Source organism: Aliicoccus persicus, assembly GCF_900110815.1.
In the GTDB taxonomy this organism is placed as follows: domain Bacteria; phylum Bacillota; class Bacilli; order Staphylococcales; family Salinicoccaceae; genus Aliicoccus; species Aliicoccus persicus.
The window spans coordinates 50,256-144,081 of record NZ_FOIT01000005.1 but is presented as its reverse complement, the minus strand read 5'-3'; the positions used below and the strand labels follow the sequence as shown (position 1 = coordinate 144,081).

General features: G+C 39.3%; 98 protein-coding genes and 1 pseudogene. 27 read left to right on the top strand and 72 right to left on the bottom strand.

The features are described 5' to 3' along the window. Positions 1 to 418 precede the first annotated feature (418 nt). Genes map through BMW30_RS08560 form a run of 3 tightly spaced genes read right to left on the bottom strand, consistent with a single transcriptional unit; the run spans position 419 to position 2,931 of the window. Positions 419 to 1,174, bottom strand: coding sequence for a type I methionyl aminopeptidase (gene map, locus BMW30_RS08570; protein ID WP_091475891.1), 756 nt, complete (start codon positions 1,172 to 1,174; stop codon positions 419 to 421). A gap of 47 nt (positions 1,175 to 1,221) precedes the next feature. Then, a complete protein-coding gene (gene dinB, locus BMW30_RS08565) occupies positions 1,222 to 2,289 on the bottom strand; it encodes a DNA polymerase IV (RefSeq protein WP_091475889.1) in 1,068 nt (355 codons plus the stop codon). A 57-nt stretch (positions 2,290 to 2,346) separates the two neighbouring features. Further along, complete coding sequence (locus BMW30_RS08560) at positions 2,347 to 2,931, bottom strand: DUF3267 domain-containing protein (RefSeq protein WP_091475886.1); 585 nt, start codon at positions 2,929 to 2,931, stop codon at positions 2,347 to 2,349. Between the two features lie 68 nt (positions 2,932 to 2,999). Between BMW30_RS08560 and BMW30_RS08555 the strand changes: the two genes are divergently transcribed. Next, positions 3,000 to 4,043 (top strand): NAD(P)/FAD-dependent oxidoreductase, encoded by a 1,044-nt coding sequence (locus tag BMW30_RS08555; protein WP_091475883.1) that lies wholly within the window; start codon positions 3,000 to 3,002, stop codon positions 4,041 to 4,043. Positions 4,044 to 4,059: 16 nt separating this feature from the next. Further along, entirely contained in the window at positions 4,060 to 5,421 is a 1,362-nt protein-coding gene (locus BMW30_RS08550; protein WP_091475880.1) for a hypothetical protein, read from the top strand. Positions 5,422 to 5,425: 4 nt separating this feature from the next. On the opposite strand, the gene BMW30_RS08545 is transcribed toward BMW30_RS08550, so the two are convergent. After that, positions 5,426 to 5,779 (bottom strand): hypothetical protein, encoded by a 354-nt coding sequence (locus tag BMW30_RS08545; protein WP_091475878.1) that lies wholly within the window; start codon positions 5,777 to 5,779, stop codon positions 5,426 to 5,428. Between the two features lie 34 nt (positions 5,780 to 5,813). Continuing rightward, positions 5,814 to 6,359, bottom strand: coding sequence for a hypothetical protein (locus BMW30_RS08540; protein WP_091475875.1), 546 nt, complete (start codon positions 6,357 to 6,359; stop codon positions 5,814 to 5,816). 144 nt (positions 6,360 to 6,503) lie between these two features. Here BMW30_RS08540 and BMW30_RS08535 point away from each other — a divergent pair, with 144 nt between their 5' ends. Beyond that, positions 6,504 to 7,913 (top strand): aldehyde dehydrogenase family protein, encoded by a 1,410-nt coding sequence (locus BMW30_RS08535; RefSeq protein ID WP_091475873.1) that lies wholly within the window; start codon positions 6,504 to 6,506, stop codon positions 7,911 to 7,913. A gap of 45 nt (positions 7,914 to 7,958) precedes the next feature. Here the strand turns inward: BMW30_RS08535 and BMW30_RS08530 are convergent, their stop codons facing one another. From BMW30_RS08530 to BMW30_RS08510, 5 genes are all read right to left on the bottom strand, one after another. Continuing rightward, on the bottom strand, positions 7,959 to 8,666 hold the full coding sequence (locus BMW30_RS08530) for a hypothetical protein (protein ID WP_091475870.1): 708 nt from the start codon (positions 8,664 to 8,666) through the stop codon (positions 7,959 to 7,961). A 27-nt stretch (positions 8,667 to 8,693) separates the two neighbouring features. Beyond that, positions 8,694 to 9,365 carry a Crp/Fnr family transcriptional regulator gene (locus tag BMW30_RS08525; RefSeq protein ID WP_091475867.1) on the bottom strand — a complete coding sequence of 224 codons (672 nt, stop codon included), beginning with the start codon at positions 9,363 to 9,365 and terminating at the stop codon, positions 8,694 to 8,696. Between the two features lie 82 nt (positions 9,366 to 9,447). Next, positions 9,448 to 9,681, bottom strand: a complete 234-nt coding sequence (locus tag BMW30_RS08520; protein ID WP_091475864.1) for a heavy-metal-associated domain-containing protein — start codon at positions 9,679 to 9,681, stop codon at positions 9,448 to 9,450. Positions 9,682 to 9,704: 23 nt separating this feature from the next. Continuing rightward, entirely contained in the window at positions 9,705 to 11,558 is a 1,854-nt protein-coding gene (locus BMW30_RS08515; protein ID WP_091475861.1) for a heavy metal translocating P-type ATPase, read from the bottom strand. Positions 11,559 to 11,708: 150 nt separating this feature from the next. Beyond that, entirely contained in the window at positions 11,709 to 12,239 is a 531-nt protein-coding gene (locus BMW30_RS08510; RefSeq protein WP_180366275.1) for a GNAT family N-acetyltransferase, read from the bottom strand. Positions 12,240 to 12,673: 434 nt separating this feature from the next. Here BMW30_RS08510 and BMW30_RS08505 point away from each other — a divergent pair, with 434 nt between their 5' ends. Beyond that, complete coding sequence (locus tag BMW30_RS08505) at positions 12,674 to 13,102, top strand: TetR/AcrR family transcriptional regulator (protein ID WP_091475858.1); 429 nt, start codon at positions 12,674 to 12,676, stop codon at positions 13,100 to 13,102. Positions 13,103 to 13,135: 33 nt separating this feature from the next. Beyond that, positions 13,136 to 13,270 carry a hypothetical protein gene (locus tag BMW30_RS10810; RefSeq protein ID WP_281242151.1) on the top strand — a complete coding sequence of 45 codons (135 nt, stop codon included), beginning with the start codon at positions 13,136 to 13,138 and terminating at the stop codon, positions 13,268 to 13,270. A gap of 52 nt (positions 13,271 to 13,322) precedes the next feature. Here the strand turns inward: BMW30_RS10810 and BMW30_RS08500 are convergent, their stop codons facing one another. The 6 genes from BMW30_RS08500 to BMW30_RS08475 all read right to left on the bottom strand — a co-directional run bounded on the left by BMW30_RS08500 (position 13,323) and on the right by BMW30_RS08475 (position 18,287). Next, on the bottom strand, positions 13,323 to 14,048 hold the full coding sequence (locus BMW30_RS08500; protein WP_091475856.1) for a hypothetical protein: 726 nt from the start codon (positions 14,046 to 14,048) through the stop codon (positions 13,323 to 13,325). Between the two features lie 116 nt (positions 14,049 to 14,164). Further along, positions 14,165 to 15,568 carry a 23S rRNA (uracil(1939)-C(5))-methyltransferase RlmD gene (gene rlmD / locus BMW30_RS08495; protein ID WP_091475854.1) on the bottom strand — a complete coding sequence of 468 codons (1,404 nt, stop codon included), beginning with the start codon at positions 15,566 to 15,568 and terminating at the stop codon, positions 14,165 to 14,167. A 96-nt stretch (positions 15,569 to 15,664) separates the two neighbouring features. Further along, on the bottom strand, positions 15,665 to 16,672 hold the full coding sequence (locus BMW30_RS08490; protein ID WP_091475852.1) for a DUF4767 domain-containing protein: 1,008 nt from the start codon (positions 16,670 to 16,672) through the stop codon (positions 15,665 to 15,667). A 2-nt stretch (positions 16,673 to 16,674) separates the two neighbouring features. Next, positions 16,675 to 17,388, bottom strand: a complete 714-nt coding sequence (locus BMW30_RS08485) for a DUF429 domain-containing protein (RefSeq protein ID WP_091475849.1) — start codon at positions 17,386 to 17,388, stop codon at positions 16,675 to 16,677. Then, the gene (locus tag BMW30_RS08480) at positions 17,389 to 17,703 is read right to left on the bottom strand and encodes a hypothetical protein (protein ID WP_091475846.1); all 315 of its coding nucleotides are present in this window, start codon (positions 17,701 to 17,703) and stop codon (positions 17,389 to 17,391) included. It abuts the gene before it with no gap. Positions 17,704 to 17,714: 11 nt separating this feature from the next. Beyond that, on the bottom strand, positions 17,715 to 18,287 hold the full coding sequence (locus tag BMW30_RS08475) for a sugar O-acetyltransferase (RefSeq protein WP_091475845.1): 573 nt from the start codon (positions 18,285 to 18,287) through the stop codon (positions 17,715 to 17,717). A gap of 97 nt (positions 18,288 to 18,384) precedes the next feature. Here BMW30_RS08475 and BMW30_RS08470 point away from each other — a divergent pair, with 97 nt between their 5' ends. Next, on the top strand, positions 18,385 to 18,882 hold the full coding sequence (locus BMW30_RS08470) for a GNAT family N-acetyltransferase (RefSeq protein ID WP_091475843.1): 498 nt from the start codon (positions 18,385 to 18,387) through the stop codon (positions 18,880 to 18,882). A 229-nt stretch (positions 18,883 to 19,111) separates the two neighbouring features. Here the strand turns inward: BMW30_RS08470 and BMW30_RS08465 are convergent, their stop codons facing one another. Then, positions 19,112 to 19,894, bottom strand: coding sequence for a class I SAM-dependent methyltransferase (locus tag BMW30_RS08465; RefSeq protein ID WP_091475840.1), 783 nt, complete (start codon positions 19,892 to 19,894; stop codon positions 19,112 to 19,114). Positions 19,895 to 20,040: 146 nt separating this feature from the next. Between BMW30_RS08465 and BMW30_RS08460 the strand changes: the two genes are divergently transcribed. The 3 genes from BMW30_RS08460 to BMW30_RS08450 all read left to right on the top strand — a co-directional run bounded on the left by BMW30_RS08460 (position 20,041) and on the right by BMW30_RS08450 (position 23,353). After that, the gene (locus BMW30_RS08460) at positions 20,041 to 21,264 is read left to right on the top strand and encodes a hypothetical protein (RefSeq protein WP_091475837.1); all 1,224 of its coding nucleotides are present in this window, start codon (positions 20,041 to 20,043) and stop codon (positions 21,262 to 21,264) included. Positions 21,265 to 21,377: 113 nt separating this feature from the next. Beyond that, the gene (locus BMW30_RS08455; protein WP_091475835.1) at positions 21,378 to 21,917 is read left to right on the top strand and encodes a TetR/AcrR family transcriptional regulator; all 540 of its coding nucleotides are present in this window, start codon (positions 21,378 to 21,380) and stop codon (positions 21,915 to 21,917) included. A gap of 44 nt (positions 21,918 to 21,961) precedes the next feature. Beyond that, positions 21,962 to 23,353 carry a serine hydrolase domain-containing protein gene (locus BMW30_RS08450; protein WP_245705672.1) on the top strand — a complete coding sequence of 464 codons (1,392 nt, stop codon included), beginning with the start codon at positions 21,962 to 21,964 and terminating at the stop codon, positions 23,351 to 23,353. Between the two features lie 263 nt (positions 23,354 to 23,616). Here BMW30_RS08450 and BMW30_RS08440 read toward each other — a convergent pair whose 3' ends face one another. The 5 genes from BMW30_RS08440 to BMW30_RS08420 form a co-directional block, all read right to left on the bottom strand. Next, a complete protein-coding gene (locus tag BMW30_RS08440) occupies positions 23,617 to 24,579 on the bottom strand; it encodes an ABC transporter permease (protein WP_377910974.1) in 963 nt (320 codons plus the stop codon). Next, entirely contained in the window at positions 24,566 to 25,483 is a 918-nt protein-coding gene (locus BMW30_RS08435; RefSeq protein ID WP_091475825.1) for an ABC transporter ATP-binding protein, read from the bottom strand. Before BMW30_RS08435 ends, BMW30_RS08440 begins: the two co-directional genes overlap by 14 nt. A gap of 109 nt (positions 25,484 to 25,592) precedes the next feature. Continuing rightward, positions 25,593 to 25,820, bottom strand: a complete 228-nt coding sequence (locus BMW30_RS08430) for a hexameric tyrosine-coordinated heme protein (protein ID WP_091475822.1) — start codon at positions 25,818 to 25,820, stop codon at positions 25,593 to 25,595. 105 nt (positions 25,821 to 25,925) lie between these two features. After that, complete coding sequence (locus BMW30_RS08425; RefSeq protein ID WP_091475819.1) at positions 25,926 to 26,576, bottom strand: vWA domain-containing protein; 651 nt, start codon at positions 26,574 to 26,576, stop codon at positions 25,926 to 25,928. Between the two features lie 91 nt (positions 26,577 to 26,667). Further along, on the bottom strand, positions 26,668 to 27,651 hold the full coding sequence (locus tag BMW30_RS08420; RefSeq protein ID WP_091475816.1) for a macro domain-containing protein: 984 nt from the start codon (positions 27,649 to 27,651) through the stop codon (positions 26,668 to 26,670). A 127-nt stretch (positions 27,652 to 27,778) separates the two neighbouring features. Here BMW30_RS08420 and BMW30_RS08415 point away from each other — a divergent pair, with 127 nt between their 5' ends. Continuing rightward, complete coding sequence (locus BMW30_RS08415; RefSeq protein WP_091475813.1) at positions 27,779 to 28,135, top strand: winged helix-turn-helix transcriptional regulator; 357 nt, start codon at positions 27,779 to 27,781, stop codon at positions 28,133 to 28,135. Positions 28,136 to 28,173: 38 nt separating this feature from the next. Here BMW30_RS08415 and BMW30_RS08410 read toward each other — a convergent pair whose 3' ends face one another. After that, positions 28,174 to 28,572, bottom strand: a complete 399-nt coding sequence (locus tag BMW30_RS08410) for a hypothetical protein (RefSeq protein ID WP_091475810.1) — start codon at positions 28,570 to 28,572, stop codon at positions 28,174 to 28,176. Between the two features lie 295 nt (positions 28,573 to 28,867). On the opposite strand from BMW30_RS08410, the gene BMW30_RS08405 reads away from it, so the two are divergent. Next, entirely contained in the window at positions 28,868 to 29,599 is a 732-nt protein-coding gene (locus tag BMW30_RS08405) for a CPBP family intramembrane glutamic endopeptidase (protein WP_091475807.1), read from the top strand. A 90-nt stretch (positions 29,600 to 29,689) separates the two neighbouring features. Here the strand turns inward: BMW30_RS08405 and BMW30_RS08400 are convergent. The 12 genes and pseudogenes from BMW30_RS08400 to BMW30_RS08350 form a co-directional block, all read right to left on the bottom strand. Beyond that, positions 29,690 to 29,914: pseudogene (locus BMW30_RS08400) on the bottom strand (NAD(P)-dependent oxidoreductase); the annotation flags it as partial. Beyond that, the gene (locus BMW30_RS08395) at positions 29,913 to 30,386 is read right to left on the bottom strand and encodes a nucleoside deaminase (protein WP_091475804.1); all 474 of its coding nucleotides are present in this window, start codon (positions 30,384 to 30,386) and stop codon (positions 29,913 to 29,915) included. The gene BMW30_RS08395 and the pseudogene BMW30_RS08400, both read right to left, overlap by 2 nt. 31 nt (positions 30,387 to 30,417) lie before the next feature. Next, positions 30,418 to 30,780: a VOC family protein gene (locus tag BMW30_RS08390; RefSeq protein WP_091475801.1), complete on the bottom strand. Its 363-nt coding sequence runs from the start codon at positions 30,778 to 30,780 to the stop codon at positions 30,418 to 30,420. A gap of 245 nt (positions 30,781 to 31,025) precedes the next feature. Next, positions 31,026 to 31,940, bottom strand: coding sequence for a patatin-like phospholipase family protein (locus BMW30_RS08385; protein WP_245705669.1), 915 nt, complete (start codon positions 31,938 to 31,940; stop codon positions 31,026 to 31,028). A gap of 191 nt (positions 31,941 to 32,131) precedes the next feature. Beyond that, on the bottom strand, positions 32,132 to 32,791 hold the full coding sequence (locus tag BMW30_RS08380; protein WP_091475798.1) for an SDR family oxidoreductase: 660 nt from the start codon (positions 32,789 to 32,791) through the stop codon (positions 32,132 to 32,134). A 148-nt stretch (positions 32,792 to 32,939) separates the two neighbouring features. Then, complete coding sequence (locus BMW30_RS08375; RefSeq protein WP_091475796.1) at positions 32,940 to 33,686, bottom strand: MerR family transcriptional regulator; 747 nt, start codon at positions 33,684 to 33,686, stop codon at positions 32,940 to 32,942. A gap of 35 nt (positions 33,687 to 33,721) precedes the next feature. Continuing rightward, positions 33,722 to 33,949 carry a transposase family protein gene (locus tag BMW30_RS10440; RefSeq protein ID WP_143249013.1) on the bottom strand — a complete coding sequence of 76 codons (228 nt, stop codon included), beginning with the start codon at positions 33,947 to 33,949 and terminating at the stop codon, positions 33,722 to 33,724. 445 nt (positions 33,950 to 34,394) lie between these two features. Then, positions 34,395 to 34,883 (bottom strand): NUDIX hydrolase, encoded by a 489-nt coding sequence (locus BMW30_RS08370; protein WP_091475794.1) that lies wholly within the window; start codon positions 34,881 to 34,883, stop codon positions 34,395 to 34,397. A gap of 150 nt (positions 34,884 to 35,033) precedes the next feature. After that, on the bottom strand, positions 35,034 to 36,389 hold the full coding sequence (gene rlmD, locus BMW30_RS08365) for a 23S rRNA (uracil(1939)-C(5))-methyltransferase RlmD (protein ID WP_342707587.1): 1,356 nt from the start codon (positions 36,387 to 36,389) through the stop codon (positions 35,034 to 35,036). Further along, positions 36,370 to 38,160: a 5'-nucleotidase C-terminal domain-containing protein gene (locus tag BMW30_RS08360; protein ID WP_180366274.1), complete on the bottom strand. Its 1,791-nt coding sequence runs from the start codon at positions 38,158 to 38,160 to the stop codon at positions 36,370 to 36,372. The genes rlmD (BMW30_RS08365) and BMW30_RS08360 overlap by 20 nt, the downstream gene beginning before the upstream one ends. 45 nt (positions 38,161 to 38,205) lie before the next feature. Beyond that, positions 38,206 to 39,132, bottom strand: a complete 927-nt coding sequence (locus tag BMW30_RS08355) for a diacylglycerol kinase (RefSeq protein WP_091475788.1) — start codon at positions 39,130 to 39,132, stop codon at positions 38,206 to 38,208. A 12-nt stretch (positions 39,133 to 39,144) separates the two neighbouring features. After that, the gene (locus tag BMW30_RS08350) at positions 39,145 to 39,504 is read right to left on the bottom strand and encodes a hypothetical protein (RefSeq protein WP_091475786.1); all 360 of its coding nucleotides are present in this window, start codon (positions 39,502 to 39,504) and stop codon (positions 39,145 to 39,147) included. A gap of 105 nt (positions 39,505 to 39,609) precedes the next feature. On the opposite strand from BMW30_RS08350, the gene BMW30_RS10645 reads away from it, so the two are divergent. Next, complete coding sequence (locus BMW30_RS10645) at positions 39,610 to 40,446, top strand: hypothetical protein (protein ID WP_180366273.1); 837 nt, start codon at positions 39,610 to 39,612, stop codon at positions 40,444 to 40,446. A 496-nt stretch (positions 40,447 to 40,942) separates the two neighbouring features. Here the strand turns inward: BMW30_RS10645 and gatB are convergent, their stop codons facing one another. From gatB to gatC, 3 genes are read right to left on the bottom strand one after another with little or no spacing between them, the layout of a single operon-like run. Further along, positions 40,943 to 42,373 carry an Asp-tRNA(Asn)/Glu-tRNA(Gln) amidotransferase subunit GatB gene (gatB, locus tag BMW30_RS08340; protein ID WP_091475783.1) on the bottom strand — a complete coding sequence of 477 codons (1,431 nt, stop codon included), beginning with the start codon at positions 42,371 to 42,373 and terminating at the stop codon, positions 40,943 to 40,945. Then, a complete protein-coding gene (gene gatA / locus BMW30_RS08335; RefSeq protein ID WP_091475781.1) occupies positions 42,374 to 43,846 on the bottom strand; it encodes an Asp-tRNA(Asn)/Glu-tRNA(Gln) amidotransferase subunit GatA in 1,473 nt (490 codons plus the stop codon). It abuts the gene before it with no gap. Between the two features lie 11 nt (positions 43,847 to 43,857). After that, positions 43,858 to 44,145 (bottom strand): Asp-tRNA(Asn)/Glu-tRNA(Gln) amidotransferase subunit GatC, encoded by a 288-nt coding sequence (gatC, locus tag BMW30_RS08330; protein WP_091475777.1) that lies wholly within the window; start codon positions 44,143 to 44,145, stop codon positions 43,858 to 43,860. A gap of 160 nt (positions 44,146 to 44,305) precedes the next feature. Here gatC and putP point away from each other — a divergent pair, with 160 nt between their 5' ends. Next, complete coding sequence (gene putP / locus BMW30_RS08325) at positions 44,306 to 45,865, top strand: sodium/proline symporter PutP (protein ID WP_377910976.1); 1,560 nt, start codon at positions 44,306 to 44,308, stop codon at positions 45,863 to 45,865. Between the two features lie 61 nt (positions 45,866 to 45,926). Further along, on the top strand, positions 45,927 to 46,715 hold the full coding sequence (locus BMW30_RS08320) for a glutaminyl-peptide cyclotransferase (protein WP_180366272.1): 789 nt from the start codon (positions 45,927 to 45,929) through the stop codon (positions 46,713 to 46,715). A 575-nt stretch (positions 46,716 to 47,290) separates the two neighbouring features. On the opposite strand, the gene BMW30_RS08315 is transcribed toward BMW30_RS08320, so the two are convergent. The 10 genes from BMW30_RS08315 to BMW30_RS08270 all read right to left on the bottom strand — a co-directional run bounded on the left by BMW30_RS08315 (position 47,291) and on the right by BMW30_RS08270 (position 58,633). Continuing rightward, positions 47,291 to 48,475, bottom strand: a complete 1,185-nt coding sequence (locus tag BMW30_RS08315; RefSeq protein WP_180366271.1) for a CamS family sex pheromone protein — start codon at positions 48,473 to 48,475, stop codon at positions 47,291 to 47,293. 1 nt (position 48,476) lies between these two features. Then, positions 48,477 to 50,447: an NAD-dependent DNA ligase LigA gene (gene ligA, locus BMW30_RS08310; RefSeq protein WP_091475767.1), complete on the bottom strand. Its 1,971-nt coding sequence runs from the start codon at positions 50,445 to 50,447 to the stop codon at positions 48,477 to 48,479. Between the two features lie 12 nt (positions 50,448 to 50,459). Then, positions 50,460 to 52,640, bottom strand: coding sequence for a DNA helicase PcrA (pcrA, locus tag BMW30_RS08305; RefSeq protein ID WP_091475764.1), 2,181 nt, complete (start codon positions 52,638 to 52,640; stop codon positions 50,460 to 50,462). Positions 52,641 to 52,643: 3 nt separating this feature from the next. Continuing rightward, positions 52,644 to 53,315 carry a heptaprenylglyceryl phosphate synthase gene (gene pcrB / locus BMW30_RS08300; RefSeq protein ID WP_091475761.1) on the bottom strand — a complete coding sequence of 224 codons (672 nt, stop codon included), beginning with the start codon at positions 53,313 to 53,315 and terminating at the stop codon, positions 52,644 to 52,646. 129 nt (positions 53,316 to 53,444) lie between these two features. After that, a complete protein-coding gene (locus BMW30_RS08295; protein ID WP_091475760.1) occupies positions 53,445 to 54,206 on the bottom strand; it encodes a M15 family metallopeptidase in 762 nt (253 codons plus the stop codon). A 19-nt stretch (positions 54,207 to 54,225) separates the two neighbouring features. Further along, the gene (purB, locus tag BMW30_RS08290; RefSeq protein WP_091475757.1) at positions 54,226 to 55,524 is read right to left on the bottom strand and encodes an adenylosuccinate lyase; all 1,299 of its coding nucleotides are present in this window, start codon (positions 55,522 to 55,524) and stop codon (positions 54,226 to 54,228) included. 15 nt (positions 55,525 to 55,539) lie between these two features. After that, the gene (locus BMW30_RS08285; protein WP_091475755.1) at positions 55,540 to 55,716 is read right to left on the bottom strand and encodes an NETI motif-containing protein; all 177 of its coding nucleotides are present in this window, start codon (positions 55,714 to 55,716) and stop codon (positions 55,540 to 55,542) included. Next, positions 55,697 to 56,344: a DUF2179 domain-containing protein gene (locus BMW30_RS08280; protein ID WP_091475753.1), complete on the bottom strand. Its 648-nt coding sequence runs from the start codon at positions 56,342 to 56,344 to the stop codon at positions 55,697 to 55,699. The genes BMW30_RS08285 and BMW30_RS08280 overlap by 20 nt, the downstream gene beginning before the upstream one ends. Positions 56,345 to 56,358: 14 nt before the next feature. After that, positions 56,359 to 57,180, bottom strand: a complete 822-nt coding sequence (nadE, locus tag BMW30_RS08275; RefSeq protein ID WP_091475749.1) for an ammonia-dependent NAD(+) synthetase — start codon at positions 57,178 to 57,180, stop codon at positions 56,359 to 56,361. After that, entirely contained in the window at positions 57,170 to 58,633 is a 1,464-nt protein-coding gene (locus BMW30_RS08270) for a nicotinate phosphoribosyltransferase (RefSeq protein WP_091475747.1), read from the bottom strand. The genes nadE and BMW30_RS08270 overlap by 11 nt, the downstream gene beginning before the upstream one ends. A 92-nt stretch (positions 58,634 to 58,725) precedes the next feature. Between BMW30_RS08270 and BMW30_RS08265 the strand changes: the two genes are divergently transcribed. From BMW30_RS08265 to BMW30_RS08250, 4 genes are all read left to right on the top strand, one after another. Then, positions 58,726 to 59,955 carry an MFS transporter gene (locus tag BMW30_RS08265; RefSeq protein WP_245705668.1) on the top strand — a complete coding sequence of 410 codons (1,230 nt, stop codon included), beginning with the start codon at positions 58,726 to 58,728 and terminating at the stop codon, positions 59,953 to 59,955. Then, positions 59,930 to 60,478 carry a cysteine hydrolase family protein gene (locus tag BMW30_RS08260; protein ID WP_091475742.1) on the top strand — a complete coding sequence of 183 codons (549 nt, stop codon included), beginning with the start codon at positions 59,930 to 59,932 and terminating at the stop codon, positions 60,476 to 60,478. Before BMW30_RS08265 ends, BMW30_RS08260 begins: the two co-directional genes overlap by 26 nt. Before the next feature lie 22 nt (positions 60,479 to 60,500). Then, the gene (locus BMW30_RS08255) at positions 60,501 to 61,424 is read left to right on the top strand and encodes a manganese-dependent inorganic pyrophosphatase (protein ID WP_091475740.1); all 924 of its coding nucleotides are present in this window, start codon (positions 60,501 to 60,503) and stop codon (positions 61,422 to 61,424) included. A gap of 63 nt (positions 61,425 to 61,487) precedes the next feature. Beyond that, positions 61,488 to 61,748 (top strand): GNAT family N-acetyltransferase, encoded by a 261-nt coding sequence (locus BMW30_RS08250; protein WP_091475737.1) that lies wholly within the window; start codon positions 61,488 to 61,490, stop codon positions 61,746 to 61,748. 513 nt (positions 61,749 to 62,261) lie between these two features. Here BMW30_RS08250 and BMW30_RS08245 read toward each other — a convergent pair. Next, positions 62,262 to 62,552 carry a hypothetical protein gene (locus tag BMW30_RS08245; RefSeq protein ID WP_091475734.1) on the bottom strand — a complete coding sequence of 97 codons (291 nt, stop codon included), beginning with the start codon at positions 62,550 to 62,552 and terminating at the stop codon, positions 62,262 to 62,264. Beyond that, a complete protein-coding gene (locus BMW30_RS08240) occupies positions 62,549 to 63,550 on the bottom strand; it encodes a lactonase family protein (RefSeq protein WP_091475731.1) in 1,002 nt (333 codons plus the stop codon). The genes BMW30_RS08245 and BMW30_RS08240 overlap by 4 nt, the downstream gene beginning before the upstream one ends. A gap of 194 nt (positions 63,551 to 63,744) precedes the next feature. On the opposite strand from BMW30_RS08240, the gene BMW30_RS08235 reads away from it, so the two are divergent. Next, positions 63,745 to 64,074 carry a YolD-like family protein gene (locus BMW30_RS08235; RefSeq protein ID WP_245705667.1) on the top strand — a complete coding sequence of 110 codons (330 nt, stop codon included), beginning with the start codon at positions 63,745 to 63,747 and terminating at the stop codon, positions 64,072 to 64,074. Positions 64,075 to 64,120: 46 nt separating this feature from the next. Here BMW30_RS08235 and BMW30_RS08230 read toward each other — a convergent pair whose 3' ends face one another. The 7 genes from BMW30_RS08230 to BMW30_RS08205 form a co-directional block, all read right to left on the bottom strand. After that, positions 64,121 to 64,993 carry a bifunctional 5,10-methylenetetrahydrofolate dehydrogenase/5,10-methenyltetrahydrofolate cyclohydrolase gene (locus BMW30_RS08230; protein WP_091475726.1) on the bottom strand — a complete coding sequence of 291 codons (873 nt, stop codon included), beginning with the start codon at positions 64,991 to 64,993 and terminating at the stop codon, positions 64,121 to 64,123. 136 nt (positions 64,994 to 65,129) lie between these two features. Then, a complete protein-coding gene (gene rpmG, locus BMW30_RS08225; protein ID WP_091475723.1) occupies positions 65,130 to 65,279 on the bottom strand; it encodes a 50S ribosomal protein L33 in 150 nt (49 codons plus the stop codon). 183 nt (positions 65,280 to 65,462) lie between these two features. Further along, a complete protein-coding gene (locus BMW30_RS08220; RefSeq protein ID WP_091475720.1) occupies positions 65,463 to 66,320 on the bottom strand; it encodes a hypothetical protein in 858 nt (285 codons plus the stop codon). 116 nt (positions 66,321 to 66,436) lie between these two features. Beyond that, positions 66,437 to 66,601 carry a hypothetical protein gene (locus BMW30_RS10640; protein WP_180366270.1) on the bottom strand — a complete coding sequence of 55 codons (165 nt, stop codon included), beginning with the start codon at positions 66,599 to 66,601 and terminating at the stop codon, positions 66,437 to 66,439. A gap of 209 nt (positions 66,602 to 66,810) precedes the next feature. Next, entirely contained in the window at positions 66,811 to 67,203 is a 393-nt protein-coding gene (locus tag BMW30_RS08215; RefSeq protein WP_091475718.1) for a (deoxy)nucleoside triphosphate pyrophosphohydrolase, read from the bottom strand. Further along, positions 67,203 to 67,541, bottom strand: a complete 339-nt coding sequence (locus tag BMW30_RS08210) for a TIGR04104 family putative zinc finger protein (protein WP_091475715.1) — start codon at positions 67,539 to 67,541, stop codon at positions 67,203 to 67,205. Before BMW30_RS08210 ends, BMW30_RS08215 begins: the two co-directional genes overlap by 1 nt. A gap of 48 nt (positions 67,542 to 67,589) precedes the next feature. Beyond that, positions 67,590 to 67,895, bottom strand: coding sequence for a thiamine-binding protein (locus BMW30_RS08205; protein ID WP_091475712.1), 306 nt, complete (start codon positions 67,893 to 67,895; stop codon positions 67,590 to 67,592). A gap of 76 nt (positions 67,896 to 67,971) precedes the next feature. On the opposite strand from BMW30_RS08205, the gene BMW30_RS08200 reads away from it, so the two are divergent. Next, positions 67,972 to 68,181 carry a hypothetical protein gene (locus BMW30_RS08200; RefSeq protein ID WP_091475710.1) on the top strand — a complete coding sequence of 70 codons (210 nt, stop codon included), beginning with the start codon at positions 67,972 to 67,974 and terminating at the stop codon, positions 68,179 to 68,181. A gap of 479 nt (positions 68,182 to 68,660) precedes the next feature. On the opposite strand, the gene BMW30_RS08190 is transcribed toward BMW30_RS08200, so the two are convergent. The 5 genes from BMW30_RS08190 to BMW30_RS08170 all read right to left on the bottom strand — a co-directional run bounded on the left by BMW30_RS08190 (position 68,661) and on the right by BMW30_RS08170 (position 74,051). Continuing rightward, positions 68,661 to 69,647, bottom strand: a complete 987-nt coding sequence (locus BMW30_RS08190) for a zinc-ribbon domain-containing protein (RefSeq protein WP_091475705.1) — start codon at positions 69,645 to 69,647, stop codon at positions 68,661 to 68,663. A 95-nt stretch (positions 69,648 to 69,742) separates the two neighbouring features. Then, the gene (locus tag BMW30_RS08185; protein WP_091475703.1) at positions 69,743 to 70,672 is read right to left on the bottom strand and encodes an alpha/beta hydrolase fold domain-containing protein; all 930 of its coding nucleotides are present in this window, start codon (positions 70,670 to 70,672) and stop codon (positions 69,743 to 69,745) included. A 111-nt stretch (positions 70,673 to 70,783) separates the two neighbouring features. Next, positions 70,784 to 71,725 carry a TroA family protein gene (locus BMW30_RS08180; protein WP_091475700.1) on the bottom strand — a complete coding sequence of 314 codons (942 nt, stop codon included), beginning with the start codon at positions 71,723 to 71,725 and terminating at the stop codon, positions 70,784 to 70,786. Between the two features lie 22 nt (positions 71,726 to 71,747). Further along, positions 71,748 to 72,284, bottom strand: coding sequence for a VanZ family protein (locus tag BMW30_RS08175; RefSeq protein WP_091475697.1), 537 nt, complete (start codon positions 72,282 to 72,284; stop codon positions 71,748 to 71,750). 15 nt (positions 72,285 to 72,299) lie between these two features. After that, entirely contained in the window at positions 72,300 to 74,051 is a 1,752-nt protein-coding gene (locus BMW30_RS08170) for an ABC transporter ATP-binding protein (RefSeq protein ID WP_091475694.1), read from the bottom strand. An 87-nt stretch (positions 74,052 to 74,138) separates the two neighbouring features. Between BMW30_RS08170 and BMW30_RS08165 the strand changes: the two genes are divergently transcribed. Beyond that, on the top strand, positions 74,139 to 75,038 hold the full coding sequence (locus tag BMW30_RS08165; RefSeq protein WP_091475691.1) for an ABC transporter ATP-binding protein: 900 nt from the start codon (positions 74,139 to 74,141) through the stop codon (positions 75,036 to 75,038). Next, entirely contained in the window at positions 75,031 to 76,263 is a 1,233-nt protein-coding gene (locus BMW30_RS08160; protein WP_091475688.1) for an ABC transporter permease, read from the top strand. The genes BMW30_RS08165 and BMW30_RS08160 overlap by 8 nt, the downstream gene beginning before the upstream one ends. A 500-nt stretch (positions 76,264 to 76,763) precedes the next feature. Here the strand turns inward: BMW30_RS08160 and BMW30_RS08155 are convergent, their stop codons facing one another. The 4 genes from BMW30_RS08155 to BMW30_RS10635 all read right to left on the bottom strand — a co-directional run bounded on the left by BMW30_RS08155 (position 76,764) and on the right by BMW30_RS10635 (position 79,373). Beyond that, the gene (locus BMW30_RS08155; RefSeq protein WP_091475686.1) at positions 76,764 to 77,657 is read right to left on the bottom strand and encodes a YitT family protein; all 894 of its coding nucleotides are present in this window, start codon (positions 77,655 to 77,657) and stop codon (positions 76,764 to 76,766) included. Between the two features lie 141 nt (positions 77,658 to 77,798). After that, complete coding sequence (locus BMW30_RS08150; RefSeq protein WP_091475684.1) at positions 77,799 to 78,662, bottom strand: diacylglycerol/lipid kinase family protein; 864 nt, start codon at positions 78,660 to 78,662, stop codon at positions 77,799 to 77,801. Next, entirely contained in the window at positions 78,659 to 79,105 is a 447-nt protein-coding gene (locus BMW30_RS08145; protein WP_091475681.1) for a hypothetical protein, read from the bottom strand. The genes BMW30_RS08150 and BMW30_RS08145 overlap by 4 nt, the downstream gene beginning before the upstream one ends. A 121-nt stretch (positions 79,106 to 79,226) precedes the next feature. Further along, positions 79,227 to 79,373 carry a hypothetical protein gene (locus tag BMW30_RS10635; protein WP_180366269.1) on the bottom strand — a complete coding sequence of 49 codons (147 nt, stop codon included), beginning with the start codon at positions 79,371 to 79,373 and terminating at the stop codon, positions 79,227 to 79,229. 405 nt (positions 79,374 to 79,778) lie between these two features. Between BMW30_RS10635 and BMW30_RS08140 the strand changes: the two genes are divergently transcribed. Together BMW30_RS08140 and BMW30_RS08135 are read left to right on the top strand one after the other, a co-directional pair. Then, positions 79,779 to 79,958, top strand: coding sequence for a hypothetical protein (locus BMW30_RS08140; RefSeq protein ID WP_091475678.1), 180 nt, complete (start codon positions 79,779 to 79,781; stop codon positions 79,956 to 79,958). A gap of 123 nt (positions 79,959 to 80,081) precedes the next feature. Next, on the top strand, positions 80,082 to 81,545 hold the full coding sequence (locus tag BMW30_RS08135) for an MDR family MFS transporter (RefSeq protein ID WP_091475676.1): 1,464 nt from the start codon (positions 80,082 to 80,084) through the stop codon (positions 81,543 to 81,545). A gap of 53 nt (positions 81,546 to 81,598) precedes the next feature. Here BMW30_RS08135 and pepT read toward each other — a convergent pair whose 3' ends face one another. Next, entirely contained in the window at positions 81,599 to 82,816 is a 1,218-nt protein-coding gene (pepT, locus tag BMW30_RS08130) for a peptidase T (protein WP_091475673.1), read from the bottom strand. 80 nt (positions 82,817 to 82,896) lie between these two features. Here pepT and BMW30_RS08125 point away from each other — a divergent pair, with 80 nt between their 5' ends. Together BMW30_RS08125 and BMW30_RS08120 are read left to right on the top strand one after the other, a co-directional pair. Beyond that, positions 82,897 to 83,943 (top strand): LLM class flavin-dependent oxidoreductase, encoded by a 1,047-nt coding sequence (locus BMW30_RS08125; protein ID WP_091475955.1) that lies wholly within the window; start codon positions 82,897 to 82,899, stop codon positions 83,941 to 83,943. Between the two features lie 330 nt (positions 83,944 to 84,273). Continuing rightward, positions 84,274 to 86,043 carry an ABC transporter substrate-binding protein gene (locus tag BMW30_RS08120; RefSeq protein WP_091475671.1) on the top strand — a complete coding sequence of 590 codons (1,770 nt, stop codon included), beginning with the start codon at positions 84,274 to 84,276 and terminating at the stop codon, positions 86,041 to 86,043. A 58-nt stretch (positions 86,044 to 86,101) separates the two neighbouring features. On the opposite strand, the gene BMW30_RS10630 is transcribed toward BMW30_RS08120, so the two are convergent. The 5 genes from BMW30_RS10630 to BMW30_RS08095 form a co-directional block, all read right to left on the bottom strand. Next, a complete protein-coding gene (locus tag BMW30_RS10630; RefSeq protein ID WP_180366268.1) occupies positions 86,102 to 86,734 on the bottom strand; it encodes a GGDEF domain-containing protein in 633 nt (210 codons plus the stop codon). Positions 86,735 to 87,381: 647 nt separating this feature from the next. Beyond that, positions 87,382 to 88,434, bottom strand: a complete 1,053-nt coding sequence (locus tag BMW30_RS08110; RefSeq protein ID WP_091475665.1) for a D-alanine--D-alanine ligase family protein — start codon at positions 88,432 to 88,434, stop codon at positions 87,382 to 87,384. After that, entirely contained in the window at positions 88,421 to 88,876 is a 456-nt protein-coding gene (locus BMW30_RS08105; protein WP_091475662.1) for a DUF84 family protein, read from the bottom strand. Before BMW30_RS08105 ends, BMW30_RS08110 begins: the two co-directional genes overlap by 14 nt. Before the next feature lie 40 nt (positions 88,877 to 88,916). Beyond that, the gene (locus tag BMW30_RS08100; RefSeq protein WP_091475661.1) at positions 88,917 to 89,489 is read right to left on the bottom strand and encodes a nitroreductase family protein; all 573 of its coding nucleotides are present in this window, start codon (positions 89,487 to 89,489) and stop codon (positions 88,917 to 88,919) included. A 13-nt stretch (positions 89,490 to 89,502) separates the two neighbouring features. After that, positions 89,503 to 92,454, bottom strand: coding sequence for an efflux RND transporter permease subunit (locus BMW30_RS08095; protein ID WP_091475658.1), 2,952 nt, complete (start codon positions 92,452 to 92,454; stop codon positions 89,503 to 89,505). Positions 92,455 to 92,766: 312 nt separating this feature from the next. On the opposite strand from BMW30_RS08095, the gene BMW30_RS08090 reads away from it, so the two are divergent. After that, positions 92,767 to 93,648 (top strand): fructose bisphosphate aldolase, encoded by an 882-nt coding sequence (locus BMW30_RS08090; RefSeq protein ID WP_091475657.1) that lies wholly within the window; start codon positions 92,767 to 92,769, stop codon positions 93,646 to 93,648. Positions 93,649 to 93,826: the final 178 nt, after the last annotated feature.

The window sequence follows — 93,826 nt, the reverse complement described above, 5'->3', positions numbered from 1 at the left end:
CTGTGAGCGACTCTCATTGGAACGCAAATCAATCTGCGTGTCTGTGTGGAATTCTCATTGGAACGCAAATCAATCTGCGGGTCTGTGAGCGAGTCTCATTGGAACGCAAATCAATCTGTGTGTCTGTGAGCGAGTCTCATTGGAACGCAAATCAATCTGCGTATCAGTGAGCAACTCTCATAGTCCGTCAAATCTATTTAAACTAGATAAGACACCATTTACTGTTCCTCAAGGACCACTTTTCATGTCCTAAACAATCATTAGCGTGACTCAGCACACCGTTTTCATTTCGGGAGTACCACTAAGCTATCAATAGTGGGACTCAGCACATCGCTTTCACCTCAGAAGTACCACTTCAATGAAAAAAGTGTGCGGTAGCCCACAAAATCTGGACCTTCCGCACACCCAATAACATAAGTCAGTCATCCACTTTCGTAATCAACAATGGGCCATCTTTAGTAACGATAATCGTGTGTTCTTTTTGTGCCACGATGCTGCCATCATTCGTTTCGTATGCCCATTCATTTTTTCCTTCACGCACAATCGTCGCTTTTGTCGAAATAAACGGCTCGACCGCAATTACCATGCCTTCTTTCAACAGCTCGCTATTTCCTGGCTCGTAATAATTCATGATGTGCTGTGGTACATCATGCAACGTTTTCCCAATACCATGACCGGTCAAGTTCTTAATCACGGTCATGCCATTTTTACGTGCAACATTATTAACTGCGCGCCCAATTTGGCTCACTTTCGTGCCCGGCTTAATTTTCTTCATCGCTTCTTCGAATGCCATTTCACATACATCGATTACTTTTTGTTTTCTCTCGTCTTCTACTTCACCGACAATAAAAGACAATCCCGTATCAGCGAACAGTCCATTTTTCTTTGCACTGACATCGATGTTAACAACATCTCCACTATTCAGAACGCGACTTCCTGGAATGCCATGTGCCACTTCTTCATTGACACTAATACATGTAAATCCTGGAAAGTCATACTCTGAAATCGGCGCACTCTCTGCATCATATTTTTTAAGTAATTCTCCACCAAATTCATCGATTTCTTTCGTCGTCATGCCTGGTTTCGTATATGCGACCATCTCTTTTAATACACGACCACAAATCTCACCGATCTCTTTAATTTGCTGAAGCTCTTCTTCTGTTTTAATAATCATAAGTTATTTAGCTCCCTTGTCATAATCCATGATTTATTATAACAAAGTTATAGGAAATCAAAAATTGTTAAATTGCGATACTGCCTTTTCTCTAAGCTAGAAGTCGTCACGCCAATCAATCGAATATATTGATCGGCATCTTTTAATTCATGATATAAGTGATATGCATACTGATAAAGTTCCTCTTTTGTCATGACTGGATTGTCTGTTACCATCTGCTTCGTATGCGTGACATAATTATCGGTTTTCAATTTGACGGTCACTGTTTTTGCAGCAACGTCTTTTAAATCGAGTCGCCTTACGACTTCTCCACATAAACGTTCAAGCACATCCAATATTTCTTCATCATTATTAATGTCATAATCAAAGGTTTTCTCTTTGCCAATCGATTTTCTCTCTCGTGAAACAGTCAGTTCGTTCGTGCCAATTCCTCGTGCTTTGTTATAAAAGCTACGTCCACGTTTGCCATAAATCTCAACGAGTTCATCTACTGAAAGATCATATAAGTCTCGTCCAGTTTTAATGCCACGACGTATCATTTTTTCTCGTGTCACCTTCCCCACACCGGGGAATTCTCCGATATCTAGGTTCCACAAAATTTCTTGAAAATTGTCATAGTGAATCACAGTTGTCCCAGATGGTTTGTTCATCCCAGAGGCCATCTTCGCTAAGTATTTGTTATATGAAACGCCTGCAGAAGACGTTAATCCAACTTTGTCATATATTTCACGTTGGATTTCTATTGCTATTTTTCGTGCTGGTCTATCTCGATTCACGAGCTGAGTTATATCTAAATAGGCTTCATCAAGTGAAAGTGGTTCAATCAAAGACGTATACGTTCCAAGTATCTCATGTATTTCTTCGGAGATAGATTTGTAGACGTCAGAACGTGGTCTGACGTAAATACCATCAGGACATAGTTGGTGGGCAATTCGCGTCGGCATTGCGGAGTGTACGCCGAATTTCCTCGCTTCATAACTCGCCGTTGCGACGACGCCTCTTGAGGCAGTGCGTCCGCCGACAATAACTGGTTTGCCCCGATATTCTGGGTGATCTCGCTGTTCAACTTGCGCAAAAAATGCATCCATATCAATATGAATAATTCTTCTTTCCATATGCATCACCATTGAACTTAATACATATATTTTAACATATCGAACACACGTTCTCCACTATGTGCGTGGGTCAAATTTATACATATTCATCCCCGTGTCTGTATCCATACAATATTTTAAATGCGGATGTTTTAATACAAGATACACATAATAGAAATCTCCGATACATGCACCGGTATGTCCGATGAGTAAATACTTATAGCTCCCATGTGGCAAGACGAACATACCGATAATTAAGAGTGTCGTGATTATGACAAATGGTGCAAGTATGATGATAATAAACTGCCCGCGTGAAAACACTGAACCCGGACTTGTCGCATATGCCATACCTGCTTTAAAACCAAATTTCACTTTTTCTCTTGGTGCAAACACTTTAAACAATATGCCGTGAATGGCTTCATGCACGACAACAAGGACAAGAAATATAGCAACTACGGCAATAACATTTAAAAATATGCTGAAACCACCTAAAGAGGCGCTCAACGACTCTGGAAGCAACAGAGCTGAAGTCCCACTAGATGGTGAAAAAATATTTAGTGCGAAAAATGGTATAATTGACAGTAGTATTAGTATAATTGACCATTTAGATATTTTCTTTTGAGCGGACAAATCATTTAATAGATCAAGTTCGAATTTCTGCATTTATATTCCTCATTCTTTTTTCTTAATGGTATCAAACCATAATTACATTTGACAATTGGAGTAATACGATGAAAAAATACACAATCGTCGGCGGTGGCATTATCGGTGCTTCCGTCGCTTATCATTTACAAAAATACGGCGCAGATATCACAGTATACGATCGTGACGATGCAGGTAAAGCGAGCCGTGCATCGGCAGGGATCATCGCACCTTGGATTTCTCAACGCAGAAACAAAAAATGGTATCGACTCGCAAAAACTGGCGCCGCTTATTATCCATCATTTATTGAAGCGTTAGAGCGCGATACACAATTGGACACTGGCTATCAACAAAAAGGTGTACTCAGCCTGTTTCGAGACAATAATGTACTTCAAAAAGGTTATAAGCGCATATCTAGCAAAATGGAAGATGCACCAGAAATGCAACATGTGGAAATTATTGAGCGCGACAAGATCAGAACATATCATCCGACTTTTGTTGAACACTTCCCTGCTGTGTACACACACGGTGGCGCGCAAGTGAATGGTGCCAAACTCAACTCCGCAATTAAAGAAAGTATTATTAAAAACGGTGGGACATGGAAAAATGAAGACTTCCAAGATGATCGGGTCGAAGGAGAGATTATTTACACAACAGGTGCTTGGGGGATCGAACAAGGATTCAAACCGACTGTCAGTCATCAACGTGCTGAAGTTTATCATTTTGAAGTAGAAAGTGATTTTACTACACTGCATAATCCTGTCGTCATGGCACTCGGACCAATTTATATTGTTGAGATGAGCCCGAACCAATTTGCGATCGGTACGACACATGAAGATACGACAAGTTTCTCGACAATGCCATCTCACGAAAATTATAAATATTTAAAAAGCTTAGCTGAAGAATACTTCAGCGGGTTTAAAATTAGAGATATCGGTATGAACGTTGGTTTGAGACCACATACGAGAGATTTTCTACCGTTCATCGGTCGCGTTGCAGAAAACAAGTTTGTCATCAACGGCATGGGTTCAACAGGTCTTACAGCCGGACCAATTGTTGGTGCTGAAGTGGCACGACTCTTAAACAATGTGGAGACAGAGCTCGATTTATCTGACTATAGCTACATCAATTAAAATGGAGGATGCATGAATGAAACAATCAAATAATCAATTCTATATTTTCTATTCTGTAATGTTAATTTCTTTTGTATCATTCTATTTTACTGATATTGAAATATTCGGACATATCGCTTCAATTTTCGTTCTCATATCGATTTTTATATCATGGTTCCACGCTTCAAAAACATTTAAAATAATCAGTATTATATTCTTCGCTGTGGCATTTATATTTGTACTCACGAGTGAACAATCATTTTTTGATCTGTACACATACACGCTGTCTAATGTGCCACTCATTTTATTTTTTAGCATGATGCCGTGGATCAGCATGATTTTCCAAATCGGTGGTATGAAGGATAGTTTGACTCAAACGATACAAGACAAAAATAACTACTTGCCGAATATTTACATGAAGTCATTTATGAACGCTGGGTTTTTATCGATTTTCTTAAATATTTCTGGTGTTTTCATTGTGCAGCAAATATTGATTAACCTGTTTTCAAACAAAAACATTAATACAAGAAATGACATGATCATGGCTGCAACTGCACGAGCATTTGCAATCGTAATGATGGCGACACCACTCGAATTAATCGTCGTCGTTTCCATCGATTACTCTGGTATCGGGTATCTCACGTTGTTACCTTGGCTGTTCATCATATCATTCATCATGTTTCTTATAGAGATTATATCGAGTAGAAAAACATTTGGCGATGTGAAAGTGGACTTGCCGTATACGGAAATTGATAATAAAAAGTTATTCAAATCACTTGCTCAAATGCTTGTGATACTAATAATTTTCATCACAACAGTTGTGCTACTTAATAACTATACAGAGCTCAGTTTTATCTTATCAATTGGACTTACGCTATTACCATTTAGTTTTATCGTGTCGCTCGTCCTGAGATTTCCACGAAGATTTTTACGTGAAGGATTTACATCTTGGCAGCATCATAATAACAACTTACAAAACTTCGTTGTGTTATTTTTACCGCTTGGTATTTTTTCAAGTAGTTTCTCAAATAGTACAGTTCCTGCTTGGATATCATCGAAGTTTGGCGAGGTAGAAATCTATACGATTTTTATATTTTTAATCGCTGCAGCATTCATAACGGTCACAGCCCTAATCGGAATTCATGCGGTTGCTGGCGTTGCTATTTTGCTTGATATATTGATGCCCGTCGTTGATGAAGCAGCCCTGCTGAGTTTAATGGTTGTCATCATTGCGTCGGGTCTCGCGACAACGGCTTACTCACCATACAGCACTATCACGAACGTAACGATTCAAAACATAAAAGTATCTCCGTCGACAATACTACGGAGAAATAAATGGTTTGCGCTTCGGATGATGACGATTGCCATCATCGTCGCTTCGCTTATGATGTTGATCTAGTCGTTTAACCGAGTTGTATATAAACTAGGTCAAACAGCATTCTTAGTATAAAAAATAATATCGCACCATTGACAATGCTGGCAAAAAGTAAAATTATTTTTTGCCAGTTTTCTAATTTTCCGAACATTAAAAATATCCGGTAGATGATGACAAGAATTAATCCGAGTATAATTAATCCACTGAATAGTCGCGTTAACTCTACATTATCCGTATTTACAAAAAACCAAGTCAATGCAAATATATTGATAATGAAATAAGCAAAAATTCCAATTCTAATATTTTTATGTATAGGTTTTGTCACAATAATGACAGCGACAAAAACAAATAACAGCAATAGCATTTGTGCAACGATTAACATAATGTACTCCTAAACTTATTTTTCTATGTCAAAGTTAATTGAAATCAACACGGTAATCTAATATATAATCTAATTCAGAGGATTGTCTCAAATATTGTTTGAACATAAAATACATCAGCACACAGACTGCAAAAAGTTTCGATCCTTCTTCTATATCATCATGTATATCAATGAACGCACCAGACTTTCCGTGGCGCTCTTCTATAAAACAGATTGTCTGTTTTTCGAGTAACAATTTTAGCTGACCATCGTTCGTCTCCTTTGCTACGAATCGCTCACCATCGAGTTTACCCTCAGCTCTAAAGAGAATTAAATTTTGACCCGGTGTCTCTTTAATCACTTCAGTCGATCCATCTGTAATAACATAATATTTCCCAACATTTAAATCCCAAAATCTAAGTGTCTTTAGGGCGAGGATTGTTTCGTCTTCATCATTATTTTTAAAAGAATACGTATTTCTCTTATCACATTTGTCAACTTCTGCATTTTTAATTATACCGACGAGCTTGCCATTCTCATCTTCGAGAACTACTTGTCGATCATTATATGCAATGCGAATTTTTAGACGGTAGTGTGCCATGTTATCCTCCCCAATATATTTTTTCTTAAATATATTATATACGTTTTATCAGGCCTTTTAAAGAAACATAATATGTTTCAATTGTTATGGTCACGAGTTCAATCGTGTTAAAGTTAGTTAAAGAATGTTAAAAGGAGTTCAATCATGTCTGATAAAAATCAATTAGAACAAGAAGTAGAACGTCTACTTACACGCCAGGATAACTTCTATAAATCACAGGCGACGCGCAGTTACGCATTTAGAATGAAGCAGTTAGAACGGTTAAAAATGTCGATTATGCATCATGAGCAAGCGGTGATTGATGCGCTGAAAATAGACTTAGGTAAACATGAAACTGAATCCATGTTAATGGAGATCGGCATCATCTATCAGACGATTAGAAATATGGTCAAAAATCTGAAAAAATGGTCACAGCCGAAACGTGTTGGAACACCGATATTTATGTGGCCAGGTAAAAGTCGCATTCTTAATGATCCGTACGGTAAAGTACTGATTATCAGTCCATTCAACTACCCGTTCCAACTGATCATGGACCCACTTGTCGGTGCGATTAGTGCGGGAAATACAGCCGTCGTTAAACCATCAGAACTTACACCAAATGTAGCTGATGTCATCGAGACGATTATTACTGAAGCGTTCGATGAAGAATACGTTGCAGTGAAGACCGGTGATGTTGAAATGAATCAAGCACTAATCGCAGGTGACTTTGATTATATCTTCTTTACAGGTAGTACAAATGTCGGAAAAATCATTGCAAAATCTGCCTCAGAACGATTGATTCCACATACACTTGAGCTTGGTGGTAAAAGTCCAGCGATTATTGATACGACCGTGAACGTAAGAAATACTGCTAGAAAAATTGTCTGGGGTAAACTCATCAATGCAGGGCAAACATGTATTGCACCGGATTACCTACTTGTGCATGAAGACATTAAAGATGAGTTAGTCATGGAGATGAAGCATGCGATTAATACCTACTATGGCATTAACATTTCAGAGAATGACCAATACGGTAGAATTGTAAACAGTCGTCATCATAAGAGATTATCTCAACTGATTGATGAACATCAAAATCAGATCATCGCAGGTGGTGCGTATGATGAAGGTGCTCGTTTCATTGAGCCGACACTTGTCTATTTAAAAGGCAATGAATATAAAACTTCGTCACTTATGAAAGATGAAATCTTCGGTCCAATTTTACCGATTATCACGTATGAAACACTAGATGAAGCAATTGATATTACTCGTGAGAATCCAAACCCTCTTGCACTCTATATCTTCTCAAATGACGATATTAACAAAGACATCTTGATAACACACATTCCATCTGGAGATGTATCTATCAATAATGTCCTGCTGCATGTTGCTAACTCTAATTTACCATTTGGTGGACTGAGAAACTCTGGCGTTGGTAACTATAAAGGAAAATTCAGCATCGAGTCGTTTACGCATCAACGTGGCTTATATGAATCACCAAATTGGTTTGATATGAGCATCCATCGCGCACCATACAAAGATTCATTCACAAATATTATCAGAAAGTTTTTAAAGTAAACAATAAGACCGTACTACACTTTAATCCTGTAGTACGGTCTTCAATTATTTCAAGCGACTGTTTTCAATTTCCATGCGTTTTCTATAAGCCAAGAACTTCGCAATCAAACCAAGTGCAACAACTGAACCATATATTTTTATAAACGTCTCATGCATTGCTAGTCCTGTTTCAATATTTAAAGTGATGCTTAAAATAAGAGTAATTAATCCCAGACCCACAACAATTATCGCAAACAATATTGACGTCCATCGAAATAAATACTTACCTCCAGATTCAACAAATCTAGAAAATAACTGATCTTTATCGAAGTTTATATACCACGATTTTAAATGACTACTGAGCAACATCCCGACTAAAATTGCAATTAAAATAATCAATAAAATCATCTGTATGAATGCTTCAGGCCCCTCGATCGGTGTATCAAAACCTAATATAATCATCGCTGAGTTTAACACGGTCACACTCGTAAACACCATTGCAATAATTGGCAGCGGAGACATGATACTATCCTTCCCTCTCGCTCTAGAATTACGAATGGACATGTGCACTTTTCTTACTAAATACCGGTAAAGAAAGTCACAGACCATTATTATTAAGAAGATGATCATCATATATGGAACAATCGTTAAATAGTGTTCCTCGTCAATATAGCCAGCATCTCTCGCAATTAATAAAGACACCATACCAATGCCTGTTGAGATCACAAATAACTTCAAGTATCTCCAAAGCTCCTTTAAAATTATTTGTTTCATTATTAAGAAGCCTCCTCAATCAACAGATTAATTCTCTATAATTTTTTCAAGTCGATCCATATCTAGTATTTGAATATGTCGTCTCGTTCGTGTGATGATCTGAGCTCTCTCTAACCGTTTCAATTCACGCGATAATGTTTCGGGTGAAGTTCCTAAATAACTCGCAATATCCTTCATCTGCATTGGCAGCTCAAATACCTCCAAATCGAGTTCATATGACAAATTAGACAGATAAAAAGCTAAACGCTGCTCGATTTTTTCCATCCACAATAACTGGGTTTGAATTTCAGTTTGTGCTGATTTTTGAGCATTCATCGTCAGCAACTTTAAACTTAAATCCGGATATTCTTTTAGCAAATCTTGAAAGTCAGACTGTCTTAAGAAACACACTTCAGTCTTTTCTAACGCTTCTGCAAACATATTATCATTCGTCACACCAAACAGACTGGATTCACCATCATAATCACCTGGTTTTGCAATACGCAAAAATCTCTCTTTACCATTTTCACTCAGTCGATATATCTTAAGGCTACCACGAGAAACAATCGTCAATTGATCATCACTGTCCGGCGAAAAAATCACTTCTCCCTTATCGTATTTTTTTGATATGACTCGGTCTTTTATCCGCTTCTGATCAGGAGAATTTAAGTGATTAAATAGCGGTACGATTGAAACGCAAATGTGCTCATGCGTGGTCATAAAAATCACTCCTTGTTCTATAAATTATACTATAAATTTAAGTAAAAAAGCCGCTTTCGCGGCTCTTATAAATCTTAATTTCTTATGCTGATTTGACTCTAGAACGGATGACACCGTACCCTAGCTTTTCGATTGAATCTTCAATCGCCTCGATGTTTACATCTGCATCATTAAAATCAACTTTAACTCTCGATGCATTAAACATCACTTTGACGCTTTCTTTATCGACTCCATCTAAACCTTTTACTGCATTCTCAATCTTCTGCATACAACTTGGGCAACCTAATGTTTCTAATTGAATAACTGCTTGACTCATAATATATCTTCTCCTTAAATTAATTATAATTTATTATTTTTAAATCTTAGTAACCGCATACCATTTAGAATGACAACTAAAATACTGAGTTCGTGAACGAGCATCCCGATCGTCATGTTCATCCAATCGCTTAAGAATACCGACATCAGTAATACTACGACGACACCAATTGCGATAACGATGTTTTGTATCATGTTTCTTACTGTCGCTTGTGTCAACCCAAGCGCATGTGGCAGGCGACTCATTTCTGAGTTCATCAATACGACATCTGATGTTTCAATCGCTACATTTGTCCCACTACCCATTGCAATTCCGATATCTGCATGTGCCAGTGATGGGCTATCATTTACACCATCTCCGACAAATGCGACAATGTGACCTTCACGCTGTAGTTGTTGAACAAATTCTGACTTATCTTCAGGCAGTAAATTACCGTGTGCTTCAGTCAGTCCGAGCTCTCGAGCAACTAAATCTACTGTACCCTGGTTATCACCAGATAACACAATCAGGTTTTCTACACCAAGTGACTTCAAGTGTTTCAAATCCTCTTTAACACCTTCTCGTATCGCATCACGGATTCCCATCATCATCTCAAGGACACCATCGACAGCGATCATAACAATCGAGTTTCCATTTGCTTCAAAACGCTCTAAATCATCTAACATGTCATGACTAAATGACACCTGCTCTTTATCCATCAATACTTTGTTACCAACTGCGACACGGTGACCATCGAGCTGTGCAACGATACCCCCTCCTTTGACAACATCTGTGTCATCTACAACACGTCTTTCTGCACCGTCTAAATATTCAACAATTGCTTTGGCAAGTGGATGATCTGACTCATATTCCACACTATACAAGTAGTTTGGAACTTCCGGGTTATCGCTGTAAGTCACTTGATCAACGACTTCAGGTTTACCACTCGTTAATGTACCCGTCTTATCAAAGAAAATCGTATCGACTTTACTGAAGTTTTGCATTACTTCAGAACCTTTGAATAGCACACCCTGTCTCGCACCATTCCCAATACCAGAAACGTTGGATACAGGAACACCGATAACAAGAGCACCAGGACAACCGAGTACAAGAATCGTAATTGCGAGCTCAATGTTACTAGAGAACAGATAAACGACAACAGCTAACAATAGTACTGCTGGTGTATACCATTTTGAGAAACGGTCAATAAAACGCTCCGCACTCGATTTAGAATCCTGTGCCTCTTCAACCATTTCGATAATCTTACCAAAAGTAGTATCCTCTCCCACTTTGTCTGCTTCAATCTGAATCGTACCATTATCTAAAAGAGTTCCTGCAAAAACTTCACTGCCAGTCTTCTTTCCGACAAGATACGCTTCACCAGTAATACTCGCCTCATTGACGTGACCCTCACCGGAAATGACCGTACCATCAACAGGCACCTTACCTCCCGTTCGCACTTGCAAGATGTCGCCTTCATCAACATCCCAAATATCCACCGATTCAAATGAACCATCATCCATTTGTTTTAACGCAACTTCCGGTGCCATCTCTGTTAATTCTTTAATTGCAGAGCGTGTCGAGTTAAGTGTCCTTGATTCAAGCCATCCACCAAATAAGAATAGGAATGTAACAATTGCGGATTCTTCAAAGTTTTGAATCAAGAAAGCACCGATGACTGCAATCGTCACGAGTACATCTATGCTTACGACTTTCACCCTTAATGCTTGATATGCTTGTATTGCGATAGGAACAATCCCTATAACCGATGCGATGATTAAGTTCCATTCAAAAATCATCATCTGATCAAATACAAATCTCGCAATAAAAGCAGTGACAATTAAAATACCAGAGATCAACGTGATTAAATTCTTATGCTTAAATATAAAGCGCTGCATTGACCTCAACCCTCTCTTTTTCTGTTGTATTTATCTTCACTTATTATGTTAAGGCATGATGCGTTTAAATAACTTGATGGTCATCAAGTATTGCAAAGAATTCATAAAAAAATCCCTACACAATTGTAGAGACTTGAAACTGTTCAAATGTTAAAGATCTAAATAAAAGTAAATATTCGATTTGTCCTCTTGAGGCGCACCCTTATACTCATGTGTGTTAAAGCCACCGATTTCGAAGTTGGATTTCACATAAAATAAGCATGCCGATAGATTGTTATCCTGACCGATTGTGAAGATTCCTTTGTAGTCATTCTCTGCAGCGATTTTTTGGCCTTCTTGTAATAATAAGGTTGCGATACCATTACCGCGTGCTGCTGCATTCACTTTTAAGTCTTCGAGGTATAAATACTTCATCCAATCATGCTTGTAAATCGCAAGACCGACACACTTTCCTTCTTTGTAGGCCCCGACAAAGTAAGAATCCTTTGAACGTTCCTTAAAATTGTAATCCTCATCTGGGAATGTCATTTCTGTTACTTGGTCTTTATCGAATTCCTTTGTCGTGTAGGACCATGAGCTGCCATCATATGTTGGTATCATTTGACCCCAAATTTTGAATGGCTCATTCGGAATGTTGATATCTTCTTTATTCGACGCATCGATTCTTTTTATCTCGATCATGATAAACATCCTTTGAAAATTAATTATACATGCATTATATACCCATGGAGTTTATATTTTCACCATAAGAAAGATTGAAAACTCTAAAGTTGCAACTTCAAGTGATTTTCTGGCTTGAGTTACCACGAAAGCTGGATCCGTGCTCACTCAGGACAATTTTCTGGCTTGAGTAAGCACGAAAGCTGGATCCGTGCTCACTCACGGCGATTTTTGGGTTTGAGTGAGCATGAGAGCTTAAACCGTGCTCACTCACGGTGATTTTTAAGCTTGAGTGAGCACGAGATAATTTTCCAAATGGCTTCTTGGTTCTTCTGCCAATTCAGACCAGAAATATCTCGTGAATTGGCAGCAATTTCTTTTTCCTGCCAATTCGAACTCGAAAATCACTTTGAATTGGCAGCATTTCTATTTTCCTGCCAATTCGAACTCGAAAAATGAAGCGAGATAGAAGGCAGATAAAAACAAGAAATACCATTTTAGAAGCATGTAACCAACTGCTCGAAACTAAAAGTATTGAACAGATTACAATCAATGACATTGCAGATACAGCGAATATTAATCGCGGGACGTTTTATCTTCACTTTAAAGATAAGTATGAAATGATTACAAATTTTGAGGATGAAATGATCTCTCTCTTACATGAAACAATTCTTAAGCACGTACCAAATGAACAGTTTGAACAAGAATTTTTACCTTCACGTTACGATACGATTATTGAAGTGTTTAAATGTTTAGAAGATAACGAGCAACTGCTATCTTTTCTCATTAAACTAGATTTTAGTACGACGTTTAGAAAGAAATTGCGACAATCATTACTCACGATAATTGAAAATAGTGGGATTCATCACTATAAAGAACTTTAACATCCGATTCCAGTTGAGTTAGGCGTTAAAATAATGACAGACACGATTTTAAATGTTGCAGAGTATACACATGAAACAGAAAAACAATGGAATAAACAAGAAGTAGCAGAAACGATTTTCAAATCCATCATACAAGGTCCTGCCAAGACATTAGGTTTCATCAAATAACTTAAAAGACCCCTTGAGGTAGATTCGACGATCTAACTCAAAGGGTCTTTCTTTACATCCATTTTCCTTCAAACAACCAAGTATCAAATGTTTCAGGCACCTCTATTGTAAATAGATTTTTTAATGCCATTCCACACCAATCCACATCATCCGCTTCGAAATATATAAAATCATTTGATAAAAACATCTCACTAGCGACTGCATGTAAAAAACTCTCAAAAGTTGCTTCATCATTTGAGCAGACATAGGCAATTTCATTTTCTTCGATGAAAGCCACATGCTTGATGCCATTTTTGTCTTTATCGTAGAGAACATCATTTGGAATATCATCTATGAAAGATTCAAAAGAAGCTGATAGAGGGTTAATTGATTCATGTGTTTCCTTATAATATTTGAACAATAACTCACAGCATTGAATATATTCAAGTTCGCCTCGAGTCGTTTTCAATAGCTCACTACTTTGAGGAGATATATCATTTCTTAATTCATCTTTCATTACTTCCATCTCATGACAGACTCTGACTTTTTTGAATCCACCTTTAGATAAAAGTTTTATTTTCTTTCTTTCATGAGAATTTACCATTGCTTGCAGTGGACTTTTCTCTGTATCAGAAATAAGATCAAATATTTTAGTATTTATTTCTCCCCTCATGTCGTAAGGATCAAAATCAATATAACAATTGCGGATATGATTAGGATTCCGAGACGTTTGAATGTTCATTATATGTTTCTTGTTATTTTCTACTGTATAGCCTGTTTCATGACTAATAATTTTCATATGTTCACTCCTTGTGCCAACTCACGACAAATTTTAAGCTTGAGTTGGCATGAAACTGAATTCGTGCCAACTCACGACGATTTTCGGCCTTGAGTTGGCATGAAACTGAATCCGTATTAATCCGCAACCTTTTCCAACAACGACACCAACTCAACATGTGGTGTATGCGGGAATTGGTCGACAGGTTGTACGGTTTTCAATTCATAACCAAAGTCTTTCAACCATACGATGTCTTCCGCGAATGTCTCAGGGTTACACGAGACGTATACAATTTTCTCTGTACCAATTCGACCGATGCGTCGCATGACTTTACCGCCTGCGCCGCTTCTTGGTGGATCGAGCAGCAACAAATCTGGCATTCCCCACTCCTCTTTAACATAATCCATACCTTTACGGGCATCACTCGTTAAGAAGTATGTATTATCAATACCATTGTCCTCTGCATTACGTTTCGCTGATTCGATTGAGCTCTCAACGATTTCTACACCAGCCAATGCTTTTGCTCGTTCTGCAAACGGCAAGCTGAACGTACCGACGCCACAGAATAAATCCATCACTCTCATGTCTTCATTTACTTCAGACAATTCCAGTGCAATCTCAATCATATGACTCGCTTGTGCTGGATTTGGTTGGAAAAATGTATCATACCAAAGTCGATATCTATATCCATAAATCTCATCATGAATATAATCTCTTCCGTGCAGCACTGTTGTCTCTTCCGACTGTGCACGGTCTGCGACATCTTCGTTTTTCATCCATAATATACTTTCGATGTCGATATCTAAGTTAATCAATTCTAACAATAACTCATTAATAATCTCCGTATATTGTTCAGGTGACTCTGTCGCAAATATTGCTACCATATACTCACCCGTAACTTGTGAATGACGAATCATAAGGTGGCGAAGCAAACCTTCGTGTGCCATTTTGTCATAGCCAGACAAGTCATGTGTGTGTTGCCACTTGCTGACAACATTACGGATAACCATCGTGTCATTTGATGCGATTAAGCAGTCACTAATATCCACAACTTTTCTAAAATTCCCTTGCTCATGCATACCAAGCGTGCCATCTTTACCGAAAGTAAATTCCATCTTATTGCGATAGTGGAACGGTTCACTCATGCCGATTACAGGTTTTACAACCGATGGATCAAAACCATTGTTTGAAAGATGCGTTTTAACTTCTTCAAATTTATGAGCCAGTTGATTTTCATATGATAGATGCTGCACGGAACATCCACCACAATATTCGAAGTGGATACAAGCCGGTTCAATTCTGTCTTTTGATGACTCAATAATTTCGTCGTAACGTGCAAACGCACGTCTTCTCCCACGCGCATTTGGAACACTCACTTTCACAACATCACCAGGCAGCGTATTCGGTATCGTTAACTTCACACGTCTTTGTTGACCCACTTCTAGATCTTCATGGCGATGTATAACTTCACCTTGGTATTTATTATTTAAACGATTTATTGTTACTGTTAGTTCCTCTGTAGGAAATTCTTTTCTAGGCAATGGATTGCCTCCTTTAATCCGATATGTATTAGTTCATCATAGAAATAAAAAGCCATGTTAGTCAATATAAAAATGACTAACATGGCATCTCAATTGTTATTGGTTTTGTTCTACCCAATCACTAAAGATCGCTTGTAACTCTTCATTATCTGTTCCAGTATAATGAATTTCTGATGCATCTTCCATCTGCTCTGTCACGAGAATGACTGGTGCATCATCGATGCGTGTCATGATATACGTGATGTCACGCATCATTGACTCCTCTTCTACTGTAGCCGAATAAACTGCTACAATTTCAGTGTTTCCAGATTCATTTAAGTTCACTGGAGTTCCATCAATCACTGCATTTTCAAGCATCGTATCTAAATCAGTACCAGCATGTGAGAATTTATCTTCATTGCCTGGGTAGTAACGCTCATATGGTTGTTCAAGCGAATTACCCCACTCAATGACCGCCTCATCTAATGCTTCTAGATTCGTATTCTCACCATCTTCATCATCTTGGTTTGCTTGTACTAGATTCATATAAACATCTTGCTGATCTTCCTCAACATTACCTGCATAGTTTGGTTGCAGTAGTTCAACACCATTTTCACCATCTACAAGATAAAGTTCTGTGTTTGCGTAATACGTGTCATCTTCTGGTACGAATTCTGCGATAATGTTTGATTCATAAGTTGTTGTACCTTCATCTTCCGTGTTGAATGCTTCAATTTCGACTGGATCTACTTCAGAAACGTTCACTTCAAACACTTCATCTAAGCTTTCATCTTCACGGTCCCAGATTAATCTTACGACCGGTTCATCTGTATCTAGTCCTTCAAGTTTAGTTGCAATTGGACTGTTTGGATTTGACGTTGCATCTTCAGCGCCAACAAACGTAAATTCTACTTCACTGACGTTGTTTCTAACAATGTCATCTAGCCATACAACATCTTCATAAACTTCGTCTTCTTCAACTTCCTCTTCTTCCTCAACTACTACTTCATCTTCCGTAACTTCATCTTCTACTTCTTCCTCTTGAGCTTCTGCGAGATTCATATTGAATAAAGAACCACCTAGCACCATCATTGAGATCATACGAATTGAAAATCTCTTTTTCATTTCTACTTCTCATCCAAAGGCAATAGAATAAATCCGTTTGAATAGTCCCCGTATATTAGGACTTTAGTGCCTTTGTACTGAAGACTATACCCCGTGTAGGCACACAAAAACGCATCTATTTGATCTTCTAGATGTTTGTGCAAAGTCCTACTATATTTTAACTTCGTGTTAATTGCGAGGTCATTTAACAAGCCATTTTCTTCAAATAATGATGTCAAACGAATGAGTTCTTCACCCGCTAATTGTGTGTTGACGCCTTTTTTTATCTTATATTTAAATGGTGCATGTTCCGGGAACAACCCAGCAATGATCCCAGTCGGAAACGTTTCAACGACACAATCTTCACCTTCAAAGTAGCCGATTTTGAAATTCATTGCGTCGATTAGACTTTGTGCAATTTTTTCAGCACGAATGCTACCGTATTGTTTTGTTAAATAACTTCGACTACAATGAAACGCACGTATGCGATGGTTGTGAATGCGGTCGCGAGCAAGTGCACTTTCTGCAGGACGTGAACCTGTTTCATTGGGCACGACAATTGGTGCATCTATCGCCACAATTGTCGGATACTGATAAAAATCTTGAATGATGTTGATAATTTCATCATTAGAATATACTTCAGCAGATAAAAGAAGAATATTTCCATATTCATCTAAAACACAAATTCCTGTTTCATTCTTTATCGTCCATGCTAAATCAATGCCTATATATCTCATCTAATTATATGTCAGAATGACAGTTTTGTATGCTTCAGCTTTGTGTGTCGTAAATTCAAAGAACATGCCCAACTGTTTCTTTTCTCCCCTCACTACATATTCACACAAACTCGATGCTGATTTACCGTGACTGATCGCTTGAAGAATTGTGATTTCTTCTACGTCATCTAAATTTGGGAATTCAATTGAATCAAGTCCTGCTTCATAAAGATCATTCACGACATCTTTATCTTGTTTTAAAATTGCTTCAGTCATCTCTGCGACTTTTAAATTCTTCGGTGCGTTTTTGCAATTCGCTTCTTGATATACTTTCATATGAATCACTCCTATTGATTTGTACTGCTGATCTCTTTTATCACTTTGGCTGGATTACCGACCGCAATACTGTTATCTGGAATATCTTTAACGACGACACTACCACCACCGATGACAGCATTGCTACCAATGGTAACACCAGGCATCACTTGAACACCTGCACCAATCCAGACGTCATCACCAACTTTTATCGGTTTCGTATATTCAATGCCGGCATTACGTTCGGTAGCATCGATTGCATGAGCCGCTGTATGGAACCCACAATTCGGCGCGATAAAAACATTATCACCAAAAGTCACTGTCCCACCATCTAAAATGACAAGTCCATGGTTCGCATAAAAATTCTCACCGACTTCAATCAAACTGCCATAATCACACCAAAAATCCGGTTCGATGTGAACTTTATCTCCAGTTTTACCGAGTATTTTCTTGATCAATTGTTTACGACCTTCCAAATCTTTAATTGGCAATCGATTATATTCTTGACACAATGTCTTACATTCAAGACGTTCATTAATCAATGCCGCGTCATTATTTGAATTATATAGCTCATGTCTAAGCATCTTTTCACGTTCTGTCGTCATGTTCTACCTCCAAAAATTCATTCACTTTCATATGTTTGATTATACATCACACTGGCATTACCTTATACTAGTGTTGATAAAACTCGGAGGTTAAACAATGGAATATATTTATAGAAAGATGAATGCACAAGATGTAGATAGTGTGCTAGAAATGTTTAAAGGAATCAAGGAAGAAAAGATAGATATGTCATTTGCGAACATATCGACAAAAGAAGAAGTATTAAATTTTGTCGATAATCCTGCCGAATTGACTTATGTTGTTGTTGGAGATGACAAACCGAATCATGTCTTGAGTTTGCTAAGAGGAAAGCGCACAATGACACCAGAAAAACAACACGCAGCATTTTTAACAGCAGCAACACACCAAGACGTTCGTGGAAAAGGCTTCGTTGGGAAGCTCATTGAGTATGGTCTTGGAGAAATGAAAAAAGAAGGCGTAAATATCGCGAGAATTTATGTGTATAGCGATAACACTTCTTCAGTAAATGCTGTGAAAAAGATGAACTTTGAATCTGCAGGTGCTGTGTTACGTCATCATAAAAATGTTGAGACCGGTGAATATGTCAACGATCTGATTTTTCATAAATTTTTGTAGTGTTTTCGTGTCAATGTGACTTGCTCATTGGCGCGTATTTCTGTTTGCACGTCTATGAGGTTTGCTCATTGGCGCGTATTTCTGTTTGCACGCCTATGAGACTCGCTCATTGGCGCGTATTTCTGTTTGCACGCCTATGAGACTCGCTCATTGGCGTGTATTTCCATTTGCACGTCTATGAAATCTGCTCATTGGCGTGTAGATCTATTTGTACGTCTATGAAATCTGCTCATTGGCGTGTAGATCTATTTTCACGCCTATAAATCCACTTAATTGTCACCTTTTTTTTACTCGCAGATATTATCAACATCATCGGTCGACGCAGCTCATCCTTCATACCAGGTATATCCATCATATGGTCAGGTGGCGTCGGTTCTACTACCCGATCAATGGTAAATCCAGCCTCAATCAAAGAATTGATATACGTCGTCATCGTACGATGATACTTCGTCACCGACTCTTCTAAAAATTGCGTCGAACGCAGACCTTCTTTAAAATAATTATCCACTGGAAAATGTTCAATTTCTCCAGCATCATTATAAACCCAATCTTGAGACCCTTCTGCTGTAAATATCGGATGCTCCACAGTAAAAACAAATACACCATTTGATTTCAACATACGAAAAACATTCTCTACCAAACTGCTAAAATCTTCAACATAATGAAACGCAAGCGAGCTCATCACAACATCAAACGTTTCATCAGGAAAATCTACATCTTCCATTGCACCTACTTGATATTTAACATTCTCATACTTCGTTTTTTCACGTGCAATTTCAATCATTTTTTCTGATAAATCCACACCGATCACAAACTTTGCACCATTTCCTGCTGCATAGATGGAATGCCATCCATATCCACAACCTAAATCTAGAACTTGCTTATTTTTAAAGTCAGGTAATAAACGCTGCAGTGCTTCCCATTCACCTGCACCACTCAACCCTTCTTTTGATCGTTTCATCTGTCCATATTTATAAAAAAATGTTTCTTCGTTATATTTGTTTTCTTTCATTCTAATCCCTCGTTTGTGTACAAATAATGAATTTATGTTGGTTAAGTATAACACCAATATTTTCAGTGATTGAAGTCACATTGATACCTCGTATTCTGTGATAATTTTAATTTAACGTACAAATACGATATAAGAAGGTAATTCAAATGAGGCTTTACACACAAATCACATTAGTATTGTTGTTCTTAACTGCAATCTCAGGTGTCTGGATGCGATGGTTTAGTTTATCTCCGTCAAGTGCTATCCCCTATGACAACGTTCTCCATGCGCACTCGCATGTCGCATTGATCGGATGGTTATTCACTGCGGTTTTTTTGATTTTCTTCTTTATTTATCGAGATAAGCTGAAGGATAAACTTCAACCTAAACTCATTTTTATTTCGCTAATCAGTGTGTCCTTGCTCATGTTTGTAGCATTTTTGTACCAGGGCTATGCACTATTCTCTATCATCACTTCAACAGTACATATATTCGTAGAATATTGGGCTGTGATTTATATTTGGCTATTTATACGTAAAGAAAACATACCAAAGGTTGCGAAGTTGTTCATTGTCGGGGGTATTTTAGCAAATATTATTTCTTCAATTGGTCCATATACGCTTGCATTTTTATCTGCAAACAAGCTGACGGATCTTTCACTCTTCGATATGTCGATCTACTTCTATTTACACTTTCAGTACAACGGCTGGCTCATGCTTTCATTATTTGGATTGTTCCTAGTACTCTTAAATAAACGAAGTATTAAAATGAATGAAAAGTTAGCCACTCAAGCATTTTGGATATATTTTGTGGCATTATTCCCTGGCTTTTTAATTTCAGCACTTTGGGTCGGATTAGGACCTGTTGTTGAGACAATTGTAGCACTTGCCAGTATTGCACAATGGATCAGTATCATCATGCTGATTATTGCACTTATTCCGGCAATCCAGCGAGTTTCTAAATTAGTCACGAAACTAACATCCAACTTACTGATCTTTGCAATCTTATTGCTGGTAATGAAAAGCACGATGGAACTCGGTCTAATTTACCCACCACTCGCAGATCTTGTGAACAACACGAGAGATGTCATTATCGGGTACTTGCACTTAACATTACTCGGATTTTTAACAATCTTTGTCTTCGTCTTGTTCCACATGCTCGTACTATTCAAAGAGAACAAGTTTTCAATGTATGGTTTTATGGTGTTTGTCATCGGATTCTTGTTGAACGAACTGCTTCTATTCTTGAGAAGCTTAGGATTATGGACAGATTGGTTTGGCATTCCGTTGTATGCGGAGTTGTTATTTGTAGCAGCAATACTGTTATTGATCGGTGTGACAATGATTTTATTTAGTGTTAAACAACATAAGGAAACACGGAAACTATTATAGAAATTTAACATGGAGCTGGGATGAAAATCCCTGCTCTATTTTTTTGTTTGACGAATATAAGAAATAGGAATATAGTTTGGTCAATCAACCAAATATTGAGGGAGGTCATATATTTGAATAAATTTGATAAACGACAACGGTTAATCGATGCAGCTTACAAGATTTTTAGCAAGAAGGGATTTTACAACGCATCTATAAAAGACATCGCAAACGAAGCAGAAATTACACCTGGCCTCGTTCATTACTATTTTAAAGATAAAGAAGCGCTACTCTTCTCTGTTCAAGATGATGTTCAACAGAAATATCAGAATCAGTTTGATGCACTTGCTGATGTTTTAGATGGATTACATGAAATTAAATCAAGAGTCTCGAGCGATCCAGACTGGTATTTATGGCGATACGAACTCTATTCATTAGGATTGAAAAATGAGAAATACAAAGAAGAAGTGGCAAGTATTTTAAAGAATGGTCGCGAAAGTATTTCAGATGTAGTGAGTGATTCCGAAATAGCGAATCGTTCTGATGCAATATCTGGAATTTTACTCGCTTGCTTTGATGGACTCGCATTACAAAAGCTGATGGATGATGACTTTGATCTCGACCAAGCGTATGATGAATTGAAGAATTTACTCGATAACTATATTGAAAGATAATTTTTAAATCGGACTCTCTATAAGGAGATGGGACATTGAAGAAAATGTTGATGGTACTCACCATTCTACTGGTGTTTTTTATCCCACAGACGACACTCGGACAAACAGACGATATGTATGAAGATTTAGTCGATTATATGGAGGATGCGCTGGAAAAATACGATATTCCCGGTGCGTCACTAGCTATTATTGAGGACGGCACGGTAACCTTTCACGATCAGTGGGGAGAGTTAAGTGATGGTTCTGCTGTTTCTGGTGACTCACCGTTTTTAATCGGTTCGTTGAGTAAACCAATCACTTCTCTAGCTATTATGATACTAGGTGACGATGGACAAATTAATTTAGATGAATCGATTCAAATATATCTGCCGGATTTTGAATACAATGTAGAAGGTTCAAACGATATCACGGTGCGTCATCTGCTCGAACAGACGAGTGGTATTAGTCAGCATGATGGACTGAAGGTGACAGATCAAGAGAGGTCTCCTGAAGGTGCAATTCAGGAAGCAGTCGATGAATTAAGTGGTGTCACTCTAATGAATGAACCCGGAGAAGTGTACGAGTATAATTCCGCGAACTACTTACTGCTCGGGGCGATTATAGAAAATGTTTCAAATGAAACGTACTCGGAGTTTGTAGATACAAATATATTTGAACCACTCTCGATGATGAATAGTGCAGCGGACTACAACACAGTAGTTGAGCACGGTTTCGTTGCCGGCTACAACTCTTATTTTGGACACGCTGTAGAGAGTGATGGTTTTTACGATCATGCCGGTGCGCCATATGGATACCTTACCTCAAGTACGGAAGACTTGGCAAAGTTTTTAACGTTTATGTTAGAAGGTGGAGAAATATTATCTGATGAATCGTTGGAGTTGCTTAAATCCCCTCCTGGAGATGATAAAACCTATGGGTTCGGATGGCATTTCTCTGATTCAGAAGGTTACCCATACCATGGTGGTGCAACTGCAGACCATAGAGCACAGTTTGTATTGATGCCTGAAGAGAATAAGGCAGCGGTCCTGTTAACTAATCAGTATCACACATTAGAAGATGCGCAAGTTACAAACATTATGAACGGTGTACAATCGATTATGAATGGTGAGACGCCTGATGAACTGCCTAGCCAAGGTCACCTATTTCAATGGATCATGCTAGGGGTTTTAATATTATTAGTGATTCTGACGATAGTGAACTTTATCTTCTTATGGAGAAAAGATTCAATTAATAAAGTGATTACAATTTCTGTTGGAATCATCTCTATTCTGTTAGCAATCGGTATTATTCCATTGTTCGCCTACGTGATGGGTACACCTTGGCAAAGCATCAGTCACTTTGCACCAGACATCGCTCTGTTAACTTATGGTCTGATTGGTATCTTGGCTATCAATGGACTCTTGACATTAGTCATTGGGGTAAGAAGAAAGAAATAATTCTAAGTTTACTACTTCATTATTTTTGGTCTTGATATTGATGCAAGGATCTGTCCGTGCCAACTCACGACAATTTTCGGGCTCGAGTTAGCACGAAATCTGAAACCGTGCCAACTCACGACGATTTTCGGGCTTGGGTTAGCACGAAATCTGAAACCGTGCCAACTCACTACAATTTTTGGGCTCGAGTTAGCACGAAAAACAAAAATCGCTACTTCACCCGACTTTTTCAGGCCGAAGTAGCGATTCATTTCAATATTCAATTAATCTCCTGCAACATCTCGTCTGCCAAAGACCCACCACGCCAATACGATGAATACGACATAGTAAACAGCGAGTACTGTGATTGAGAATGGTAATGTCATGCCCTCTATGGCTACTCTACCGCCTTCTTCATACTGTCTCAAATTTAAATTGGCAAACAGTAAATATTTTGACCATTCATATCTTGATAAGATCAGTGTAATCGTGCTGCCTGACAACAATATAATAATCGATATACTGATTGCGAGCGTGCTGTTTCTAAACACACTTGAAATCATAAATGCCAATGTTGCCATCATGATGAGGCTGACCAATCCGTAGCCATAATCAGTAAGAAGCGCTAAAACAACTGATTCATAGCGATGTGAGCCATTTTCAAGGATGATTACCTGAGGATTAAATCCATCAAAGCCAAAGAATATTAATCCTACAACCCATCCGAGTACTGTGACATACAGTAAAGTAATAATCGCAAACGATAAAACACCGACATACTTCGCAAACAATATCATCGCTCTTGAATAAGGTCGGATGAGCAACAGCTTGATTGTACCCCACCTGAACTCGTTAGCTACGATACCACCCGCAATTATTACAGTCAGCAAACTTACGATGGAGATCATAAAGCTCGCATCTGCAACAAACTGACCTGCACCATATGAGACGGGCTGTAAATCATTTTCTAAATAATAGTTATTCTCTGACATTCTTTCTAGATTAAAGCCCAACATGAATACATCTTGTTCAGCATTTGCACCTATTTCTGCATTCTCCTGTTGTAACTCCTCTTGCCAGCCTTCATCTGTATAATTTGCTGTACGTTCATTTCCGGCAAAATACGCAAAGAATCCACTTGCTATTATAATTAATGTTAAGAATCCATATAACACCCACGTCGACTTACGGATAAAGATCTTCAGCAACTCGTTATATACTAAATTAAATATATTACTCAATGACATTCTCTCCAATCACATCAAAGAATTTATCTTCTAAACGCGTCTTAGAAGTTTCAACTTTGTATATTAGTAGATCTTTTTCCACAAGTGTTTGGATAATTAATGGAATTGTATCTTTGTTTATCTCGAACCTAACCAATCCATCAACTATGTCACCATCAATTTGATGTGCTGCTTTTACGGATTCCAGCGCAACTTCAGGCTGGTCCACTTCAATAGACACTTGACGTAGTTCAGTCGTATCTGTTGTAGTGTCATCTACGGACTGAACATCAATGAGCGCACCGTTTTTTACAATACCAATACGGTCACACATCAACTCAATCTCAGCAAGAAAATGACTGGAAATAATAACAGCAACATTTTCATTTTTAGCAAGTGCTCGAATGTATTGTCGTATTTCACGAATCCCAGCAGGATCCAGTCCATTTGTCGGTTCATCTAGAATTAAAACAGAAGGTTTATGTAACAGTGCTTGTGCAATCCCCAAGCGCTGACGCATACCTAGTGAATATCTGCCCGCCTTTTGATTGATTGCTTTCTCAAGACCAACGAGAGATACAACTTCATCAATACGCGCTTTAGTAATACCAGGAATCATACGGCGATAATACTTTAAGTTTTGCATCCCTGTTAAAAAAGGATAGACTTCAGGATTTTCAACAATTGCGCCGACGTGTCGAATTGCTTTAGAAAATTCTTTGGTGATGCTATGACCCATCACTGTGACATCACCCTCACTGATACTCACCAAACCTGCAATCATACGAATCGTTGTCGTTTTCCCGGCACCATTCGGCCCAATAAAACCAAATACTTCACCAGGTTCTACTTTAAAATTCAAATCTTTAATGATCTGTTTGCCTTTTATCGATTTGCTTACGTTTGTCAATTCAATCGCTGACATGATTTTCCTCCTGTTCACTCACATGGATACGTTCATTATACATGAATAAAAAAATACTCATGCAACTTAAAGGAAAACTCTAAGCACATGAGTATTTGCAACATGAAAATCACTTCCAATAATCATTCGCAGCTGCAACAGTTTGGAAATGGATCGCGATGACTTGAGAGGCAAACGTTAAGCTATCGGCGTCGTTAGCATAGCCTGATCTCAGTGACTTGCGGACATTTTCATCTGGCTGTGTGTAACCCACACCTTTTCGTGCGAGTTGCACAGCAAGATCAAATCCGTCTTGAGGCGTATCAGTCTTTAGGGAAGGTAACCAAACTTCTGACATCTCACATTCCTCCATTCATTTCATTTATCCATTTAATCATACGACGCATGAATGAATTTTGCAAAATATTAGTTATATGGGTTACGAACAGATTTTAAATCACTTCTATTTTCTTTTACGTCGCTTCACATCATTACGAATAACTTCAAGTTCAGATTCATCAACAGTGCCAGATGCTCGGTAAGAAGCGACAGCATCTGCCATAGCACTATAGTTCAACTGAGTCCCTTCACTGTCCGCAATATAGTCAACAGCTCTGTCTGCTGAAATTCCAAACCGACCTGCCGTTTGAACAGAGTCAATATTGGCACCTAAGAAGATAAACTCCCAGCCATCTTTTGATTTTTTATCCTCAACTAATGCCTTCACTTGAGCAGCAGAATATTCACGACTAGAATTTTCTTCGCCGTCTGTAATGATGACGAACATCACTTTTTCAGCACGATAACCATCTTTCGTATTTTTCTCAGCTTTGCTAATTTTGTGAATCGTCGTACCGATTGCATCAATCAGTGCAGTTGCACCACCGACGTAATATTCTTCCTCAGTCATCGCCTCGACAGCATGAATATCAATGCGGTCATGAAGAAGTTCATATTCGTGATCGAATAGTGCCGTCGTTATTCTGCATTCACCTTCGACTTCCAACTGTTTTTTCAACATTGAATTAAAACCGCCAATCGTGTCGGACTCAAGTCCACTCATTGACCCGCTTCTATCCAAAATAAATACAAGCTCTGTTAAACCTTTTTTCATAATAATTGCCTCCTAAATTTAAGTTAAATTTAGGATAGCAACTAACTAAATAAAAAAGGTCGCTCTATGAGCGACAAATAAATAACCAATATTAACTTCCCAACAACGGTTGATCATATTGAAATAGCACTTGATTAATTTCATACACATCATACATACCATTGATGATGAAATATTCAATAATAACATCAAATTTCACTGCGTGAGAAAGTGCATAACCTGCCCATTCCAACAGCTCATCCGTTTCTTCCAACTTTAATTCCAAAGCAATCGCCAGCGCAATGGCTGTCCGCTTACTTGGCATATAGCCTTCAACCGACCTAATTTTAGAAAACAGCCTTCGATCAATGTTGGCACGTTTATAGACATCAACATCCGTCATTCCTTTGGTGTCAATCAGACGCATCAACATCCTGGAAAATGGCTCATCCAAGTTACCAATCAAATCTTCGAGTGAAGAACTTTTTAGACTTTTCTCTTCCACTCGGGACATTTCGTGAAGTTCAACCATACGTGTTTCGCGACGAAGGTCACTGTGTGTCTCTACATAATGATCATCAATATAGCGCTCAACCGAATCAATTCGATCACTGCTTATTTCGAATGATGACTTATCAAACACGACAAGTGTAACTTCCAATTCATGATTTAAAAGAAACTCTTGAATCGTTGAAGACGCAACCCTGAGCGCCTCATCCTTTGGATATCCATAAATACCGCTTGAAATCAGTGGGAAAGCGATGCTCTCTAACCCATGTTCAGCAGCAATCTCCAGTGACGATAAATAAGCAGAACGGAGTAACCGTTCATTTTCTTCCTTACTCCATTCACGATAGATTGGACCTGCTGCATGAATAATGAACTTTGCATCCAGATCAAATCCAGGTGTAATTACCGTTTCACCCGTTTTAATCGGAGCAAGTGCATCACATGCTACCTGAAGTTGATCCGTACCAGCAGACTTAAAAATTGCACCACAAACACCACCACCCATCTTTAGCTCCGTGTTCGCAGCATTGACGATAGCATCGACTTTCATTTTAGTAATATCCTGACGAATAATTTTAAAAGGCATCGGTCACCCCTCCATTTGTAATATTTATCGTATCATAATTCATCAATTGCATAAGCAATAAATATTGCCAAGTTTATAATTAATGATAATGTTGTATATAATATCAAATAATAAAAGGATGATAAGCATGGATAGTAACTTACAACAAGATCTAACGCGAGTAAATAATGCCTTGGAAATCATTGTTGGTAAATGGAAACTAAACATATTATTATACTTATTCAACCACGGCACGATGAGATTTAGTGAATTGAAGCGCGCAATTCCTGAAATTACACAAAAAATGTTAACGAAAAATTTACGAGAATTAGAAAATGAAGATATCGTTAAACGTGTCGTCTATGCTGAAGTACCACCTAAAGTAGAATATTCACTTACCGAATACGGACGGAGTTTAGACAAAATTTTGATCGCCATGCATGAATGGGGTACGGAACATGCAATAAGAAAAACGGATAAAAAACAAAAAGAGACGAACAGTTAAGTTCGTCTCTTTTATGATCAATCAAAATAAAATTAATTTTAGTCTTTACTACTACCAATTATTGTAGAATCATTAAGATTTGTTAGAGCATTAACAATAAATAAAATAACACCTAAACCAAATGCTCCCCCACCTGCGTACGTAAAGATGTGAGCAACATCTAACATGCCAGAAACCTGTACTAAAAACGTACTGACTAAAAATACTGGAACACCTAAGTTGTGTAACCAAAAATGCCATTGTCCTAGCGTATTCTTAGCTGCACCAGGATAAACGCTGTACACTAAACCGAAAATTGCAGTTGTAGCGAAACCGACTAAGTTCACGTGCGCGTGCGCTGAAGCCCAGTTAAGCTGTAGCGTCATTGACATAAAGAGACCAACACCAATACCAAACACCAAATACAATACTGCTAACTTAATCCATCTTGCACCCATAGTATAGTCCTCCTCTATAATGTTCTATAAAAAGGATAGAAAAATATATATTTTTCCATCCAATTATCGTATACATAATATTGTAAATGTTTTCATTTTTTTGCATAAGTACGCACTTATAAGTGGTATGGTTTACAAAAGGATACTGCTATAAATACGTCTATCCAGTCACAATGAAATCGTATAATTTAATATCTCACGATACAATGACACTTTAAATTGGTTTGAACTGCATCTATTAAGGAAATATTCTAGTATAAAGATTGTAAATAAACGAATATGTGAGGCATTCAAAATGGAATTGCTATTTGAGTACAGCATTGGCCTGTTCCCTGGATTGTTATTAATCGCACTATTCTATGCATTGATTCCGAAAGAGTATCGCTTGTTCAAAGTAGTCATTCTAATATTTGGTTTCATTTTAATGCGAGATGCAATGACACCTATCGGACTATGGACGTTCGGTATAGAAGGTAATGTCATGTGGCTACGCTTTATTGAAGATGCTTTTATATTACTCACATTAGCGTTTACATCGCTCATTGTTGCACTCGTTATTACTCATTTCAACAAAACCCCAATGAAATGGTTTAAAGAACAAGATAAAACAAAATCAATTCTCATGGGAATATTAGCAGCTGTAATTGTCGCCATTCCGCTTATGATTCCCTATTTCTACGTTCCAGTAGAAGATAGAGGCGGATCATTTCCGCCATCGTTATGGATCGTATTGCTTATCTTTGCACTCTTTGGAAACTTTTTAGAAGAAGTACTTTTCAGAGGCGTATTCCAAGAATATGTGAAAGAGAAAGTAGGCGTCATTCGTTCGATTTTGTTGTCAGGATTATTCTTCGCAATCGGTCATACATTTTTAGCAATCACTGTGACAGATTTAGGCGTATTGATACTCGTCTTCACACTCGTTGAAGGTATTGTTTGTGCCATCATCTATGAAAGATATGGTCTGATTCCAGCGACTTTAACACATGGATTAACGATACTTATCATTTCTGCTGGGTTTATTTAGACAAAAGTTTCTATTACCATAAAAAGACTCAGTGGCGAATTGCTCTGAGTCTTTTTAATATCTCTTTCTCAATCATCTATTATTGTGGATTTAAGCTTCTTCAACAACGACTGTAAAACGTGTATTGAGATGATCTTTATTTTCTAATTCATCTACGATAGCGATCGCAAAGTCTGCATAACTGATGTAACTATTTCCTTTAGAATTCACGAGCAAGTTATCTTTACCTAATTGATAACGACCAGTTCAAGCGCCATCTGCATCAAAAATAGCTGACGGACTTACAAATGTCCAAGTAATTCCTTCTGATTCTTTATGAGTGAAATTGCTCGTGTAACTTCCTTACTTCTTCTGCTAATTCAGGTACCGGTCCATCCACTTCCGCATCACGAATGACGTCTTGTATCGAAAGATTTCGAACACGTGATGGTGCGACACCTAATTCATCCAACCACTGCGTTAATTGTTCAGTTGAACTTGCAAACACAATTCTGCCTAAGCCAACCCAACCGTGCGCAGCCGAACACATCGGGCAATGCTCACCAGAAGTATAGACTGTTGCTTTGCTTCTTTCTTCAGGCGTCATATTATTTGCAGCCCATCTTGCCAACGCAAATTCCGGATGTTGTGTATGGTCACCACCTGCAACATGATTATGATCTTCCATCAGTACTTCACCATCCGCTGAAACAAGAACAGAACCGAATGGCTCATCATTATTTTCAAGCGCAGTCTTTGCTAGTTCAATACAACGTTTTAAGTATTTTTTATCAGTATCATTAATCATCTTTAAGACTCCTTTCTTGATTAATCTCATCTTATATTTCTTGAATCATTTCCACCCGATTACCAAATGGATCCCTAAACTCAAACCTATCAAAGCCTGGTATTGGAACACCTTCAATTGGCTTGACACCATTTTTCTCTAACCATCTTTTCCAATAAGAAATATCATCGACTAAATACGCTATATGAGCCTTCGTCGTGTTTCTGTCAAATCCGTCTTCTGTACCGACATGAACATTTCTATCTCCAACTTCTAACCAAAAACCTCCACGTCCTTTGAGTGATTCTGGTTTTTCTACTTCTTTTAAGCCTAATATATCGCAATAAAACTGTTTACCCTCTTCTTCCGCACCTTTTGGAATAGTGATTTGAGCATGATGCAATCCGAGTATCATATGAACCTCCACTTACATATTTATTGTTTACTTTACATTATCAGCAGCTTTTTATATAGCAATTGGAGCAACTGCTTAAAGAATTCATTTGGATATACAATATTAGATTTCTACAAAATACTCCCCCTGAAGTTTCTACTTTTTTAAATGTCTACTTAAGGAGGAGCAAATCAACGGATATTCTATTAAAATTATAAAAAATATAAGACAGATTCTTCATTATCATCATGAATTGATGACATCAATTAATTCGTAGTTTCAGCTCGAAAATCAACTGCGCCTCGAGACTCGAACTGATCCACCGGGATGCCGCTAATGAATGCCTTCAGATCCTCGTATTTCTTCTTCCCATCCCTGTAACCCAACATGTATAATTCTTGAAGCTTAAACTTATCCTGTTCCACCCGGCTTGCGAGTAATGGCAGTTCTGGTTGGATAACAAAAAGCTCTCCACGTTTCTGAAGTTCATTGATCATCTCCATCGTTGAATTGTATGCACGATGTCGATATTTCAACAGCTTTCTAAGTGCAGGCTTATCTTTGAACAGTCTTTTATACAACCAGTTCAATTGTGTCGCCTGTTTTTTATAACCGAAATTACGGGTCAAAATAATGACATTTTTAGTCAATCCACGTTCGAGCAAAGGTTCAATCAAAAGTGGGTTGGATACGCCACCATCCATCAATTCCCTTCCATCATATTTCACACTAGAGGCAAGAACAGGCAATGAACATGAGGCACGGGTAACCATATTCAAGTCGTCAAGTGAATTAAATTCATTGTAGTATACCGGTTCACCAGTGTTGATGTCCGTCGTGCCAATGATAAGCTCCGTCTCCGAGTTCTTGATGTTATTAAAATCAAGCGGAAATAAACTTTTGGGTATTTCGTCAAAAATGTAATCCATATTGAACAGTTCTTTTTCCTTGAACCAGCGAAATATTGAAATTGCTTTACTGTTATCACTTAAATTACTCAGCATTTCGTAATTCCTACGCTTCTGTTTTGAGATGAAAGACCCTGCAATCACTGCACCTGCTGATGCTGTTGCAACACTTTTAAACTCCAATTCTTTTTCGAGAAACAGGTCAAGTACACCAATTGAATACGCACATCGCATGCCGCCGCCCTCTATCATGAGACCCACATTCGAATTCACTTTTGATACCTCCACATGTTGTTAGTTCAAGTATATCATTGGAGATGAATATGTCTTGTATGATGGCCTGATATTTTGATAGATTCTAAAAAATTCATTATTTTTTCAATCAATAATCGTGTAACTTTATTTTATTATCAAAAAAAGTCTCAAAAGCATTTGCTTCTGAGACTTTATAGATTTTTTTAAAATTATAATGCTTTTAATGCATCCTCAATTGAAGTTTCTCCGTTGATCATATCGAATGATTTTCCTATTGTTTGATCATTCTCAAGTGCTGCAAGAATTGCAGATGCAACATCTTCACGTGAAATCGATCCAAACTCAAGGTCATTCGCAACGTCGACTTTTCCAGTACCAGGATCGTTCGTTAGTCCGCCTGGACGGATGATTGTATAATCAAGTCCACTGTCCTGTAACCAAACATCTGCGTAATATTTAGCTGCACTGTAATACGAAATAGCGCTCGTTGTTTGATCATGGTTACCATCATGATATCTATGAACTCCAATTGCACTTACTATTACAAAGCGTTTAACACCTGCTTGTTTAGCCGCTTTCATCGATTTAATAGCACCATCTAAGTCGATCAGCATCGTTTTATCAGCACCCGTATGACCACCTGAACCTGCTGTAAATACAACAGCATCCATACCACGTGCTGCCTCAGCAATTTTCTCAATGCTTCCCTCTAGGTCAACAAGTGCTGTTTTGGCTCCTTGTGCTTCAAACTTAGCCGTCTGCTCCTCATTTCTAACCATGGCAGTCGCTTGATGCTTACCTGATTCTTGTAGTTTAGTCACAAGATGTTGACCAATTTGTCCATTTGCTCCAATTACAAGTACGTTCATTGATACGTCCTCCTACTTAGATTCCATTTTCATTACTTAACACTTTAAAATCTGTAAAAGTGTTTCATATTTTTAATGTTAGTAGAATATTGGCGGGATATCAAAATGACTGCTTATACTTGGATGGCATGAAACATTCGGTTAAAAGTTATTTATTTATGTCTGCAAAGTGAGCCATCGCTTCACACATAAATTTTGCGAGACCTTCACCATATTGGTCAATGTTTTTAGTGAAGCGTTCATCATCGACATACATCTGGCCTAATCCTTTAAACGCTTCAAGCGAATAATTTCCGAAGTAATGATTTAAATAATCAAACCATTCTTTGATTGCTACTTGTGCCTCATTAGATTCAGGTGATGTATTTCGGATAGAAGCGAGATTTGTATAAATTCTCGTCATTTCTTCTTGCGCCTCATTTTGGGTGTCTTTAGACATACTTTTCACTTTGGCATTCGATTCATCGACAGCTTTGTCACCATAAAGTTTGCGCGCCTCTTCTTCGTACGGATTATGACTAAAATCAAATCCTTCAAATTTTTCTTTATTTGTCATATCAATCTCTCCATTCATATGTTTAATAGTCTTATCTACAGTATTGATTAACTTATCCAATTGATTACGTTTCTTTTCTAACATTTCTTGATGTCGTACGAGTGCTTCATGTTGATCGAATGAAGAACTGCTGATGATTTCTTTTATATCCTTTAATGGCACACCGAGTTCTTTGAAAAACAAGATTTGTTGCAGCATCATCAAGTTGTTATTTGAGTAAAGACGGTAACCAGAATCCGTTGTCTCTTCTGGTGATAATAATCCAATCTCATCATAATAATGTAGTGTTCGCACACTAATACCAACTAAATCAGCAATCTCTTTAACTTTCATAGCCAATGACTTTCCCTCCTTTCGATATCCACATTAAGGTATCACGTAACGTTAGAGTCAACACTAAAGTTTAAAAATTGTGGGTAAAATATAAAACACTCAGAATGTTTAGCATCTGAGTGTCCAATATGTCCAACAATCTCACGATTAAACAGGTCAATAAATACACATATGTAATGCCACTTTCCTGACACTTTTACATCGGTTAAATCACTGACGAGCACCTCCATCGGTGCCTGTTTAATGAGATTTCTACTGAGTCTATTCATGATATTAATTAGTCTTAAATAACACGATTTCCCCAATTATCTATCCTGTCAACTCTCCTACCATAAATCCATTCCATCGACTGAACCCCAATTTCCATCATCTCTAACCCCAACAACAAAAAGGGTTCCACCTGTTTATTAACATAAAATAAACTTAGGAAAAACCCTATAAACATCATTCTAGCAATACTTCAATCACTCTTATTCATCCACCCTTGACATCAAGACAACACACTCCACGTGGCTCGGTTCGTGGGTGAACAACCTATTCAACTCCCACTGTACAAGGGAATGGTGGAACACCTATTTTCGCCTTAAAATGGGTATGTCGAACCGATACCAATATTGAATTGCCTTATTGCTCGTATAGGCAAATAGGGTAAATGCCTATTGCGTAAATTACAATTTCATTGTCTAACATCATCTCGACAAACTGGGATTTGTGTTAAAACCTTTGCTCTATTATCATTCTCAATGCTCTAGATGATGCCATATTATCTTGCATATTTAATATTTCATCTCTTGTTACCCATTTATATGCAATGGTTTCATCTTTTTGAAGTTTTACTATATCCTTATTACAATCTGCGACATATAAAAATTCAACATATAATGATTGGTGTGCTTCATGCACAATTCTATCAAGTTCAATCAAATCTGTTGTCTTAATTCCTGTTTCTTCTTCTAATTCTCTAATAGCACACTCCAAAGAATTTTCTCCCTGCAAAGCCGAACCACCAGCTGTGAGTTCCCACATTCCACCCAAGTGCTTGCGTAAATCTCTTTGCATAAGTAAATAAGTTCCATCTATATGTTTTACGATAATCTCGCCTACCAAATGATAAACATCCTTTGGTATCTTTTGTCCTCTTTCAAGTATCATGTTATCAATTATATTAAATTCTTTATCATATGCGTCCCATTTTTCCGACATATAAACTATCCTCACAAATTCAAATATGTTTAATTCCGAAAATCGGAATTTTATCTCACTCCTGTGGAGTCAGATATGTAATCGGATTCTGTGCCGACTGATTTAACTTAAGTCCGGCTATCGACTTTACATATCTTATATCCATAATAATTATTTATGTACTTTAATCAACAAAACTACGCTCTCCACATGATTCGTCTGAGGAAACATGTCCAGTGGTCTGACTTCTTTTGCTGTGTATCCATTCGCCATCAAGTACTTCATATCGCGTGCAAGCGTGCTTGGATTACATGATACATAGATAATTTTCTCTGGAGATACTTCTATTAAACATTCCAAAAAGTCTGTATGGCATCCTTTTCTCGGTGGATCGACAAATACGACATCTGGTTTAATCCCGTCTACCACGAGTTCTTTCATCACATCTTCTGATGCACCTTGATAAAAGGTCGCATTCTCCACATTGTTTAACTTCGCATTTTCACGCGCATCGAGGACCGCGCTCTCGACGATTTCAATACCGATGAGTTGTTTTACTTTATCCGCAACTGAAAGGCCGATCGTTCCGATTCCACAATACGTATCAACGATTACTTCGTCACCTTTTAATTCGGCTGCATCAATTGCGAGTTGATATAGTTTTTCAGTTTGACGATGATTCACCTGATAAAAACTATTCGTTCGGATTTTGAACTGTTTTCCTAGAAGCGTGTCTACAATGTATGGTTCTCCATGGCGTACTTTATTTTCTCTACCCATGATTACATTCGTTTTTCTATCGTTGATGTTTTGTACGATGCTTTTAATGTTCGGATACTCTGCAGCAAGTGTGTTGGTGATGTTTCGGAACACATTTTCCTTTCCGTTAGTTACGAATGTGATCTGAACTTGTGCGTCATCATGTGATGAACGTATGATGACATGTCTTAGTAATCCTTGATGTTTCTTTTCATCGTAGATCGAGATATTTTCCGCTTCAATCAATTCTTTCGTCCGCAACATTAGTTCATTGTGAATGTCTTTTTGGATGAGGCAATGGTCGATATTGATTAAGTCGTGCGAGCGCTCTCTGTAAAAGCCCATCTCCAGTTTCCCGTCACGCATTTGCACAGGGATTTGTGACTTATTACGGTAGTAATTGCCATCATTATCTCCCACCGTCGGATGGATCAATAGGTCAATTGGTAATCGTCGCATATTATTTTTCACGACGATACGTTTAAACTCAAGTTGTTCTTCATATGACATCGACTGAATTTGACAGCCGCCACACTGAAAATAGTATGGGCACGGTGGTTCTATTCGGTTTTCTGATTTGTTGATGATATCGATCAGCTTGCCATAGCCAAACTTACTGTTCACTTTGATTGCTTTAAAACGGATGGACTCATTGAGCAGCGCATCTTGAATAAACACAGGATACCCGTCGATTTTTATAACACCAAGCCCCTCGTGTGTGTAGTCAACAACTGTGCCTTCATAATAATTATTTTTTGTGATTGCCATAATCCACCTCATAAACGCTGAAGCCATTGCCCAAGTCTTTAATATGACGAATTGGCTCATCTTTTATAAATTGTTGTGCCTTCGTTGCCGATACGAACGTGTATTTTTTTGATGGTAACACAGTCAGCGGTGATGCTTTTGTGAATGTTCGCCCAGACTTTAAGTAGTCGATCAAAAGATCGCGGACGAGCACATGTGATTCATAGACGACTTCAACGTCTGGTGTTTGCAACAATGGCGTATTCGATGCGCGGTAGTTATTCGCAGCGACAAGGAATACATCCGTCTCTTTGATACGTTCTCCTCTATACGTTGCCGATAAAAGACGACGACTATCAGAAATCTTTGCGCCAGAACTGTTGTATCTTGGCGGGCTTGTTATATCAACGATGTATTCTAAATCGTAAAACATATCAAAATTATAACTTGGGAACCCCGTTTTTGAATCATTTGAATCAAGCAGTGATGGCTCACCATCTGTTAAGAATTGAGAAGCACTCCACTCGAGCCACTCTCTCAATCGCTTTCCGCTAATTTTTAATATCGCAATTGTATTCGCATGTTTATATAGATTGATTGCATCTGATAGCGTTAATGGACCCGCTAAAATCTGAGTATAGTCATGTGCACCATCTCTCCCTGCACGCGTCGGTGCATTGAATGATAGTACGGGTAGGTTCGGTATTATACCGTCTTCAATCAATTTTTCCGCATATACTTTCGCCGCTTCACCCGACACTTGAACTGCAGGGGACGGCAACACTTGAGCAAAGTACGTATGCCAATCTTCTTTAAGCGTTGTGATTGGTTCTGTGAGATAGTCCTTCACATCTTCGTGATATGGTTTGAACTTGCCTAATAACTCTTGGTCCAGTTGCATTTTATCGACTTCTAATACTTTCGCACTGCGCTTCTTGATTTCCCATGTGTTTTCATGGAATTCCAATTCAAAATCAAGCTGCCCTAACTTTTTGGCCGACACACCGGGTTGGACAATCGCTACATTGTTAATCACACCATCTGTTATATCATGACGCAAATCAAGTGCATCAGATGGAAACACTTCATGCGTATGCCCGGACACGATGCCATCTATTTGTAATTCCTCTGACATTTGTGCAAATAAATACGCCTGATTCTCACCATGTACATCATACGGATCCACATCTACTTTTAAACCAGTATGCGCAAGTGCAATGACAACATCTGCACCCTGATCACGTACATGTTGCACTTCTTTTTTAAGTGCTTCTAACATCGGACTGACAATTGACGCGTCACTGCGAAAATGCACATGATCCCACTTTGTAACCTGGGTTGGTACGACGCTGACAAAAGCAATTTTTAGCACATGGCCATTGATATTCTTTTTGACAATGTGATGCGGTTTCACGACATCTTTCAATGAATTTTTAAACGAAATATTCGAATTGATTATCGGTGCTTTGTACTTAGATAGCACTTGATTCAAGTAATCGAAACCAAAGTTAAATTCATGGTTTCCAAGTCCTACAACATCATATATCTCATTGACCACCGTCGGTGCAAGCGCTAGATCGGGATGTTCTGCATCATAATCATTCCATGTATCCCCTTGTAAAAAGTCTCCATTATCAATAGTTAATACGACATCCTCTTTATGACGTGCCTGATATTCTTTAATATATGACGCTGCATGTAGCAAACTCGTCGTTTTATCTTCATTATCAAAATAGTTGTACGGATAAATCGCACCATGTACGTCCGTCGTCGCAAATATAGTCAGCTTCACCTGATTTCCCTCCAAAGTAAAAAACGCAAGCATATTTGCTTACGTTTAAGATTGTATTGTGCGCTTAAAATGAGCATTCTTCACTGCTTCTGGCACACGTATCGATAAAAATGCTTGTAAATTTTCAAACTTTGCTGGCAGTTTTCCACCGTATTCCCCATCTAAATTCAGCTGCATTGAATCATTCGTACTTTCCACTGAAATATTTTTCGCACGGATGATTTGAAGTTTCGGATGATCATAGTGTTCTCCTCTAGAAACGAGCGTCATTAAATGCGCAAGTTCAACGAGCGATGCATCTCTAACGATGAATAATGAAAAATAGCCATTATCAAATACGGGGTCTTCGACGAGCTTGTCAAATCCACCAATCGAGTTCGTTAACCCGATTAAAAACAACATGATTTTTCCTTGAAACACTTCACCATCGTATTCAATTTTTACTTCAGAAGATGTGATCTGTGGTAGAAATTCGATACCTTTTACATAGTATGCAAGCGGACCGATAATCGCTTTAAGACGACTCGGTGCTTCGTATGATACCTCTGTAATTTTACCACCACCAGCTATATTCATAAAGTACTTGTCATTCATTTTTCCAATGTCCACTTCAACCGTCACACCGTTTATAATCGTGTCGATAGCTTCAAAAATATCATCTGAAATATGAAGTGCCTTCGCATAATCATTAACCGTTCCTACCGGTATAACACCGAGTGTCGGACGTGATTCACATTGCGCGAGTCCATTGATGACTTCACTGACTGTACCGTCACCACCAGCAACAATCAGCAGTTCAATCCCCATTTCACAAGCAGCCACTGATGCTTTCGTCGCATCGTTCGGTGCTGTAGTTGCATGCGTACTCGTGATAAATCCTGCCTCTTCAAACTTTTGTAACACCTTCGCCAGAGATTGTTTAAATTGTTCTTTACCAGATGTGGGATTATAGATAATTCGAGCTGTTTTCATATATGTCTCCTATCAGTCACTGAGATGTACATCTCTAATATTTTCATGAAAATCAGAATGCCCGATTAAAAGCAATTCTACTGTAAATGAGCATTCCAAAAAGCGAATGACCATCTTTTTAGGATCTTCTATTCTCAATTCTAAGTTTTTATATTTATTGGATAAAGATTCATATAACGTTTGAAATACAATGTTCTCCTTAATAATTACAACGCTGTGCACATCAGCCTTATCCGTGACTTTATATGCTTTAAAATCAGGAAGATGATGAATCTCAATAATTTCATTACCAAAGTGTTCAATTAAGTCCAAGGACGTACTTAAATATACATGCCTATGCTGTTTTAAATCATCACGGTTAGTCGCTGTCATGTAATCACCTAGCTTTTCTTTTATACACAATCCGTTTCATGTATAATATCATTAAATCATATTATCAAGCGAATTATTTTGCCCATGTTAGGAGTACTTTCACCCATGAAACAAATTATATTTTTTGTACTGGTTGCCTTTTTATTGATTGGTCTATACTTTAACTTTTTCTTCACACCAGATACAGCACTACAACAAGCAGAAATAGATCAAGATTCAGAATCTGTAGAGGACACTGAGACAGACGAAGAAGCAGTTGATGAAGAGCTAGAAGAAGAGCCAGAAGAAGACGTCGAAGAAGCAGATCCTGACGAAGAACTATCAGATGATGAGTCTGAGAACGAGGAAGAATCTGAAGAAGAATCAGAGAACGAAGAAGAATCTGAAGAAGAAGTTGAATATAATACAACGTTCCAAAATGAAGAGTTGAATGCCCTTTATCAGGAAAAGGTAGATAACGGTGAAACATTAAACATCAGTTTACAACTCCCGCCTTACTTTAATGCTGATGCTTTGATAGAGCGATTGAACGAGGCGTTTGATGATGAAAACATCAATTTTGAAAGTGAATCATTAGAAGCAAGTTCACTCAACTTATCGAGCATATTTGTTGATAATTCATTCGATGTCGTCATGTTTAATGCGATGCAAGTAACAGATTTTGATATTCAGATTTTACACAACCGTACACTCGGGAATATCGAGCAAGTGTATCAGGACTTGGTGAACCAGGAGTTTATCGTGTACTTGATCGGTGACCCGGATATTTATGAAAATGAAAATCTGTCGGAAGCACTTGAAGATGATTACGAGTATTTCACGGATAATGACTTTAACTATATCCATTTAAACGACACAGCTGAAGGATTGTTTGAGAACCAGCTGAACGAAGCGACTTTGGATAACGTCGCGGATACATTCTATGAAACATTAGCTGAATAAGAGATTTAATTTAGTCCCCGTTGCGTTTGTGATGGGGATTTTTTTGTGTGGAGTTTGTGGGTGAATTAGGTGAGAACAGTAGAAGTAGGACTCAGCACACCTTAAATCAATCTGCGTGTCTGTGAGCAAGTTTCATTGCAACGCAAATCAATCTGCGTGTCTGTGAGCGAGTCTCATTGGAACGCAACTCAATCTGCGTGTCTGTGAGCAAGTTTCATTGGAACGCAAAACAATCTGCGTGTCTGTGAGCGACTCTCATTGGTACGTAAATCAATCTGCGTGTCAGTGAGCGAGTTTCATTGGAACGCAAAACAATCTGCGTGTCTGTGAACAAGTTTCATTGAAACGCAAATCAATCTGCGTGTCTATGAGCAAGTCTCATTGGAACGCAAATCCATCTGCGTGTCTGTGAGCAACGCTCATTGGAACGCAAATCCATACGCACTCATTTTCTCCCACAAAAAAAGCCACGCAACATGCCGCGGCTTCAGATCATTTATCTCTTATTAATCTCTTCTAGCAAAATCTCATTTACCATCTTTGGATTCGCTTGGCCTTTCGTTTCTTTCATGATTTGGCCGACCAAGAATCCGACTGCACGGTCTTTACCATTTTTATAGTCTTCAATCGACTGTGCGTTGTTATCTAAGATTCGAGTAACAATCTCCAGCAATAGCTTCGGATCAGAAAGCTGCTCTAACCCTAAATCCTTCACAACTTGACGTGCTTCTCCACCCGCTTTGAACAACTTCATGAACACTTTTTTCGCCTGCTTACTCGAAATGGTACCATCTTCAATGAGCTGAATCATTTCACCTAAATTCTTCGGCGTTAAACCAGTCTCTCCAAGTTCTTTACGTTCTTTTCTAAGCGTACCTGTCACTTCACCCATCAGCCAGTTTGCTGATAACTTCGCATCTGTCTGATGTGTTTCTACCATTTCATTTAAGAAATCTGCCTGTTCTTTATTTAAAGTGATCTGGCGTGCATCTGCTACCGGTAACTGATACGCATTAATATATCGTTCATACAATTCATCCGGCAGTACTGGTAAGGATTTACGAATTGCTTCTTTCCATGACTCACCAATATGAATTGCGACTAAATCAGGCTCAGGGAAATAACGATAATCATCCGAACCTTCTTTTACACGCATCAATATTGTTTCACCCGTCTTTTCATCATAGCGACGTGTTTCTTGTTGAACTTTTCCGCCTGAAAGATATACTTTTTCTTGTCTAAGCGCTTCATAGTCTAATCCTTTTCGCACAAAGTTAAACGAGTTCAAGTTTTTAATCTCCGTTTTTGTACCAAATGCTGCACGACCGACGGGTCTCAGTGATAAGTTCGCATCACAACGCAACGACCCTTCTTCCATCTTCACATCAGATACGCCCGTATACTGAATGATCGATTTTAACTTTTCTAGATAAAGATACGCCTCTTCTGATGATCTGATATCTGGCTCTGAAACAATCTCTACAAGCGGTGTGCCTTGGCGATTTAAATCTACCAATGAGTGGTCGCTATAGTGAGATGATTTACCTGCATCTTCTTCCAAGTGTAAACGCGTAATACCGATGCGTTTTTTCTCACCATTTATTTCTATTTCAAGCCATCCATTACGTCCAATCGGTTCCCGATCTTGAGTAATCTGATACGCTTTTGGATTATCTGGATAGTAATAGTTTTTACGGTCAAATGATGTAACATCCGCAATTTCCATGTTCAACGCCATCGCTGCACGCATTCCAAACTCCACCGCTTCACGGTTTACAACAGGTAATGTTCCTGGATAACCGAGGTCGACTGCATTTAAGTTGGAGTTAGGTGCTGCACCGAATTCATTAGGTGCACTACTATACATTTTGGATTTTGTTTTTAATTCAACGTGGACTTCAAGCCCAATCACAGATTCAAAGTGCATTTATTTCCCCTCCAAACTTAATGCTTTAAGTGCTTCATGTAAGTTAACTTTTTTCTCAAACTGATACGCTGCATTATAAATTGTTGCTTCATCGAAGTGCTTACCAATCAACTGTAATCCAATCGGCATACCTTCTTTATTTAAACCAGCCGGAATTGAAATTGCAGGCATTCCAGTTAAGTTCGAAGACGCCGTTAATACATCATCTAAATACATGTCTAACGGATTGTCGAGTTTACTACCTAAATCATAAGCAACAGACGGAGTTGTCGGCCCCATGATTAAATCATATTCAGATAAAACTTCATTCATATCTTGTGTAATGATCGTTCTTAATTTTTGTGCGCGTAAGTAATGTGCATCAAAGTGTCCCGCACTTAAAACGAATGTTCCGAGTAAAATACGACGTTTCACTTCAGAACCAAATCCTTCAGAACGTGTTTTACGATACAAGTCTTCTAAGTTATCGACACCTTCTGCTTGATAACCGTAACGAATACCATCGAAGCGTGCTAAGTTTGCACTCGCCTCACTTGAAGAGATGATGAAGTATGCACTGACGATATATTTCGTTTTCTTAAGTGAAACTTCTTCAACGACTGCACCTAACGATTCATATACTTCTTTCGCTTTTAGAATCGAAGATTTCACCTCATCCGTTGCACCATCGACGAATTCTTTTGGAATCGCAATTTTCATGCCCTTGATGTCTCTATCGATTGTAGATAAAAAGTCACTAGAAACATCAGGCATCGTCGTTGAATCTTTTAAGTTTGAGCCCGCTATAATTTCTAAAATCTTTGCATTATCTCTGACATTGCGTGTCATCGGACCAATGCAATCTAAACTTGAGGCAAAAGCGATCAAGCCATAGCGTGATACTCGTCCATAAGTGGGTTTCATTCCAACAATCCCACAATATGAAGCAGGCTGTCGAATTGAACCGCCTGTATCACTACCGAGCGCAAATGGTACGAATCCAGCTGCAACTGCTGCTGCAGAGCCACCCGATGAACCACCTGGCACCTTTTTCGTATTCCATGGGTTTTTAACTTCTTTGAAGTAAGAGTTTTCGTTCGATCCACCCATTGCAAACTCATCTAAGTTCAGTTTTCCGAGAAGAACTGGATTTTCCTTATACAATTTTTCCATAACTGTCGCATCATAAATCGGTACGAAGTCTTCAAGCATACGACTCGCGGCTGTTGTAACAACGTCTTTTGTGACGATGTTGTCTTTTATTCCCATCGGTATACCGAATAATTCGCCTTCCATATCATCAGCTGCTTGACGCTCATCTAATTCTCTCGCGTTTCTCAGTGCTTCTTCTTCATTGACAAGTAAAAATGAGCCAATCTCCGGATCTATCGTTTTAATACGTTCAAGATATGCTTCCACGACTTCTGATGGTTTTATATCTTTAGACTTTATTTTTTCTGCTAATGTTTCTAATGATAAATGATTGATATCCATGTCAGTTCTCCTTAAAGCATACGTGGCACTTTGAATTGGCCATTTTCTGTTTGTTTTGCATTTTTTAACGCTTCTTCTTGAGATATCGGTGCTTCAGGAATGTCTTCGCGCATCACATTCATTAAATTTAACGCATGGAATTGTGGTACAACATCTTCTAAGTCTAATTCATCCATGACATGGACGTAGTTTATTATTTTATCGAGCTCACTCGTGAAACTTTCTGCAATATCATCGCTAATTTCAATTCTTGCTAAATTTGCGGTGTGTTTAACGATGTCTTTGTTGATTTCTGACATAAACATCTCTCCTTAAATTTAAATCATAACATTTAAATTTTATCAGAAAACATAATGAAAATCTAATAGAGACACGACGATGTAAAAATACACTCTTGCAAGTTTCTGTAAAGTTCGTTACGGTAGAAAAGAACAAAAATAAACGATGGAGGTAAATTACATCATGACTTTAGGAAACGTCTTTACATTCACAGCCGGTTGGCAAGAGATGATCATGATTGCTTTATATTTTGGTTTCATGATCTATATCGGCTGGTATGCATATCAAAAATCAACCTCAAACATTGATGAGTACATGCTCGGAGGCAGAAACATTGGTCCTTGGGTAACTGCTTTATCAGCTGGGGCTTCTGACATGTCTGGTTGGATGCTCATGGGACTTCCAGGTGAAGCTTACAGTGCCGGTGTTTCAGCAGCATGGATCGCAATCGGTTTGACTATCGGTGCTTACGTTAACTACCATGTTACTGCACCACGTTTACGTGTTTATTCTGAAGTGTCGAACAACTCGATTACACTTCCCGAATTCTTTGCAAATAGATTCCGTGACCAAACGAGTATTCTCCGTACAGTAAGTGGACTTGTTATAATCGTATTCTTTGCGGTTTACACAGCGTCGGGTATGGTTTCTGGTGGTAAATTATTTGAGAATGCTTTCGACATCAACTACTACATCGGTCTATTCGTCGTAGCAGGTATCGTTATATTCTACACATTCCTTGGTGGCTATTTAGCCGTTAGTTTAACGGACTTATTCCAAGGTACGATTATGTTTATCGCAATGATAATTGTGCCAACTGTTGCAATCATTACATTAACAACAGAGTACGATGTTGAACCGTTAGTTCGCTTAAATGAGCTAGCTTCAATCAATGAAATCAGCTACTTATCATTATTTGCAGGCGTTACATTCGTAACGATTGTCAGTGGTTTAGCTTGGGGCTTTGGTTATTTCGGTCAACCACATATCATCGTTCGATTTATGTCAGCACGTAGCCACAAAATACTACCTGCTGCACGTCGTATCGGTATTTCTTGGATGGCCATCGCACTTTCAGGTTCAGTTGTCACAGGTATTTTAGGGGTTGTGTTTATAGACACAACAAGTAATGAAATTGTTGACCCTGAAACAATCTTAATCTTAATGTCACAAGTACTCTTTAACCCATTTGTGGGTGGATTCTTCTTAGCTGCGATTTTAGCGGCGATTATGAGTACTATATCTTCACAGTTACTCGTGGCATCAAGTTCATTAGTGCAGGACTTCTTCAGACCAATTCGTAATCTTACGAAGAAGAAAGAAAATAAAACTGACGAACAATTAGATAAAATGTACGTAACAATCGGTCGTTTTGCCGTTGTATTAGTTGCGATCGTTGCAATCATTATCGCTTGGGATGACGAATCAGTTATCCTTGACCTCGTTGCAGAAGCATGGGCTGGATTTGGTTCAGCATTCGGTCCACTCGTAATCCTTGCATTACACTGGAAGAAGATGACACGTTCAGGTGCCGTTGCTGCAATCGTTACAGGGGCAACAACAGTTATCCTTTGGACATACGTATTCGATTCATTCGGAACAGGTCTATACTCTATGATTCCAGGTTTCTTCTTATCACTAATTGCTGGTATCGTCGTATCACTAATGACACAACGAGAAATCACGCAAGATATGAAACGCGAATTTGTACGTACAACTGAAATCGTTAAAGATAAGTAATTTATTGTATGATAAGACTAAGGAAAATTTCCTTAGTCTTTTTTTGTTTGGAGTGAAGATGATGATTGATTTATCTTGGATATTCATTGTGTCACTTCTTGTCGGTCCTGTTGAATCTGTAATTGTGTCGGCAGATGAAGGTGAGAATGCTGATTCCGGGCTTGATATTGATGTTTCGTTGATCGAGACTTACCCGATTGAAGATGAATTATTTGTACAAGGGCTGGAAATAGATGATGCGGGTCGATTACTTTTATCGACTGGGTTGTATGGAGATTCTAGAATCGGTTATTTGGATGTTGATAGTGGAACATTTGAAGAGGTAGATCGACTGGATTCTGATTATTTCGGTGAAGGGGTAACTGTGACACCGGACGGCGTCATGCAACTCACTTGGAAAGAAGAAACATTGTTTTTGCGTGATAATGAATCATTGGAAGTGATTGATACCGTGTCGTATGAAGGTGAAGGTTGGGGACTCGCATATGATGCGGATGCTGATGGTGTTTGGTTGAGTGATGGAAGCAATACGGTTACTTTGAGAAGTATGGATTCATTTGAAGTTGTTGATGAAATAGAGACTGAATTTGAGAACATTAATGAATTAGAATTCGTGGATGGATTTTTATATGCGAACATATGGTTGAGTTACGACTTAATCAAGATTGACGTGTCTAGTGGTGAGGTTGTAGCAGTCTATGATTTGGAGGAGATCGTTTACTCCGCTGACATGGATGATGACGAGATTGCCCAGATGGACACTTTGAATGGCATTGCACATATTGAGGATGATGAATTTTATCTGGCTGGTAAGAATTATCCGTATTTGTATCGAGTGAAGATTGAGTAATTTTTGAGAATCAAGAGCTGCTACTTCACTTAATTTTTTGAGCTCGAAGTAGCACGCTAGACTTTGGCCGTGCTTACTCACAGTGATTTTCTGGCTCGAGTGAGCACGAGATACCGAACTGTGCTCACTCGCAGTGATTTTCTGGATCGAGTGAGCACAAGACTCCAAACCATGCTTACTCACAACACTTTTTTCCCCTGAGTGAGCACGAGATACCGAACTGTGCTCACTCACAGTGATTTTCTGGCTCGAGTGAGCACGAGACTCCAAACCATGCTTACTCACAACACTTTTTTCCCCTGAGTGAGCACGAGAAAGCTCACTCAGATCAAATATCAGAGGTGAGTTAGCGATAGCATTGTCAACTGCCAATTCACCCCACTTTTTATATCTGAATTTCTTTGAATTAGCAGAAATAAACAAAATGTGCCAATTCGAATGATTTTTTCGGACCTGATTTGGCAGATAAATCAAAATACTGCCAATTCAAACTGTTTTTCTAACCTGAATTGGCAGGCCACATCAACAATCAAAAAATCGCCTAACCACATGCTGTGGTTGGGCGATCAAAAAATCTAATCAAACACATAATAACTAATGTTATCGTCACTATCTTTCGTAATCACTGCGTATGTCTCATGCGCACTCGAAATCACAACTTCTACTTCTATCCCAGCAAAGCTATTCAAAAGAATATCTTTCACATGCTGTGCCATCGCAACTACTTCGGAGCGGCTCGTGTAGTCGATTGGGATCGTGATATTCAACTCGGTAAACTGACCGTCTTTGAATCGTGCTAAACCTATCGTCTGTGAGAAGTTGTCGAAGTATTCGGTCAATCGTGTGTTAAAGTTACGGTACTCTGCATTAATTGCGTCACTCACGATTGTTTCACCTGTTGCTGGTAACAACTCAAACTCTTCTTCTACTGATTCGAACGACTCAATTTCTGATTCTCCACCTGGGCTAAGTGCTGTCATCACAAACTTCCCTGGTACGATGTCATAGCGCCCGGACTGGATATAGACCGCAAAAAATATATCGATATCTTCGTATGCCTCATTCGCACGCAATCGTTCTAAAATCTCTTCAATTGCACCTTCTGCAAAGCTGACCGAGTCACTTTCATTAATCGCCATCGCTTGGGTGCTACTGCTGTTATCACTACGGTACAAATGCTCACTATTTAAAGCAAGCCCAATTGTCATGCCCTCTAGCTCATACTCGCCATCTTCATTTTCAACCATATAATTCTGTTCTAGAATATGTGATAAATATCTCGGATAGTTTTCAGCAATCACTGCCTCATTCGTCTCGCCTTGTACCGATGGGTTCAAGCCCATATTACTGAATGCACCACTCGATTCGCGCGCTTCATCCGACATATCTGCAATTTCATCTTCTGAATATGCACGCGATAAATACCCACGGACGATGTCGCTCGTAAACACTTGACCTTCTCTGAAGTAATAGTCCTCGACACTAAACACTTCTTTACTATGCTCGAGCAGCCCCGCTTCAAACGATTCTATATTATATGTCGAGACCATATTCGTGCTCGTCAATCCCCGGGAAGGTGATAGTTCATATGGAATGACAGACTGATAGTATGATTCATTTAAACCGACACTCGATGTGACCGTCTCTTCACCATCTGACACAGGTATATCTACATCTGTTACGATATCTTGTGATGTATCTACCCCGTCGTCTGCACATGCCGCGAGGAGCAACACACCGATTAATAACCATTTTTTCATATTACTGCTCCAGTTTTTTAATAAATTCTTGCTCATTCCATATTGTAACATCTAATGACTGTGCTTTCGTCAACTTACTGCCGGCTTCTTCACCCGCGACGAGTACATCTGTATTTTTCGACACAGATCCAGTCACTTTTCCACCAGCTGCCTCGATTTTAGCTTTCGCTTCATTACGTGTCATCTCTTCCATTTTTCCGGTTAACACGAACGTCAATCCATCAAATGAATTGCTCGTCTGCTCCACGACATCTTCAGACATTTTCACGCCATATTGATCGAGCTTTTCAATCAACTTTTGAATATCTTCATGGTTTAAATACGTATATAGAGAGTTCGCAATTTTTTCTCCCACTTCAGGCACATTCATGAGTTCTTCAGGTGTCACTTGTAGCAAGCGCTCCATCGTCTTGAATTCACTAGCGATGATTTCGGATACTTTACTTCCTAAAAATCGAATGCCAAGTCCAACCAAGAGCTTTTGTAATCCCTGTTCTTTTGATGCTTCGATTGAGTTCAACAAGTTTTCAGCTTTCTTAATTCCGAATCGTTCGAGTTCAATTAAATCTTCAAATTTAAGCTGATAAAGATCACTGATATCTTTGACGAGTCCAGCTTCGTAAAGTTGAGCGACTTGTTTTTCACCCAATCCTTCGATGTTCATTGCCGTACGAGACGCATAGTATATTATGCCTTCAACAAGCTGCGCCGGACACGATGGATTGATACATCTAATTGCGACTTCTTCTTCTAACTTCACGACGTCGTGGTCGCAACTCGGACATTTCGTTGGTGCAGCATACGGCACTTGATCTGTGCGTTCATCAACGAGTGGTTTTATCACTTCTGGAATGATGTCCCCTGCTTTTCGAATGACGACCTTATCACCAATACGAATGTCTTTTGCTTCAATCAATTCTTGGTTATGCAATGATGCACGCGAGACCGTCGTACCCGCAACTTTTACCGGGGTCAGTATGGCAGTTGGTGTGATAACGCCTGTGCGGCCGACTGTCAGTTCAATATCAAGCAACTCGGTTACGACTTCTTCAGCTGGGAATTTATATGCAATTGCCCAACGTGGTGAACGTGCGGTAAAACCGAGTGCTTCTTGTGCATCAAAATTATTGACTTTAATTACGATACCGTCAATTTCATATGGCAACTCACTGCGCTGTTCTGTCCAGTGCGCCGTCCAATCAATGACGTCTTCAATGGATTCGAATACACGCCGTTCTTTATTTGTTCTAAAGCCAAGCGCATCGAGTTCATCGAGCGCTGCACTCTGAGATTCTGCATCGAGTTCTGTTAAATCATTTACGCTGTATGTAAATATCGATAAGTTTCTCGATGCAGCAAGCTTCGGATCCAACTGTCTCAATGATCCTGCGGCTGCATTACGTGGGTTTTGAAATAACTGCTGTGCACTTGCCACACGCTGTTCATTCAGTTTAACGAAAGAACTTTTCGGCATGTACACCTCACCACGCACTTCAAACGATACCGTACGGTTTACACGGAGTGGAATTGATTTAATCGTCTTTAAGTTTTCTGTAATATTCTCACCCACGCGACCATCCCCACGTGTCGCACCTTGAATGAACCGTCCATTTTCATACTTTAATGAGACGGCTAATCCATCAATTTTCAGCTCACACATATATGATGCTTCCGGATAAACATCTCGCACCCGCTTATCAAACGCACGCAAGTCTTCTGCGTTAAAAGCATTTGATAGACTTAACATCGGTGTGTCATGCGTTACTTTTACAAATCCTTCGAGTACATCCCCACCGACTCTAACAGTTGGTGAATCATCAGTTTTAAATTGAGGAAATTCATTTTCAAGGTCAATCAACTCATGTAATAACCCATCGTATTCACTATCTGGAATGGTCGGTTTGTCGAGTACATGATAGTTATAGTTGTGTTCTGTCAATGATTTTTGAAGTTCTTTAATTCTCTCTTCCATGGACAATGGACATCACTCCTTTTTAGATATTGGTGCAAATTGACTGAGCAAACGCTTCGGTCCAACGGATTTAAAAACGACATCGAGCTCTTCAGAACTGCCCTCACCTTTAACTGCAGTAATCAATCCCTCACCAAATTTAGGATGTGTTACTTTATCGCCTGTTTTAAACTTAGACGTTGCGCCACCTGTCGTTACGACGCGACTTTTACCACGTGCAGGGCGATTCGCACGGTCTGCATTATATCCACCGATTCTTACTGACGGTCGCTCATATTGCACACCTTCGATTAATTCTTCAGGTATTTCACCGTAAAATCTGCTGTTCATGTTCGACTCTTGTTTACCATAAATCGTGCGTGTTTCAGCTCTAGAGATAAACAATCGATCTTCTGCACGCGTCAGTGCCACATACATCAAGCGTCGCTCTTCTTCTAATTCACTCTCATCAAATATCGCACGACGCGATGGAAAAATCCCCTCTTCCAGTCCGATAATAAACACGACTGGATACTCAAGTCCTTTTGATGCATGCATCGTCATCAGTGTGACACCGCTGTCCTCTTCAATCGAATCCTGATCAGATACGAGTGCCATATCACTTAAAAATTCAAACAGCAGTGAATCCGAAACTTCATTGTCACGGTCAAATTCCATCGTCACCGTTTTAAATTCTTCTAAGTTTTCGATACGACTTTTTGATTCCAGCGTCTTGTCTGCTTCTAACATTTCTAAGTAGCCCGTGTCATGCAGTGTTTCATCGACAAGCTCTGTCACCGACATGAACTGGGATTTCTTCTGTAAATTCTCTAACGTTTCATTCAGCAATGCGAGTGCATTGGCGACTTTACCACTCAGACCGATAAAGTCCGCTGCTTTTAATGCCTCATACATGCTGATTTCATGTGCTTCAGCATGCGCACGAATCTTATCGATCGTCTTTTGTCCAACGCCTCGTTTTGGTACGTTGATAATGCGTTCATAACTGATGTCGTCACGCGGATTTTGAATAACGCGTAAGAAACTCATCAAGTCTTTAATTTCTTTACGCTCGTAGAACTTCATACCACCGACAACTTTGTATGGGATATTCGACTTCATCAGTGCATCCTCGACTGCACGAGACTGTGCGTTTGTTCGATATAGTACAGCAACATCGTTATATTTATACTTACCTTTTAAGTCCATAATATGACTGACAACGCTATGCCCTTCTTCACGTTCCGTACCGCTGACGATGCTCGTAATCTTTTCTTCTAAGCTGCGTTTTGTGCGTAAATTTTTCGGTTTTCTTTCCATGTTGTTTTGAATTACTGCATTGGCAGCATCCAATATTGTCTGGCTTGAGCGATAGTTCTCTTCGAGTTTCACGATCTTCGCCTCTGGATAATCTTCTTCAAAGTTTAAAATATTCGTGATATCAGCACCACGGAATTTATATATCGATTGGTCAGAATCACCGACGACACAAATATTTCGATACTTCTTCGCCAACAGTTGAATCAGCTCATACTGCGCTTGGTTCGTATCCTGGTACTCATCGACATGAATATATTGGAATTTGTTTTGATAGAATTCGAGTACACTCTTCTCTTTTTGAAAGAGTTCAATCGTCAACATGATTAAATCGTCAAAATCGACGCTTGAATTTCTATAGAGCACCTCTTGATACGTCTGATAAATTTCAGCATATAAGGTGTCTGGAAATTTATCGGCAGTTTCCATCGCTTCTTTCGGCTTTGTCAGTGCATTTTTCTGATTGGAAATATAACCGATGATATTGCGTGGATTGTGCTGTTTTACATCGATGTTTCTGCGACGCATGATGTCTTTAATGACATTGCGTTGATCGGTTGGATCGATGATTGAGAAGCTGCGATCATAGCCTAAATAGTTAATGTTGCTGCGCAGTATTCGCACACACATCGAGTGGAAAGTTGAAATCCAAATGTCACGTGCATCTTGCGCCCCAACGATGCGCTCGACACGCAACTTCATTTCATTGGCTGCTTTATTTGTAAACGTGATGGCCAAAATATTGTATGCGGGCACATCTTTTTCACTGAGTAAATAAGCCACACGGTGCGTGAGCACACGCGTTTTACCACTGCCTGCACCAGCCATGATTAATAACGGGCCATCTGTTGATTTAATTGCTTGTAGTTGCTCTTCGTTCATCATAGATAAGTCCATAATTTAACTCCTAATTACTGTGTTTAATGCTGCTTCAAAATCTTCATAAATTAAGTTTCCGACGACTAACGTATCCGCAAACGGTGCGCGCTCGTCGAACGCTTCTTTCGAATCGATGCCACCACCATAGATCATATGCACGTTCGTTTTCGTCTCATAAATGTCTTGCAGCAATTCTTTCTCAGCTAGTGTACCGCTGAATTCGATGTACATATATTTTTGACGATACATTTTATCGATTAACTGAATGTAATACGCCATGTTCTCACGATTGATCGGTTCGCAATTTGCATATTTGTATGCTTTACACTCTTCATTGAAAATCAAATACGGCATTAATGAAATCGTGTCATAGTCGAGTAAATGCGCGTAGCGCTCTAACGCTTCAAGTAACATGCCGTGTAAAAATTTCATATCTTTCGTATTGAATACGGCAGGCACAAAATAATGATCAAAACCGGGAACAACCGCTTCTAAATTGGAGAGTTCTAACGCCACCGGTGTCATATAGCGTCTAATTCTCGACATTAAGTCGAGTACATTTGACTGCGTAACGCCATCAGTACCACCGACGATTATCAAGTCTGTTTCAGACTCACATAAGCGTTCTAAGTGCGCATCACTGATCGTCTTATTCGGGTCTAATTTAAAGACATGTTTATAGTTTTCTAACATACATTTCCCTCCAAAACTTCGTGTTCTCATTATATCATGTATAGCAGTAAAAGAGATTTCTGAATCTGTCCACACAAAAGAAAATCCGCACGCTATCCCACTTTGAGATAAACGTACGGATTTTTTCATTTATTGTTGTGTATTTTCTTCATAATCAACATATTCATCAGGTATATTCACATTGCCATCTTCATCGACGAGGTTGAGATAATGCTCCAAAGTTTCGCCACTTTCATAGACTGCTGTCGCATGCTCAACACCGATGTAGCGTAAATGCCATGGCTCATAAGACATTCCTGTCACATCTTCATAGCCTTCTGGATAGCGTATGATAAACCCATAATTGTGTGCATTTTCTGCAACCCATTCAGACTCTGGTGTAAAGCCGAATGGCATTTCTTGCAGCTCCCAACTTTCATATGAACCGACATCGATTGCAAGTCCCGATTGGTGTTCAGAGAATCCAGGTTGGTTGACCCAGTTATTCGTCTCTTCCACCGTGCCATACACGGCTAACATATCATTATAGATCTCTTCTTGACCGGTATAAGAACGGTAGTCACTCGTTATGACAAAGTTTAAGTCGAATTCGAGCGCATCCGTACGCATTTCTTCATATGCCGCTTCTACCTCTGGACTAAGTCCTGGATCAAACGTTTCTGGCAATCCAACAACCTCGCTAACATACAATATATCATTGATAAACGTCACGCCATCGATTTCTTGGAAGCGTGGAAGAAACTGAATGGCCACATCTTCAATCGTGACATATTCAACTTCATATGACATAAATTCTATTTCTGGCAGTGGTTCTGGCTCATCCATAATACCGATATTCACGAGCAGGTCCGTAATAAATGATAACCCGATTACTGACACTAACACTTTCATAATTTTACACCCTTTATGTTTATGAAATTAACCCAGCCCGTTTGAAAATGGTATCGATGCGCTTTAAATCCTGTTTTTTATCAAAACATGCCTCGAGTTCATCGTCACTGAGAATTTCTGTAATGCGTGAATCTTGCACTAATAGTTGTTTAAACGGCTGATGCGATTCCCAAGATTCCATCGCTTTTGGCTGAACTAAGTCATATGCTGCTTCACGTGATAGTCCTTTATTGATCATTGTAAGCATGACTTTTTGAGAATAGACAAGTCCGAATGTCTTATCGATGTTCTCTTTCATATTATCAGCGAAAACAGATAGGTTTTCAATGATGTTTGCAAATCGGTGCAACATATAATCCAGTGCGATTGTCACGTCTGGCAACATGACACGCTCTGCAGATGAGTGTGAAATATCGCGCTCATGCCAAAGCGGCACATTTTCATACGCTGTCGTAATATATCCACGAATGACTCGAGATAGTCCAGTAATGTTTTCAGAACCGATTGGATTACGCTTGTGCGGCATTGCGCTCGAACCCTTTTGTCCTTTGCCAAATGATTCTTCAACTTCACGGAGTTCCGTGCGCTGCAAATGTCTGATTTCAACGGCAAACTTTTCAAGTGATGTCGCAATGAGGGCGAGTGTCGCTATGTAATGTGCATGACGATCGCGCTGCAACGTCTGCGTTGAAACTTCAGCAAATCCGATGCCTAGTTTTTCACAGACATACTCTTCAACTTCAGTCGGAATGTTCGCAAATGTCCCAACCGCACCGCTCATCTTACCGACTTCAACATCAGCACGCGCCGCTTCAAAGCGCTTGATGTTTCGTTCCCATTCCTTATACCATAGCGCCATCTTGACACCGAACGTCGTCGGTTCAGCGTGTACACCATGCGTGCGTCCCATCATGATCGTGTTCTTGTGTTCAAGCGCTTTTCTTTTCAACACATCTCGCATGCGCAACAGCCCATCATATAAAAGGTCATTGGCTTGTTTTAATACGAAGCTCTGCGCCGTATCGACAACATCTGTTGATGTGAGCCCGTAGTGTACCCATTTTTTCTCGTCGCCTAATGTCTCTGAAACTTGGCGCGTAAACGCGACGACATCGTGACGTGTTTCTTGTTCAATTTCGTGAATTCGCTCGGCATCAACACTTGCATTCTTTCGAATCTTTTGGACATCCTCTTTCGGGATAAAACCGAGTTCTGCCCATGCTTCGGCCGCTAAAATTTCAACTTCCAACCATGCCACATAGCGGTTTTGTTCGCTCCAAACATCGCCCATTTCTCGTCTTGTATACCTTGCAATCACATGAAACCTCTCCTTTTATAGCTTCTTACCTTCAAATACAATTTCTTGATGCGACACGACTGTTTCACCGTTCTCTTCTTTAAACACAGGCTTTTCCATACGCCTTACTGGTGTATAACCTTCTTCTTTCATACGTGCCAAGCAATCGTCTATTGATTCATTGTCTTCAACTTTAAATTTCTTTTTTGCCATCTTCGTCTCCATCTTTCGCCGTTTCTGAATACGCTTGTTCAAGGTCTAACACATCTTCAACGTGTTCCGGTTCATAATCCTCTAGCTTGCTGCGTCTCACTTGTTTCGTCCAGAAACCACCAGAAATATTTTTCGGTTCATATGACACAATAAATGCACGATCATCGATTTCCTGAATGGTTTCGATGAGTTTCTTCTCATATTTTCTTGGTGTTAAAATTTGCATCGATGTGCGTTCTCCATCTCGACCATAGCTTGTCGCATGCGTCACACCGTATCCGAGCGTTCTAAAATGATTGGGTAGGTCTTTATCTTTTTCAGCGGTTGTCACATTGACAACAACATAGCCAAGGGCAATCTTTTGCTCAATAATTAGACCGACCATAATACCCGATGCGTACCCGAGCGCATAGACGATAATATTGATGATGTTATCTAAATTATCAAGCACAAGCCCGAGTCCGACGATATAAATAAATGCTTCGACAATACTGATGCCGGCCGCGATGAATTTGTACCCTTTTAACACCATCACTGTACGAATTGTAAACAAGCTGACGTAGACGATTTGGATGATAAAAATCGTGAGCAGCACTGTATAGATAGATGAATTGATAATTTCTAACATATGAATGCTCCTGTCTATTCGGGATTAGTATATCTGTTATACGGTAGATCACGTTTATGTTGTGTACGCGTGTACCATCCGACAATCGTTTCATAATCACTATCTGAAACTTCTTTACCTTCTAAGAAATCGTCGATCGCATCATACGTAACACCAAGTGCTTCCTCATCAGACAATAGTGGTCGATCGGACTCTAAATCTGCTGTCGGAATTTTCGTAATCAAGTGCTCCGGTGCACCGAGTGCGCTAAGCATCGCACGGCCTTGTCGTTTATTCAATCCAAATAAAGGCATTAAATCACTCGCCCCGTCACCGAACTTCGTATAAAATCCTGTCACCGCTTCAGCAGCGTGGTCTGTTCCGAGTACCACGCCTGACGTGTTTGCGGCGATAGCAAACTGTACTTTCATTCGCACGCGCGCCTTATCGTTACCTTTTTGAAATTCAGTCAAGTTAAAACCGGCTTCTTTTAGTGCAGCAACACCATGATCTACAGATTCTTTAATGTTCACTGTCACCGGATGTGTCGGTGCAATAAACTCAATTGCGTCACGTGCATCCATATCATCATGTTGCGTACCATATGGCAGACGCACGGCATAAAATTTATAATCAACTGAAGTTTCCGCTCGCAGTTCTTCCACTGCCATTTGTGCAAGTCTACCGAGCAATGTCGAATCCTGGCCACCCGAGATACCGAGCACTAAACTCTTTATGAATGTATGTTGTTTTACGTAGTCTTTCATAAAATCAATGATTTCTCTTATTTCATCTTGCGCATCAATCGAAGGTTTTACATGTAGCGTTTGGATAATTTCACGTTGTTTATCCGTCATATTCATCATCCATTTCATCATTCACTTTGTTGATTAAATCTTGGCGTATATTCCAAAGTTTCGTCGATAAATCGACTGGATATTTTTCTGGGTTTAAGAAACGTTTATATTCTTCCCAAAGTAAATCAAGACCGCGGTTCATGCGCGCTGTCATCTCTTCGATTGACTCGTGCTCATATACACATTGACCATCCTTATAGACATCATGTAACAGCTCTACTTTTTCAAAGTTACGAACTCTTTTACGCTTCATCGTATAGACTGGGTGGAACATGAGCAGCGGTTCATTTTCATCGATCGTCTCCTCGAATGCTGTAATGTAATCCCCTTCACTCATGCCCGTCGATTTATTAATAATACGATAGATATTTTTCTTTGCAGGTGTCGTAAGTTTTTCTGGGTCACCGGATATTTTAATACGGTTCTCGAGCACCCCTTCCTCATTTTCAATCGCACTTAATTTGTACACGGCACCAAGTGCTGGTTGATCGTAAGCTGTAATTAACTTCGTCCCGATACCCCAGCTATCCACTTTCGCACCTTGTTGGAGCAACGACATGATGGTCACTTCATCAAGATCGTTTGAAACGATAATTTGTGCATCTTCGAATCCTGCTGCATCTAACATTTTACGCGCTTGTTTAGACAGATATGCAATATCCCCTGAGTCTAAGCGAATACCAATAAAATTAATCTTGTCGCCCATCTCTTTTGCGACTTTAATGGCATTCGGTACACCTGACTTCAACGAATCAAAGGTGTCGACTAAGAATACACAATTTTTGTGTGTCTCCGCATACGCTTTAAATGCAGTGTAATCATCACCATACGCTTGAATCATCGAATGCGCATGTGTACCTGATGCTGGGACATTAAATAGTTTGCTCGCACGCACGTTACTCGTGCCGTCAAATCCGCCGATAATCGATGCACGCGCCCCCCAAATCGCTGCGTCCATCTCATGCGCTCGGCGCGTGCCGAACTCCATCAGCGTGTCATTTGGTACAATTTGGCGAATACGATTTGCTTTCGTTGCAATTAGCGTCTGATAGTTCACGATGTTTAACAATGCAGTTTCAATCAATTGCGCTTGAATAATCGGTGCTTCTATTTGAAGTAACGGCATATTGTTAAAGACGATTTCTCCCTCTTTAACACTGCGTACATTGCCGGAAAACTTGAGATTTTTTAAATAATTTAAATACGCATCATCATAGCCTTGATCTTTTAAATACGCTAAATCACTTTCTGTGAATTTAAAATTCTCCAAGTATTCTACGATGCGCTCTAGACCTGCAAATACCGCATAGCCATTTCGAAACGGCATGTTTCTAAAATATAAATCAAATACTGCTTTGCGATTTTCTAACCCTTGCTCAAAATAAACTTTTCCCATGTTAATCTGATATAAATCCGTGTGTAACATAAGACTGTCATCATTTTTCTGGAACATTCATTTACGCCTCTTTCGTTTCATCTTTTGCATGATATAATCAATTCGTTACTATAAAATATACCACACTGTATATCTCGGAGGAATGGATTATGTTAGATAGCTTTCGTGCCAAGTTTATCATTTTATCTATCATTGTTGCGATTTCTGGATTTTCACAGGGCATGTTGCTACCACTCATCGCATACATATTTGAACATCGGGCAATCGACGCATCAATAAGTGGTATCCACGCATCCGGGCTCTACATCGGTGTTTTTCTTTCAGCACTCTTCATAGAAGTACCACTCAGAAAATATGGCTATCGAAAATTAATTGTCGCCGGCGGGCTCATCGTCTCACTTGCACTCTTGGCGTTTCCAATATTAGATGGCATTATCTTCTGGTTTATACTGCGCCTAATCGTCGGTGTGGCCGACAATGCACTGCATTTCTCCACACAGACGTGGCTAACCGATACGACACCGAGACATAAGATCGGACGCGTCATCGCCTTTTACGGGTTGTTCTTCAGCGCAGGGTTTATGATTGGACCGAAAGTCAGCGAGCTTGTTGAAATTGCAGAGCCGCTGCCGTTTATTGTCAGCGGTGTTTTAACAATGCTTGCCTGGCCGCTCATCTTCTTACTAAAAGGTGCAAAAGATGAAAAGCCATCAGACAACGGTGTACCGATTAGTTTCATTTCAACACTCGTCAATTTTAAAAATGTTTTAAAATCAAGTTGGGTCGTGTTTTTATTTCCGTTAATGTTTGGTGTTTTAGAAGGTTCATTACACACAAACTTCCCCGTCTATGGACTGAGAGAAGGTCTTGAGTATGCAGACATCACGTGGATTTTACCTGCATTTAGTTTCGGAGCCATTCTGTTCCAAATACCGATCGGTGCACTTGGAGATAAAATCGGCAGACCGATATTAGTCAGTATCTTGCTGCTGCTCGGCGGTTCCGTATTTATACTACTGGAATTTGTCAAATCATCGTTACCAATGTATATCGTATTGTTCGCACTTGCCGGTGCATGTTTAGGCTCGATGTATTCACTTGGAATTACGTACATGACTGACATTACACCGCGCTTTAATCTACCTGCTGGCAACTTGATGGCCGGGATATTTTTTAGTGTCGGGAGCATCTCCGGACCAGTGCTCGGTGGTACTTTGATAGACGCTTCGAATGGGACGTCGTACTTTATCTTTTTCAGCATAATAGTGGTCATTCTCTTCATATGTAATGTATTATTTATATGGAGAAGGAAAATATTATCAGAGGAATTTAAAGAAAGGATGGAACGTGAGCATGAATCAAGCACTCATAATTATTGATTACTCTTACGATTTCGTAGCAGATGACGGAAAGTTAACTGCAGGAAAGCCAGCACAAGATGTCGAGGAAAACATGGTGAATGCGATCAATGAATTCGTCGATAAAAAAGCACCGATATTCTTCATGATGGACATCCATAAGGAGAATGATCCGCATCATCCAGAAACAAAGCTGTTCCCACCACATAATATCGAAGGGTCAGCGGGCCGTGATTTATATGGAAAAGTCGGCGAGCGTTTTGAAGAGATTAAATCACTCGATAACGTGTTCTTTATCGACAAGACAAGATATTCATCATTTGCAGGAACGAATCTCGATTTACTGCTTAGAGAGAGAAATATTGATACAGTAGTACTAGGTGGCGTCGTTACCGATATTTGTGTACTGCACACTGCAATTGGCGCGTATAATTTAGGTTATCATATCCAAGTGTTAGAAAATTGTGTGGCATCATTTAATCCAGATGGACACACGGTTGCGCTCGACCACATGAAAAATAGCTTAGCTGCTGAAATTATTTAACATAATCAAAGGAGTATTAACTATGTCAATTAAAATTTTTGGACACCAAAACCCAGATACAGATACAGTCACATCCGCACTCGTGCTTGAATATATCGAGCGTGCACGCGGCAATGATGATGTAGAAGCTGTCATGCTTGGTGAAATTGGTGAAGAAACTGCATTTGCTTTAAATTACTTTGGTGTGGATGCACCGAAAATTATCGATAGCGTCATCGATGGCGAACGCGTGATGCTCGTCGATCATAATGAGTTTCAGCAATCAGCGACAAACATTGAAAATGCTGAAATTTTAAAAGTATATGATCACCACCGCATCTCAAACTTTGAGACAGAAAGTCCGCTCTACTTTAGAGCAGAACCTGTCGGATGTACAGCAACAATTTTATATAAAGTGTTTAAAGAAGAAGGTTTGGACATTCCAAAAGATATGGCAGGATTGATGTTATCTGCAGTTATTTCAGATACGCTATTGTTCAAATCGCCAACAACGACTAAAGAAGATGAAGTGACTGGCCGTGCACTTGCAGATCTTGCTGGTGTGGATGTTGATACGTACGGACTTGAAATGCTGAAAGCTGGCGCATCAACAAAAGATAAAACTGCAGCCGAACTGATCGGACAAGATGCGAAAACATTCGAGGTGAATGAGAAGAACGTGCGCATCGCACAGATTAACGTCGTTGACGTTGATGAAGTGTTTGAACGACGTCAAGAATTAGAAACAGCAATCAATGCAGAAGTAGATAGAGAAGAATACGACTTATTCATACTTGTCGTGACGAATATTTTAGTTTCCGATTCTAAAGTACTCGCTTTGGGTAAAGACTATAAAGCCGTTGAAGCAGCATTTGACGTTACTTTAGATGACAACACTGCGATATTAGAAGGTGTTGTCTCACGTAAGAAGCAAGTCGTACCGAACATTACGAAAGCATTGTCGTAATTTATCGGTGAGCTGGTTTGAATGGTTTTATAAATTCGTTTAATTTGAAGGAGGTTGAGTCAGATGATACAAAAATCAGATGGACGTTTATCGATTTTTAAAGAAAACGAAGAAATCGCTTATTTAATCTATGATGAGTACGACAATCACCTCGATATTACGGCGACATTCACCAAGCCGGAAGAACGCGGGCAAGGACTCGCGAAAGAGTTAGTGCTCGAAGCCGTCTCGATGGCACGTGCTGAAGGCAAAAAAGTAAAAGGCACATGCCCATATGTACCGCCAGTCATTCGCCACAAAGAATTTGACGATGTGAGAATGTAGTTGTTTGTGTTGTGTGAGAACCACCCCGAAATCCCACCCCAAAGTTGGATTTTGGGGTGGTTTTTTGGTTTTGTGGGTCTATCGGGACTATGAGCGAGGCTCATTGGAACGTAAATCCGTTTGTGTGTCTGTGAGCAAGTTTCATTGGAACGCAAATCAATCTGCGTGTCAGTGAGCGAGTTTCATTGGAACGCAAATCAATCTGCGTGTCTGTGAGCGAGTCTCATTGACGCGTAAATCCGTTTGTGTGTCCGTGAGCGAGTCTCATTGACGCGTAAATCCGTTTGCGCGTCTGTGAGCGACTCTCATTGGCGCTTAAATCAATCTGCGTGTCTGTGAACAAGTCTCATTGGCACGCAAATCAATCTGCGTGTCTGTGAACAAGTTTCATTGGCACGTAAATCAACCTGCGTGTCTGTGAGCGAGGCTCATTGGAACGCAAACCCATATGCGCGTCAGTGTGCAACTCTCATTGACACGATAGCCAACAAAAAACCCACTCTTCAAGTGGGTTTACTCAAAAATCTTCATCAACAGCGATGTTTTCCCTTCAGGCAGGCGCTCAACCGAGCATTCGTCCCGGATTTCCATCTCGTGATAATCGCGCGCAGTGGAAAGTGACATCTCGTCAACATTGTTTGTGATGCCTTCTGCTTGGTCAAAGCAGTTTGGGTGGATGATGTCGCGCGTTGTGTAGTCGACAATCACGCGCTCGGAATCGCTCGTGCGATCAACAATCGGCAGTGACAACAACAAGATAAAGACAACCACCAATACAGTAATTACAACATACTTCTTCCTCATACGAACGTGACAAACACACCTTCATCGGCACGTGCGGTGTTCTCCATAAATGTTAACTGTCCCGACTCACCAATTTCAAACACTGAAATTTCATGTGACCGCTCATGCGCCACAACAAGTGTCTCGCCATCCGGTGTGATGTTAAAGTCTCTCGGCCAGTCTCCGCGTGTCTGTTCAATCTCAATAAGTTTCAAATCTGCACCACCATCGATTAGTTCAAACACTGCAATCGAGTTGTGGCCGCGGTTTGATGCATATAAATACCCATCCGATAAACGGACCGCGGCACCTTGTGAATGGCCATCAAAGTCTGCTGGTAACGTGCTATATGTTGCCAGCGATTCGAACACGCCATCTTCATAACCGAGCACGATAATTTCATTTGATAACTCCGTAAACACATACGCATAGCGTCCACATGGACTAAAGCGAATGTGTCTCGGTCCACTGCCCGCTGGTGTCACATACTCCGAAACGAACATCAATCGTTCATCTTCGATTTTTAGTGTGACGACTTTATCGGCGCCGAGATCGACTGCAACTAAATATCTGCCATCTGGTGTCTCATCCACGAAATGTGCATGTGCAGCATCTTGTCGCTCGTGCGGCCCACTGCCTTCGATTTGAAATGTGTCGAGCACTTTTGTCACCACGTGATCTCGAATCGCATACAATCTTATTTCTCCTGAAGCATATCCAGAATCAACGAGATACTTCCCATCGCCAACGACTGCCAAATAACACCCGGAATCACTGTCATTTAAGCATTCGCCGACCTGTTCGAGCTGCAGTGAATCATCCACTATTTTAAATGTGCGCACACCTGCCACACCATTTTCACGGTAAACAGCATAGATATAATCACCCGCAACAGTCAGATACGTCGCATCTGCAGTCTGCACTGCGACACTCACATTTTCTATTCTTTTATCCTTTAATTCAAACGCATAGATGCCTTGTCCTTCAGCTTTTGTATAACTTCCAATCAATCCACGCATAGTATGACCTCCGCCCTATTTATCTCTATCTATTATGACAGTTTACGACAAGAATTTAAATAATTGAGTTGATTTATCGAACGTATGTTCGTATAATGAGTGTACATAATTTTCAGAAGAAGTAGGTGTTGTAATTGGACTACAGAACAATGTCGCAGGCAGAACTCAATTCGAATATACCGAGAGGTCGAGGCATGATTAAGTGGGCCCCATTTGCAACGATGCCTGAACAATTTGAAAATGTTGCAAAGATGGTGGACGCACAGACGAAAATTGAACGGCCGGAGCTTTCCGACGATCGTATAGATGAGATGAATCGCGTGTTAAACTACGCCTTAAAAGATAAAAGACCCGTGCGCATCGAATATTATTACGACGGCAGACGATACTTCATCCAACTGAAAGTGGTTCGCGTCGATACGTGGAGTATGATTTTAATTGGAGAAAAACAAACGCAGGATAGTGCCCAAGACTCACTTGTCTTTATACCGTTCTTGGATATTTTGAATATTACGCTCACATAAAAAAACAGTTGCCAATCACATATGATTGGCAACTGCTTTAATATCATTAACTTTCTAAGAAAAGTACCGGTTCTTTCTGGAAGTCTGTTGCGAGCATTAACTGATAGACGAGTAATGATGATGTTACAGACCCTGCACCACCTGGTACTGGTGAGATGAATGAACACTTATCTTTAACGCCTTCAAAGTCAACGTCGCCAACGATTTTACCATCGTCATTCACGTTGATACCAACGTCGACAATCACTGCGCCTTCTTTGACGTGCTCTTCGCGAATCAGATTCACGACGCCGGCCGCACTGACGATAACATCTGAATTTTTCGTTTCGGCAACGAGGTCTGGTGTATGTACATTACATACCGTCACTGTTGCGCCGCGGTTCATCATTAAAATCGATAGTGGTTTACCGACAACGTTACTCGCACCAACGATTGTTACTTTTTTTCCTTCAAGCGGAATATCATAGTAATCGAGCATTTCAATCACACCTGCTGGTGTACATGGCTCAAGTCGGTCTTTTTCACCCGTGATTACTTTACCCATGTTCATCGGCGTAATACCGTCGATATCTTTAACCGGGTTCATAATTTCAATCACACGCTTCATATCGATGTGATCAGGCACAGGCTGAAGCAGTAGGATACCGTTTACCGAATAGTCTTGGTTAATTTCTCTGAAGCGATTTAAAAATTGGCGAAGTGAAACATCTGCTGGGAAGTGATGCTGCTCTGCTTCGATACCAAACTTACCAAATAAACGTTTTGCAGAATTTTCATAAGCAATTGAATCTGATAAGTCACCGATACGAACAAATGCAATTTTCGGTTTAATACCATGCTTTTCTGAAAGCTCTAGCGCAGTCTTTACTTTTTCGCCGACTGCTGCGGCAACTTTTTTACCATCTAAAATTGTCGTCATAAATCTATACTCTCCCTATGTAAACATTAATCTACTAATAAATATATCATAGTTGAGACGGACATATACGATTGTTCAAAGAATTCAAATAAAAATCCCCATCTATCGAATAACGATAGATGAGGATAGAAAACAATTACTTCGTTTCACGGTGTAACGTGTACTTGTTTAATCTTGGGCAGTATTTTCTCATTTCAATACGCTCAGGATTTGTTCTCTTGTTTTTAGTTGTGATGTAGTTACGGTCACCACATTCAGTACAAGCTAATGTCACATTGACTCTCATATGTCTCTCTCCTTTATAGGTTCATAAAAGGTTTCGGTAAATCGTGTATTCAGGCATGGTTGCCAATTCAACTGGCCAGTTGATCATTCGTAATGAATGAAAATAAGAACCGAAACTATTAATTTCGCGCACTTAAGTATATTACACGATTTCCCAATAGTTTTCAAGTATAAAATAAAATCATTACAGGACACCGCCCATGAAAAATACAGACGCCTGATCAAGTATCATCCAAACAGGGATGAATAGCGGTGCACCCGCGATTATCATGTATATGATTATAAATTGATACGTATCCATTTTCAATTTTGTATGCGGTGCATCAAACAGCACATACAGTGGAATTACTAGCAGTAGCAAGACACCAATAAGATAAACGACGAATCCGACAAGAGCCAGTCCAACGATGACCATCAGCCATGCGAATAGTAACACGAGAAATACAGGAATAAGAAATACAGCATAGTCAGACAATATTTTTGAGAACATCGATTTTTTATCAGACAATAATTTGCTCAATATGAACAGGTAAATGAATCCAAGTGTAAAAAGTAGCAGATGACCGAGTAATACATAAGAAAACGTACCGAGACCAGTTGTGCCGATGCGCGACATACTGTGTGCATCCATGCTCGTGATCGGAATGAATAATAACAAGCTATACAATAAAATAAATGCACTGATTAGCACGAGTGATGCTGGAATCGCTGCAAACCATGACCCATTTTTTGTCGCTTTAGGCTTTGTAATACCGTTGCCAATGAGATTTTTTAAATCTTCTACAAAGCTGCTCGATACAATGCGTTGAAAAGTTTCCTGAGATTTTTGTTGAAATGCATCTAGTTTCTCGTTGCGCGTTGATTTGTTTTTAGGTGCTATTTCTTCCGATTGATCCGCCTCAACTTCAGTTGCATCATTTTGAGACGATTCATCTACTGCACGTGAGAAATCTTCTGCATGTTCAACATCAAAGCGGTAGCCACACTTTCCACACATTACATCGGTATCAAATACGGTTTCATGACACCTGGGACACTCCATAAACATTCACCTACACTTTCTTTTTTAGTTAATGTATATTTTATATATTATCAAGCATATTTATGCTTTTCAATACAAAAAAAGAACCGAGCATCAAAGACCCTCAGTTCTAAACGTTAATTATTTTTTAATTCATCTTTAAGTTCTCTAGAGAAGTTGCGAATTTCATCCACATCTTTTTTAAGGAAATAAGCGAGTACAACAAGGCCAGCTGCAAGGATTACAGAAGAAATTAACACGAGTTTAAATATAAAAGATAACAGTGATTTAATCAGTTCCATTTATGTACCTCCATAAATATTTAAAATTTTGAAAGAAAATTTAAGAAAACGCTTGCAATTAGTCAGAATATTGACTAAACTTAGAATAGTTAATTCATTATTAACTACCTATTCCATTTTCTAAATAAAAAGTTTCTCCTATTTTTCTGCACCCGTCCAGGTGCAGTTTTTTCTTTTTATACTATTACTATTACACTATCCCAACACATTTAAACATCACTTTGAATCTTTTTAATCGCAGGAATGTCTGCCGGTGCCCAGTCAAGTGTATGAATTTCCTGACGCTCCACCCATTTGAGTGCATTATGCTCAAGTCGCTTAATCTCACCATCGACGATATTGACATAGAACGTCGTTAACTCAACAATTCCAAAATCATATTCATAAGCCGTCGTTTCAATCGGTTCGATCACTTCAATCGTACAATCCATCTCTTCTTTTAACTCTCTAATTAGTGCGGTCTCTTTAGATTCGCCTCTCTCAACCTTTCCTCCAGGGAACTCCCATTTTAGCGGTAGGTTTTTATCTGCAGGACGTTGGGCACAGAGTATTTTATTGTCTTTAACAATCACTGCACCAACAACGATGATTTGTTTCTTCATTACCACTTATTCCCCTTCTTATAGAAATCTTTGTTTCTTCTGTATGTGTATGTTTTGAATCGGACAGTGTTTGGTACGAAGAAAAATACATACAATAACAAGATAAAAATACTCAAACCAATTGAAATGCCCATCGGCCACCTGAGAACCGGAATAACAAATAAAATCATTGCAGCAACACCGAGGACAGCAAGAATATCGTAGAAGATAGATAAATTTGAAGGTTCCAGGTACTCCTTGCAGTTTTTACAACGAATGCGTGAGCGTAATTTTAATGAATAGCCGAGCAATCGCTCCTTGTACGACCATTTATGATTGCAATATGGACAAACTGCCATCTGATTCACCTCGTAAAAAATTATGCGAGTTTGCACTCGCATGGTTAATTAATATTCATCATCAAATTCAAAGTAATCTTCGAGCAAGCCTTTGATCGATTGCTCTTGTTGAGATTGAACCAGTTTGATATTGCTTACAACGCGGTCACAACCTTGGTCCGCTAAGAAATTATTCATCTTTTTCACCAAGTTGAACAGCTGATCCATGTTACCTTCAACCGTCGTTTCAAGCGGACCAACAAAATGTGTCAAACCACTATCTTCGATAATCTCAATCGCCTCTGAAATATACTTAAATCCATCCCTTGATTGTGGATGTGTCGGTAAAATTTGAATGCTCATTAAATAATTCATAATTGACTCCTATTCATTTCATATTCTATATTATAATACCATTATGTAGAATAATTTTCGAGGAGTAGCATTTGATATGAAACTAAGTCAGAATATGAGAAAACTGAATATGTTACTAACGCTACTAGGACTCACGGCCCTCTATTTCTTCCTGCAAAATCGTATCGACGACTCATTGGAGATTCCGATGATTATCGGTTTCGGAATCGTCGCAATCGTCAGCGTGATTTACGGATTCAGCCCAATACCAGAGCGGGAGAACGGGGATAAGGATAAGAAGGTTTGAGTGTGGCTAGTTCGCGGCTCTTTAAGAGGTTGAGTGAGCAGGAAATTCTTAACCGTGCTCACTCACACTCTTTTTTACGTCTGAGTGAGCATGAGACTCTCAACCGTGCTCACTCACGCTTCTTTTTTGCTCTGAGTAAGCACGAAACGTTCAACCGCGCTCACTCACACTCTTTTATACCTGAGTGAGCATGAGAAAAAACAATCACTACTTCGCCACCCTTTTTCAGTTGAAGTAGCGATAAAAATTGTAAGCTGCCAATTCAACCCACTTTTTCCTACCGAATTGGCATGGAAATCAAAAGGCTGCCAATTCAACCCACTTTTTCCTACCGAATTGGCAGGAAAACAAAAAAGCTGCCAATTCATCCCATTTTTCCCATCTGAATTGGCAGGCCAGACAACCAAACAGCAACCCCCAATCAAAAAACGCCCGACAGAAATCACATATTCTGCAGGGCGTTTTATCTTGTTTAAATATTAAAAGAATTCTATAAATGCTGGTCCAAGCATCTGGCCGACTAACAGGCGGATAATAATTAAGTAAGCAACAACAGATAGCACACCATAGATCAGTACTTTATGGAATGTATCAAACTTACCGTTATCATCTCTCAAATGCACCATGAACATATAGAGCGGGATGAACATGAGTACCGTCACACCAAGTAGGAATGCGAATGCACCAACTTCTACTAATGTGATCAGGATGCTTAAGAAGCCTAGAATCCAAATCACGATGACAGATACTGATAGTGCTAAATAATCATGTGCGAGCTTAATAAGTGACACGCGCTCTTTTAAGAAAAACTGATTCATAAGGAACAGCAATACAAAGAATATTGCAAACGCGCCAACCAAAATTAAGAATAAGTTGAAAAATACAGAAAATGGTATCACTGATGATCCATAATATTCACTTAATCCTGACGTGCCGATACGCAAGCTAATGAATGTAAATAATGATACTAATAGTAACAATGAAGCAATGACAATGAGTGGCACTTTAATCTGACGATCGTGTGCTGACTTCACTAATGATGCAGGGCTGAGTAAGCTCACTTTCAAAAAGCCCACAGTATCTTTAAAAAAGTCACTTGATTGGATGTTCTTCATCGTCTGGCTAATTTTTTCCTGTGCAGATGGGCCATTGTTCGCACCACCGGATGAATCGCGTCGTTCTGTTCGCTCTTGTTCTCCAAAATCATTCACATCATCGTGTGACGATGCGTTTCTAGAACTTCTTTCATAGTCATATGATTTCTCGTCTCTATAACCAAGGTCATCATCAAACGACTCATCTTCTCTAAAGCTACGATCCTCATCATACGATGATTCGTCTCTAAAACTACGATTCTCATCACGTAATGATGCGTCTTCTACGTTATTCTTCTTCACTTCTTGTCCACATTCGGGGCAAAATTCATCTTCAGGCAAAAGTGTATTTCCACAATTCGAACACTGCATTCCGTTCACCTCTTAATTTTCTATTAGAGAATACTTATGTTCTTATACTAGCAAGCGAGATGCATAGATGCAATGTAATCACTAATTTTTATCCATTATTCTTCATCTTTTATTATTAATTCATACATCTTTTTTCTCGCATGGCGTGCTTCTAACACCGGTAAAATAGGAAATACATGTTGCATTTCAGGATAAACATACGTGTCGATTGGTATATTGTTCTTCGTCAGTTTCTTATCGAACTTAATGCTGTCTGGATACAGCACGTCGTATGTTCCGATAAAGTGATGGATCGGTGCAACGCCTTCAAAATTGCCGTAAAGTGGACTTAAATATGGATTCGTTAACGGTTCCCCATTCGCCCATTTCTCTGTTAAAATTTGATCGTTTTCAACCGATAACATCTTGTCTTTATCTTCGAAGTAACGAATGTATGGGTGATCGAGATGCATGTCGACACATGCAGATATTAAAATGTATTGCTTAGGCTGTGACAGCTTATTTTCACAGAGGTGATGTGCTAAGCCGAGCGCCATGTTACCACCTGAAGAGTCTCCCATAACAGTCACGTCTTCACTATTATTAACGGAGGTCATGACCGCTTCAAAGTGCGGTAGTATTTTTCCATATGATTCTTTAAAATTATAATTCGGGTGTTTGGGATAAAGCGGCACAATTACTTTTGAATTGGTTTTCTGAGCAAGTCGTTCTAAAAAGTGCCAATGGAATTCTGTAGGCTGAAATGTCCAACCACCACCGTGTATATAATAGACGACTTTTTGATTACTCTCTTGATCATTGATCGTATAAACTTGCAAGCCATCGTCTCGCGTTTCGATAACTTTCGTTTTCATCTGATAGTTTTCAATTTCATACCAGTCATTATTTAAACCTGCCTGTTCATTGATGAGTGATTCTATTAAAGTTGGATCCGTGAGCTGCGCCTTCATATCTTTATGCGCCATATATTTCTCAACCGCAAGGCTGCTCAGCGAACGCGTGCCTTTATATAAATGTCTGACCATTTCTCCACACTCCTCGTTATCCGTTAAATCAATAATATATATTTCATCATCGTTAAAACAAGTAAAACGACAACAAAAAAACCGTGCACGCACGGTTTAGATAATTCATTATTATTTATTATTCAATGCATCAATTAAATAGTCTGCTTGATGGCGTATTGAAATCAAATCGTTCAGGCGGAACTCCTCAGTCGAGCCGACGATGAGTTTTGATTCATCGATGTCTAACTGTTCCGCCATCTCTGCTTCATCATAGTCATCACCTTCTACAAATACGAAAGCATAATCGAATTCATAGTCACGATACGGTGTTAAATCCGATTCAAATTCCTGTGGATTATTGACGAGTGATCTGACGTCACGCGTTATTTCAAATCCTAAAATATCATAGACAACTTCTGTACCATATCCGTTATATTCTGCATGGGCATAATACATATCATCCGCTTCTGAAATGACGATAGCTGAATGCGCACTTGCATCAAAGTTTAGATCACGTCTGATAACCGTATGGTCGTTGAGCAAACCTTCTGCATATTCACGACCCTCTTCTTCCTGATTTAGAATGACACTGATGTAATACATATGATCTAAGTATTGTCGTGCGCGATACGGTGTCATAAAAAGTGGCGGCGTCGCATTGATTTCAATTGTCGTTGCTATATCTTCATAGTTAGAATAGTAAGTGTCGTGTTTATATGTAACGATTAAATCAGGGTCGAGTGATTCAATGGTTTCCAAGTCACCATGTTCAATGAGCGTAATACCTGAATCAATCACTTCTTCTTCGATAAAACTACCTTCAACGACATCGCTGACACCAACAACATTTGCATCTAACAATAAGCTGTTGCCGATATCAACCGCGCGAATTAATACAACGCGTTCCGGGACGGTCGGTACTTCTACTTCTCTTGCATCATCTGTCAATAACATGCGGGTATCCCCATCTTCAGATACGTTTAAATTACGGTAACCTGAACATGCACTTAAGATGAGCAACATACCCATCAACATCACGATGAGTTTTATCTTGTGATTAAAAATCTTCATTTTGTGTTGCTCCTTTATCCTGTTACTTTTTCCTACCGATCGATGCGAAAACCTTCAGTATTACGCCATTGATAATACCAATCACTGCACCTGTCGTATTTAAAATAACGTCATCAATATTAGAAATACGTCCGATTGGCAGTATATATTGCAGCACTTCTATTCCAACGGATAAGAAAAATGACAAGACAAATGTCAGTATTAGTCGAGATGTGGCCAAATAGAAAAACATACTAAATGGAACGAACAAAACGACATTCATCACAATCGCATTAAAAAAAGTATAATCTGTGGCATATAAATACGTATCGATGATGCTTCTAAATGGTTCAAATTGAGTCACTTTCTCTGGATTATCACTTGGCAAGCCAGTGACGAGTCCTATACCTATAAATGACATGATTAATCCAAAGTGAATGACGATGCGTGCAATTTGATGCATGACACCATCTCTCACTTTAAATTTCAAATTGATTGCAGCCGTGAGGATAAAGACCAGCACGCTTAAAATGACGAACACAGGTATGACTGCTTTAAAAGCTTCATACAAATATATCATTGGAATAAATTTTACCTAGCTTTCACCAAATTGTTGTTCTGTAAATGTACGGTACATTTCATGATTTTCCATCAGCTCTTGATGTGTGCCACGCCCCGTAATTTTACCGTTCTCTAAGAAGTACAATATATCAGAGTTTACCACCGTTGATAGTCGATGTGCAATAATTAACACCGTACGATTTTGCATCAATTGATCAAGCGCCTCTTGAACAAATCGTTCAGATTGCGAGTCGAGACTCGCTGTCGCCTCATCTAACATTAAGATCTTCGGATCCTTTAAGAATGCGCGTGCGATACCGATACGCTGTCTTTGACCACCAGATAATTTAACACCACGCTCACCCACTTCAGTGTGTACACCGTCTTCAAGTGCATCGATGAATGACTTTGCATACGAACGTTCAATGGCATAATTGACATCATCCATTGTGTAGCTGTCTTTATCTAACCCATATGTAATATTGTCTAAAATTGTGCCTGAAATAATCGCACTTTCTTGAGCAACATAACCGATGTTGCCACGCAACATCGAAATTGGAATATCTAACACATCCACACCATCGATCGTAATCTTTCCACCATCGAGTTCATAATAGCGTTCAATGAGCGCAAATATGGTTGATTTGCCACTTCCACTTGGACCGACAAATGCACATTTTTCATTTTTGTTAAGCGTGATGTTTACATCATGAAGTACTGGCGTGCCTTCTACGTAGCTAAAATCTACATTGTGGAACTGGATCGTATTGAACGGAATTTCTGGAACGACTTCCTTTGTCATCTCATCGTCCAGTTTCAAAATTCCGATGATTCTATCCGTGGCACCGAGTGCTTTGTTATATTCTGTAAAGAACATCGCAAACATCGTCATCGGCATCATCACTTGGAATAGTAATAATAAGAACGCGACCATCGTCCCGATCGTTAATGTTCCATCCGCGACGCGTATACCACCATAACCGATAACACTAATGATGACCGTCATCATAATCGTCGACATGATTGGTGAGATTAACGCTTGGATTTTTACTTCTTTCATTCCGTATTTATATAGTTCTTTAATCCCCTTACGGCCTTGTACACGCTCGTATTTTTCACCAGTATAAGATTTCATCAGTCGAATTTCACTGAGTGTCTCTTGCGTATTGCCTGTAAATGTTGCTGTTTCATCTTGGAGCCTTTTTGAAACTTTCCCCATCCTGCGACCGAGCGGCAAAACAACTGCGATACCAATCGGCAACGCAATAAACATAATGAGCGTCATCTTCCAGTCTAAAATAAACAGAATGACAATCGAACCGACAATCGTCAGTAATCCAGAGATAAGGTTCGGAAAATGACTCGTAATTAAATCTTTAATAATCGAAGTATCACTGACGATACGACTGACAGACTCACCGCTTTTCGTTTGATCAAAGTAACTAACAGGCAACTTCAGAAACTTATCCCAAATGACTTCTCTTAAACCTTGGATGACAGTCTGGCCCACGCGACCTAATAAATAATAGGCAAACCCATCGATGATTGCACTACCTAAAAAAACGAGGATAATTGCGACGAGTATCGGTGTCGTAATCATACTGGTGTTAAATCCGTCGATGAATGTTTGTGTTAACAACGGCACGATCAATCCACCGACTGTACCGAACAGCGTTAAGACAACTGCAAAAATAAATAATCCTTTATTTAAATTAGTGCTTTTTATCAGCGATAAAAATTCACTAAAACTCGCTACTTTTTCTTCGTTCATATTTTTCTCTTCCATTGATAAGCTCCTCTAATTAGTTTCACACGCTTATTTTATATGATAAATTAGAAAAGTGTTAATCATAAACGAGAAGGGAGTAAAAAAATGACGCTAGAGATTAAAAATGTTTCAAAGCACTTCGGAGATAACGTTGCAGTTGATGATCTGAACGTTGAAATCCCAGAAGGTGAAATATTTGGTTTACTCGGCGGAAATGGGGCAGGTAAAACGACAACTTTCCGCATTATCCTTGGCTTGCTGAATGCAACAGAAGGTAATGTGTTATACAACGGTAAGAAAATTGACTACAGCGTGACGGATTATATTGGATATTTACCTGAAGAACGTGGCCTACACCCTAAGTTAAAAGTACGCGAACAAATTCAATACTTAGGGAAACTGAAAGGTATGTCAGGTAAAGAAGTCGATAAACAGCTTGATTACTGGTTAGAAAAATTCGAAGTGCCTGAAAACAAAAATAAAAAAATAGAGAAATTATCTAAAGGTAATCAGCAAAAAATTCAAGTGATTGCTTCTATTATTCATAATCCATCATTGATTATTTTAGATGAGCCATTTAGTGGACTCGATCCAATCAACGTCGAGATTCTTAAGCGTTCGGTAATCGAAATGAAAGATAAGGGCGCAACAATTATCTTTAGTACACACCGCATGGAGCATGTTGAAGAACTATGTGAAAACGTCTGTATCTTAAACAAAGGACGTTCAGTTGTCGCAGGTAATATCGACCAGATTAAATCTGATTTCGGTCAAAAGGAAATCGTCATTGAAGGCGATAAAGACCTTTCTTACATAGAAAATATGCCAGGAATACTTTCATTTAAATCAGTGCGCAAACGCGTCACGATTAAAATCGAAGATGAATCATTCGCTGAGCCCATTTTCAATGAAGTGATCAAGCAAGGCTATGTAAAGCGCTTTGAAGTTAAAGAACCATCGATGAACGATATCTTCATCGCTAAGGTGGGTGAGAAGTTTGAATAAATTCATGACATCTTTCTTACACACATATATCTCTAAAGTTAAATCATGGTCATTCATTATTGCAACGCTCATCATCGTTGTGTTCATTGCACTTGCTGCAAATGCAGATCGAATCATTGCACTATTTGACGATGATACAGAAATCGTCATTGAAATCGATGCTTCAGACGAGTTCTATGAACAGTTTTCTGAAAATCTGTTTTTAGATGAAGAGCGCTTTTCATTTACGAATGAAGTGAGTGAAGAATTAGAAGAGAATGTGGTACGCGTCGAAGTGACTGAAGAGTATCCGGTCGAAGCGACGATGCACAGTATTACGGATATTCCGAATAACTTAAACAACAGCATTCGAATTGCTTTAAATGAAGTGAACAGAGTGCAAGCAGTCAATGAAATTGATGTAACAGAAGAAGAAATCGCACTGTTAAACAGTGGGGCGACGATCGATTACGATGTACAAGATCAAGATATCACGATCGGTGAATCTGGAGAAATCATTACTTTCTCAACTGATATGTCCGTACTGAACTTGATTATCTTTAACATCGGACTTTTTGTCATGTTCTTTACAATTATCAACTATGCATCACAAATCGGTACAGAAATTGCGATGGAAAAATCATCGCGTGTTATAGAAATCATACTTTCAAGTATGCCACCCGTGAAACATCTGGTTGCGAAGATTTTAGGTATTTTTGCAGTCGCACTGACACAGTTACTTATATTTGTGGTCGTTGGACTCTTGCTATTCTCACAGATGGACTTCGGTGGGACATTGAGTGATTTTGGAATTGAAATGAATGATAGCTCATTGCAAATGATCGTATTAACACTGATCTATATCGTGCTTGGTATGTTCCTCTACTTAGCAATCTCAGCGATGCTCGGGTCATTTATCTCGCGCATGGAAGACTTACAACAAGGCATCCTGCCGATGACAATGCTCGTAATCGCCGGATTCTATATCGGTATTTTCAACGCAGCAACGGGCGAAAATATGTTGACAGAAATTACGAGTTACATTCCATTCTTTACACCATTCGTCATGCCGCTCCGCGCGTTGCATAGCCCTGAGAACCTGACGGTTCAATATATTGGTATTGCGATTATGATCGTAAGCATCGTTATTGCGCTAGCGCTAGCAGCTCGGGTGTATAGAGGCAGTGTCCTATCGACAGAAAAAGGCATAATGAAAAACTTTAAACGTGTGTTTGGTAAGAAATAATTATTTGTTAAATTTGATTTTCGGATAAAAAACCAGCCCCTGTAAACAGTGATGTTTATCAGGGGCTTTTTGTGTGGTTTTGTGGGTGTGATTTGTCCGCCGTGGTAACTCGAGCAAAAAATTCGTCGTGAGTAAGCACGGATTTCTGTTTCGTGCTCACTCGAGCCGGGAATTCGTCGTGAGTGAGCATGGATTCCAGTTTCGTGCTCACTCGAGCCAAAAAATCACTGTGAGTGAGCACGGATTTCTGCTTCGTGCTCACTTAAGTCCGAAATTCATCGTGAGTAATCATGGATCCCTACTTTCCGCTAACTCAAACCAAAAATCAGAGGTGAGTTAGCGATAATTATTTCAGCTGCCAATTCGATACACTTTTCAAGCTTGAATTGGCAGGGAAAACAAAAAGCTGCCAACTCACCCAGCTTTTTTCATCTGAATTGGCAGGGAGAACAAAAAAATGCCAATTCGACTCACATTTCGAGCTCGAATTGGCAGACAAACTATATAAAGTAATTTCCCAGCACGCTGTTTACATCGTGCACGACGACGAAGGCATTTTCGTCTTCTCGCTTGATCAATCGCTTCAGTTTCGTAAGTTGGTTTCTATTGATGACGACATATAATATGTCTTTTTCTTTTTTCGTATAGAATCCTCGACCATTCATTATCGTCACACCGCGTTTGATATCGCTATTGATCATTCTACCTAAAGTCTCAGGTCGTTCTGTAATAATTGTGACTGCCTTTTTCGGATTCATACCTTCTATAATGAAGTCCATCGTCTTCATCGCAATATAAAGTGCGATAACTGTGAGTAACACTTGCTCAATCGTCAGCACCGTAAGTGATGCCATAACGATGATTAAGTCAAACACAAGTAATGCAAACGGCACGCCGACATCAAAAAATTTGTTCGCCATCTGTGCAAGTATCGTCGTACCTGCCGTTGTTGCTCCAATCCTTAAAATAAGTCCGATCCCAACTCCGACTAAAAATCCTCCAAATACAGTTTGGATAAGTATTTGATCTGTTGGTACGATCCAGCTTTCTGTCAGCCATAACATGATTGAGATTAATGGAATAGTCAGTATCGTGTAATACATAGCGAATCGCGTTAAGTATTTAAATCCTAACACCAACAACACTGCATTGACCAGGAACATTGTAATTGCTGTTGGCAATTCAAATGCATAGAACAGTATCAGTGCAACCCCGATAATTCCACCTTCACCTAAGTTACCTGGAATCATGAATGAGTTAATCCCAATAGAGAAAATAAAACACCCGACAACGACTGTTAGTATATTGATTAACGTCTGCATTGTAAACTTTGGCATCTGTTTGATTTTTATCTTTTCTAAATTTAATTTGTTAAGTCTTTTTCTTACCTTCATGCCTTACACGCCTCCATCCATTATTTTTGTCTAAAATTATGCTATCATAAATTTCGCTTATAATCGGCTTGTTTACTAAATCATAACTAATAAACTACAAAATAATACCCGAATGTTATTCAACCATTCGGGTGTTGTGCATTACTTCTTCGGTACGATAACCGATATCGCTCGTGGAATGACTTTCACTTCTAGCGTTTCAAATGGATGTCTATCCCCATCGATATCCATATCTTCCAGTTCATCACTTTCTAACATTAACTCCACTACTGAGTGCATTTCCACTTCTTTTGCTTGATGTAATCTGTTACCAAACAACATAAATATTAATTTCCACACATTTAGAATGTTCACCTTACGAATGATTAACACATTCAGTACGCCATCATCAACATTGGCAATCGGAAACAGTTTTCTAAATCCACCGACACTAGAAATATTAGAGGTGACGATGATACGTGCGCGTCCATCCTTTCCATTCAACTTATAATTAAATGGATAAAGGCTTGTTATCGCTTTTATACCGGCGAACAAATATGCAAGCTTTCCCATTTTTTGTTTCGCATTAGCATTGGGCCTCGTGAAAGCTTCCATAAATCCACCTAAACCAATGAGGTATGTCGCATACCAATCATTCACACGAATTAAATCTACAGATTCTTCACGAGCATCCTTATACCATAGCAAATCGCTCAGATGCCCTTTATGCATGCCAACGCCATATGCAAAGTCATTCATCGTTCCGGTCGGCAATATCATCAACTTCGCAGTCGGATGGTACTTCATCATCGCATTGACAACGAAACTAATCGTCCCATCACCACCGACAGTGACGAGTAAATTGCTACTTTCAACGACTTCCTTGATCGACTCAACTTGTTCAAAATCACGTATCATAAAAATTTCTACAGTTTCATAATCAGCGGATAACACTTGACTTGTATACTTAAAATTTACTTTTTTAGCACCTTTAGATCGTTGGTTTACGATTATACTCGCCTTCATGCGCGACCTCCAATCTTATTCAATAGTATAGAATCCCATTGATTTATGTAAGTCAGATGAATGAGCTGTAAATATCCAATATGGAAAATCGTCCACAGTATAAATCCTATATGCGAATCCGTTTGAATCGGTTCGACTGCCAATGCTTTCAATAGAAAATAAAGGCCTGCAAATATAAATGCAGCAACGACATGCGCTTTTAAATGCAGATAAAAAGCTCTGACATATATAATTTTAAAAATGATACAAATTATAATAGAAGTTATGATATGTAATCCAAACTCTAGAATGGCAGGCACATCACCACTATATATAAAATCAATGTTGATCAATAAATTAACTAAACCGATATCCGTCATGATATCGATAAAATAAAGCACAAGAAACAATAACATACCGGTTATGATTCCAAGTATTGTCCCAGATATGATTATTCTCATCATTTCATATACCTCACAATCATCTGCCCAATACATACATTATAGCAACTCAATTCGAAATAAAAATAAATATCCACCCTTCTTCTAGTCAAGGATGGATACTTAAAAATAATTCATCTATTAATTAAGCAGATTTTTTGCCGAACATTCTTGCGAAACGATTAGGCTTTGCTTCTTTATTGTTTTTAATTTTAGTCGCATTTAATTTCATCGCAGTGTCTCTGTATTCTTTAATGCGAATATTTGCTGAATATACATCAGTTGAAAACATATTATTTTCCTCCTTCTTTTATGAAATTTTTTGTTATCAATTTTGGCGGCTGCGTCATCTCTATTACACTTGTAATTATAGCGTCAAACGCTGTATTATTCAACTTTTTAAACCGTTTACATATAAAGTTTTTATATTGAAACTACTCTGACATTTACAATTATAAACCGTCATAACGAAATAAAATTTCTTTAATTTTTATACAATGAATATACATACATGAAAATTTATGAAAACATCAAATGATTTCGTTTTCATACGACTATCATTCATAATGATATAAAACACGAACATTCTAATCGACTTTTAATCTTTCAGAAAGCGAAATATCTGACAATTTTTATAAATTGGACATCTTTAAAATATCGATGTAAGATAGTACATGTTGATAAAAGGAGGCTATTTATGACACGTTTTTTGATCAATATTATCTTGATGCTCGTCATCGGATTTCTTACATATTTGGGAATTACGACATTTTTTCCAAGTATTAGAGATGTCATAGCAATTCCAATCGCAATATTTTTAGGTATCTTTCTCGGTTTCTTTATCTATATACAAATTGACAATCGCATGGGTCCTTAATTACGCACACAGCCATCTATCGACAGATGGTTTTTTATTTTTTGTCACAACAGTTACAATTTCTTGATTATTTCGATAATCGGAATATAATATATATATTACACATCTAAAAGAAGGTATTACATGAATCAAACATTAAAAACAGAACCAAGGATACAGGTGCCGGACTATAAATTAATTGCAATATTAATTTCCGGTGCCTTCGTATCATTACTCGCAAACACTTTCCTTAACGTGGCACTTCCATCTATTCAGAATGAGTTTGGTGTCTCAACATCCACAGTTCAGTGGGTGTCGACAGGTTACATGCTGACAAGTGGTATCGTCATTCCAATCACCGCGTATTTAATGACCCGGTTCCACACGAAAACACTATTTTTAACAGCAATGTTATTTTTCTTAACTGGAACTTTACTCGCAGGTACTGCCCCAGTCTTTGGCATGTTACTGCTTGGTCGAATGACACAAGCAATTGGATCTTCAATTTTGATGCCGCTATTAATGAACGTAATTATTTCAAACTTCTCAATTGAACGACGGGGATATGCACTTGGACTATTTAGTTTTGTTATGTTCTTCGCACCAGCAATTGGACCAACAATATCTGGTGTGATTGTCGAATTTTTCTCATGGCGTTATTTATTCTTTATGATCATGCCTGTTATTCTTGTCGTCATCACCTTTGGATACTTTAAAATTCCACTGACATCGAGTAAAAAAGAGGCTCGACTTGATATTCCGTCTGTCATTTTATCGACGATTGGTTTCGGATCATTGTTATTCGGACTGAGTTCAGCTGGAAATCGAGGATTTTTAGACCCAATCGTTCTTGCAAGCATTGTGATAGGATTCATCACTCTGTTTATATATGTAAGAAAACAGTGGACGATGGAGTTCCCAATGCTCAACTTAAGAGCGTTTAAATTCCCGATGTTCAGCATGTCGATGTTGATCATCAGTACGATTAATATGGCTATATTTTCAGGATTTATATTGATGCCAATGTATATAATCGAAGTGCAAGGCAGGAGTCCGATTGAAGCCGGTTTACTCATTATGCCTGGGGCATTAATCATGGGTCTAATGAGTCCGCTATCCGGAAAATTGTATGATACATTCGGTGCCAAACGATTAGCATTAATCGGGTTACCGATTGCGATTGTCTCTAACTATTACTTCTCAACGATGGATGTTGATACGAGTTTGACGATGTTGATGATTGTATTCTCCATACGTGCTTTAGGTATGACACTCGTTACGACACCACTGATGACAAATGGTATGAACGAGCTGACACCTGAGATGACACCACATGGATCTTCAATCAACAGTATGGTGCAGCAAGTATCAGGTGCCATCGGTACAGCGACATTAATCACCGTCATGCAAGTACGTATGAACACCCGCATCGCAGAAGGTCAAACAACTCAGCTTGCGATGCTTGAAGGTATTAACTTAACATTCTTAATCGCTTCATCAATTTTAACAGTAAGTTTCCTACTGACATTCTTTATAAGACGTGTCACTACAAACAGTACAATCGATACGGGTGCTGCCAAAGTAAAAGCTGTAAAGACCAACAAATAAAAAATATCCCTTCACATTATTATTCAATCAATGTGAGGGGATATTTTTATATATTAAACTGTTTTCTTAATGATCTCTACAATCGTCTGAGTCGCAAGTTCCATCTCATCGATTGAGGCATATTCAAACTTACCATGGAAGTTGTAACCACCAGTAAATAAGTTTGGCGTCGGTAATCCTTTGTATGATAATTGCGAACCATCTGTACCGCCGCGCACCGGCTCAATATGTACGTCGATATCAAGCGACTCCATGGCAACCCTTGCTGTTTCCACAATTTCCATCACCGGTTCAATTTTATCTTTCATGTTATAATACTGATCCTTCATTACAAGTTCAACGACATCTTCACCGTATTTTTTTTGCAATGTCTCAACATTTTCTTCGACCGTACGCTTCCTATTTTCGAAGTTTTCCTTATCATGATCACGCACAATCATTGTTACATCCACATGTTCTACATTTCCACTGATCGATCCCACATGATAAAACCCTTCATATCCTTCTGTGCGTTCAGGTGTTTCATTTTCATCGAACATACTGACAAATTCTGCAGCGATACGCCCTGCATTGATCATCGTATCTTTTGCTGTGCCTGGATGTACACTTTTACCGTGGAATGTCACTCGAACGCCAGCTGCGTTAAAGCTTTCATACTGAAGTTCTCCGACGCCACCACCGTCAACCGTGTACGCGTGGTCTGCCCCGAATGCTTCAACATCGAAATCATGTGGGCCACGTCCGATTTCTTCATCGGGTGTGAACGCAATTCTTACTTTCGGTCTCTCAATTTCAGGGTGCTCAAGTAAATATTCGACTGCAGTCACGATCTCAGCAATCCCCGCTTTGTTATCTGCACCGAGCAACGTCGTCCCATCTGTCACCATTAAACGGTGGCCAACTTGATTATCCAATGTCGGGAATTCTTCAGGAGAGAGGACGATATTTAATTCTTCATTCAAAACGATATCGCCGCCGACATACTGAACGACTTTTGGCGAAACATTTTCTCCACTAAAGTCAGGAGACGTATCGACGTGCGCCATGAATCCAACGACGACTTCATTGTTTGTGTTCGCTGGTAAAGTGGCAAATAAATACCCCTTATCATCGAGCGTTACTTCTTCCAACCCAAGTTCAACTAACTCCGACTTTAATTCATCCAATAAATCAAATTGCTTTTTCGTAGATGGCACAGAGTCACTGCTATCATCGGATTGTGTATCGATTTTTACATAACGTGTTAAGCGTTCAATTAATTTTTCTTGCATATATATCCCCTTTCGAGCTTTTATTTTATATTATATCAAGTAAGTTGTTAAAATAGTTGCAAGAGGTGGATAAAATGACAATAGAATTTGGAATCAGTAGCTTTGGTGATGTGGAATCACCAACGGGTAGCGTACCACACGCACAGCGTTTACAAGAAATAATTGAAGAGATGAAAATGACAGACAAAGTTGGGCTCGACATCTTTGCAATCGGTGAGCACCATCGCAAAGATTATGCAGTATCTTCACCTGACACATTGCTCGCAGCAGGTGCGGCAGTTACGAAAAACATTAGACTGTCTACAGCAGTAACTGTGTTGAGTTCAGAAGATCCAGTACGCGTTTGGGAACGCTTTGCAACAATCGATGGAATCAGCAATGGACGTGCAGAAATTATGGCTGGCCGTGGGTCGTTTATTGAGTCATTCCCACTGTTTGGTTATGATTTAAACGATTATGAGCAATTGTTTGAAGAGAAACTTGCACTACTGGTCGAACTTCAAAAAGGTCATCGAGATAAACTACCGGTCACATTCCGTGGTGAGCTTCAACATTCCGTTGAGAACATCACACTCTATCCAAATACCGTTCAAGAGACACTACCCATTTGGATTGCTGCGGGAGGTAGCCCCGGTTCTGCAGTGAGAGCTGCTAAATACGGATTACCTTTGATGCTCGCTGTTATCGGTGGATCACCGTATCAGTTTAGGGATTTTATCGATTTATATAAGCGCACTTGGGTGAATTCAAATCATAAGATTGAAGATTTTCAATTTGGTTTAAATATGCACGGCTTCATTGCAGATACGAACGAAGAAGCGAAAGAAATATACTTCCCAGCAGCGAGTCATATGATGAACAGAATTGGTATGGAACGCGGTTGGGGCTCGACGTATACTGAGAACTACTTTGACCGTTTGACGAGCGAAACAGGTGCGTTGCTCGTCGGTGACGTTGAAACAGTCGCTCAGAAGTTAAGTACGTTCATTAGAGCACTTGGTGTAACGCGTTTTGTCATGCAGACACCTGTCGGTTACATCGACCATGAAGCGGTGCTTAAAAATATTGAGTTGTTTGGAACAAAAGTTGTACCGCGTGTTAAAGAATTATTGGCAGAAGAAAATTAGGGGTTGGAGTAGCACTGAAATAAGAGGGTTGCTACTTCACCCTCTTTTTTTATCTCGAAGTAGCAGGAAAAGTTGGAAAGTGCTACTTCATCCTCTTTTTGTGTCTTGAAGTAGCAGGCTACAGAAAAAACTGCTACTTCACCCTCTTTTTTTTATCTCGAAGAAGCAGGCTCCTAAAGTTCTTTTCACAATAAGATAAACCACCAATATTTTCAAAAATAATCTTTCGGTTTTCGAAAAAAATAATGACACTGATATTTTCTTGTGCTACACTTTGTGTATAATATTTTGAATATTCGAATATTATTACAATACTTTAGGGGGTACAAAATGAAGACAAAATTTTTAAAACGTAAGTTTATAGCTCCTTTGTCGGGTGTTGGTTTATCGCTTTTACTCATCGGTATTTCGAGTAATGATACACACGCCCAAGAACATCAAGTATATAACTTCGAAGATTTTCAAAAAACTGTTTCTAATGTTGGTGATGCAGAGCAAGGTGGCATACTCAATGTTGCTTATGCTTCAGACACTCCGTTTTTAGGCACGCTGAACTACAACATGTTCGGTGGTGTGCCAGACTCCACGGTTATCGGGTATTTTGATGAGCCTGTGTTAACAACGAGTGCGGATCAGATCTATACAAACGATGGTGCTTTGAATTTCGAAATTAACGAAGATGATAACACTGTAACGTTTACAATGCGTGAAGGTGTCTATTGGCACGATGGCCATGAGGCAGACATCCACGACTACATTGCGGCGTATTATCTAATTGGACATGAGGACTATACCGGTCCACGTGGTGGTACTCCAGGTTTCACTCTTTTGAAAGGGTTTTCAGAATATAGTACAGGTGATGCCGATGAGATTAGCGGTATCGAAGTCATCGATGATTACACTGCTGTATTCTCATATGAAGAACTTGCACCTTCGCTAATTTCTGGTGGTTTCTGGCAATATATTTTTGCGGAACACTACTATGAAGGCATAGAAGTCGCTGACATGTTTGAAGCGGATGAAACACGTATCAATCCGATCGGTATTGGTCCTTTCCAAGTAACGAATATCGTACCGGGTGAATCTGTTACATTTGAACGCTTCGATGATTACTGGAGAGGCGAACCGAAGTTAGATGGTATTAACTATAACGTCGTATCCCCTGCAACTGTCGCAAATGGTATGGCGAATGGTGATTATGATATCGCACGTGGATTCCCAGCTGAGCAATATAAAGATGTTGCCGATACAGAAGGTGTGGAATGGCTTGCAAACTTAACTTCTTCTTATTCATATGTCGCATTTAAACTTGGTGAATGGGATGAAGACGCTGATGAAGTAGCATATAAACCTGAAGAAATGAAGATGGGTGACGTCAATTTACGCCGTGCAATGTGGCATGCTGTTGATACCGCATCAGTCGGCGAACGTTTCTATGATGGGCTGCGTTGGAGAGCAGACTCACTTATTTTACCGTATCACGAAGCATTCCATAATGAGAACTTAGAAGTACCACAATATGATCCAGAAGCTGCAAATGCCATTTTGGATGAAGCGGGCTATGAATATGATGGCGACTTCCGTACAACACCAGATGGCGAAGAACTTAAAATTAACTTCGCATCGATGAGTGGTGGCGATATCGCAGAACCGATGGCGAACTACTTCATACAGTCATGGCGAGCAATTGGACTTGATGTCAGCTTGACAAACAACCGTTTACTTGAGTTCAATACGTTCTTCGATTTAGTCGAAACAGACTCAGAAGATATTGATGTTTACATGACAGCATGGACACTCGGTGCAGATGTGGATCCAACAATATTCTTCGGACGCGATGCAGGATGGAACTATCCACGCTTTGCAACTGAAGAAGGCGATGCACTACTTCGTGAATTCAATGTACCAGAAGCAATGGATGTCGATTACCGTGTTAACGCTGCTTACGAGTGGCAAGAATACATGGCAGAAGAAATTCCAGTCTTCCCAACATTGTACTCTGCTAGTATCACTCCAGTTAACGAGCGCGTCATGAACTATTCTGTAGAGTTTGGTTTCAATGATGACACGGCACTTTACAACATCGGAGTTTCTGAATAATAAGATAAAAAATCCGAACAACAAATTGTTCGGATTTCTTTGTGTACAAACATATTATTTAATATTGTAGCGTATCACGTCCAGCATCTTTAGACATGTACATTTTTGAGTCAGCTGCTGCATACAAATCCTTGTAATCATCGACATCTTTCGGATAATTTGCGAGTCCGACAGACATTGTAACTTCATATTGGTCCTTAACTTCTTTATCTTCAACGATAATTTCTAAATTATTTATAATCTTAGCCATTTCCTCCACTGCCTGTTTTTTTGAAATATTGTGAAATAAAATAACAAATTCATCGCCACCAACTCGGTACAGACTAGAATTATTACTCATCAATTGATTAATTCTATGAGTAAGATCTACTAAGAGCTGGTCACCTCGAATGTGACCAAAGGTATCATTGATTCGTTTAAAACGATCGATATCAATAATTGCAAGAGACAACTCACCTTCCGCTTGCTCCAGGCTTCTTCTTAAACTGCGTCTATTTTCAGCCCCTGTTAAATCATCTAGATATGTTCGTTTTTCGTAATAGCGATTTAACTCTTTCATACGTCTTAGATGTTGTATTTCTAACACAACAACACCTAAGATGACAATCGTTAAAATCATTTGTAAGATGTAAAGATTTACCGATGATTCAATATAGGGTGTAAACTGATCTAGTGTTATAAAAAATGTCAATCTAGTGATACTAATGATCAGGATACTCAGCCAAAAAATAGATATTTTCCTGAAAATTAAATATATAATATACCCGAGTGTTACTATACCGATAAAATACAATGCGGGCGTTTGTGCTGTAAAGAAAGGTGTTGTATACAGCCATACAAAATAAATACTAAGGCTGATGAAATATACATATGATCCTCTATACACCAATGCAACAACTATGGCTGTATAACTCAATGAGTATACAGGACCAGTCCCTCCATCATATCTGAAAAATGTTAACAATATCGCTAAGAGTCCAAACACGACACCGTAGACGATTACACTACTTAAACTATTCTTATCACCTAAACGTCTTAACAGGGGTTCGCAACGGGAGTAGACATAAACTAAAGTAATGGCAACACAGGCTAATATAAAATAATGTTTTAACATATTTGCACTGTAACCCGAATAATAGACAGCTTATAAAAAGCGTCTCTTATTCGGGTTACAGTGCATTGAGTGTGCCATGACCGTTTTTTTGTTGTAATCTTTTTAAGGTTGCTACTTCACGGCTATTTTTTGGCTTGAAGTAGCAGGTTATAGGAAAAGCTGCTACTTCACCACATTTTTTTGGCTCGAAGTAGCAGGCTACTAAAAAGTATTATTAATCAATCCTATAAACTTCTCTTTAACTGACCATTCAACGCATAACGGTCTTTTGCTAATTGGATAAGTTGTGTGATTAACTCTGAATATGGAACGCCACTGACTTCCAGCAATTTCGGATACATACTGATGTTCGTAAAACCTGGCAATGTGTTCACTTCATTTACAATGACTTCACCAGACTCGGTCAAGAATACATCCACTCGCGATAACCCTTCACAATCAAGCGCACGATATGTGCGTGCTGCTACGTCCTGGATCTTCACAATTTCTTCATCCGTTAATATCGCTGGAATACGAAGACTTGCGCCATCGTCAGACACATACTTTGATTCATAGTCATAAAAATCAATGTTGCTCACAATTTCACCAGGCATGCTCAATGTTAAATCCTCGTTACCAAGTACGGAAACTTCAATTTCACGACCCACTATACCCGATTCAATCATCACTTTCGTATCGAGAGAAAATGCAGTATCCATCGCTTTTTGAAATTCAGTTGCATCGCTCAACTTCGTCACACCGACAGAAGATCCCTGGTTCACCGGCTTCACAAACATCGGTAGGCCTAGCACGTTTTTTACCGCTTCAAAAGACACATGGTTCTTCTCGAAATGCTTAAACACGAGACCTGGAGCCACTTGAATACCCGCTTCTGTCAACAATCGTTTCGTCATGTCTTTATCCATGCAGACCGCTGAAGCACGTGTGTTACATCCCACATACGCAACTTCTAACATCTCGAGCATACCTTGTAAGTTTCCATCTTCGCCGGCATTTCCGTGAAGCACCGGAAACACGACATCGATGTCTAGCACTCTGTCATTAAACATAAAGCCAGTCGCTGGCATGAGTGACAACACATGTCCCGCACTCTCATCAACAGGAATAATCTCCTTATTTTCATGATAGATAAAACGACCATCTTTGTTGATGTATATCAATTTGACGTCATGCTTGTCTTTATCGATTGCATTGAAGATACTTGCTGCCGAACGGATCGATACCTCGTGCTCTGTAGATTTTCCACCGTATAAAATTGCCACTTTAATTTTCGTCATATTCTTTGCTCCTCATCAAAATAAATGCATCCCGTACTAATTGTGCGATGATGTCTTGCCGCGTTAAAGCATCACCCGACACCACACCGATAAACCCCGTCGGCCCTGATTCGTCCGGCTTTTTAAATTGAATACCCGCAACATTCACTACTGTTCCAGTTTTATTTGTTATCGTACACCAATTGGAAACATATGTCTCTCCAATTACTGTATTAAATCCAGATTCGAGTCCAATCGTATAATATGCATCAGGATGTGCTTCACGTCCGGCGTTCGCGCGGTTCATCGCACCTGTTAGTGTTTCATCATCACCCACTGGATGCTCACTCACACCGCTGCTCGTTTTCATTCCGTTGACTTCAAAATCTGTAAAAAATTCTTTCGCTGCTTGTCTCACTGCATTTACTTTATGTTCATTTTTACTGCCTACTATTATTTTCATATCGATATTTTAACATAAAAAAGAACCTCGACTCGAGGTTCTACTTATTTAAATATACTGTTTTCTCTTCGAACGACGTACGCTTACCTTCTTTCTTGATTGCGCTGTAACCAACCGGCATTAGACCATACACTTCTTCGTCTCCGACAAGTCCAAGCGCATCCCTAAACAAGTCAACATTATAAATCGGTCCGCTCAACCACTGTGTATTCAAGCCCTCTTCTTCAGCCACCAACATCATGTTCTGACCCGTAATCGCAACTGCCGCTCTATCTTCTAAAGGATCTGCTTTCGGATTATCACTCGGCACGTACACGATGAAAATAATAACCGGTGATAAGAACAGACGGTTCCCAATCTTTTCGATTTTCTTTTTACCACTCTCACTATCCGGCTCTCTCACACGACCGTATGCGACTTTTTTTAACGCCTTTGACAAGCGGTCGCGCGCTTCTCCAGTCACGACGATAAACTTCCATGGTTCCGTTAAATGGTGGTTCGGTGCCCATGTGCCCGCTTCTAACATGCGGTCTATGGATTCTTTCGGTGGCACTTGGTCATTCATTCCACCGACCGTACGTCTATTTTTTATCGTATTAAATACTTCGCTCACACGTATCCTCTTTCTATTTATATTTGAGTTTGTAGTACAGGTAATACAACGATGGTGTCGCAATCAATGATAACAGTGTTGAGAAAGTAATGCCTGCTATGATTGTAATTGCGAGTGGCACAAACAGCGCATCTCCTGAGAGTGCAACTGGCACTAACGCGATGATTGACGTCAACATTGTTAAAATGATAGGTCTGAATCGCGCAAGCCCTGCATCTACAATCGCTTCTTCAATCGCCATCTTACCTTCTATTCTTCTATATTCAATGAAATCTATCAAGACAACAGCATTTCTCACGACAATTCCAGATAGTGAGACCATTCCCATAATTGCTAAGAAACTAATCGGTGTTTGCGTAATAAACAGCCCGATGATGCCACCGCTCAATGCAAGGAAAATCGTAAACACAATGACCAGTGGTAAGCGTAATGAATTGAACTCCCATGCAAGCACGAGGTAAACAAGAATCATAATAACTGTGAATAATATACCAATCTCAACGAAGAAGCTCGACGTATCTTCAATATCACCTTCAGTGATAAGCGTTGTGCCGTCATCTACACTGTCTCTCAATTCATCCACATAGTCATAAACCATGTCTGTGTCATCAGTGAATATTTTTATCTCGACAAATCGATTGCCGTCTTTATGTTGTATCAGTGGAGTCAAGTTCTGTCTACTTACTTCTTCAATATAGCTGATATCTGCTACATCACTTTGTCCATATTGAATATGTACTTCTTTCTCAGCATTCGACTCGATGACACTATCTATCGGGAATCCTCTACCAAACAAGTTGAGATCACTTTTTGCTTGACCATAAGTCACGGGTGCATTTTCAATCGCGCTCTTATCAATTTCATACATGACGGTTTCAACAGGCTCGCCGACATTAGATTCGATTGCGATGTCTTGCTCTCTAAAGTAATTCGCCACTTCATCTGCGCGACTCACCAGAACATCAAGATCATCATTATATAATTCAATGATCACCGGGGCATTCACAGGTGGACCCTGCACAACTGTATTAAAGAAAATGAGCGGATCATTACCGAATGTATCTTGATAAGAAGCTTCATAAGTTTCTATCGTTTCAGCATCGGACATGATCTCTTTATCGATTTTTAAAACGATCTGTCCCGTGTTACTACCAGGCATCGACAAATCAGCACCGAACAAGTTGTTCGTCCCCTGCCCTGTGAATACAATCGTCTCTTCTACGTGCGGCATCTCGAGTTCCATTTGGTTTGCTAACGCCATGATGTCCTCATGTGTTGAATCTATCGGTTGATCTGTCGGATAGATGACATCGGCCGTCACTTCATTACGGTCAGCCGCCGGGAAGAATTCGAATGGCGTAAATCGAACGAGAACAAACGAACTCACACACACGATAAAAACAATGATGAATGATACGAATGGTTTTTTAATTGAATTCGCGAGCAATTTGTATGCATACACTTTAGAGCCGCGCATAAATAGTCCTCCAAAAAATCCTGGGCTTTTTTGAACCTTAAATCCAGAAAGTAAATATCTAAGTGCCGGAACAAAAAAGAGTGCAAGTATCGTACTGACAATCATCGTAGTGATTAAAATAGACGGTAACGCTCGGATGAACTGACCGTTTGCACCGGATAATAAAAGCAGTGGTAAAAATGTAAACACGATTGCAATCGTTGAAGCGATGACAGAAGGTGCCACTTCTTGAGTTCCGATAGTCATGGCATCTTTTCTAGAGTCACCCAGGGCGAGTCGCCGCTCTATGTTATCGCTGACTACGATTGAGTCATCGACGATAATCCCGAGTGCAATGATCAAACCGATGACTGAAATCGTGTTTAAATCGACATCCATAAACGGAATTGGAATCAGACCAATTAACACACTGAGTACGATGGTGATAGAAATAACTACGGCACTGATGGCACTCAGCCCAGAAAATGTACCGATTACGACAGCGATTAGTGCCAATCCAAGTGAAAGGTATAGACCGGAGAATATATCCTCGACATTTTCTCGTTCAGACTGAATCATTGTCACTTCGATGTTATCATCAAAATCTGCTGACGCAGCATCCATAATCTCTTCCACACGTTTGGAAACCGTCGTTGCATTTTCACCCGTACCCAGTAGCGCTGTCAGTGACACTGATGGTTGTCCACGGTAACTGATTATATCCTCAGGCATTTCAGATGCTTCTGTAATTGTCGCAATATCAACGAGTGGTGTTCCATTGACCACCACGGTTTCAATGCGTTCTAACGGTTCTAAGTCAGAGAATCCAATGCGAATATCTTCCGATTCGTCACTTGTAGAAAGTGTTGCCGGTCTAAGTACAGTATTGATTTCATCTATAATTTGGATTGGGAAAATCTCTGCTTCTAACATCGCATCCCGATCGATTGCGATGTTATAAAATGTCTCGCTATACCCTTTAGTCGACACACGCGCAACACCATCAACTGCTTGAATATCTTGTTCCAGTTCTATTACTTGCTGTTCAATTTCTTGAAGTTCTTCATATGTATCCGCTGTAAATAAATAACTGATGAGTGGGAAATTATTGGAAAATGACGAAGCAACCGGTCGATTCGCCGTTTCAGGCAATTGTGACAACGTACTATTGATCACATTGTTCACACCGCTGACCACTTGGTTTTTATCGGCATCGTCTTTTAGTTCTAATGTAATCGCAGAAACATCATCTTGCGACGTCGATACCGTAGACGCAATCCCTTCAACATCTGCGATTGCAACCTCAAGTACGTTCGTCACGTTCTCCTCTATACTCAGCGCATCTGTCCCACCCCATACTGTCGTAACATTTACAAAGTTAATATTCGTTTCAGGAATTTCGCGCTGATCCAGCGTTAAAAATGTATAAATACCAAACAATGCAATTGCAAAGATAAAAATAACAAAAATGCGACTTCTTTTTAAAATACTGGCAAGTATTGCTTTCATATACCATCCTCCATTAATGCATCCGTCAAATAACTATTTAGATGTATTTTATCTTCGAATCACTGGCTCATGCCGAACTTTTAAAGTCTTAAAAATAATAGTAACACAGCCCACGACCATTCCTAATCAATAACATGGGTGTCTTTAATTTTCTCGTGTAAAACGTAAGATAAATGTGATGCTGTATTGCTATTTTGTGGATTTTCTTAGTGAAGTTAAGTTTTAGTCCTTATTCTAATGATAGTAATTGATTTTTAGCTGAAAATTGTACACAATATAAGAGAAGATACTAAATATTTAGGAGTGTAATTCATGAATCAAAAACAGTTTGAAAAAATTAAAACTGACCACGGATTTATTGCAGCACTTGATCAGAGCGGTGGAAGTACGCCGAAAGCATTAAAAGCATACGGTGTAGACGAAGACCAATACTCAACAGAAGAAGAAATGTTTGACCTCGTTCACGAAATGAGAACGCGCATCATCAAGTCGCGCGTGTTTAACTCGGACCGTGTTATCGGAGCAATCCTATTTGAACAAACGATGGACCGTACAATCGATGGTGTTTACACCGCAGATTATTTAGCTGAAAAAGGCATCGTTCCATTCTTAAAAATCGACAAAGGACTTGCAGACGAAACGAACGGCGTTCAGTTAATGAAGCCCATTCCAGACTTAGATTCGCTCTTAGACCGTGCTGTTGCACGCAACATTTTCGGTACGAAGATGCGCTCTACAATTAACGCTGCAAATGCTGAAGGTATTAAGGCTGTTGTTGAACAGCAATTCGAAGTTGCGAAACAAGTGATTGCGAAAGGTTTAGTGCCAATTGTTGAACCAGAAGTAAACATCACGATTGAAGACAAGCATGAAGCTGAAGTTATTTTGAAAGAAGAAATCGCAAAACAACTTGAAACGTTAAGAGATGGCGAGTTCGTTATGCTGAAGTTATCATTGCCAACGGAAGACAACCTATACAAAGATTTCGTGAATCACCCACATGTTGTGCGTGTTGTTGCACTTTCTGGTGGATACTCTCGCCAAGAAGCAAACGAAATCCTTGCACGTAACGAAGGTGTAATTGCCAGCTTCTCACGCGCACTTTCTTCAGACTTACGCGCAGATCAAAGCGACGAAGATTTCACGCTTAAATTGAACGAGGCAATCGAATCGATTTATACGGCTTCGCTTTAATAGTAATTTGAAAGATAGACGGCGTTTGCATCTTAAATTTAGGATGCAAACGCCGTTTTTTTAGTGACTAAATCCGTTTGCGTGTCCGTGAGCAAGTTTCATTGGAACGAAAATCAATCTGCGTGTCTGTGAGCGAGCTCCATTGGAACGCAAATCAATCTGCGTGTCTGTGAGCGAG

Coding starts and splice junctions, on each gene's coding strand:
- map (WP_091475891.1), bottom strand. CDS start 1,174: ATGATTATTAAAACAGAAGAAGAGCTTCAGCAAATTAAAGAGATCGGT.
- BMW30_RS10635 (WP_180366269.1), bottom strand. CDS start 79,373: ATGTTTTCAACTGATGTATATTCAGCAAATATTCGCATTAAAGAATAC.
- BMW30_RS08250 (WP_091475737.1), top strand. CDS start 61,488: ATGATACAAAAATCAGATGGACGTTTATCGATTTTTAAAGAAAACGAA.
- BMW30_RS08210 (WP_091475715.1), bottom strand. CDS start 67,541: ATGGCAGTTTGTCCATATTGCAATCATAAATGGTCGTACAAGGAGCGA.
- BMW30_RS08420 (WP_091475816.1), bottom strand. CDS start 27,651: ATGCCTTTTAAAATTATTCGTCAGGATATTACTAAAATGAAAGTCGAT.
- BMW30_RS08200 (WP_091475710.1), top strand. CDS start 67,972: ATGAAACTAAGTCAGAATATGAGAAAACTGAATATGTTACTAACGCTA.
- BMW30_RS08370 (WP_091475794.1), bottom strand. CDS start 34,883: ATGTCGGAAAAATGGGACGCATATGATAAAGAATTTAATATAATTGAT.
- BMW30_RS08120 (WP_091475671.1), top strand. CDS start 84,274: ATGAAGACAAAATTTTTAAAACGTAAGTTTATAGCTCCTTTGTCGGGT.
- BMW30_RS08440 (WP_377910974.1), bottom strand. CDS start 24,579: ATGTCATTGAGTAATATATTTAATTTAGTATATAACGAGTTGCTGAAG.
- BMW30_RS08480 (WP_091475846.1), bottom strand. CDS start 17,703: ATGAAAGTATATCAAGAAGCGAATTGCAAAAACGCACCGAAGAATTTA.
- BMW30_RS08145 (WP_091475681.1), bottom strand. CDS start 79,105: ATGATGAGAATAATCATATCTGGGACAATACTTGGAATCATAACCGGT.
- BMW30_RS08205 (WP_091475712.1), bottom strand. CDS start 67,895: ATGAATTATTTAATGAGCATTCAAATTTTACCGACACATCCACAATCA.
- BMW30_RS08550 (WP_091475880.1), top strand. CDS start 4,060: ATGAAACAATCAAATAATCAATTCTATATTTTCTATTCTGTAATGTTA.
- BMW30_RS08430 (WP_091475822.1), bottom strand. CDS start 25,820: ATGTCAGAAGTTTGGTTACCTTCCCTAAAGACTGATACGCCTCAAGAC.
- BMW30_RS10640 (WP_180366270.1), bottom strand. CDS start 66,601: ATGGAACTGATTAAATCACTGTTATCTTTTATATTTAAACTCGTGTTA.
- BMW30_RS08090 (WP_091475657.1), top strand. CDS start 92,767: ATGAATCAAAAACAGTTTGAAAAAATTAAAACTGACCACGGATTTATT.
- BMW30_RS08510 (WP_180366275.1), bottom strand. CDS start 12,239: ATGATCGAGATAAAAAGAATCGATGCGTCGAATAAAGAAGATATCAAC.
- BMW30_RS08165 (WP_091475691.1), top strand. CDS start 74,139: ATGACGCTAGAGATTAAAAATGTTTCAAAGCACTTCGGAGATAACGTT.
- BMW30_RS08180 (WP_091475700.1), bottom strand. CDS start 71,725: ATGAAGATTTTTAATCACAAGATAAAACTCATCGTGATGTTGATGGGT.
- nadE (WP_091475749.1), bottom strand. CDS start 57,180: ATGACGGATAAACAACGTGAAATTATCCAAACGCTACATGTAAAACCT.
- pcrB (WP_091475761.1), bottom strand. CDS start 53,315: ATGTTAGAAAACTATAAACATGTCTTTAAATTAGACCCGAATAAGACG.
- BMW30_RS08520 (WP_091475864.1), bottom strand. CDS start 9,681: ATGAGTCAAGCAGTTATTCAATTAGAAACATTAGGTTGCCCAAGTTGT.
- pcrA (WP_091475764.1), bottom strand. CDS start 52,640: ATGGACTTATCTATGATGAACGAAGAGCAACTACAAGCAATTAAATCA.
- BMW30_RS08355 (WP_091475788.1), bottom strand. CDS start 39,132: ATGAAAACAGCTCGAATTATCTATAATCCCACATCTGGTAAAGAACAA.
- BMW30_RS08490 (WP_091475852.1), bottom strand. CDS start 16,672: ATGAAAAAGAGATTTTCAATTCGTATGATCTCAATGATGGTGCTAGGT.
- BMW30_RS08505 (WP_091475858.1), top strand. CDS start 12,674: ATGAAGCGAGATAGAAGGCAGATAAAAACAAGAAATACCATTTTAGAA.
- BMW30_RS08285 (WP_091475755.1), bottom strand. CDS start 55,716: ATGGCAAAAAAGAAATTTAAAGTTGAAGACAATGAATCAATAGACGAT.
- BMW30_RS08515 (WP_091475861.1), bottom strand. CDS start 11,558: ATGCAGCGCTTTATATTTAAGCATAAGAATTTAATCACGTTGATCTCT.
- BMW30_RS08405 (WP_091475807.1), top strand. CDS start 28,868: ATGGAATTGCTATTTGAGTACAGCATTGGCCTGTTCCCTGGATTGTTA.
- BMW30_RS08110 (WP_091475665.1), bottom strand. CDS start 88,434: ATGACGAAAATTAAAGTGGCAATTTTATACGGTGGAAAATCTACAGAG.
- BMW30_RS08540 (WP_091475875.1), bottom strand. CDS start 6,359: ATGGCACACTACCGTCTAAAAATTCGCATTGCATATAATGATCGACAA.
- BMW30_RS08105 (WP_091475662.1), bottom strand. CDS start 88,876: ATGAAAATAATAGTAGGCAGTAAAAATGAACATAAAGTAAATGCAGTG.
- BMW30_RS10810 (WP_281242151.1), top strand. CDS start 13,136: ATGACAGACACGATTTTAAATGTTGCAGAGTATACACATGAAACAGAA.
- BMW30_RS08485 (WP_091475849.1), bottom strand. CDS start 17,388: ATGAGATATATAGGCATTGATTTAGCATGGACGATAAAGAATGAAACA.
- BMW30_RS08095 (WP_091475658.1), bottom strand. CDS start 92,454: ATGAAAGCAATACTTGCCAGTATTTTAAAAAGAAGTCGCATTTTTGTT.
- BMW30_RS08150 (WP_091475684.1), bottom strand. CDS start 78,662: ATGAAGGCGAGTATAATCGTAAACCAACGATCTAAAGGTGCTAAAAAA.
- BMW30_RS08265 (WP_245705668.1), top strand. CDS start 58,726: ATGTTAGATAGCTTTCGTGCCAAGTTTATCATTTTATCTATCATTGTT.
- BMW30_RS08155 (WP_091475686.1), bottom strand. CDS start 77,657: ATGAAGGTAAGAAAAAGACTTAACAAATTAAATTTAGAAAAGATAAAA.
- BMW30_RS08350 (WP_091475786.1), bottom strand. CDS start 39,504: ATGACAGCGACTAACCGTGATGATTTAAAACAGCATAGGCATGTATAT.
- BMW30_RS08500 (WP_091475856.1), bottom strand. CDS start 14,048: ATGAAAATTATTAGTCATGAAACAGGCTATACAGTAGAAAATAACAAG.
- BMW30_RS08230 (WP_091475726.1), bottom strand. CDS start 64,993: ATGACGACAATTTTAGATGGTAAAAAAGTTGCCGCAGCAGTCGGCGAA.
- BMW30_RS08425 (WP_091475819.1), bottom strand. CDS start 26,576: ATGAAAAAAGGTTTAACAGAGCTTGTATTTATTTTGGATAGAAGCGGG.
- BMW30_RS08380 (WP_091475798.1), bottom strand. CDS start 32,791: ATGAACGTACTTGTAATTGGAGCAAATGGACAAATTGGTCAACATCTT.
- BMW30_RS08255 (WP_091475740.1), top strand. CDS start 60,501: ATGTCAATTAAAATTTTTGGACACCAAAACCCAGATACAGATACAGTC.
- BMW30_RS08525 (WP_091475867.1), bottom strand. CDS start 9,365: ATGACCACGCATGAGCACATTTGCGTTTCAATCGTACCGCTATTTAAT.
- BMW30_RS08450 (WP_245705672.1), top strand. CDS start 21,962: ATGTTGATGGTACTCACCATTCTACTGGTGTTTTTTATCCCACAGACG.
- BMW30_RS08535 (WP_091475873.1), top strand. CDS start 6,504: ATGTCTGATAAAAATCAATTAGAACAAGAAGTAGAACGTCTACTTACA.
- gatB (WP_091475783.1), bottom strand. CDS start 42,373: ATGCACTTTGAATCTGTGATTGGGCTTGAAGTCCACGTTGAATTAAAA.
- BMW30_RS10645 (WP_180366273.1), top strand. CDS start 39,610: ATGAAACAAATTATATTTTTTGTACTGGTTGCCTTTTTATTGATTGGT.
- BMW30_RS08240 (WP_091475731.1), bottom strand. CDS start 63,550: ATGCGTGGATTGATTGGAAGTTATACAAAAGCTGAAGGACAAGGCATC.
- BMW30_RS08320 (WP_180366272.1), top strand. CDS start 45,927: ATGATTGATTTATCTTGGATATTCATTGTGTCACTTCTTGTCGGTCCT.
- ligA (WP_091475767.1), bottom strand. CDS start 50,447: ATGGAAGAGAGAATTAAAGAACTTCAAAAATCATTGACAGAACACAAC.
- BMW30_RS08475 (WP_091475845.1), bottom strand. CDS start 18,287: ATGACGACAGAACGTGAAAAGATGCTTAGACATGAGCTATATAATTCA.
- BMW30_RS08270 (WP_091475747.1), bottom strand. CDS start 58,633: ATGTTCCAGAAAAATGATGACAGTCTTATGTTACACACGGATTTATAT.
- BMW30_RS08465 (WP_091475840.1), bottom strand. CDS start 19,894: ATGAAAGAAAACAAATATAACGAAGAAACATTTTTTTATAAATATGGA.
- BMW30_RS08415 (WP_091475813.1), top strand. CDS start 27,779: ATGGATAGTAACTTACAACAAGATCTAACGCGAGTAAATAATGCCTTG.
- BMW30_RS08295 (WP_091475760.1), bottom strand. CDS start 54,206: ATGAAAGTGTTAGTGTCAGTAATCGGGTTATCATTTATTACGGACCTG.
- BMW30_RS08530 (WP_091475870.1), bottom strand. CDS start 8,666: ATGAAACAAATAATTTTAAAGGAGCTTTGGAGATACTTGAAGTTATTT.
- BMW30_RS08235 (WP_245705667.1), top strand. CDS start 63,745: ATGATTAAGTGGGCCCCATTTGCAACGATGCCTGAACAATTTGAAAAT.
- BMW30_RS08190 (WP_091475705.1), bottom strand. CDS start 69,647: ATGCAGTGTTCGAATTGTGGAAATACACTTTTGCCTGAAGATGAATTT.
- BMW30_RS08470 (WP_091475843.1), top strand. CDS start 18,385: ATGGAATATATTTATAGAAAGATGAATGCACAAGATGTAGATAGTGTG.
- pepT (WP_091475673.1), bottom strand. CDS start 82,816: ATGCAAGAAAAATTAATTGAACGCTTAACACGTTATGTAAAAATCGAT.
- BMW30_RS08390 (WP_091475801.1), bottom strand. CDS start 30,780: ATGATACTCGGATTGCATCATGCTCAAATCACTATTCCAAAAGGTGCG.
- BMW30_RS08315 (WP_180366271.1), bottom strand. CDS start 48,475: ATGAAAAAATGGTTATTAATCGGTGTGTTGCTCCTCGCGGCATGTGCA.
- BMW30_RS08260 (WP_091475742.1), top strand. CDS start 59,930: ATGAATCAAGCACTCATAATTATTGATTACTCTTACGATTTCGTAGCA.
- BMW30_RS10440 (WP_143249013.1), bottom strand. CDS start 33,949: ATGAATAGACTCAGTAGAAATCTCATTAAACAGGCACCGATGGAGGTG.
- BMW30_RS08170 (WP_091475694.1), bottom strand. CDS start 74,051: ATGGAAGAGAAAAATATGAACGAAGAAAAAGTAGCGAGTTTTAGTGAA.
- BMW30_RS08185 (WP_091475703.1), bottom strand. CDS start 70,672: ATGGTCAGACATTTATATAAAGGCACGCGTTCGCTGAGCAGCCTTGCG.
- gatC (WP_091475777.1), bottom strand. CDS start 44,145: ATGTCAGAAATCAACAAAGACATCGTTAAACACACCGCAAATTTAGCA.
- BMW30_RS08215 (WP_091475718.1), bottom strand. CDS start 67,203: ATGAAGAAACAAATCATCGTTGTTGGTGCAGTGATTGTTAAAGACAAT.
- gatA (WP_091475781.1), bottom strand. CDS start 43,846: ATGGATATCAATCATTTATCATTAGAAACATTAGCAGAAAAAATAAAG.
- BMW30_RS08545 (WP_091475878.1), bottom strand. CDS start 5,779: ATGTTAATCGTTGCACAAATGCTATTGCTGTTATTTGTTTTTGTCGCT.
- BMW30_RS08280 (WP_091475753.1), bottom strand. CDS start 56,344: ATGTTAGAAATTATCAATTCATCTATCTATACAGTGCTGCTCACGATT.
- BMW30_RS08460 (WP_091475837.1), top strand. CDS start 20,041: ATGAGGCTTTACACACAAATCACATTAGTATTGTTGTTCTTAACTGCA.
- BMW30_RS08140 (WP_091475678.1), top strand. CDS start 79,779: ATGACACGTTTTTTGATCAATATTATCTTGATGCTCGTCATCGGATTT.
- BMW30_RS08555 (WP_091475883.1), top strand. CDS start 3,000: ATGAAAAAATACACAATCGTCGGCGGTGGCATTATCGGTGCTTCCGTC.
- BMW30_RS08135 (WP_091475676.1), top strand. CDS start 80,082: ATGAATCAAACATTAAAAACAGAACCAAGGATACAGGTGCCGGACTAT.
- BMW30_RS08395 (WP_091475804.1), bottom strand. CDS start 30,386: ATGATTAATGATACTGATAAAAAATACTTAAAACGTTGTATTGAACTA.
- BMW30_RS08220 (WP_091475720.1), bottom strand. CDS start 66,320: ATGGAGTGTCCCAGGTGTCATGAAACCGTATTTGATACCGATGTAATG.
- BMW30_RS08560 (WP_091475886.1), bottom strand. CDS start 2,931: ATGCAGAAATTCGAACTTGATCTATTAAATGATTTGTCCGCTCAAAAG.
- dinB (WP_091475889.1), bottom strand. CDS start 2,289: ATGGAAAGAAGAATTATTCATATTGATATGGATGCATTTTTTGCGCAA.
- rlmD (WP_342707587.1), bottom strand. CDS start 36,389: ATGGCAATCACAAAAAATAATTATTATGAAGGCACAGTTGTTGACTAC.
- BMW30_RS08435 (WP_091475825.1), bottom strand. CDS start 25,483: ATGTCAGCGATTGAATTGACAAACGTAAGCAAATCGATAAAAGGCAAA.
- BMW30_RS08245 (WP_091475734.1), bottom strand. CDS start 62,552: ATGAGGAAGAAGTATGTTGTAATTACTGTATTGGTGGTTGTCTTTATC.
- BMW30_RS08175 (WP_091475697.1), bottom strand. CDS start 72,284: ATGATATATTTGTATGAAGCTTTTAAAGCAGTCATACCTGTGTTCGTC.
- rpmG (WP_091475723.1), bottom strand. CDS start 65,279: ATGAGAGTCAATGTGACATTAGCTTGTACTGAATGTGGTGACCGTAAC.
- BMW30_RS08410 (WP_091475810.1), bottom strand. CDS start 28,572: ATGGGTGCAAGATGGATTAAGTTAGCAGTATTGTATTTGGTGTTTGGT.